Below are 114,535 nucleotides of genomic sequence, written 5' to 3'. Positions count from 1 at the left end.
TAAACGCCACTTTAAACTGATTATAGGTGCCGCCATACAGGAACGACGTGGACACAAAGTTGTCGCCGGCCTGCAGAATGTTGTTGAGGGCAATGAACTGCGCCGCCTGTCCCGAGGACACGGCCAGCGCAGCAACCCCACCTTCCAGAGCCGCAATGCGCTGCTCAAACACGTCGGTGGTGGGGTTCATCAGGCGAGTGTAGATGTTGCCAAACTCCTTCAGGGCAAACAGGTTGGCTCCGTGCTCGGCGTTCTTGAACACGTAGCTGGTGGTCTGGTGAATAGGCACGGCGCGGGAACCGGTTACGGGGTCGGGCTGCTGGCCGGCGTGGAGTTGCAGAGTTTCGAAGTGGAGATGCTGCGTGGACATGGTACTGCTGGTTTAGGAAGAGGTAGGGATGTAAACAGGAGGGCGAAAACCGCCGCAAAGCGCCCGTAAACCGGGCAAGAAGCCGCACCAAGGTCACGCAGCAACGCGCTGAATGTGAAAACGATAGAGGGTGCGGAGGGGCCGCCGGGTGCCGGCTGCCGGACACCCCGGCACGGCCGGAGCTACTGAAAGGGGAGGGAGGCTGCGTAGCCTAACTGGCGGCTAGCAACAGCAACAACACGCGCCGCAACAGCAGCGCATTCGCATTCGGCCGGCAGCGGCCACAGTGGCCGGGGCAACACAAACACTCCACGGCAAAGCAGCAGGCCCAAAGGCGGCTGAGGCGGTGGGGTTCAATTGGGCGAAAGCAAGGGTGTTTTCCATGGTACTCCTGAGTTATATGCCCCGCCGCCGGATGGCTGGTCGGGCAGGAATTGGCACCTTTCGCGCGGTCGAAGGTTGCCAGTGGGTCACGGAGCCTGTTCTCTCGCCACTTCTGTATAAATCCTATGAAAACTTCCCCGCCGCAAACGGGGGAGTACCGGGTTGGTGTTGCAAAGGTATAGGAGTAGATTTGATATCTGCAATAGATGAGTGAAAATAAACGAAAATATTTTTGTCTGGCCCGGTAGCCGGTTTGTTGTTTTGGTTATGGGTGCAGGTGGTTGATAATCATTAAATTGTCTTTAGGGTGAGTTTCTTGTGGTTAGGAGGGAAGCGAGCTGGGTAGCAAAAGTACAGCTGATGCGCTGGCTGCATAAGATGGGGCTGCAGGCCGTAAAGGGGGTGAAAAAATGTGCTGGCCGGGTATGGAAAAAGCCACCCTGTGAGGAGTGGCTTTTTGAATATTTTCAAGAAGTAGGTTGGCCTAGATTTTAGGCAGCGTCAGGACTTGGCCTACTTCAATCTTGTCGGGGTCGGAGCCGATTACACCTTTGTTCGCCTCGTAAATCTGGTGCCACTTGGAGCCGTCGCCGTAGTGGTTACGGGCAATTTTGGACAGCGAGTCACCGCTTACCACGGTATAGGTGTCGCCGGCGGGAGCGGAGTTTTGGTTGGCGTTGCCGAAGAAGTCGGTTGCGCCGCCAGCGGCGGGTTTGGCAGCTGGTTCAACGGGTTTTTTTTCGCCGTCGTTCGAGAGGAAATCAAACAGTCCCATAGGAGTAGAATCGTTAAGAGTGGGGAGGGGAAGCACCGACGACCGGCCGTAGCGGCCTGGCAGTCACAAGCTTCTTACGCCGTGGCGAGCAATAGGTTATAGCCCGACAATACTTAACCAGTAACCTCTACTGAAGAGCAAACATCTTGGCGGGCCAAGCCGTAAGAGGGGGAATTGCCGGCCATTGTGCCGTTGAGTTTGCCACATCCTTCACTCTATTTCACTCTCCCCATGAAAACCCTGACCTCCCCTTTCCGCCTCGTGGCCAGCCTGCTGGTACTGCTGGTACTGTTTACGGCTTCCTGCGGCAGCAAAGAAGGCAAAGTAGAAGGCGTAAATATGCTGTACGGCACCCAGAGCAAAGTCTGGAAAACCGATAAAGAGCTGAGCTCCACGGGCGACAAGGTAAAACAGACCGACGCGCAGGAAGACGAGCGAATAACCTTCTTCGCCAACGGCCAGTACAACATGACCTCGCCCACTGGTGCCGTAAATGGTAAGTACGACTTCGACCAGGCCGGCAAAAAAATTACCATGACGCCCGACGGTGCTGCCCAAAGCAACACCTTCGATGTGGTAACCCTCACCGACGATAAGCTCACGCTGAAAGCTCCTACGGGTGCTGAGCTGAAACTCGAAAAAGAATAACCCCGCTGTTAGGTTTGTATAACAGTCCAAAAACTCAAAAAAACCCTTCTGCCTCAAGCGGAAGGGTTTTTTTGATGAGTTTCATCGAACTGTGTAGCTTGCCGCCTCATACATAACGGTATTGCTATGTTTTCTATTAGAGTGCTGGCCCTTAGTGGCCTGCTGGGGCTGGCAGCAGTTTCGGCTAAAGCTCAAACGGCGGTGCTTGTCGCGGAAAACCCCCTCAGCCTGCCCACGCACCCGGTGCGCAGCATCAACCCCGCCGATACTGATTTCTCCGACCTGGAGTTTATGCGGCAGGAAATAGGGCCGGCGCGGGTGGTAATGTTGGGCGAGCCCACCCACGGCGTAGGTACGGCTACCGAGGCAAAAATCCGGCTGGTTCGCTTTCTGAAAGAGCGGATGGGCTTTACTACGGTGGCGTTTGAGAGCGGCCTGTACCCGCTGGACCGCGCCGAGCGGGAAATCCAGCGGGGCGCGCCGGTGGCGGAGGCTATCAATGCGTCGGTGTACCCGGTCTGGACGGAAACCCGGGAGTTTCAGGCGTTGCTGCCGCTGCTGGGCAAGGGCCAGTTGCACGTCGCCGGCTTCGACTCCCAAGTGGGCTGGGGCCACGATGACATGCTGGAGGAGTTGGAAACCTTCCTGAAATCCGAGAAAGGCAGCGCCGATATTGCCTACGACTACCTGGATGAGTGCATCAGCACAATGGGAGAGCATAACATTTTCCCGCCTTCGCACCAGCTGGTATTGTTCAAGATGCAGCTGGGTAAGGCGCGCAAAATCCTCGATAAAGTAGCAGCCGGCCCCGATGCCAAGCGCCGGGAGCAGGCCGAGTTCTGGCGGCAGCAAATCCGCAGCGTGCAGGCTCTGGCCCAGGATTACACTACCAACGACCCCGGCGCCAAAAATTCGGCTTCCTTCAAGGCCACCGACAGCAACGCCCGCGACGCCCAGATGGCCGATAACCTGCTGTGGTACCTGCGCCAGCACCCTCAGGAAAAAGTAATTTGCTGGGGGGCTATTGGGCACCTGTCCAATACTACGGCCGGACTGGACCAAGAGGAGTTGAAAGGATTTCGCCCGATGGGCCAGGCCGTAAAGGCCGCGCTGGGGCCGGATGCGGTGTACACGCTGAGTACGGTAGCTGGCAGCGGCACGCACGGGTTCGGGTACTGGGGTAAACATCAACCCGTTCCGGCTCCGGCTCCTGGCACGCTGGAGGCCGAACTGCTGGCCCAGGGCTCAGAATACAGCTTCGTGAGCCTGAAGCACGATGCGCCGGGCCGCCGGCTTACCACGTACGCTTTTGAGTTTACGCCAATTTCTGGCCCCTGGAGTGAGGCAATTGATGGGCTGCTTTACCTAAAAAGCATCGCCCCGCCCAAACCCGCACAGTTTATAGCCGCCGCTGCGCCCACCGAGGCAAAAGCCGCAGCAGCCCCGCCCGCTGTACTGAGCCGACAAACCACCACTGCGCGCCCGGCCGCCGGTGCGGCGGTATTGCTCAGCGGTGTAGTGCTGGACCGCAAAACCGGCGAGCCGGTTCCCTTTGCTACAGTGGCCGTGCCCGCTCGTAGTGCCGGCACCGTTACCGATGCGCAGGGCCGGTTCCGGCTGGAGGCGCGGCTGGGGGAGCTGGTGCAGGTGAGCAGCATCGGCTACGAGGCAACTACCGTATCGGCCCAGATCTCTGCAGCCCTGAGTGTACGGCTAGTGCCCGCGGCTTTTGCCTTGGCCGATGTGCGCGTGAGTGCTCAGTCGCAGGACCCAAAGCGCATCATGAAAAAGGTCATCAAGGCCATCGAGAAGAACTACGAGCAGCAGGATTATACGCAGCAGCAATACACGCGTCGGCGCGTCATAGGCTTTGATACCTTACGGCACGAACTGGAATATACTGGTCAGGAGTGGACGCCGGCCGAATATCACCATTGGGGCGGCGGCTTTCTGATGCTGGAGAAAAGGCCGGTGGTGCGTGTACAGGAAAAACGGCTGATAACCGGGAAAGACGTAGAGGCCGCTTACCACGAGGGGGGCTATGGCTTTGCTGGTGGGTATGATGCAGTCCGGGTGTCACCACTATTCAAAGCGGCTACCCTGAACAGATTTCAGCTGCAGCTAGATAGCATTGAGCAGCGGGGTGATGAAACGTTCTACGTTATCCGTTTTGTGGCCAAGCGTGCTGGTCAGCGTACTACAGGGCTAGGGTTTGTAAGCGGCTATTCAGGGAAAGTGTATGTGCGGCAGCAGGATTTTGCGGTGGTGCGCTACGAAAGTCTCTGGCAGCACGATACCGTGGAGGTAAATGCTATTGCCCACAAATACTACGGAACCACAAGTGACCTGCGGCATCATTTTCCTGCAGTATTTCAAGACCACCGGTCTACGCACGTGGTAACCTACCAAAAAGCCGGTGCTGGCCGGTACTATGCAGGTGCCAGCTTAGGCCACACGGTAAAAGTTGGACACGTATTAGGCCGCCAGCCGTTCTATTTGCAGGAAACCTGCGACGTATACTACGCCCCGCCAGCCGTTATACCCGCTGCCGAAATTCCCGATGCTAAAGCGCATCCTGAACTGCACAGCGGCGGGACCGGCATCTGGCAGGTATCTAAAGTATCCTACCACCCCGAATTCTGGCAAACCTACCAGCGCCCTGCACCTGCCGAAGCCGCCCCGACGCTGGAAGCCACCAAATAAAACGTGTCATTCTGAGCGAAGCGAGGAATCTGGATCAAGCCGTTGCTACGGTAACCTGGATTCCTCACTTCGCTCGGAATGACAGTGCATGCTTGAAATGACCGTTTAAGAGTGCATGACCTGCGCGGCTTTGGGCTTGCCGTAGATGCGCGTCACCCAGCGAGGCAGAAACACGGCCCCTAGTACCAGATACAGGTAATACGTAACGATGCGGTAAAGCAACACCATGAAGTTGGTCATGGTAGGCGTGCCGATGAACTTGCCGAAGAACGTGGGGAAAGCCCCTTCGGCAATGCCCGCGCCGCCGGGCGTAACGGCAATCAGCAGGATAACTTTGTAGGTAAGGTTGCGGCCGAAAATCAGCCAGAACTCCGACCAGCTTACGTCAATAAACGCCGCAATCAGGCAGCCGATAACCAGGTAGCGGGCCGTCCAGACAAACGCCGTGCTCAGGGCCGCCCGCAGCCAGTAGCCCCAGCCGTTGCCGCGCAACTGGGCCGAAGCCAGCACCAACTCATTACCGTGCTGGTAGGCTTTGTTGCGCCAGCGCCGTAGCCCCCGCATCGAAAACAGCCGGATAAACAGTCGCCGTACCGACTGGGGGTTCACGAAAATGGCGTACAGCATTAGCAACGCGTAGGCCGTCACGAACACATAGCTCAGAATAAACCCTACCCGCAGCGTCGCCACCAGTCCGCCCTGCAACGCCTCATGCGGGTACAGCGCATCACCCCCGATGAGTACCACCAGCGGCACCATCAGCACATAGTACAGATTGTCGAGCATGGCCGTGGCCATAATGTAGGCCACCGATTTACCCAGCGGAATGCCCTCCTTGTGCAGCAGCACCGGGGCCACGGCCGTGCCTCCCACCGCCGAGGGCAGCACGCAGGAGGAGAATTCCCAGAGCATAATCACATCCAGGGCGGCCCGCCAGCTCAGCACTTTCTCGGTGAGGTAGCGGATGCGGTATACGTAGCCGGCGTCGCGGGCTACCAGCACCACCAGCATCAGCAGCAGCCACAGCGGCTTGGCATTGGCCAGCGGGGCCAGGTCGCCGGGCTTATAGCTGCGCCAGAACATGAAGCCCACCACACCCAACCCAATCAGCACCGGCAGCACAATCCGCGAGGGGCGAAGCTTATCGAGCAGCTGCTGGTCTTCGGTCTGGGGTTGGGTGAGCTGGGGCATTGCGGGGTGGCAGTGGGTGCGGCTAAAGGTACGGATTTGCGTAGGCGGGGATATTAAAGTGCCGTTAAGGCCGCATTGTTGCTTTGCTGGTCTGCCAAACACCGCCGAATTTCGTAGCTCAACGGTTCAACCGGCCGCGCGGAAAACCCGTACCTTTGCCTGTTGTACATTTACGCGCCCGGTAGCTGCCTAACCTTTAGCAGTAGTTACCGGTTACCTGGCCAGTATTCCCTTTTCCTACCCCTGCACATGATTGTCGAACCTGGTGCCCTGCTGGCGGAAATCAACTCGCCCGATGACCTGAAAAAGCTCAGCCCCGACCAGTTGGTGCAGGTTAGTCAGGAGCTGCGGCAGTTTATCATTGATACGGTTTCCATCTACGGTGGCCATTTTGGCGCTTCACTGGGCGTAGTGGAGCTGACGGTGGCGCTGCACTACGTGTTCAACACGCCCTACGACCAGTTGGTATGGGATGTGGGCCACCAAGCGTACGGCCACAAAATCCTCACCGGCCGCCGCGACCGGTTCCCGACCAACCGTCGCTACAACGGCATGTCGGGCTTTCCCAAGCGCAGCGAAAGTGAGTACGATGCCTTTGGGGTAGGCCACAGCAGCACCAGCATCGGGGCGGCGCTGGGTATGGCCGTGGCATCTGATTATAAAGGCGAATTCGACCGTCAGCACATTGCCGTAATCGGGGATGGGGCCATGACAGCCGGTATGGCCTTCGAGGCCCTCAACCACGCCGGGGTGGAGAAATCCAACCTGCTGGTTATTCTCAACGACAACTGCATGAGCATCGACCCCAACGTGGGCGCGCTCAAGGAATACCTCACCGACATTACTACCTCCCGCACCTACAACAAGGTGCGCGACGAGCTGTGGAACGTGCTGGGCAAGCTCAGCAAGTTCGGCCCCAATCCCCAGCAGATTGCCCGCAAGGTGGAATCGGCCATGAAGGCGACCTTGCTCAAGCAAAGCAATCTGTTCGAGGCCCTGAACTTCCGCTACTTCGGCCCCGTGGACGGGCACGATGTGCAGCATCTGGCCACTATTCTGCAGGACCTCAAGAGCATTCCGGGCCCCAAGCTGCTGCACTGCGTCACGGTGAAAGGCAAGGGCTACGCGCTGGCCGAGAAGGACCAGACGCTATGGCATGCGCCCGGCCTGTTTGATAAGGTAACCGGCGAAATCCACACCAAAACCTACGATAAGCCTCAGCCACCCAAGTATCAGGACGTGTTTGGGCACACCATTGTGGAGCTGGCCGAGCAGAACGACAAAATCATGGGCGTGACGCCGGCCATGCCTTCGGGCTGCTCGCTGAACATCATGATGAAGGCCATGCCCGACCGAGCCTTTGACGTGGGTATTGCTGAGCAGCACGCCGTGACGTTCTCGGCCGGACTCGCCACCCAGGGTCTGGTGCCGTTCTGTAATATCTACTCATCCTTCATGCAGCGCGCCTACGACCAGGTGCTGCATGATGTGGCCTTGCAAAAGCTGCACGTGGTATTCTGTCTCGACCGCGCCGGTTTCGCCGGTGCCGACGGCCCCACCCACCACGGCTGCTACGACCTGGCCTATATGCGCTGCATCCCGAACATGGTGGTGTCGGCCCCGATGAACGAAGAGGAACTGCGCAACCTGATGTACACGGCCGCTCTGCCCGAAAACGCCGGCCCGTTCAGCATCCGCTACCCCCGCGGCGAAGGCGTGATGCCGGAGTGGCGCAAGCCCCTGAAGAAAATTACGGTGGGTACCGGCCGCGTGGTGCGGGAGGGGGAAGGCGTGGCGGTGCTCAGCATCGGCCACATCGGCAACTACGCCGTGAAAGCCACCCAGCAGCTCGCCGCTGAAGGCCTCGACCCCGGCCACTACGACATGCGCTTCTGTAAGCCGCTGGACGAGGAAATGCTGCACAATATTGCCCGCAAGTATAAGGCCATTGTAACGGTAGAAGACGGTTGCCTGCCCGGCGGCTTCGGCGCGGCGGTGCTGGAGTTTTTGGCCGACCACGGCTACAGCCTGCCCGTAAAGCGCCTCGGCATCCCCGACCGTATCGTGGAGCACGGCACCCAAGACGAGTTATACAAGGAGTGCGGCTTTGATGCCGCTGGTATTGCACAGGCCCTGCGCGAGATGAGCGGAAAAGTAGCCGCAACTGCTTCAGTAGAAACGGTGCTGTTGTAAGCAAAGCTAGACAGAAACAAAAAGCCCCGCTGGATTCGTCCGGCGGGGCTTTTTGTTTCTTACCAGAATCTGATTCAAAAAATAAATGATGTACATACATCATTTGTAAAATAAGTATGTACATTTGTCAGGAATTCGGCGCGGCGGTGTAGCTTGCCTGAGTTCGTATAGTGTTCAACTTCATCCCTCAACTACCTGCTGTTATGGCAACCACCAAATGGGTTCTGGACCCAATGCACTCCGAAGTACAGTTCAAAATCAAGCATCTTGTTATTTCGACAGTAACCGGCGCGTTCAAGAAGTTTGAGGGCTCGGCCGAAACCGAAGGTGACGCCTTCGACAACGCCCAGGTACGCATGAGCCTCGACGTGGACAGCATTGATACAAACCAGGAGCAGCGCGACCAGCACCTGAAGGCCGACGATTTCTTCGCCGTTGGTACCTATCCTAACATCACCTTCGAATCCACGAGCCTGACTAAATCCGGCTCCGACTATAAGCTCACCGGCAACCTCACCATCAAGGACGTAACCAAGCCCGTTACGCTGGATGTGGAGTACGGCGGCACCGCTACCGACTTTTACGGCAACACCAAGGCCGGCTTTGAAGTGAGCGGCAAAATCAACCGCAAAGACTTCGGCCTGACCTGGGAAGGCATCACCGAAGCCGGCTCTATTGTGGTGGGCGAAGACGTGAAGCTGATTGCCAGCGTGCAGTTCGCCAAGCAAGCCTAAGCAGCCACTTTACCTCCGCGCCGGGCCGCACACCTAAGGCCCGTTCAATCAGGCCGCCCGCCGCGACGAGGTTGTTTACGAAACGTCCGCTTCCTGCTGCAGGAAGCGGGCGTTTTGGCGTTAGTAGCGAGCAGTGCGGATTGGCTAAATGGGAGAAATTTGTCTAAACAGGGCAAATGCGCGTACCTATGCGTATTCTTTACCGAGCAACGCTCCAGTTCATGACCACTGCCCAGCCCACCATCCTGTTTCTCCACGGCTTTGCTGAGTCCCGGGAAGTATGGACGGAATTCACCCGCGACTTTCCCGACGGCTACCGCCTGCTCACGCTCAACCTGCCCGGCCACGGCACCAACGTGCACGATATCCGGGACTACTCCATGGAGGCCCAGGCCCGCTACGTAGCCGAGCAACTGCGCCAGAAAAACGTGGAGCGGGCTCTGCTGGTGTGCCACAGCATGGGCGGCTACGTGGCCCTGGCCTTTGCCGAGCGCTACCCCGAAATGGTAGCCGGCCTCGTGCTGTTCCACAGCACCGCCCTGCCCGATACGGCCGAGAAAAAGGCGAACCGGGAGAAGAATATGGACTTTGTGCGCCGCCACGGGGTAGAGAAGTTCATGGAGTCGTTTATCCGGCCGCTGTTTGCGCCGGCCAACCGGGAGTGCCTGTTGGAGCAGCGGGAGTTTCTGGAGGAAATTGGCAAAACTACCCCCGAAGCCACTGTGCTGGGGGCGCTGGAAGCCATGAAAAACCGCCCTGACCGCACCAAAGTGCTGAAAGAAGCCCGCTTCCCGGTGCTGTTCATTGCGGGGAAAGACGATGTGGCCGTGCCCACGGAAAGCCTACTGCCCCAACTAGCCCTACCAGCCCAAAGCCACGCCCTGCTGTTGAGCAACGTAGGCCACCTGGGTTACTTTGAGGAGCCGGAGCTTACGCGGCGGGCCGTTACAGACTTTGCTGGAGGGGTGTTTGGGCGGTAAGCAGTAAGCGTAAACTGGGTTGCGTAAACAGTAAGCTTCAAGATTGTCATGCTTCGGTTACGCCTCTGCATGACGGTCTGATAAACCATAAACGTACATAGCCGCTACGGTAGGTCCAACTCCACGCCCGCAAAAGCCAGTCGGCTTATTTGTGGGCCGCCAATCACCTGTACATTACGCGCATCGAAAGCATTGGACACGCCCGTCTGCAGCACTGCGTGCAGCTTCGGCAACTGGTAGCGTACTGAGGCATCGGTGCTGCTAAAGCTGGCTACATACCCCGCCGCAAAGGGCATTTCCTGGTAATGGCCCTGAGCCCAACGGTAATTGAGCAAATAACCAAATCGGCCCACCGTGCCCGAAGCGCCCACGTTGAACTTATGGCGCGGCGTGTTGAAATAAGTGGCCACCCCGGAAGGTATTTCGGACCGGTCCAGGGCATTGAATGAATAGTTAACCATGGGCACTACCGCGCGCCAGCCCGTGTAGCTCAGAGCCGCCGTTACCCCCTGAGTATGGAGGCGCTGGGAGCTGTTGAAATACGTGAACAGGATGCGCGTAGGCTGATTACGGTCGGAGTACGTAGGGGCGCCGGCTATAACCTGCTGCAGAGTGGGCCGGGTACCATCAAGGTTGCCCAGCAGGATTTGCGAGGCAATGAAGTTCCGGTACTCGCTGCGGTAGTAGCTGGCATCCAGGTAAAAGTTGGGGAGCACCGTGCCTCGGTACCCCACTTCCCAGGTGGTAGCCCGCTCCAGGTCCAGCGGAGCCAGGGAAACTTCAAAGCTGCTCAGATCAGGCGTGGTGCCAAAGGCCTGGCCCTGGTCGTTGGTGCCGCGGTAGCCTTGATAGCCCTTGCGCACGTTGCCCAGGAATACGGCGTATCCCAGGTCCTCGTACACATGCTGCTCAAGCTGCGAGGGGGCCCGGTAGGCCTGCCCGTAGCTGGCCCGGAAGTTATGGCGCTGGTCGGGGCCCACCGAGTACACGGCGGCGGCCCGCGGCGAAAGAGACGTATCGAAGTTGCGGAACTCATCGACCCGGGCAGCCACTGACAGCTTCAGCCGGTCGTGGAGCAGCGTCTGAATAATCTGCCCGTAGGCCCCGTATTCGTAGTTAGTAATGGCCCGGCCGGTGGTATCCGCAAACAGCTGTCCTCCGGAACTCAGGCGGTAGTGGCGGTACGCGGCCCCGGCCGTTAGCACCGTACCAAAGTCTGATACTGGCAGGCTGTATTGGGCACTAAGGTCGGTGAGGCTAGAGCCAAAGCGCTGGCGGGCCCCCCGGCCCGGCTCCGAATCGTCAATGATTTGCTGGCGTAGGCTGGCAAAGCGCGGGTTGGCTGGGGTGAGGCGGGTGGCATCGGCGGCTTGTTGGGCCGCTTGCCGGGCGGCCTCCACGCCCGCCCCGGCCTGGCGCTGGCGGGTGTACTCGGTATTGTAGGTGGAGAAATACGTTTGCACAAACGAGCGGCCGCTCCCGTCGTTGTCGGGGGCTTCCTGCAGCAGGTTGCCCAGCTGGTTAAGCTCGTAGGAGCGGTTAGCCGCATCGTGGGTGGTGTACAGACGCACGAAGCCCCGGTTACTTTTCAGCTCGGCGCGGTACTGCTGGGCCCGCAGGTCCTTCACCCGAAAGCGGCTCAGGTTCTGGTAAGTAGCCGTGGCTTGGGCCAGGCGGGCTTCGGCCGTGAGCTTGAGGTTAGGTCGCAGCAGATAGGCCACCGTACCCTGCAGCCGGAAAGAGCTGGTGTGGTCGTCGCCGGCTACCAGCTCTTTTTCCGTGAAGCCGGGCGTGTATATCGTTTGGCCGTACAATTCAGGATTGATGCCCGCGGGCAGGGCCGGATTGGGTGCGGGGGTAAACTGCACCCCGTAGTTGCCATACGAGTTAATAGGGTCGTAGCCGAGCGACGAGCCGGCGGGGTTTACGGAAGTAGCTGCCGCCGTATAGTTGCTAGCCAGCCAGTCGTGGGCCCGCAGGGCGCTGCCAGTTACTTTGAAAGCCAACCGCTCATTGATTTTGTGGGCGAAGCGAGCCTGCGCATCCAGCAAGCCGCGCTGGCCGCCGCGCAGCCGCACACCCAACCCCGGCGACACAAAAGCATCACGGGAGTTGAACAGGATAACCCCGCTCAGCGCATTGGCCCCGTAAAGCGCCGAGGCCGGCCCATGAATGATTTCCACGCTTTCAATATCCAGCTCGGGCAAGCCCAGCAGGTTGCCGGGACTCAAGCCCAACGAGGGCAGCTGCGTGTCCTGATAATCGGTGAGCTGCACCACCCGCTCCGATTTGGCCGTGTTGAAGCCCCGGGTACTCAGGCTGGTAAAGAGCATCGAAGCCGAGCTGATATCCAGCCCCTTCAGGCGGGCCAGGCTGGTGAGCACCTCGGGCGTAGCCTGCCGCTCCAAGTCAGCGCGGCTTACCTTATCCACCGTCACGGGAGCCAGCTGGATGTTCTCCTCAATCCGGGAGGCCGACATGATTACCTGGCTCACCTGCTCGGTGCGGTAGGGGAGCAGCACCCGCACCGGCGCGGCTGCATCGGCCACCAGCACTTCCTGCGTAACGTGCCCCACGTAGGCTACCACCAGCGTAAGCGGCAAAGGCTGCGGGCTGCTCTGCAGCACAAACTCCCCGCCGGCATTGGTGCTGGTGCCCACAAAGGTTCCTTTCACAAACACGGTGGCGCCGGGTAGCGGCTGCCCGTCCTCGGCAAGCACCATTCCGCTAATCAAACGCCCTACCGCCGGTATCTGCCGCTTAAGGGATGGCCGCCGTGCTATTGACGGAACGGCATCAGGGGGCGAGGCTGGCAGCAGTGCGCTGGTAGCCAGTAGAAGAGCAGAGGCAAACATAGGTGGTCAGCAGGTCGAAATCAGAGCAGGGCAGGCAGGAAATTCGGTTGGATTATCCGGAGGTTATACCGCGTAGGCAGTAGGCAAGTAACAATTTGATAATATACTGCTCGTTGTACAATTAGATTCTGTAAACCGGTGGTTTTTGTAGACTAAACGTGTTTCTGACGCGTCAAAAACGGCAGTCAGATGGATAGGGTAAATTTTTATTATTTTAATGTTCAGATAATTACTAGGTATCTGCACTAAAGTTGCACCGAACCGTTGCCCGCCTTCAACCCGGCGCACTGGAAAGCGCGTACCTAAGCCCGTTTTCAATGGAAGGTGAACCAACCCAAACCAGTACGCCCCGCTGGTTGGGGTCAGCGGGGCGTGGAAACCAGTTTGGGGCTTTTAAAACCGCAAATCTTTCTCCACAATGAACACCTGCCCGTAAGGGCGCAGGGCTTTCCAGGCGGGGTCGGAGGTGAGCAGCAGCGTGTGGGGCGTGGTGGCCACGGCCTGCAGGCTGCGCTGTTCCGCCGATGAAAACTGCCGGTTATCCGGGTACGCCTTAGGCGACCAAGCCGACTGGCAGTTCTGGTGATATGGATGGAAGCTCAGCACGCGGTACCGCTGGTTAAGAGCGTTTGCCAGCCAGGGCCCGGTGAGAGTGGTTTTATGCAACTGTGCGTGCAAGCGGCCATACTGCAGAAAGAACTTGCCCGCCGGCAGTTCCTGGTGCAGGCGCTCAAAGTTATCGGCCAGTTCACCGTCAGCGCGGTGCAGGGCGGCGGGGTTGTGCACCAGCATGGCCAAGTGGCGGTAGTCGGGGCCTAGCCAGGTCCGGGCCTCGGTCTCGTGGGCCTGCACCAGTGCCCAGGCCCGGTCCAGGATGGGGGCCATCCGCTGCCGGTCGAGGCGGTGCAACTGCATGAATTCAAATGGTTGCTGGCTTCGTAGCGTCAGGAGTTCCTGCACGGTGCTCTGTAACGCCGTGGGCACCTGCGGATGGCGGGCTACCAGGTCGCGGAGTAGGCTGGTAGTCCAGTAAGGCTCCGTGTCAATGGCTACCAGCTGGATTTTCTGGTCGGCGGGGACATTTGCGTTCAGCTGGCGCAGGTTTCTCCACAATGCCATTTCACTTCTGACTCCCAGGTGTACCGTATCGGCTGCCGTTTGTCGTAGCGAGGCAGTGGCCGAGTCCAGCCACTGCCGCTGGCCGGTTTGCACGTAGCGGTCCACGAAGTACACGTAAGTATAGCTGCCTTCCTTCACGTAGTAGCGTACCCCGGCCCGGTGGTGCAGGTAGGCAAACAGCTTGAAGTGGCGCGGCTCGTTGCCCGCAACGTTATGCGCCTCGCCCGACACAAATACTTCGTAGCGGGGCACCACTGTATCGAGCGGGGCGAAGCTGCGGAAGTCGGTGGAGTAGTCGAGCGTGAGCGGCCAGGCAGGAGCGGTGGAGGCCGGTTTCAGGGCCACGAGGCCCGCCAAGCCAATGCCGAGGCCCAAGGCGGTAAAATAAGTAACGCGCATATCAGTCTATCGGATAGAAAATGTAACGGGTACCACGTAGTATACCTGCACTGGCTTACCTTGGTGCATAGCGGGCGAGCCAGCTGGTAAGGAATTGATAACGCGCAGTGCCTCCGCATCCAACGAAGAAGCAACAGACCGGATTACCTGCGTTTGCGTTACTTGGCCCTGCTCGTTCACCACAAAATATACCAGCACTTCGCCCTCAAGCTGCTGACGCAGTGCCTCAGCCGGGTAGCGAAGCGCCTGATAAATACTGCGGGGAAACGGCTGCTTTTCCGTGGTGCCTCCTAGTATCGGCATTTGATCGGCGTAGGCATACACCGGCTCGGGTGCGGGGGTGGGTGCCGTCGGGTAGAAATCTACCGGCACCGTACGGGTAGTGGCAATGGGTTTGCCGTTCAGCATGGCCGGCATCCAGGTTGGCATGCTGGCTACGTGTTGCACAGCAGCCTGCAGCAGCACAGGGTCAGTGGTTTGGCTATGCTCAATCGGTGCCGGTGCGATAGAGAGGCGGCGCTGTGGCGTTTTCTTGGGTACAATAGCAGCTATTTGGCCCACTTTACCGCTGGCATCTACCATGAAGCGTACGTACACCCGGCCTGCTGCCTGGGTTGCGCGGCCTGCTTCCGGATATGGTACGGCACTTAGATAAGCAGACAATGCTTCAGGGCCGCCCGGGTAGCGGGCAAACTCCTGGGTCGAAGCAGAGCTAGCAGAACTGGCTTGTGCTGGCGGTGCAGCCGCTGCATTCGGGGGCAGTCGAAAAGTTACTGGCAGCGTCAGAGCTACTGGTACAGGCTTTCCTTTGTGTCGGCCGGGTTCAAAATCGGGTAGTTGTTTAATGGCGGTGGCTGCGGCCTCATTCAGCAGCGGGTGTGGCCCGTTCTGTATTTCTACATCAGCCACTTTGCCGGACGGAGCCACCACAAACTCTACCAACACCCGACCTTCCAGCTTCTGGTTTATCGCATCAGCGGGGTATACAAGCCGCTCGTTCAGCGCCTGAGCTAATCCGTCGAGGCCGCCAGGAAAGCCCGGCATTTGCTCTACCTCAGTGTATACTTTCGCGTTTTTAGAAGATGCCTGCCCGTGTACCAAGGCAGCACTGTGCAACATGGCTGCTACCAGTAGCGCCCGAATAGTATAGTTCATGAGTGGATAAGTCGGTAGTTGGTTGCTATGTTGAGGCAAAGCCGGTGTAACGGCCTGCCCCTACGTCATACATATAGACCGTAGAAGAAAGAATAAAGCTACGCCGTCAGCAGACCCATTTGCAGCATTTTTTCGGCAATCTGCACGGCGTTGGTAGCGGCGCCTTTGCGCAGGTTGTCGGCCACCACCCACATATTGAGGGTGCGGGGCTGAGTTTCGTCGCGGCGGAGGCGGCCTACCAGTACGGCGTCTTTACCGTGGGCGTCTTTGGGCATGGGGTACACGTTGTTTTTCACGTCGTCTACCACTTCCACACCTTCGGTCTGGCGCAGGATGTCGCGCACTTCGGCAAGGTCAAATTCCTCGGCAAACTCTACGTTCACGGCTTCCGAGTGGCCGCCCATGACGGGGATGCGCACGGTGGTGGCCGTCACCCGAATCTGGTCGTCGCCGAGGATTTTCTTGGTTTCGTTCACCATCTTCATTTCCTCCTTGGTGTAGCCGTTATCCTCGAACACGTCGATGTGGGGCAGAACGTTCAGGTCGATGCGGTGGGGGTAGGCGGGGTTGGTGGGCTCCTGGCCGGCACGCTCTTCCAGCATCTGGTCCACGGCTTTTTTGCCGGTGCCGGTTACGCTCTGGTAGGTACTCACCACAATGCGCTGGGCCTTGTACCGCTCGTGCAGCTTGTTGAGGGCCACCACCATCTGAATGGTGGAGCAGTTGGGGTTGGCAATGATTTTATCTTCCGGGGTCAGCTCCTTGGCGTTGATTTCGGGCACTACCAGCTTCTTGGTGGGGTCCATGCGCCAGGCCGAGGAATTGTCGATAACCACAGTGCCCACTTCGGCGAAGCGGGGGGCCTCCTGCTTGCTGATGGAGCCACCGGCCGAGAAAATGGCCACGGCCGGGCGGGCCGCAATGGCGTCGTCCATGCTCATCACCTTGTATTTCTTGCCCTGAAACTCAATTTCCTGACCCACCGATTTGGCCGAAGCCACGGGCAGCAGTTCGGTTACGGGAAACTGGCGCTCGGCCAGCACTTTCAGCATCTCGGTGCCTACCAGGCCGGTGGCACCTACTACGGCTACTTTCATGGAGTTGCGAGGTTAATCGAAGGTGCAAAGGTACGGTGGCGCGGGCATTGATTTCTCGGTATATTTCAGGCAATAACCAGGGGCGCCGCCGGCCACGAGCCGCCGCCCCAGTAACTCGTATTCGATGTGAAAAAACTACTGCTACCTGTTCTGGCGCTGCTTTTCGCGCACACTGCTACTGCTCAGCTTGCGGATACTTTCGCCGACGGCAACTTCACCCAGAATCCCGCCTGGACCGGCGACGCGGCCTCTTTTCAGGTAAACGCGGCTCTGCAATTGCAAACCAACGGCCCGGCCACCACCGGTACCGAACTGCAGCTGGTAACGCCCTGCGCTGCTACCACCGGTACCACCTGGGAGTTCTGGGCCAACCTGAAACTGGCCACCAGCAGCGGCAACTACGCCGATGTGTGGCTGATGGCCGACCAGCCCGACCTGAAAGCCAGCGGCACCAAGGGCTACTTCGTGCGCCTGGGCGGCACCCCCGATGAGGTGGCCCTGTTCCGCAAGGACGCCACCGGCAGCCCGGTGTACGTCATCAACGGAGCGGATGGTACGCTTAGCTCCACAACGAACAACGTAGTGCGGGTACGCGTGACGCGCAGCACGGCCGGCCTCTGGACGCTGGAGCGGGATTTGGCCGGCACCACTACCTACGTGAGTGAAGGCACCAACACCGATGCCACTCACCAGCGCAGTGACTATTTCGGCGTCTACTGCACGTATTCATCCACAAATAACCGGGCGTTTTTCTTTGACGATTTTCGGGTGACGGACGCCACCGCGCCGGTACTGCTGCAGGCCGCAGCGTCCAGCGCCCGGCAAATCAACCTCACGTTTAACGAGGCAGTGGCCGCTACGCAGTCGGCGGCCAGCTACCGGCTGAGTACGGGCAGCCCGGCCGTAACGGCTGCCGCCCGGGATGCTCAGGACCCTACCGTAGTGCACCTCTCGCTAGCAGCCGATTTGCCGTTGGGCAGCGTTACCGTGGAAGCCCGCAATGTGGCCGATGCGTTTGGTAACGTGGCCACCGGCCCACTCACGGCTACTTTTCAGAACAATGGCTTTGCTGTGCCGCCCACGTTCAACCAGCTGCTCATCACCGAAATCATGGCCGATGAAACGCCGGTGGTGGGTTTGCCTGCTTCGGAGTTCATCGAAATTCACAACCCCTCAGCTACGGCCGTGGCGGACCTGGCTGGTGTGCGGCTGCTGAAACCGGGTAGCACCAGCAACCCGGCGGTATTTCCTACTGGGACGGTGCTGTTGCCGGGCGAATATGCCGTGGTGTGTGGTAGTACCCGCACGGCGCTGTTTGCCGCTTACGGCAAGGTGTTTGGGCTGACCAATTTCCCCAGCCTCAGCAACGCCGCCGACCAACTGGTACTGCGCGGCAAGGATGGCCGCACGCTGTTTGAGGTGAGCTACTCCGATACCTGGTACCGAGACACGCGCAAAAAGGACGGCGGCTGGACCCTGGAAATGCTGGATACCGCCAACCCCTGCGCCGGCGCCGACAACTGGAAGGCTAGCGAAGACCCCAGTGGCGGCACCCCCGGCCGGGCCAACTCCGTGCGCACCACCAACCCCGACCGTACCCCACCGGCCTTGCTCCGCGCTCTGGCCCTAAGCTCCACCACAGTGCGGCTCTATTTCGGCGAAAAGCTGGACAGCGTGGCGGCTGCCAACGTGGCGCTGTATACCATCAGCCCAGCGGCCAGCATCCTGCGCGCAGCTCCCGTGGGGCCGGATTTTCGGTTGGTAGACCTGACGCTGGCTACCCCACTCACTGCCAACCAGCCGCTGACGGTAACGGCCCAGCGGGCCGTGGATTGCGCCGGTAACGCCAGCGGCCCGGCTACTTCAGCCACCTTTGCCCTGCCAGTACCGGTAGCGGCCGGCGACGTGGTTGTCAATGAAATCCTGTTCAACCCACGCACCGGGGGCGTGGATTTCGTGGAAATCCTGAATCGTTCTAACAAGTTTCTGGATTTGCAGGGCTGGCAGCTCGGCAACCAGCGCCCCGACAACTCCGTGGATGCTGAGCCCATCAGCAGCGGCCCGGTGCTGCTGCCACCGGGCGAGGTAGTGGCCTTTACCACCCGGCCCGATGTAGTGCAGCAGCAGTATCCCAACAGCACCGATGTGGCTCACCTGCTCCAGCTGCCGGCCCTGCCCACCTTCCCGGACGATGCCGGTACGGCGGTACTGTTCGATAGCCGAGGCCAGCTGCTGGATAAATACGCCTACGCCGCCACGCAACACCTGAAACTGCTGGATAACGTGGACGGTGTATCCCTGGAGCGGATTCGGGCCACCGGCCCGAGTGAGGCCAGTAACTTCCACTCGGCGGCAGGCAGCGTGGGCTATGCCACGCCCGGTCGGCCCAACTCCCAACAGCAGCCCGACGTGGCCGGTACCGGCGTGCTTACCCTGGAGCCGGAGCTCTTCACCCCGGATGACGACGGCCTGCAGGATTTCACCACCCTGGCCTACCAGCTCGACCAGCCGGGCTACGCCGGCTCCGTCACCATTTACGATGCCCAGGGTCGCCTGGCCCGCCGCCTCGTGCGCAACGAAACTCTGGCTACGCAAGGCACCTGGCAGTGGGACGGTCTTACTGACCGGGGCCAAAAGGCTAGCGTAGGCTACTACATTCTACACGTGGAGCTGTTCCGCCCCAGCGGTGGCCAGAAACGCGAGTACCGCAAAACGGTGGTAGTAGGGGCTAGGCAGTAAAGCCGCAACGTGTCATTGCGAGCGGAGCGAAGCAATCCTTCCCTTCCCTGCTCTAATCCCTGAAAAGGAGCAAGCCCCCGTTTATCGCGCAAGCGGGGGCTTTGGAATAGGACAACGGTGGGCGCGTAGAAAAGGAAGGATTGCTTCGCTCCGCTCGCAATGACGTGTAGGCGAGGGGGCTTGGTTAAACCCAAGGGCTGTTCCGGCGTCCAACCGAATATGACGACGCAACAGCAACTGCAGCACCTGTATTGGCGGGCGGGGTTTGGGCCCCGGCCCGAGGACGTGGCCGCGGGCATCTCGCCGCGGAAAGCCTTGCGCCAATTGCTGCAGAATTCGGAGAAAGTGGAGCTGCTGGACAGCCCGCAGATGCGCTACACCGAGCCGCTGGCCCAGTTCCGACCGGTAGCAGCGGGTAGCGGCACGCCACAGAGCAGCATGGTTACCACGCCCGACCAAACGGCTATGCAAACCGGCCAAGCCCAGCCAGCCCCGGTAGCGGCCATGCCGAGTCGTTCGGGGTTGGCGGGGGCACGGGGCCGCAACCAACCGCCCCTGCTGCGCCGGCAGGAAATGACGCCGGAGCAGCGCAAGCTGCAGAACCAAAGTATTCGGGATGCTTTTTACGCCATGAACACCGGCTGGCTGCAGCGCATGGCTACCTCGCCGGCCCAGCTGCGTGAGAAACTGACGCTGTTCTGGCACGGGCACTTTGCCTGCCGGGTACGTCGCCCCGATGCAGCCCTGCACCTGAACAACACCATCCGGCAGCTGGCGCTGGGCAAATTTGGTGATTTGCTGCTGGCCGTAAGCAAGGAGCCGGCCATGCTGCAGTTCCTCAACAACCAGCAAAACCGCAAGCAGCACCCCAACGAGAACTTTGCCCGGGAGGTGATGGAGTTGTTTACGCTGGGCCGGGGCCACTACTCCGAAACTGACGTGAAAGAGGCCGCCCGGGCCTTCACCGGCTGGGGCTACGATGGGCAGGGCGCTTTCGTGTTCCGGGAGAAGCAGCACGACGACGGCTCCAAAACCTTCCTGGGCCGCACCGGCAATTTTAGGGGCGAGGACGTGCTCAGCATCATTCTGGAGCAGCCGGCCTGCGCCGAGTTCATCACCACCAAGCTCTACCGGTTTTTCGTGAACGACGTGCCCAACCCCCAGCACATTGGGCCGCTGGCACAGGCGTTTTTCCGCAGCGGCTACGATATCAAAGCCTTGCTGGAGCAGATGTTCTCGGCCGAGTGGTTTTACGACGCGGCCAACGTGGGCACGCGCATTAAGTCGCCGGTGGAGCTGCTGGTGGGCATTAAGCGCACGTTGGGGCTGCAGCTGGTGGACGACAAGCCGCTGATTGTGTTTCAGAAGGCGTTGGGTCAAACCTTGTTTGAGCCACCAAACGTGGCCGGCTGGCCTGGCGGCCGCAACTGGATTGACTCCTCGAGTCTGCTGTACCGGCTGCAGCTGCCCTCGGTGCTGCTCAAAAATGCCGAGTTCAGCGTGGCGCTGAAGCAGGACGAAAACGACATTGCCCCCAACCTCAGCCGCGCCGACCGCACGTTTCAGCAGCCGGTAAAAACCACCGTGCGGCTGGCGCCGGTACAGGCCCTGCTCGCCAAAACGCCGCCCGCCCAGCAGGCCGCCCAGCTCGGCCAGTTCCTGCTCCAAACCCCGCTCCGGCCCGATAACCTCACTCTCATTCAGCAAGCCGCTGACAAAGCCCCCGCCGAGGGCCGGCTCCGCACCATGGTAACAGCCCTGCTGAGTTTGCCGGAATATCAGTTGATGTAATTGAATTAGAGCTTAGAAAGGAGAGCTTAGAACATAGACGTGTTCAGATAGCTCATTCCCAAGGTATGGGCCTTGCTTTCTAAGTTCTAAGCTCTCCTTTCTAAGCTCTACACATGACTTCCCGCCGCGACTTTCTGAAGACTTCCGTGCTGGCCAGCAGCTTGCTGTTTGTGCCCAAATTCCTGCACGCACTGGACCGCCAGGGCCTACGCGACCTGCGCGACGCCCGGGGCCGGCGGCTGGTGGTGGTGCAGCTGGGCGGGGGCAACGACGGCCTGAACACCGTCATTCCCTACGAAAACGACCTGTACTACAAGGCCCGGCCCACGCTCGGCATCAGGCAGCAAAGCGGCATCCTGACCCTCGACCAAGGCCTGGGCCTGAACCCTAGCATGACCCGCCTCAAAGGCCTCTACGACCAGGGCCATGTGGCCGTGCTCAACTCCGTAGGTTACCCCAACCCCGATAGGTCGCACTTTCGGTCCATGGATATCTGGCAGAGCGGCTCGGCTTCCGATCAGTACCTGAGCACCGGCTGGCTCGGCCGCTACCTCGATTCCAACTGCGCCGCCTGCCAGCTGCCCTACAACGGGTTGGAGGTGGATGATACGCTGAGCCTAGCCATGAAGGGGCAGCAGCGCAAGGGCCTGGCGCTGAAAAACCCCGAGAAATTTCATCAGATAACCCAGAACCGCTTCATTGCTCAGGTAAGCGGCGAAAAGCCCCAGGGCATCCTGTCGGAGCTGGATTACCTGTATAAAACGCTGGCCGAAACATCGTCCTCGGCCGACTACCTGTACCAGAATGCCAAGGTGTACAAATCGGCGGTGACGTACCCAAACACGGAGTTTGGCCGCAACCTCAAAACCACCGCCGAGCTGATTAACTCCGGCGTGGCCTCGCGGGTGTATTATGTGTCCTTGAGTGGGTTTGATACGCACGTGCGCCAGCGGGAGCAGCAGGGCAAGCTGCTGGGGGATTTGTCGGATGGGCTGGCCTCGTTTGTGGAAGATTTGCAGAAAGCCGGCAACCTCGACGATACGCTGGTGCTGGTATTCTCGGAATTTGGCCGCCGCGTGAGCCAGAACGCCAGCAACGGCACCGACCACGGCACCGCCAACAACGTGCTGCTGCTGGGCGGCGGCCTAAAACAGAAAGGTATCCTGAACACCGCCCCCGACCTGGCCAACCTGCAGGACGGCGACCTGCGCCACCAACTCGACTTCCGCAGCCTCTACGCTACCGTGCTCCACGACTGGCTGGAGGCCGATGATGCGGCTGTGTTGGGTAGCCAGTTTGAGCGCATGAACGGGCTGTTGGCCTAAGCATACAACCGGCCTAAACAAACTCTACGCTAGCAAAAAAGAGGTAGCTCAACGATATCATTATGAAAATCAGGTGCGTACAACGGGGTGAAAACTGTTCTTCACCTCACCTGTACCAGCTATGAAAGTTCTGTCGCCCGCCGCTCACGGCATCCTCGATTACCTGACCGTGGCCTTCTTCGCCATGGCGCCTTCGCTCTTTGATTTGCACGGCACCTACGCTACCGTCTGCTACGTGCTGGCGGCCGGTTATCTGGTCATCACCTTGCTCACCAATTTCCCGCTGGGGCTGATGCGCGTTATCCCCTTCCCGGTGCACGGCAAGCTGGAATTGGTCAGCGGCCTGGTACTGCTGGCCTCACCCTTTCTATTCGGTTTCGCCGACGATAACATGACGGCCCGCAACCTGTTTATGGGCGCTGGCGTGGTGTTCCTAATCGTGTATTTCCTCACCGACTGGCGCGCTCAAACCCATAACGCCACCACCCACAACACAGGCACTGCTGTATCTCATTAATAAGACTACTGTTTGCGCAAAGAGGCGGCTTCCAGAGCGGAAGCCGCCTCTTTGATTTTGTTAGGCTGCCTCTACAACGTCATTCCGAGCGAAGTCGAGGAATGACGTTGTGAAGACGTGCTTGCGGCACGCCAGTGTCCTCTACCGACGGAACGTGAAGCCTACAAAAAACTCCCGGTCGGTGCGGCGGTTGAGGGCCAGGTGAGTACCCAGGTCCAGCTGCAGGTTGTCGTTGAGAGTGAAGATGGGAGCCACATTGATGGAGGCACCCCAGCGTCGCTGCATGGCATCCCACTGGCCCACGCCTTCCACCAAGAAGCTAAACACCTCCGAAAACTCGTGGTCTAGCGCCACGGAGGGCATAAATTCCAGGTAGTGTTGCCGGGTTTCGTAGTCGAAGTTCATGTTGCCTTCGGCCTGCACGTCCAGGTTGAATTTGTGCGGTAGCTCGATGTTCACCGGCAGGATCAGACCGCCTTCTACCGCCCCGTTGCCAGAGTGGCGGCCGGTGGGCAGACGCCCGTAGGCCACTACGGCCATAGCAATAGGCCCTTCCTGGTCGTCGCCCAGAAAGTTGTGCTTCACCCGCAGGGCCATGTCGCCAAAGCCGCGCTGGTTTTGCCAGTCGGGCTGTCCGGCCGGGCGCTGCTTCTGAATTTTGTAGAGCGGCACTTCCAGCTGCACATCGGTGCGGCGGCTTAGCCCAAGTTTGAACACCGAATAAGCCGCTTTCCAGGTACGTTCCCGCTCCTCATCGTCGCGGGAGTTGATCAGGCGCAGGGCATCCATCTCCAATTGAAAGTGGCCGGCGTCCACGGTAAACGGGCTTTCGGTGATACCAGGGCGGTCGGGCCGCAGGGGGCGTAGGCGGCTGCGCGGCACCGGATGAAACAGGTCGAAGTGGGCCGAGTCGTAGGGGTTGATGGGCGGTTTTTCCTGGGCCAGCAGCTGCCCGGGTAGGAGCAGGCTAAGCAGCGCAATAAACAGGTAGCGGTACAACATAGAACGAGAGGAGGGGAGTGGAACGTACTTTTTCGCCCCTACGCAGCTACCGAAGCCAAGGGTTTAAAAGGTAGTAGTCAGCTTGAGGGTAAAGTTTCGTCCCTGGTTGAAGATGCCCCGCCGGCCGGTGGGCGACTCCGCGTAGTACTCAAAGTATTTCAGCCGGTTAAGGTGCGACTGGTACACCGTGTTCAGCACGTTGTCGAGCTGCATAATTATATTCAGCCACTCGCGCTTTTCCGGGCCGGTAGTCAGGTTAACGCCCGCGCCCAGGCCCAGCAGTGCGTAGCCAGCCGTGCGGGTTTCGGTGTTATCGACGGCGTAGAAACGGTTTTGCGCAGCGTGATAGTCGAGTACCGCTCGTACGTAGCCGCCCGTAAACTGCCGCCAGCTTTGCTGGCTGCTCAGGCGCAGCTCGGAGCGGGTATGCAGGGGCGGAATCAGGGGTAGGTAGCGGGCGGCCGGGCCGTGGGTTTCCAGCAGGCGGGCCTGCTTATTGAGGCCGGTTACGGTGGCCAGGCTGTTGTTGAAGGCCAGCATGGGCAGGGCCCGAGGATGCAGGTTGGCCGTAATTTCGGCGCCGTACAGCCGGGCGCGGCCCTGCTGGTATTGGTATGTCGCGTTGCCGGGCACCAGCACCACCGGCTGGCCGTCGGCATCGGTCAGGCGGGCCTGGTATATGTAGTTCTGGATGTCGTTGTTGAACACGCTGGCACTCAACTCAGCATCGGGCAGGTAGGCGCTCAGCCCAATGTCCTCCTGCAGACTGAATTCCGGCCCAAACGCGCGGTTACCCAGATACACGATGTGCGCGCCGGGGTCGAGGCCGTTGGAGCCTACTTCGGTGATATTGGGGGCGCGGTAACCTCGCGCTACGTTGGCCCGCAGCAGCAGCTTCTCGGAGAAGGAATAGGTAGCCCCCGCACTGGCCGATACGCCCTGGTAGCGCGTGCGGAAGGCGCTGAACTGCGGCTCCGCTCCGGACGCCTCGGCGCGGCTCACCTGCCGGGCAAAGCCGGTGCGGGCGTCCGTGCCTACGTAAAAATCGTCCCAGTGCAGCCAGCGGGTATCGTAGCGCAGCCCGCCCGACAACTCCAGCGGCCCCCAGGCCTTTTTCAGGTGCACGTAACCGCCCACGTCTGTCAGGTTATAATCTGGTATTGGGAAGTCGGTGGCGTTGCGGTTCTGGTTGCGTTGGTGCATGCCGTTCAGTCCCACGGTGGTTTCCAGACCCTGCCAGGTAGGTGCGGCGTAGCGCATATCGTAGGTGGTAGTGGTCAGAGCCACGGCCAGGCCCGGCTGGCTCGGGGCGGTAGGGTGGTTGTACTCCTGGCGCCGGTTTTGCTGCACGCCCAGCAGCGTGTGCAGCTCTCCGGTGCCCAGCCGCAGGCGCGTGCGGTTGAGCAGCCGGTAGTGCTGAATGTGCTGGTGCAGCGGGTTGATGCGGTAGGTGCTCAAATCAGCATCCGGCACCAGCGGGCGATTTTTGATGTCATCCTGCTCCCCCTCGAATACCTGCCGGGTAAAGCGCCGGCTCAGTGAGTCCCGGCTGCCGTCGGGTATTTCCTGCAGGTTGTCGTAGAGGGTGGCGGTGAAGTGGCTGCTGCCCCAGGCTTTTTCTACCCCGGCCATACCCGTCAGGTTTAGCTCCTGGAAGGCGGTACCGTACACGCGGCCTTCCAGGGCGTTGCGGTAGTTCTGGGCCAGGCGGTAGGAGCCCCGGGCGGCATACTGCCAGCCTTGTTGGTGGTAGGTGAGGCCCAGGGAGGCGCCCAGCAGATTGTTATTGGTTTGATACTCGGTAAGCGCGTCGCCGTGCAGGCGGCCGGGCGTGCCGGTGGGCAAGCGGGGCAGCATATTAATTACCCCAGCCACGGCATCCGAGCCGTACATCAGGCTGGCCGGGCCCTTTACTACCTCAATCCGGTCAATATCATACTGGTCGATTTCGATGCCGTGCTCATCGCCCCACTGCTGGCCCTCCTGGCGCAGGCCGTTGTAGAGCGTAAGCACCCGGTTGTATCCCAGCCCCCGGATAAACGGCTTGCTGATGTTGGGGCCGGTGGTAACGGCGCTGAGGCCCGGCACACCTTTCACGGCGGCGTCAATCACGTTACCGTTGCTGTTCAGCTGCACTTCCCGCTTGCTGAGTACCGCTACCGGTACCGGGCTTTTCCGGATTTCGGTGGCCCGGCTCACGCCCGTTACCACCACTTCCGCCAGCGCCGCCGGTACCGGCACCATGTGTACCTCTACCATAGCCGTAGCCCCATCCGTTACCACCACGCTGTGTTCAGCTGGTTGAAACCCCACGGCGCTAGCCACCAGCCGGTAAGCACCAATGGGCACGGCGACCAGCGTAAACTGCCCTTTCTCATCCGCTGTAGCGCCCAGTTTGCTCTCCTTCAACCCCACGCTGGCAAAGGCCACCGGCTGGCTACCCGCTTGCACCACGCCCTGCACTGTGCCAGTTTGCTGCGCCCATACTACCACTGAGTTCAGCAGGAATAACAAGAGAAAAAGGTGTTTCATTTTAGAAAGGCCAGTAGTATTTATTTAGACAGGTCTAAATATATGGTGTTGAAAAAAGCGCGGAGCATCCGCGCCTTAATTCAGGTAGTCAGCAGAACGAGTACCCCGAAGCACAGCTTCGGGGTACTCGTTCTGTCAACCAAAAAACGTCTGGTACAGCAGGTACACGTTGAGGACGATGATGATACCCGATACGGCCCAGGCCGCAACCTGCAGCCAGGGCTTGTTCACGAACACGCCCATTTTGGCCTTGCTGCCCGTGAACAATACCAGCGGCACCACCGCAAAGCTGAGCTGCAGCGACAGAATTACCTGGCTGAGCACCAGCAGTTCACCCGTGCCCTTTTCGCCGTAGAGCAGAGCCACGATGAAAGCCGGTACCACGGCAATACCGCGCGTTATCAGCCGGCGCAGCCATGGTTTCAGCCGCAAATCCAGGAAGCCTTCCATTACAATTTGTCCGGCCAGGGTACCCGTTAGGGTGGAGTTCTGCCCCGAGGCCAGCAGGGCTACCGCAAACACCGCCGAGGCGGCCCCCGCGCCCAGTACCGGGGCCAGCAGCTTGTGCGCGTCGCTGATGTCGGCCACGTCGTGGTGCCCGTTCTGGTGGAAGGCGGCGGCCGATGTAATCAGGATGGCGGCATTCACGAAGAAGGCCAGAAACAGGGCCACCGTGCTATCAATGGTGGCAAACTTGATGGCCATGCGCTTGCCGGGCTCGGTTTGCTCGAAAGCCCGGGTTTGCACGATGCTGGAATGCAGGTACAGATTGTGGGGCATTACCGTAGCGCCCAGAATACCAATGGCAATGTAGAGCATGCGCGGGGTGGTAACCACCTCGGGCCGGGGCACCAGTCCGCTCACAATCCCAAACCAATCGGGCCGGGACACGATGATTTCGTACAGGAAACACCCGAAAATCACCACAATCAGCCCCGCCACAATGCTTTCCAGCACCCGAAAGCCCTTGCTCTGGAACAGCAGCACTACCAGCACATCCAGAATGGTAAGCACCACACCCCAGGTAAGCGGGAGGCCAAACAGCAGGTTCAGGGCAATAGCCGAGCCGATAACTTCAGCCAGGTCGCAAGCGGCAATGGCAATTTCGCAGAGCAACCACAGCACCCGGGCCACGGGCTTGCTGTAATGGTCCCGGCAGGCCTGGGCCAGGTCCCGGCCCGTTACGATGCCCAGCTTAGCTGCCAAGTGCTGCAGCAGCATGGCAAACAGATTAGAAATCAGAATAACCGACAGCAGCGTATAGCCGAACCGGGAACCACCCTCAATATCGGTGGCCCAGTTGCCGGGGTCCATGTAGCCCACGGCCACCATCAGGCCCGGTCCCCAGAATGCCAGCATCTTGCGCCAGAACGAGGCATTCTGGCCCGGAACGCGCACCGTGGCGTAGGCTTCCTGCAGCGAGGGTGTCGTGCGGTTGCGCCGCCAGCCGCTTTCTGGGGGGGCGGCAGCCGGGGCAGAAGTGACGGGTGGCGAGGGTAAGACTGTGGGCATATCGTCGGCCGAGGGTGTCGGCGTAGAGTCGGAGGAATTGATTATCACAAAGAAAGGAAATATTTAGGCTTGTCTAAATTTTAATTTAAGACAGTCTGCATACTGCTTTTGTTCAGAAAAGTTGCGTATACCTCCCGAAGCCCGATTTTTCCCCGGAATTTTGCGCCCCGTTTCGCCGTTAGCCGCCTATGTTCTCGCTGCCCCTCAAAACCCGTTACGCCATTCTTTCGCTGGTTGTCAGCGTGGTGCTGATTGCCGTGAAGTTCTACGCCTGGCTGCTTACCCGCTCCCAGGCCGTGCTGACGGATGCCCTGGAATCCATCATCAACGTAGTGGCCAGTGGGTTTGCGCTATACAGCATTTACCTGGCCAGCCTGCCCAAGGATGAAAACCACCCCTACGGCCACGGCAAGATTGAGTACCTGTCGGTAGGGTTTGAAGGGGGGCTGATTCTGATGGCCGGAGTGTACATCTTCTACTCGGCCCTGCACTCCTTGCTGTACCCGCACGCCATTGCCCGGCCCGACTGGGGGATGCTGCTGCTGTTCATTACGGCCCTAGCCAACTTGGGTACCGGGTTCCTGCTGATTCGGGCGGGGCGGGAGCACCATTCGCCCACGCTGGTGGGCGACGGGCAGCACCTGTACCTGGATGCGGTGAGCACCCTGGTTTCCTGCGTGGCACTGGTGCTGGTGGTGTTTACCGGCAACGTGGTGTACGACTCGGCGGCGGCCCTGCTGCTGGGTGTGTTCATTGTGGTGAATGGTTGGCGGATGGTGCGCCGCTCGGTATCGGGGCTGATGGATGAGGCCGATACGGCCACCGTGGAGCACGTGGTGCGGGAGCTGCAGGAGCACCGGGAGCCCGCCTGGATTGACGTGCACAACCTGCGCGTGGTGCGCTACGGGGCCAATATGCATATCGACTGCCACGTGACGATGCCCTACTATTTCAGCCTGGAGCAAACCCACGAGCAGGTGCACCGCATTGAGCGGCTGGTAGACCAGGAGTTTGAAGTACAGGTGGAAATGTTCGTGCACGCCGACCCCTGCACCTTCGCTGCCTGCTCGCACTGCCACATGCCCGACTGCCCCGTGCGCCAGCACGCCTTCACTCAGGAAATTCCCTGGACGCTGGCCAACGTAGCCAAGAATGAGCGCCACCACCTGGCAGAAGCCGCCATGTGAATAGCGTAGAACTGCAGGTATCCAGTAAGCCGGACGGGAAATGGGGATTAAACCTCAGATTCTTCGCCCGGCTTACTGGATACCTGCAGTCTTATTCCACCACGAACCGTTGCACCGTGTTATCGTGTTGCAATGAGTACAGCCCTGGCAATAGCCCCTGCAGGCTGATTTGGGCCGACTGCTGGCCGGCCGCTACCTGCGTAGTTCGTACTGAGCGACCCAGCGCATCCCGGATTTCGGCTGTAGCGGTGCGGCTGGCCGGGGCGGTGAGCTGTAGGTTAAGCTGGGTCCGGGCTGGGTTGGGCCAGAGGTTGAATTGACTGGCGGCAGCTTTCTTGGCTGAGGTATACAAACGGTTTTCCAGCACCAGAATCTGGTCATCGTTGGCTCCTGGGGTAGCGCGGCCGTCCCGGTTGCTGGTACCCACGTACACCTTGCCCTGGGGCGACACGCAGATGGCCCGCAGCCGCCCAAACCCATTAAGCACATCGGCGCTGGTGCCAGCGGTAGTTCCGGCTGCATCCAGCGGAATCTGCGTGAGCTTATTGCCCTTCAGTGACAGAGCCAGCAGGCTGTTACGCCAGCTCGGAATGGCCGGATGGTTATAATACGTAATGCCTGAGCAGCCCACAGTAGGTGCCCAGGTGTAGATGGGTTCCCGCACGTTGTTGGCGGCGCAAAAACTTTGCTCGCTGGCCAAGTTGCAGCGTCCTTCCACCGTAGGCCAGCCGTAGTTACGGTTGGGCTCGATGATGTTCACCTCATCCTCGGCATTCTCCCCGTGTTCCGAGCTGTAGATTTTGCCGTTATCGGCCCGAACCAGCCCCTGCGGGTTGCGGTGCCCGAAGGAGTAACTGGCGTTGCCGGCCACTGGGTTATCGGCCGGAATGGTGCCGTCCAGGTTCAGGCGTAGCACCTTGCCGTTGAGCGAGGCGCGGTCCTGGGCGGCGGGGCGGTCCTGGGCGTCGCCCGTGGTCATGAGCAGGGTACGGTCGGGCAAAATGAGCAGGCGGGAGCCACTGTGCGTGCTTACCGCGTTGATGCCGCCCAGCAAGACCAGCGGGCTGCTCAGCGTACCGTTGGCATACGTCAGGCGCACCAGTTTCTCCTTGTACTGCCCGCCCGCGTCATTGTAGTTGTACACCACATACACATAGGGTGAGGTCGTCAGCAAATCGGGGTGCAGGGCCATGCCCAGCAGCCCGCCCTCCGAAGAAGTTACCACGTCCGACAGCGTAACCAGCGGCGTCACCTGCCCCGTGGTAGGATTCACGCGGCTAATGCGGCCGCCCCGCTCCGTCATCCAGATGAAATTGTCGGGCCCCCACACCAGTTCCCACGGCACCGCCAGCCCGGTAGTAAGAGCCGACACCGTAACGGTGGAGCTGCCTGCCGGGAAAGTAGTGAGCACGGGCGTGGTTTGAGCGTGCGTAAATAATGGCGCGCAACCAAGGAGGGCGCCAGCCAGCATAGCGTGAAGGTGTTTCATAGTCAGGTAGTTGTTGTAGTGGTGGTTGAGGTACTAACGGACCCGGAGTATTTTTGGATGAGAAACCGTGCACGTTTGCCGGGGCTTGTCGTTCTTACCACCGCCTCTTTTCCTGCGTCTCATGTTCACCATCAGCACCGACCCCGCCCGCCTCAATGTTACCCTGATCCACCGCTACCTGAGTGAGGAGTCCTATTGGGCGAAAGGTATTCCGCTCGCAACGGTGCAACGCGCTATTGCCAACTCTCTCAACTTCGGTATTTATACAGCCGAGGGTCAGCAGGCCGGGTTTGCGCGCATTGTTACCGATAAAGCCACTTTTGCCTGGCTCTGCGACGTATTTGTGCTGCCCGAGTTCCAGGGCCAGGGCCTGAGCAAGCAGCTGATGCGGGCCGTATGGGCCCACCCTGATGTGCAAAACCAGCGCCGCCACCTGCTGGCCACCCTGGATGCCCACGGCCTGTACCGGCAGTTTGGCTTTCAGGAGCTGGCCGCCCCCGAGCGTTACCTGGAAATTCGGCGTCCTAATCCTTACGGCGTACCTACGGCTAATTAACGAGAGCAGAATTCAGCCAGCCCGTCATTCCTCGGCTTCGCTCGGAATGTCAGGCCAATTCGCAAGACCTATCAACTATGCATACTACTCTGGCCACCCGCTGGCAGCAGCTCACCACGCCGCTGGTAACTGATGAAGCGCTACGTAACACTACTTATGACCAGTTGGCGGCGGCCTACGGCGGCTCCGACCGGCATTACCACGGGCTGCCGCACATCCGGGCACTACTGGATACGGTAGGCCGCTACCCGCAGCTGGTGCACGACCGGGAGGTGGTGGAACTGGCCATCTGGTTTCACGATGCCGTGTACAACACCCACCGCTCCGACAACGAGGTCCGCAGCGCCGTGCTGGCTCGGGAGTTTCTGCGCCACACCACCCTGTCGCCGGCGCGGCAGCAGCGGGTGGCCTTCCTTATTGAGCGAACCGCCGACCACACCCAGCCCCAGCCCGCCGACCCGGACCTGCACTTCTTCCTCGACGCCGACCTGCAAGTCCTGGGTGCGCCCGAGGCCGATTACTGGCAGTACGCCCGCCAGGTGCGGCAGGAGTACCGCCTGATTCCGGATTTCCTGTACCGCCGGGGCCGCCGCCAGGTGCTGGAGAAGCTGCTGCACACGCCCACGCTCTACCACACCGCCGCTTTCCGGGAGCGGCTGGATATCCAGGCCCGTCGCAACCTGCAGGCTGAGTTGCAGGCGTGGGAGAAGGGTGGGCTGTAAAGTATTCGATAAATGAGAGACACTACAGACCAAATCCTACAAGCCCTTGCGCTGGCCCAAACAATACTGCGTGATGGAGAGCCTGCCGACGGATGGCCGGGGAAACGGTATCTGATAGGCATGCACGGAGAATGGCTAACGGAGGCGGAAGCAGATCAAAAAATGATTTCTTTTCCGCAAATCACGGATGCCGAGTATTACACGCGTTACTTGGTACAGGAGGCTAATCTTGTGCGATTTTTCTTGGCACTACACCACGCAAACAGCCTGCTGGTGATGGAGGAAACTGCTGAGCAGTTTGTGGTTGTGGGAGAGGCCGCAAAGCTAGTGCAGCTAATTACACTGGGTACCCGAGAGCTGCGCCATTATATAGTGTACAGCCCGGCATTGCACACAGTATTTGTTGATGGGTTTGATGTAGCCAGCGTGGCGTATGCGTTGCCTGGTAAGGAAAATGATAGAGTGCGAGCCTCTATGCGCTGGTTGGCTCAGGCAAATGGATTGTATGTGCTGCATTGATTTTGGGCAGTACCACATCGGCTGAATGCAATGGATTGCCCCCGAACCCGTAAGTTGCGGTAGTGCTCTGCTGCTTCTCACCATATGCTTAAACCGCTACACCTACTCTTACCCGCCAGCCTGTTACTGGCACTACCCATGTATGCCCAGAAGCTGGGCACGCTTACCGTTGAGAAAATCATGCGCGAGCCGGCGCAGTGGCTGGGTACCTCGCCCAGCAACGTGCAGTGGGCCGAGGATGGCAAAATCATCTATTTCAACTGGAACCCCGAAAAAGCCCGCCGCGACTCACTCTACCGGCTCGCCCCGCAGGGCAGCACTCCGCGCAAAGTAGGTTTGCGGGAGCAGCTCAACCTGCCCTTGGCTACCAATGGCGAGTACGACCAGCGCTACACCCGCAAGGTGTACGAAAAAGACGGCGACATTTACCTGCTCGACCTGAAAACCCAGCGCGTGCGCCGCGTTACGAACACCGCCGAGCGGGAAACCGACCCCACATTTGCCCTCCAGGGTCAGGCCATTGGCTACACCCGGGGCGGCAACCTGTTTACCTGGAACCCCGCCACCGGCGAAACCACCCAGTGTACTGATTTCCGGCGCGGTACTCGCCCGGCCTCCGGTGAGCCCACCGATAAATCGGAGAAATACCTGAAGGCCCAGCAGCTGGCCCTGTTTGAGGTGCTGCGCGGCAAAGAGCAGGATGCCAGAGCCCGGCAGCGCCGCGAAAATCTGCTGGCGCGCATGCGCCCCAAGGCCATCTATCTAGGCACGCAAACGGTGCGCAACCTGCGCCTCTCGCCCGATGGCCGCTACGTAACCTACACCCTCACCCAGGAGCCCTCCGGCGAGAAAGTGGCCCTGGTGCCCAACTTCGTCACGGCGTCCGGCTTCACCGAGGATATCAACACCCGCACCAAAGTAGGAGCCAGCCAAACTGCCTACCAGCTGGGCCTGTATGATGTGGGCCGGGATACCACCTTCGTGCTGGGCTACAAAGACCTGAAGGGCCTGGACGAGCAGCCCGCCTACCGCAAGGAGTACCTGCTGAAGGCTAAGGCTCCAGTGCCGGCCGATACCACCAAGGCCGCCAAAAAGGAAAAGCCCGCTACCGAGCTGCGCCGCGTGATTCCCTTTGGGCCCTTCTGGTCGGATAACGGGCAGCAGGCGTTTCTGGTGATTCGCAGCACCGACAATAAGGACCGGTGGATTGTAAGCCTGGACCCTGTTACCCAGCGCATCAAGCTGCTGGACCGCCAGCACGACGACGCCTGGATTAACGGGCCTGGCATCGGCTACGACGAAGGCAACGTGGGCTGGCTGCCCGATTCGCGCCGTATCTGGTTCCAGAGCGAGGAAACCGGCTATTCTCACCTGTACACAGTGGACGTAGCCTCGGGGCAGAAAAAGGCCCTGACCAGCGGGAAGTTTGAGGTGCAGAAGGCGCAGCTGAGCCGGGACCGGAAAACGTGGTACCTTACCGCCAATAAAACCCACCCCGGCGAGCAGCACTTTTACCGCATGCCCGTGGAAGGCGGCCCCCTCACCCAAATCACCTCCCAGCGCGGCGGCTACGAGGTGAGCCTCTCGCCCGACGAGAAAACCCTGGCTTTGCGCTACAGCACCAGCAACCAGCCCTGGGAGCTGTATGTGATGCCCAACCAGCCTGGGGCCAAAATGCGCCGCCTCACGCACAGCACCACCCCCGAGTTTGAAAGCTACCCCTGGCGCGCCCCCGAGGTTATCAGCTACAAAGCCCGCGACGGGGCCGACGTGTACGCTCGTCTCTACCGTCCAGCCATTTCCCAGCCCCAGGGCCCGGCTGTCATTTTCGTGCACGGGGCCGGCTACCTGCAAAACGCGCACAAGTGGTGGAGCCAGTACTTCCGTGAGTACATGTTCCATAACCTGCTGGCCGACCGGGGCTATACAGTGCTGGACATCGACTACCGGGGCTCCAGCGGCTACGGCCGCGACGTGCGCACCGGCATTTACCGCTATATGGGCGGCAAAGACCTCACCGACCAGGTAGACGGGGCTAAGTTGCTGGCCGAGAAATACGGCGTCAACCCGCAGCGCATCGGTATTTACGGGGGCAGCTACGGCGGCTTCATCACGCTCATGGGCATGTTCACCCAGCCCGACGTATTCCGGGCCGGGGCGGCCCTGCGCTCCGTAACCGACTGGGCCCACTACAACCACGGCTACACCGATAACATCCTCAACGAGCCCTACAACGACAGCCTGGCCTACGCCCGGTCGTCGCCTATCAATTACGCCAGCGGCCTGAAAGGCGCTCTGCTCATGTGCCACGGCATGGTGGATACCAACGTGCACTTCCAAGACATCGTGCGTCTCTCGCAACGGCTTATCGAGCTTAAAAAAGAGAACTGGGAGCTGGCCGTGTACCCCGTGGAGGACCACGGTTTCGTGGAAGCCTCCTCCTGGACCGACGAGTACAAGCGCATTCTGAAACTGTTCGAAACAAACCTGCGGCAGAATGGAGGGTATACCGGTGGTAGCTCCGGCAGCAGTGGAGGACACTAGCGGCGCGGGTGGTACGGGTATTCGTGGTGGGTGGGTTGGTCTTGTAGCAGCTTACACGGTGCTCATTCTGGGCCTCACGCTCACGTTCTGGTTGTCGCCGGGGCCCCGCACCGAGGCCGAGTACTGCGGCACCTACCTGCACCTCACGTCCTGGGCCGGTTTCACCGCCAACTGCGACGGGTTTGTGTATATGGAAGATGCCCGCCATCCGACCCACTTGCTGAAGCCTGGGGAAGTGCGGCAGTCGAGGCCATTGTTTATTCTGTTGGGCACGGCCGTGGGCTACCCGTGTACGTGGGCGGTACAAGGCCTGCAACATAGTGGGTTGCTGCCCGCTCGGTTTGTGCAGAAATTGCCCGCGAAGTACCAGCCGCTGCTGGGCTTCTACATCGGGTATGTGCTGCTGAATTATGCGGTTCTATTAGCGGCCCTACTGCTGTTCCGGCACCTGTACTACCGCCTCACAGTCGGGCGGGGCAGCCAGTGGGTGCTGGGCGCTTTGCTCGTGTTTCTGATTTCCAATCAGATAACGAAGGCCTTCTTCTGGACGGTGCACCAACAGATGTTCACGTTTCTGGTGCCGCTGGTGCTGGTGTACGTTGCTCTGCAGCTACGCGAATCGGGTCAGTGGCGCAAGTGGCTGCCAGGGCTTGCTGTGCTGGGCGGCCTGCTGGCGCTGGTGTACGGCAGTTTTGTGCTGATCTTGCCAGTATTGCTCTATGGCCTGTGGCTGCAGCGCCAGCACCTTTCAGTGGTTGCCTTTACAGGTCAGGCGGCAGCGCTATTCCTATTATTTGCTACTCCCACCTTCCTGTGGATTGGCCTGCTGAAGCTGCGCGGTGTGGCCTACTACAACCACGAGGCCGAAGCGTATGGGCAACTGGTATGGCTTCGGGCGGCGTGGCAGCAGCCCTTGCCGGCATTTCTACGATTAATGGCCCGTAACTTCAGCCAGTTCTTGGCTACGCTGCCGGCCATTATTCCTTTTGTGCTTGCGGCGGTGGGGGTAGTAATAGGGCAGCAGGAACCTAGCAACTCACAAGGGCGGATTCGGGTGCTGAGCGGTGTTCTGTTGCTTCAGGCTGGTTTTCTTCTAATGCTGGGCTACTACAAAGAGCGCCTCACCTGGATGCTCGTGCCGGGGCTGCTGTTGCTGGTAGCCGTTGCCGTGCCCGCTACGCCAAAGCTGCAAGGCCGGCGGCTGGCCTGGGTGGCACTACTCACGGCCTGCGTCTGGCACGTGTGGCAGATGGTATCATACGGCCCGTTTTCCTGAACCAACCTTCTGCGTTTGCCCAAAGCCCGGAAATCCGATAGGTTTGGCATAGTATACTACCACTTTCTCCCTATTATGACTACGACAGCTTACTATCAACCTTCCGGCCGCTTTGCGCCGGGCAGCGCCGCCGCTATGGTGCTGCTGGGCGGGCTGGCGGCCGTGCCGCTGGCTTTCGTGTACGTGTACGCCGTATGGTACATTCCGCTGCTGTACGTCAATTTTATTGTTACGATGGGCTTCGGCTTGTTGCTTGGCCTGGTATTGCAGCAGGGGGTGAAGGTTGGCAAGATGCGCAATCCGGCGGTAGCCGGGTGGCTGGGGTTTGCTGTGGGTATTGGGGCGTGGTACGTGCAATGGTGCGTGTACCTGACGCTGCTGGCCGGGGCAGGGGAAGTCGAACACCTCGGAAGCCGCGTGTCGTTCACGCACACTTCTTTTCAGCCCGAGGTATTTCTGAATGTGCTGGCAAGCCCGCTACAGGTGCTGGAAATGATGCCCCGCTTGGCCGCCGAGGGTACCTGGAGCGTTTTCGGTATTACCATCAGTGGCGTGTTTCTGTACCTGGTGTGGCTGGCGGAATTTCTGATTATCACCGTGCTAGCCTCCATGCTGCCCAATATGCAGGCCGCCACGCCTTTCTCGGAGAAAACGCTGGAATGGGCCGAAAAAACAACGCTGCCCGGACACACTGACCATTGCACCGATATTGCCGCTACCAAAGCCGCCCTCGAAGCCGCCGACTGGAACCACCTGCAGCCCCGCTCCCGAGAAGATGCAGGGGCTGCCTCGCCTTTTGGCCGCCTGCATTTCTACCAGGCTCCCTCCGACCCGGAGTGCTGCTACCTCTCCCTGGAAAACGTAACAGTCAAACTTGATAACAAAGGCAAGCCCTCCGAAAAAACTACCGACGTGGTGGAGTACCTGCGCGTGCCGTCCCACGTATGCACCGAACTGCACGCCCGGTTTGGTACCCACGAGCCGCTTCCTCAGGATGCCGCTTCTTACACCGGTACATTTCAGTAGTGAAAGTTCGAGGCGGACTGTTTTAATACGCTAACATAGAAAAGCCCCTTGCAAGCCTGTCCTGCAAAGGGCTTTTCTACGTTGGGGTACTTCTGTTACAACTGCTTCGTCAACGACAGACCGGTGTAAGCGTAGCCATTTACGTTGAAACCCTGCAGCGGCACCACGCTCATCGTATTGCCTTTCTTTTTGTGTAGCTGAGGCACCAGAATGCCCGCCGTGGCACCTACCGCGTAGCCCACAATGTTATCGGAGAGGAAGTGCTTGCCGGCTTTGATACGGGTGTAGCCCTCGGCCGCCGGTACCAGGGCCGCCGCCGTCCACACCAACGGCTGCAGCTTCGAGTCGGGGTTAAAATCATGGTACACTTTGGCCGCAAAAAATGCTGCCGCGGCCGTGTGGGCCGTGTGCCCGGCAAAAAACGAGTTAGTCGAAATCTTGCTGTTCCGGTCGCCACCGCCTTGCGTGCCGTACAGGAAAGGCCGGTAGCGGGTGATGTTGCCCACGCTCATAGTAAACGTAGCGTCGGCGGCGAGCATGGTTTGTAGGTACAGGCCCAGCACCTGCCCGTAACGGCCGCGCACGTTGGAGTCCAGCGCCAGTAGGGCCGGGGCTACTACCAGTGAGGGATACACAATCAGGTCGCCGGCCGTCTGGGCCTTGTCGCTATAGTAACCCGCCGAAAACCGGTCAAACTTAGGAATATCGTTCTTGTTGAGCGCTGCCAGCTGCGCGTCGGTCAAGCCGTCCTTTTTTTGCACCAGCAATAGGCCCGTGATGCTGAGTGCCCCGAGTCCCGCTGAGATGGGCGCATCCACGGCAAAGCGGGTGTTGTAGGGAGATGGCGCTTTTTGAGCCTGTGCTACCGGAACGGTAGCCGTGAGCAGGCCCGCAGCCAAAAACAGAGAGGCAATTTTATTCATAACTTGTGTAGGCAGAAGAGGGAGAGTGACGCTACAACGCAAAACCAACGGAGGAGGTTGGTCTATCAGCTCGGCTTGTTCATAGCCCGCAACTCCTAACTAAATCGTAGCTTTGCGGCCCTGCCCGGCGCGTTGCCAGCGGCAGGGCAGGGGCTGCCGGCCCCTTGCGCACTCCTACCCGTTACGCTGATGCCCTACCTGTTCACCTCCGAATCCGTTTCGGAAGGCCACCCCGATAAAGTAGCCGACCAGATTTCCGACGCCATCCTCGACGAATATCTCCGGCAGGATCCCACGGCCAAAGTGGCCTGCGAAACGCTGGTAACCACCGATTTTGCCCTGGTAGCCGGCGAAATCAAATCAACCGCCCACGTAGAAGCCGAGCCCATCATCCGGGACGTAATTCGTCAGATTGGCTATAACAAGCCTGAGTACCTGTTCAACGCTGATACCTGCGAGGTAATGAACCGCCTGCACGAGCAGTCAGCCGATATTAACCAAGGTGTGGAGCGGGCTACGGCCGAGGAGCAGGGCGCCGGCGACCAAGGCATGATGTTCGGGTACGCCACCAAGGAAACCGATAACTACATGCCCCTGGCCCTCGACCTCTCGCACCGCTTGCTGCGTGAACTGTCGGCCATCCGCAAGGCCGGGCAGGAGATGACGTACCTGCGCCCCGATGCCAAAAGCCAGGTAACTATTCGCTACGCCGACGACAACACGCCCGAGGCCATCGAAACCATTGTGGTCAGCACCCAGCACGATGATTTTGACGAAAGCGAAGAGCGCATGCTGGCCCGCATCAAGGAGGACATCATCAATATCCTCATCCCGCGCGTGAAGGCCCAACTGAGCCCCGAGGTACAGCAGCTGTTCACTGCCGACATCAAGCACCACATCAACCCCACCGGCAAGTTCGTCATTGGTGGTCCCCACGGCGACTCCGGCCTCACTGGCCGCAAAATCATTGTGGATACCTACGGGGGCAAAGGTGCCCACGGCGGCGGGGCCTTCTCGGGTAAAGACTCGTCGAAGGTAGACCGCTCGGCCGCGTATGCCGCCCGCCACATCGCCAAAAACCTGGTAGCCGCCGGCGTAGCCGACCAGGCGCTGGTACAGGTAGCCTACGCCATTGGCGTGGCCGAACCCGTGGGCGTATTCGTAACCACCTACGGCACCACCAACGCTATCAACGCTCAGGGCGAGAAGCTCACCGACGGGCAGATTGCGGAGAAAGTGCAGCGTCTGTTCGACCTGCGCCCCTACGCCATTGTGCAGCGCCTGGGCCTGCAAAACCCCATCTTCGCCGAGTCGGCCGCCTACGGGCACATGGGCCGGCAGCCCGGTACCAAGCAGGTGCAGGACGCGCAGGGTAATACCCGCACCGTAGAAATCTTCACCTGGGAAAAGCTCGACTACGTAGACAAAATCAAGGCTGAGTTCGGCTTGTAGTTTTTCGAATGGCTATTTGGTCATTAAAAAGCCCCATCTGATAACTTCAGGTGGGGCTTTTCAGTGGATTTAGCTAACAGCTAGTTAAAAATCAGTGGCTCACCAGCTTTTCCTTATGCTTGGTGATTTGGCGTTTCAGGCTCTCGGCAGCAGCATCGGCGGCAGCTTCAAAGGATGGGGCGTCCTCCTGCGCAAACAGCGTGCTACCGGGCACGTGCACCTTTATCTCAACGGTTTTATTGGCTATACCATCCTTGTTGTTGAGGCGCATAATTACTTCGCCTTCCGTCACGCGGTCATAGAAGGTTTCGAGTTTGTCGAGGCGCTTCTGGATGAAGTCGAGCAGTTTCTGGTCGGCGTCGAAGTGCACCGATTGCATCTGTACTTTCATCGGTCGTGGGGTTAAAAGGGTAAGAAAAGGGAACAATATCAGGCCTTTGGGTGGGCCTTCTCAAACACTGATTTCAGTTTGTCAATGCTCAGGTGCGTGTACACCTGCGTGGCCGCCAGGTTAGCGTGCCCGAGCAGTTCTTTGATGGCGTTCAGATCGGCCCCTTTGCCCAACAAATGCGTGGCAAACGAGTGGCGCAGCACGTGCGGGTGCTGCTGCCCCGCCGCCGTAGTTATCTGGCTCAGATAGTGCTTTACCGTGCGATACACAAACTTTTCATAGAGCGGCTCTCCCTTGTCCGTAACGAGGAGTATGCCGTGGGCGTTGCTAGCCGAGCCAAATTCACGTTGTCGGTGCGCTATATAGCGCTCCAGTACTGTAAGCAAAGATGGGTTCAGCGGCACAATCCGCTGCTTATTGCCTTTGCCCGTTACGCGCACCGTACGGCCGGGCAAACTCAAGTCGGCCAACCGAATACCCAGTAGTTCCGAAAGCCGGATACCGGTGCCGTAGAGTAATTCCAGAATCAACTGGTCGCGGATACCGGCAAAGGTGTCCGGAAACTCAAACGAGTTCAGTAATTCATTCAGCGGCTCCTCGGGTACGAAGTCAGGTAGCTTCTTCGCTACTTTAGGCGAAGTGATGCGCAGCATCGGGTTTTTCTGGATTACGCCCGTGCGCAGTAGGTACTTGTAGTAGGAGCGAAGGCAGGCAATTTTGCGGTTGACGGTGCGCGGGTCGCGGTGCTGCTGCATCAATGCTACCACCCAGGAGCGAATAAGAGTGTGGTCGGCTTGGGCGGGTTCGGACAGCTCGAAGGTGGCTTTCAGATAGTCTGAAAACTGCCGTAAATCCGTCTGATACGAAACCAAGGTGTGGGCGCTGTAACGCCGTTCAAACCGCAGGTAGTCAAAAAATAAATCCATATGCGGGGTGCCGGCCGCCGGGGCCGGATACCCAATGTATGGATTTCAGCGGAAGAAAAAAACTGAACTGTACGGACGCGAAAAAACCGGCTGACTCGCGCAAAGTAGGCAAATCAGCCGGTTTTTCGTCCTTACGAACAGGTAGTCAGAAACCTAGGCGTTCGTAGCGTCGGGGCCGTAGGTAGCCAGCTTGTAGATGGCCTTCTGCTTCTGCTTGCGGTTGGTGATAGACGGCTTTTGGAAGAACGTGCGACGACGCAGCTCTTTCAGAACGCCGGTGCGCTCAAATTTCTTCTTGAAGCGCTTCAGCGCACGGTCAACCGACTCGTTTTCTTTGATTTGGACGATGATCATATCTTCAGTGAACTAGGAAACCCAATCTGGAGGGGCCGCAAAGATAATCAGAGTTTTATCAGACTACAAACTTGATGTTACAGATTGCTATTCAACATCAGCCATCTACTTTGGGAAAACCGGCAAATCAGGCCTCCTCGCCTATAAAATGCAGGTGGACTACTTCAGTAACGTGCGGGCAATGACGAGTTTCTGAATCTCGCTGGTGCCTTCGCCGATGGTGCAGAGCTTGGCGTCCCGGTAGAATTTCTCAGCCGGATAATCCTTGGTGTAGCCGTAGCCGCCAAAGATTTGTACGCCCTCATTGGCCACCCGTACGGAGACTTCTGAGGCATACAGTTTTGCCATAGCCGATTCCTTGTTCACGTTCAGGCCCCGGTCCTTCATATCGGCGGCGCGGTACGTGAGTAGGCTGGCCGCTTCAATTTCAGTAGCCATATCAGCCAGCTTGAAGCTGATACCCTGAAAGTTGCTGATGGGCTGGTTGAACTGGTAACGCTCCTTACTGTACTGTACAGCCGCTTCATAAGCTCCCTGGGCAATACCCAGGCTCAGCGCCGCAATGCTGATGCGGCCACCATCCAGCACTTTCAGCGCCTGCACAAAGCCGTCGCCTACTTTGCCGATTACGTTTTCTTTGGGGATGCGGCAGTCCGTGAAAATCAGCTCAGTAGTCTCAGAAGCACGCATGCCCAGCTTATTTTCCTTACGACCCGCCTCGAAGCCGGGCATACCCCGCTCCACAATGAAAGCCGTCATGCCGTGGGAGTCGCCTACCTCACCGGTGCGGGCAATTACCACGGCCACGTTGCCGGATTTGCCGTGGGTGATAAAGTTCTTGGCTCCGTTGAGTACATACTCGTCGCCGTCGAGCACGGCTACGGTGCGCATATTGCCGGCGTCGGAGCCGGTGTTGGGCTCGGTAAGGCCCCAGGCCCCAATCCATTCGCCGGAAGCCAGCTTGGGCAGGTATTTACGTTTCTGCTCCTCGGAGGCATGCTGCAGAATGTGGCCGGTGCAGAGGGAGTTGTGGGCCGCCATGCTCAGGCCGATGCTGCCGTCAATCTTGGCCAGCTCGGCAATGGCCGTTACATACTCGGTGTAGCCGAAACCGGCCCCGCCGTATTCCTGCGGGACCAGCACGCCCATCAGGCCCAGCTCACCGAGCTTATGGAATACGTCTTTTGGGAATTCCTGGGTTTCGTCCCACTCCATCATGTGGGGTTTGATGTGCTGCGCGCCAAAGTCGCGCACCATCTGGGCAATCATCGTCTGGTTTTCAGTTGCTACCAGTTCCATAGTACGGGTGGGGTGGGAGGGTGGAAAGTAAAATGGCGGGCACGGTCAGGTAAGAACGATCTGCGCCGGGAATTGGGTCCGCGAAAGTAGGGTTTTGTCGGCGCAGAAGCCAGTACAGGATTAAGACCTTCACGGCCTGAATTTTGATGCGGCCGGCTAATTCGGTTTCTTTGATGGTTTTTAGGCGAAAACTGCCCAACCATACGTTGTGTTTTTGCCGTTGCCTCCGAACCAGACCCCGGGATAACCCGGTTTTCATGCAAAATTCTCTTCTTCGCCGCTTTCTGAACTTGTGGCTGCTATGCCTGCCGCTGGCCGGTATCCTTGGGTCCTGCGCTACTGCCCGCGTACACCAGCAGAATATCCTGTTTCGCACGGATGGCTCCGGCCGCATGGACACGGCCAAACTGCGCGACGTAGTAAACCGGGCCGAACGCAACTACATCATTCAACCCAATGATGCTTTGGATGTGCGGGTGTACACCAACAATGGGGAGCGAATCCTGGACCCCAACGGGGAACTGATGTTTGGTAGCCCTATCGGGCAAAACGGCATTGGTGGCGGAGCCATGAACCGGCAGCAGCAGGGCGGCAACCGGCAACAGCAGGGTAACCGGCAGCAGCAGCAAGGCCAGAATGGTAGCTACAACGAGTTCTTGGTGCAGCACGATGGCGTGGTAAAGCTACCCATGGTGAACTACCAACGGCTGGCCGGCCTGACGCTGCTTCAGGCTGATAGCCTGCTGCAGCGGAAATACACCGAATTCTACAAAGATGTGTTTGTCACGACGAAAGTCACTAACAACCGTATCATTGTGCTGGGGGCTACATCCAGCGGTTCGGGTCAGGTTATCTACATGTATAATGATAACATGACCCTGCTGGAAGTGCTGGCACAGGCGGGCGGTATTGAAGGTACCTTCGTAGGCGCTACCGGAATGGGCCGTGCCGGCCGGGCCGATAATATCCGTTTGATACGGGGCGACCTGAAAAATCCGCAGGTGCAAATCATTGATTTGACCACCATTGATGGAATGCGCCGGGCCAATTTGCAGGTGGAACCAAATGATATCGTGTATGTTGAGCCAATTCGTCGGCCTTTCTACGAAGGGTTGCAGGATGCTACCCCTTTGTTTGCGTTAATCAGCAGTGTTGCTGCTGTAATCAGCACCATCTACTTCGTGAGCAATATCAAGTAGGGCAGGCCCTGGTTCATTCATTTCTTGCATTACCACAGTATACATGGCGGCAAACGAAGACGCTGAACTTGAAGAGCTTATCCGCAACAGTGGCGGCGCCGAAGCCGAAAACGAAGATGACGGAGGGGGCCTGGACTTAACCACGCTCCTAGCGGTTGCCCGCAAGAGCCTGCCCTGGATGGTGCTGCTGATTATCTTGGGCGTCACAGCATCTTGGCTGGTTCTGCGCTACACGCCTTCGGTCTACAAGTCAACCTCCACCATCAAAATTGATGAGAAAACGGAGGCGGGAGTTCTGGGCCTGGAGGCGTTGGGCGGTGCCGTAGAGCAAAAGCAGAACCTGAACAAGCTGTCGGGTGAGATAGAGCTTATCAAATCCGACATTATCTACCGGCGGTTGAAAGACTCGCTGGATTTAGGGGTGAACTATTACGTGCAAGGTACCGTGCTGGAGACGGAGCTCTACGGTAACTCGCCGTTTCGTATTCTGTTTGAGCCGCTGGCTGATGCAGCGTACGACCAAAAGATTGGTGTACAGTTCATCAGTGCCAATACGTTTAAGCTGGTATTGCCTGAGCAGCTGGGCGGCCAAACCACGGAGCACACCGTGGGCACTCCGTTCAATGCCGCCGGTTTCCGCATGCGCCTGGTGCTGAACCAGCCAACGGAGGCCAGCTCCCAGGAAGGGGAATACTCATTTACGATCAACAGCAACGGGGCACTCAATGCCTACTTCAACAAGAACCTGCTGGTTGATATTGTGAACATGGATGCCAATACAATCGGTATTTCCTTCACAGATGAGAACCCGCTTAAAGCCCGGGCAATTGTGAATAAGATAGACTCGGTGTACTTGGTGGAGAAGCTGCTGCGCAAGCAGGAGCAGGCAACGCGTGCCATGAGCTATATTAATGAGCAACTGGGTGAAAACAACCAGAAGCTGAGCCAGGCGGAGGAGAATATGCAGGCCTTCGTGAAGCGGAATGGCACCTACGACGTGAAGGGCGACGTGGGCCTGATAATGGGCCTGTTACAGGCGCAGGAAGTAGAGCGGGAGAAGGTTCAGGAGCAGATTGATATGCTTGGTGAGCTGGCAAAGCTTGTTGAGCAGGAGCAGATTACGAATCGGGCTGACGGAGATGTGCTGCAAAGTATTCCGGCCCTGGCAGAGGTGAAAGATGCGCAGCTGGCATCCCGCATTCAAGAGCTCAGCGACGCGCAGCTTGACCTGAAACGGGCGCTGCTTTCCTACCAGCCGGGGGCCACTACGGCTATGCAGACCAAGGAGCAGACCATTGCTGATCTGAAAAAAATTGTGCGGCAGTTGCTGCGCCGTGATGTGCAGCTGGCACAAAAGCAACTGGCCAAATTCGATGCCAAGCGGGCCGAACTGGAAGGCCGCCTGCGTCAGCTACCCGAAAAGCAAACGGAACAGGCCCGCTTGCAGCGGCCGTTAGAGCTGTACGAGAAGTACAACCTGACCATGATGGACCGGAAGATTCAGTACGGCATTTCCATGGCCGGGGCCACGGCCGACTTTCAGATTCTGTCGCCAGCCAGCGTAGCGGAGCGCATCTCGCCGGTCAAGCCCATGATTTATGCCATTGGCCTGGCCGCGGGTATTCTGCTCGGCTTAGGCTTGATTGCCGTGCGCTACCTCATGCACAATACGGTTACCAGCATTCGGGAGCTGGAGCGCAATACCGGCGCTGCGGTGCTAGGCGTAATTCCGACCTACGAAAAGGAGAAAATGGCGGTATCCAAGCTGGTAGTGGACCGCAACCCCAAGTCGGCTATTTCTGAGGCAATCCGCTCTATCCGGACCAACCTGGAGTTCATGGCCAGCTCCAAGAAGAAGCGCCTGATTTCCATTACATCCACTATTAGCGGCGAAGGAAAAACCTTTGTAACGGTGAACCTGGCCGGTATCATTGCAGCTTCCGACCAACGGGTAATTGTACTAGACCTCGATATGCGCAAGCCCAAGGTGAACCTGGCGTTTGACGCGGAGAATATCAAAGGGGTCAGCACAATTCTGATTGAGCGGCATACCTGGCAGGAATGCGTGCAGCATACCAGTCTGCCAACGCTGGACTTTATCTCGGCCGGCCCTACCCCGCCCAACCCATCCGAGCTGATCCTGAGTCCCCGGTTCGATGAGCTTATCAGCCAGTTGCATGAGCACTACGATGTGGTAATGATTGATACGCCGCCCGTAGGACTGGTAACGGACGGCATCCTCATTATGCGGAAAGCAGATGTGCCGATTTATATCGTCCGGGCCAACTACTCTAAAAAGTCGTTCCTGAAAAACATCAACAAGCTGATGCGGGTAAATGGCTTTACCAAGCTAACCACCGTGCTGAACGATGCCAAAACGACTGGGGGCTACGGCTACGGCTACGGGTATGGCTACGGCTACGGGTATGGCTATGGGCAGGGGTACTACGAGGATACCCCGGTCCAAAAAGGAATAGTAAACCGCCTGCGTAAGCGCTTCTCCTAAGCCTCGCTGACGGCTGCTTGCATATGTCTTTTTTTCAGAAGCTGTTTGGTAGCCGGGAAACTTCCGCTGCCCCCCCTGCATCCTTGGGTATGCTGGGGGTGGATATGCATTCCCATCTGCTGCCCGGCTTGGATGATGGGGCCGAAACCGTGGAGCAGTCAGTTGAGATGCTGCGGCAGCTGCAGGAACTGGGCTACCGCAAGCTGATCATGACGCCCCACATCATGGGCGACTTTTACCGCAACACGCCGGAAGGCATAAGGGCCGCCCTGGCAGTAATGCGGCAGGCTGCCAATGCCGCCGGGCTGGGTGGCGTAGAGTTGGCCTGCGCTGCGGAATATTACCTGGATGAGAGTTTTGGGCCGCGTTTAGAGCGTGAGGAGGAGCTGCTGAGCTTCGGTGGCGACCGGCGGATGGTGCTTGTTGAAACCTCCTACATCAACGAGCCCTTTAACCTGGCCGAAACGGTTTTCAACCTGAAGGCGGCCGGCTACCAGCCGGTACTGGCCCACCCGGAGCGCTACACCTACCTGTATGGCCGGTTTGAGGAGCTACTCAGGATTCGGGAAATGGGCGTGTTGCTGCAGGTAAATCTCAATTCCTTGGTAGGCTATTATTCGGCCGGGGCCAAACGGGTAGCCGAGAAACTGGTAGACGCGGAAATGGTGGATCTGCTGGGCACTGATGCGCACACCTCCAAGCATCTGGAAAGTATTCGCACCAAGGTGCTGAGTACGCCCTACCTCAGCAAAGTGCTGGCTCTGCCACTGCTCAACAACACGCTCTGATTGGCCGTTTACTACCTCGTCACTTAGAATGCTATGATCTTCGTTACCGGCGGGAGTGGATTGGTGGGGAGTTTTTTGCTCAGAGAAATGGTAGCGCGCGGCCTGCCGGTGCGGGCGCTTTATCGGAAGCAGGTTCCGCAGATTCCGGCTACTGAGGCCGTAGAATGGGTGCAGGGTGATATTCGGGATGCGCTGGGGCTGCGGCAGATGCTGGATGGTGTAACACACGTATTGCACTGTGCCGGGCTGGTTTCGTATGCCCCGCAGGATGAAGAGGAGTTGCTGCGGGTAAACGTGGAGGGTACGGCCAATGTGGTAGATGCCTGCTTGGAACGCCCCGGAATTAGGTTGGGAGTAGTATCGTCGGTGGCGGCCCTGGGCGGTGGAGCTACGGCTCACACTACAAGTCTCCAGCAACCCATTATCCTTGATGAGCAAGCGAAATGGGACTTAGGAGCCGAGCATAATGCCTACGCTACTTCCAAGTACTTGGGTGAGTTGGAAGTATGGCGGGGAGTAAGCGAGGGGCTGCAGGCTGTCATGGTGAACCCATCGGTCATTCTGGGGCCCGCCAACTGGCAGCAGAGTAGCACGCGTCTGTTTCGCTACGCCTACGATGAGCACTGGTTTTACACACCCGGCAATATCAACTTAGTAGATGTGCGGGATGTGGTTGATGCCTTGCTACACCTGACGCTGGATACCACTATCAGCGGGGAGCGGTACGTGCTGAACGCGGGCAGCCTGCCCCTGCACGAGTTCCTCAGCCAGGCGGCCGACTGCTTTCAGAAGCGTCCGCCCTCGGTGGCTGTGCCGGAGTGGGCGGCTGAAACCATCTGGCGGTTGGAGCACGTGCGCTCGGTGCTCACCGGGGCCCGGCCCCTGATTACCAAGGACACTGCCCGGGCCGGCCGGCGGCCGGTGGAGTACCGCACCGATAAAATTCAGCGGGAATTGGGCCGCAACTTCCGACCTTTGTCGGAAACAATCCGCTGGTGCTGCCAGGAACTGAAGAGTAAGGTGGCAGCGGGATGATTGCTGGTTGAGGCGCGCCTACCAGCCCAGCAATTACTCTTTCCGAACCCATCCGCGTCCGGTGTGGTTGTTGTATATTAAGGGCAAAGCCGGTTTCTGAGGCTGAAACCAGCTTGCCTACCCGCGGAGCCTGCCGTTCTGGCAGCTTTGCGTCGACTGTTGCCGCATGAGAATGAACGAGAATTTTGAGGACCGGGACGAAGTGCTGGCCACCGTACGCCGCTTCGAGCAGATGGTAGCCCACAACGAGCCCGTGTTTTTTGATCTGGCCGATTTTGAGAATATCATCGACCACTATACATCTTCTACCCAGTACGATAAGGCTCTGCAGGCCTGTGAGGCGGCCATTGCGCAGTATCCGTTCAGCACGGAGCTGCTCATTGACCGCTCGCAGGTGCTAGCCATGAAGGGTGAATACGCCGCCGCCAGCACCCAGATTGAAAACGTCGCCCAACTAGACCCCGATAACCCCGACGTGGCCGTTACGCGCGGCATTATTGCCACGCAAAAGGGTGATTTTGCCGAGGCTGTAGCCTTTTTTCAACAAGCTGCCGAGCGGGCGCAGGACCGGGACGATATTTTCTTCAACCTAGGCTTGGCCTACCAGAGCTGGCAGAAATTCAAGAGTGCCGCCAAGTACTACAAGCAAAGCCTGCGCCTGAACCCCGATAACGACGTGGCCGTGCAGGAACTGCTGTATTGCCTGGAGGTGAGCGAGCGGCTGGAGAAAAACCTGGAGTTCTTCCGCCGTTTCACCGACGAGGACCCGTACTCGGCCATTGCTTGGTATAACTTGGGGCAGGCTTATTTCCGGGCTGGCAAACTCGAGGACGCCGTTAGTGCCTTTGAGTATGCCATTCTCATCGACGCGAAGCTGTACGAAGCCCACGGCTACTTGGCCAGCACCTACGTGAACATGGAGCGGTACCGGGAGGCCATCGGCGAGTTTGAACTGAGCTACCCCGAAGGCCAGCCGACGCCTGAGGCCCTGTGCAACATTGGCGAGTGCCACGAGAAAATGGCTGAATGGGACCAGGCCCGTCGGTTCTACCAACGCTCCATCGACCTGGACCCCGAAATGGACGAGGCGTGGTTTGGTATCGGCATCGTGATGAATGTGCAGGAGCGGTACTTCGAGGCCATTCACTTCTTCCGGAAGGCCGTGAGTCTGTACCAGGAAAGCATTGAATACTGGCTGGCCCTGGCCGCGGCCGAGTACCAGATTGGCAACATCGTATCGGCGGTGGAGGCTTATGAAAAGGCCACTGAAGTAGCGCCTGATAACAAGGACGCGTGGCTAAACTGGAGCATTCTGCTGTATGAGCAGGGAAATTTCGATGGCGCCATTGACCTGATGCGCAATGCAGTGGAAATTCAGCCAATGGAGGCGGAGCTGCACTACCGCCTGTGCGCCTACCTGCTGGCCGCCGGCCGCTACCGGGAAGCCTACCAGTGCCTGGAAAATGCCCTGACGCTGGACTTTGACAAGCATCGGTTGCTGTTCGAGTACTTCCCCGAGTTGGAGTCGCAGAAGGCTCTGGCCCGCCTGATTGATCAGTACCGCAAATAAGAAGGGTACGATTGAAGAAGAAAGTCCTGCTGTGAGCCACCTGACTGGCCCGCAGCAGGACTTTTTTGTTGAGCTTGCCGCCTTTGGCTTACCGTGCGAGTGCCTTACAGAATTCGGGCGTACTTTTACGGCCGTTGTTTTTCCGGGCGGGGCGGCTGGCTGCAAGCTATGCCTGTCTGATGTCCCAAGTCTCTAAGTCTCCAACTATGAACTACACGCTTAATCAACTTCCCGAGCGGACGCAGAAACCCCGCGAACAAGGCTTCACCATGGTAATGGACAAAGGCCTGAGCGTGCGGGAAGTAGAGGATTTTCTGGAAGTGGGAGCCGAGTACACGGATATCGTGAAGCTGGGCTGGGCCACTTCCTACGTGAACCCCAATTTGAAGCGCAAGCTGGCCGTGTACAAGGAGGCTGGTATTCCGGTATACTTCGGCGGAACGTTGTTTGAGGCGTTTATCATCCGCAACCAGTTCGATGATTACCGCCGCCTGCTGCAGGAGTTTGGGATGGAATACGCCGAGGTATCGGATGGCTCCCTGGACCTGAACCACGACAAGAAGCTGGAGTTCATCCGCACCCTGTCGCAGGATGTGAAGGTGCTGAGCGAAGTAGGCTCCAAGGACGCCGAGAAGATTATTCCGCCCTACAAGTGGATTTCGCAGATGAAAACCGAGCTGGAAGCCGGTGCCGTAAAGGTAATTGGCGAGGCCCGGGAGGCTGGCAACGTGGGCCTGTTCCGGAGCACCGGCGAGGTACGCTCGGGGCTGGTGGAGGAAATCCTGACCCAGATTCCGTTTGAGAAAATCATTTGGGAAGCGCCCCAGAAAGCGCAGCAAGTATGGTTTATCAAGCTGCTGGGACCCAACGTGAACCTGGGCAACATTGCGCCCAACGAAATCATCAGCCTGGAAACCATCCGGTTGGGCCTGCGCGGCGACACCTTCTTGGATTTCCTGGACCTAGAAAACGTGGATGAAATGTTCAAGCCCGAGCCCAAAGCCCAGGGCAAACCTGGTACCTCCATGCCCCGTGGCTAGGAAGTGCTAACCTGAACAGGTGAAACTAAGTACAAGAAAAGGCCGGACCATCACATGGTTCGGCCTTTTCTTGTACCCAATCACCACCTCCATGAATCGTTTAAAATCCACCTCCGCCTGGGCCAGCCTGGCACTATTGGCGGCCTGCGGCGGCCCCTCGAAAGAGGAAAAAGCCGAAGCCGCCGCTACTACCCCGGCCGATACTGTGGCTACGGCTGCCAGCAACGTGAATCTGCCCGAGCCTTACGCTACCAAATCGGTAACCAAGCGCAGCAAGGTTATTGGCTGGCCCGCCGGCAAAATGCCCACGGCCCCGGCTGGCTTTGTGGTAACCAAATACGCCGACGGCTTTCAGAGCCCGCGCAACACCTATGTGCTGCCCAACGGCGACGTGCTGGTGGCTGAGGCCAATACCGTGCCCACCGACGTGAAGGAAAAAGTGACGGCTCAGCTGGAGTTGGACCCGTCCAAATCGTTGCGGGCCAGCAGCGCCAACCGCATCACGCTGCTGCGTGACACTAATAAGGATGGCAAGCCGGATACTCGTACCACGTTTCTGTTAGGGCTAAACCAGCCGTTTGGGATGGTGCTGATTGACGAGAATTTCTACGTGGCCAACACCGATGGCGTGTGGCGCTACCCGTACAAAGCGGGCGAAACCAAAATCAGCGGGGCAGGTGAGAAAATCCTGACGCTGCCGGCCGGGGGCTACAACAACCACTGGACGCGCAATCTGCTGGCCGGGCCCGGGGGCAAGAAAATCTACGTGTCGGTAGGCTCGGCCTCGAACGTGGCCGAACACGGCATCAAAGAAGAGGAGCGCCGGGCCAATATTCTGGAAATAAACCCCGATGGCAGCGGGGAGAAGGTGTACGCCGCTGGCTTGCGTAACCCCGTGGGCATGGACTGGGCCCCTGGCTCCCAAACCCTCTGGACGGCCGTGAACGAGCGGGATGAGCTGGGCGACGAACTGGTGCCCGACTACCTGACCAGCGTGCAGCCTGGCAAGTTCTACGGCTGGCCCTACGCTTACTTTGGCCAGAAGGAGGACCCGCGCCGCAAAGGCGAGCGGCCCGACTTGGTGAAGCAAACCGTGATGCCGGAAGTAGCGCTGGGGCCGCACACGGCTTCGCTGGGGCTGGCTTTCTACAAAGCCAATAAGTTTCCGGAGAAGTACCGCAACGGTGCCTTCATTGGGCAGCACGGCTCCTGGAACCGCTCCAGCTTCTCGGGGTATAAAGTGGTGTTCGTGCCCTTCAGCAACGGCAAACCCAGCGGCCCGATGGAGGATTTCCTGACCGGCTTTATTGCTAGTGAAGACGATAAGGAAGTGTACGGCCGCCCTGTGGGCATCACGCAACTACCCGACGGCTCGTTGCTGGTGGCCGACGACGCAGCCGAAACCCTGTGGCGCGTGGCGGCCCAGTAGGCTACTTGGCTTTCAGCATCAGGCAAACCGGCCTGCCTCCGCTACGGCGGTTGGTGGGCCGGTTTGCGGCGTTTAGGCGCGGCCGCTCGGCGTTGGTACAATATTCTGGCGGGCTGATGTACGGCCCTGCATCTTTGGGTACTTCATTCCTCCAACGCTCTATTTCACTACGCTGATGACTATGTTCCGCACGCTACTACTGGCCGGCGCCCTAGCTCTCACTTCCCTGAGCACGCAAGCGCAGAAAACCAAAATCAAGACGAAAACGGCTGATAAGACGGCCGCGGCAGCTTCGGCCAACTCGCTGCTGTGGGAAGTATCGGGCAAGGGCTTGGCGCAACCGTCCTACATCTACGGCACCATCCACCTCATCTGCCCCCAGGATTTGCAGGTTACCGAGCCCATGAAGCGGGCCTTCGGCAGCAGTAAGCAGGTGGTGATGGAGCTGGACATGGATAGCCCTACCATGATGCAGGAAATGCAAGCCGGTATGATGATGACCGACGGCCAGACCCTAGAAAAGCTGCTACCCGCCGCCGACTATACCCGCGTGGGTGACTACCTCAAGACTAAAGCTGGTATTCCCATTGCGCAGCTGGGTATGCTGAAGCCGTTCATCGTAACCTCCATCATGTACCCGGCCCTGCTGGGCTGCACCCCAGCCAGTTACGAAACCACTTTTGTGAAGCTGGCCCAGGAGCAGCATAAGGAAGTTACCGGCCTGGAAACTGTGCAGGAGCAGATGGGCTTCTTCGATAAGATTCCGTACGCAGTGCAGAGCAAGATGCTGGCCGATATGGTGACCAAGGAAGCCGAAGCCAAGCAGGAGTTTCAGCAGATGCTCACGCTCTACAAAGCCCAGAATATCGAGGAACTGCGCACCGTGAGCAACAAGAGCAGCTTTGGCTTCCAGGAGTATGAGCAGTTACTGCTCGACGGCCGCAACCAGCAGTGGATTGCCCGCATCGAGAAGCAGGCCGCCGCGCAACCCACGTTTTTCGCTGTAGGCGCGGCTCACTTGGGCGGCACCCAAGGCGTACTCAACCTGCTGCGCCAGCAGGGCTACACCGTAACGCCAGTATTGCAGTAAACGTCCGGTATTTCGATTTCCAACGGCCTCCCGGTAGTGTAGCGTGTGCTGCGCCGCCGGGAGGCCGTATGTTTGCCTTCCATGAACAAGCTGCTTGCATCTCTGCGCACCTGGGTGAGCTACGCCCTGCCGCTGGCCCGGCGGGTGCCCTCGCGCTACAGCCCGGGGCTGGTAGTGCGGGAGCACCAGGGCCGCAAGGTGCTTGATACGCAGTATGCCAACTACAGCTACGGCCCGCTGCAGCAGGTACTGCGCTATGCCCTCCTGCATGTTGCTCCCGGTTCGGCGGATGCACCCGTATTAGTGCTGGGTATGGGCGGGGGCGGCATCATTGAGCTGCTGCGGCAGGAGCGAAGCCACACGGGCCCAATCACCGCCGTAGAGCTGGACCCCGCCGTTGTGGAAGTAGCCGCCACGGAGTTCAACATCCGGCCCGATGCTGCCCTGCAGATTGTGTGCGCCGATGCCTTTGCTTGGCTGCCCACGGCCCCCACAGCCTCTTATGCGCTGATTGTGGTGGACTTATTTCTGGATTTACTACTGCCCCGGCAGCTCTCAGAGCCTGGTTTCTGGCAGCACCTGCGGCGGGTGCTCCGGCCCGGCGGTACGGTGGTGCTGAACACGCTGCAGCAGGCCCCGCTCTCCATCAATGGCCAATCTGCTACGGAGTATCTAGCGGAGCTGGGCCTGCAAGTGAAGGAGTTGGAAGTGGAATACAACCTGGTGCTCATTGGGCGCGGCTAAACAGCTGATGGGCGCGGGCTTGCTGGGGCGGATGCAGAGGGCAACGGATAAAGCGCTTTCTTTGCAGCTTCATTGCTGCCCCTATGGAAATCCTGAAGCATCTGCTCGACTTTATCCTCCACCTCGATAAGCACCTGGCTGAAATCATTCAGGATTACGGCACCTGGACCTACGCCATCCTGTTCCTCATCATCTTCGTGGAAACCGGCGTGGTGGTGCTGCCCTTCCTGCCCGGCGACTCCTTGCTGTTTGCCGCTGGGGCCCTGGCTGCCAATCCCGCCAACGGACTCAGCGTGTGGGTATTGGTAGGACTACTGATTCTGGCCGCCGTGCTGGGCGATACGCTGAACTACCACATTGGCGACTTCCTGGGGCCGCGAGTATTTCGGGAGAACTCCAGGTGGCTAAAACGGGAGCATCTGGAGCGTACCCAGGATTTTTACCAGCGGCACGGTGCCAAAACGATCATCATTGCCCGCTTTATTCCCATCATCCGCACGTTTGCTCCCTTTGTGGCGGGCATCGGCACCATGAGCTACACCCGCTTTCTGTCCTACAACCTGATTGGCGCGGTGCTGTGGGTGGTGCTGCTCACGGGAGCCGGCTACTTCCTGGGTAGCTTCGAGTGGATTCAGAGGAACTTTGGCCTGCTCACCATTCTGATTATTCTGGTTTCCGTGTTGCCGGCTGTGTGGGAGTTTTTCAAAGCGCGTCGGGAAAGTAAGAGTCCGGTAGCGTAACCAGAAACCGTTGGATTTACCCCAGAAACCGCCCGGGCTGCTTTGGCCGGGGCGGTTTTTTTTGTTGCTTACCCCTCTGAACCCCAGCTCCTCCGTTATGCCGGAATTCGGACTCCTCGGCCGCTCCCTGAAACACTCTTTTTCCCAGACCTACTTCACCCAGAAGTTTCACAACCTGGGGCTGGATGACCACCGCTACGAGCTGTTTGAGCTGGCTACGATGAATGAGCTGCCAGCGCTGCTGGAACGGCACCCGGGCCTGCGGGGCCTCAACGTGACCATTCCGTACAAGGAGCAGGTGTGGCCGTTTCTGAATGAGGTGGCCCCTTCTGCCGCGCGGGTGGGAGCCGTCAACGTCATCGAGTTTCAACCGAACGGCCGGCTGGTGGGGCATAATACTGACTACATCGGGTTTCGGGAGTCACTGCGCACGTTTCTGCCCAAAGGCGACCCGGCCCAATTTCGGGCGCTGGTGCTAGGTAGCGGCGGCGCATCGAAAGCCGTTGAGGTAGCGCTTAAAGACCTGGGCATTGGCTACTGGGTGGTGTCGCGCAACCCGCTGGGGGTGGGCCTGACCTATGAGGAGCTGACGCCCCGGCTGTTGCAGGAGCATCGAATCATCATCAATACAACCCCGCTGGGCACCTATCCGGCCGTGGAGGAGTGCCCGCCCATCCCGTACGCAGCCCTCACCAGCCAGCACTACCTCTACGACCTAGTGTACAACCCCCGCGAAACCGAATTCATGCGGCGCGGCCACAACCAGGGTGTCCACGCCAAAAACGGCTTCGAAATGCTCTGCCTGCAAGCCGAAGCCGCCTGGGAAATCTGGAATAGGTGAGGGCGTGTCATTGCGAGGCGAAGCCGAAGCAATCCTTCCTTTTTCAGAGCGCAAACCTCAGATAAGCACAAAGCCCCTGACGTCCGTGCTGGCGTCAGGGGCTTTTGAATAGGTCAGGGGTCAGCGCTGCGTTAAGGAAGGATTGCTTCGGCTTCGCCTCGCAATGACGTTTTCTATCCGCCCTGCTGGCCGCCACCCCCGCCTTTACCGTCGTCGTTGCGGATGGAGCGGCGCTGGCGCTGGCCGCCTTCCAGCTTACCGAAGCGGTAGTTGAAGGACAGGCGGATGTTGCGCTGGTAGGAGTAGAAGCTGCCGTAGTTCACGAAATCGGGAGTGGTGGTGGTGCTGCGGAACTCCCGGCCGGGGGCCAGGAAGTTGTTGAGGCCCAGCGTCAGGTCGGCCTTTTCAGCCAGTAGCAGCTTCTTCGCGCTCAGGCCGTAGTACACACCGCCGGAGTAGCGCGTCTGGAGTTGCACGCCGCCGGTCCAGAAGCCACCATAGCCCTGGGCCGAGTACGTTTTGCTCAGCTTCACCGAGGAGTTGACGTTCATGTAGAGGCTGGCCCGGCTGTTCACGCGGTTCAGCACGCTGCTGTTCAGGCGGGTGTAGTCGGCGCTGAGGTTAGAGCTCAGGTCCCAGTCCTTCACGGGTTTCCAGGAGCCATACAGGTTCACGCCGTAGTTGTACACCGTGGCCAGGTTGCCGTATGTGGTTTCGTTGCGGGCCAGCTCCTGGTTGTAGCGGCTGTAGCGCTCAATGGAGTTGCCCGTGCGCCGCACAAAACCCGAAGCATTCAGGGACGACTTCTCCCCAAACGTGCCGTAGGTGAGCTCCGCCAGGTCGGCAATTTCGGGCCGAAGCTCGGGGTTACCGAAATTCACGGAGCTGGGCGTTACCTGATTCACGTACGGGTTCAGGAAATAAATCTGGGGGCGCTGAATGCGGCGGGAATAGCTCAGGCGCAGCGTCTGGCCGTCCTTCTTGAGGGTGCGGGTGGCGCTCAGGTTGGGCAGCACGTTCAGGTAGTCGTTGCGGAAACGGCCGGCCTCGTTCTGAAACTCGCCCGTAATATCCGTGCGCTCCAGGCGGGCCCCCAGGCTGAAGGTGTATTTCTTACCCGCCGAGAAGTTGTAAGTACTGTAGGTAGCCAGCACGTTCTGGGAGTAATCGAAGCGGTTGGAGCGCAGGGCACTGCGCGCAAAATCAGTCTGCCGGCTTACCAGCAGCGTGTCCAGGTTGTAGTCGCTGGTTACTCGCCGGCCAATGTGCTTGGCTCCCAGCTCCAGCGTGTTCTTCTCCCCGAACGGGTGGGTGTAATCGGTCTGGAAGGTGGTTTCGAGGTTGCGGGCCAGGTTGCGGCTGGCTTCCCGGTACTCCACGGGGCCGCCGTATAGCTCAGCCGTCGGAAACTGGTCGAGGCGGTATTGGCCCCGGCTGCGGTTGTTGGTGTGCTGAGCCAGAATGCTCCACTCGCGGCGGGGCTGCTGCTCGCCAAACGTGCGGGTGTAGCCGGCGTTCAGGTCGAAGTTGCGGCTTTCATCCTGGCGGTTGATGTCGCGGGTGTACAGCGTATCCAGCTGGGGCTGGCCCCGGTACTCATTGAAAAGCTGCTGCGGCGTTTGGTTGCGATAGAGGTTGCCGTTGCCGCTCACCGTGAAGCTGTGCAGGGGCGAGGGGTCATAAGTGAGTTCCACTTGGCCATACCCGCCCTGGCCCTGGTTGCGGGACGTGGTGCGCTCGGTGAGCTGGCCGGTGCCCCCACCGGGCAGGAAACTGGTGCGCTCCGTTAGGCTCTTGAAGGGGTAGAGGTTCCGGAAGCCGCTGAGCTTGGTGTTCACGCCCACCTTACCGCGCTTGGCGTTAAGCGCGCCGTTGAGGCCCTGGTTCCGGTTGCCGCCGCTGATGCCCACGTTGCCGCTGGTACCCTGCAGGCTGCTTTTCTTGAGCACAATGTTGATAACACCGCCCGAGCCCTCGCCATCGTACTTGGCTGAGGGGGCCGTAACTACCTCAATGGCTTTGATCTGGTCGGCCGGAATTTGCTTCAGGGCTTCGGCCAGGTTGCCGGCCAGCAGGGCCGAGGGCTTGTTGTTGATGAGGATGCGCACGTTGCTGGTGCCGCGTAGCTGCACGTTGCCATCCCCATCTAGGTTCACCAGCGGGGTTTTGCGCAGAATATCGGCGGCCGTACCACCGGTATTGCTGGCGTCCTGGTCGGCGTTGTACACGAGGCGGTCGGGCTTGGTTTCCACCACGGGCCGCTCTCCGGTTACGGTTACGCCGGCCAGGTTTTGGGCCGAGGCAGTAAGCTGGAGGCTGCCCAGGTTCTGAGGCTCGGCCGTAATGGTCACCGGCTTCACTAAACTACCATAGCCCACAAAGCTGATTTGCAGCCGAAACTCGCCGGTGGGCAGGTTCTGCAACTCGAAGCGGCCGTCGGCATCGGCGGTGCCGCCCAGCAGCGGGGCCGTACCGGTGGCGGGCAGCAAGGCCACGGTGGCGTACTCCACGGGTTTCTGAGTAGCGGCATCCAGCACCCGGCCTGTAAGCCGGCCAGGGCCTTTGGTGGCCGAAACGGTAGTGGTGGGAGAAGTCTGGGCAACTACTCCAAGAGGAGCCGTAGCCAGCAAAAGCAATGGTAAGAATTGCTTCATACAAAGAATAGAGGAGGAAACGGAATAGCGTAGGGCCTAACGTCCCTCGAAAAAGATCAGTCAGACAACGGCTCAAACGTAGCGCGTATTTCACCCAAGAGACGGAATAATCAACCAACGTTGCGTCCGGCCTCAACTAAAGGCAGTATTCCAGCCCTCAGGCATCTGCGCCGAACTGATGAGCGGCAAGAGCCGGTTGATTGAAACCGGCGCTGCGGTTGGTTGAAAACCCCGCTGAAAGTGCCCGTGAGGTTGTATGTTGCCGGAGCATTCGGTGGGCGGCCTCGCCTGCCATTACCTCACTTCGCCCTGACTTCGCCTTTCTCTTCTGCTCGCGCCTCGCGCCGCCCGGCCTGGCAACTGCCCGCGTGGCTGCGGCGGCTGCCCTGGGTACACGTGGGGTGGTTTGCCCTGCTGCTGTACTTCGATGCCCAGGGCTGGCTGCTCAACCAGGGCATACTCATTCCGCCGCTCAAGGACCATTTCTGGCCCCTGGCCCTCACTACAAACGCGCTGGATTCGGGCCTGTTTTACCTGAACTGGTTTACCATGCCCACGCTGTTTCGGCAGGGGCGGGTAGGGGCGTATCTGGCGGTGCTGCTGCTGGGGCTGGTGGTGTTTTGTGCTACCCGCATTGGTGTGAGCTACTACTTCGAGGAAGTGAAAGTGCAGGGCCAGAACCAGCCGCTGAGCTTCTACGTGCAGGTACTGCAGAGCTACTACCTGCTGCTGGGCGGGCTGATTCTGGCCCTGAGCTTCTTCCTGCGGCTGGCCGGCGACTACCTGCGGGAGCGGGACAACCGCCGGGAGCTGGAGCAGCAGCACCTGCGCACCGAGCTGGCACTGCTTAAAAACCAGCTGCACCCGCACTTCCTGTTCAACACGCTCAACAACATCTACTCCCTTACGTTGCACGCCTCGCCCCAAGCCCCGGAGGCAGTGCTGCGCCTTTCAGAGCTGATGCGCTACCAGCTCTACGACAGTGCCGACGACCTGGTGCCGCTGGCCCGGGAAATTCACCACCTGCAGAGCTTCCTCACCCTACAGCACCTGCGCCTGCCCCCCGAGGACGCCGACGAGGCCATTCAGTGCACTATACTGCTGCCGCCTGGCGCCGACCACGCCTGCCGCCTGCCGCCCATGCTGCTGCTGCCGCTGGTGGAAAACGCTTTCAAGCACGGCGACCTGACGGCCCGCCCCCACGTGGTGCGCATCAAGCTGGAGCTGGCCCCCGATGGGCAGCTGCACTTCCTGGTGCGCAACCGGGTGGCCCCCGAGGCGGCGGAACCGGGGGGCGTGGGCCTCACCAATCTGCGCCGGCGCCTGGAACTGCTGTACCCCGAGCGGCACGCCCTGATTATCACCGCCAACGCCCAGGAATACGCCGTGCGGCTGTCGGTGCAGCTGACAGCCGGCGCCTCCTAAGGCGACGGGGGCATCGGTTCCCGCAGAGGTTCGCGGAGGTCGTTCTATCTTGAGAAGGTCCTTCGCAGGCTCAACTGAGCATTTCACCTATTCAATCATTCAACCATTCATTTAAATGTCCCGTCGCCCGTTGAGCTGTGTAGTGGTGGATGACGAGCCGCTGGCCTTGAAAGTGTTGGCCGAGTACTGCACCCAGGTGCCGTTTCTGGAGCTGCGTGGGCAGTTTCAGGATGCGCTGGCGGCGGTGGCCTATCTGCAGGATAACCCCGTGGATGTGGTATTTCTGGATATTCAGATGCCGCGCCTCACCGGCCTGCAGCTGGCCCAGCTGCTGCCCGCCCCCCGGCCGCGCATCATCTTCACTACCGCCCACCCCGATTACGCTGTGCAGAGCTACGAGCTGCCCGCGCTGGATTACCTGCTCAAGCCTATTTCCTTCGAGCGGTTTGTGCAGGCGGCGCACCGCGCCCACACGGCGTTACCCGCGGCCCCGGCCACCCCATCAGCACCCATGGAAACGCCCGAGCCGCAGGACACTGCCGAGGCTCTGTTTGTGAAGCAGGACAGCCGCCTGCGCCGCGTGCCCATCGACGAGCTGTACTACGTGGAGGGCCAGAAGGAATACCTGATGTACTACACGGCCACCGGCAAAATCCTCACCCTGCAATCCTTCCGCAAGCTGGAGGAGCTGCTGCCTTCCGGCCGCTTCGCCCGCATCCACAAGTCCTACCTCATCAACCTGCGCCATCTGGAGTTTGTGGAGCGCCACCGCGTGCAGGTGCACGGCGCCAGCCTGCCCATCGGCGAAACCTACCGGGAGGCGTTTCTGGAGTTGCTGCGGTATCATGGAAAGCTGTAGAGTCGTCATTGCGAGCCGGAGGCGAAGCAATCCGTCCTTTTCTGAGCACAGACCTTCGACCTATTCAAAAGCCCCTGACGCCAGCACGGACGTCAGGGGCTTTGCGCTTCTCAAGGCTATGAGAATTAATAAGGAAGGATTGCTTCGCCTCCGGCTCGCAATGACGGGCGTGGGTTATTGCTGACCTTGGCTGTTGCCGTCGCCGCCTTGCTTCACGTCGTCGTTCTGGATGCTGCGGCGGCGTTTGGGGGCTTGCTGGCTTACTTTGCCGAAGCGGTAGTTGAAAGCCAGGCGCACCCCGCGCAGGTAGATGTAGTTGTTGCTTTCCTGACGGAACTGGTCGGTGTTGAGAGTGGTGCTGAGGTTGCGGGTAGCCGAGAGGAAGTTGTCGGCGTTCAGCGTAAGGTCAGCCTTGTCCTTGAGCAGGTTTTTGCGCAGACCCACCGAGTAGAACGTCCAGGCCTGCTGGCGGCCCTGCAGCTGCACCCGGGGCGAGTTGAGGCCCCCAAAGAACTGCACGCTCAGCCCCTTCTCGAATTTATAGCCCGAGTTCAGGTTCAGGTTGTACATCACCCCGCTGTTGTTCAGGCCCAGCGAAGGGCTTTTCAGCGACACGTAGTACACGTTCACGTTGCCGCTCACGTCCCACTTCGGCACCGGCTTCACCGAGCCAAACAGGCTGATGCCGTAGGTAGCATTGCGGCCGATGTTGCGGAAGGTCTGGTTGTTCACCCCGTTTTCCACGAACCGGTAGCTCTCAATGGCGTTGCCGGTGCGCCGGGCGTAGGCCGACATATTCAGCACCGAGCCCTTGATGAACGTAGTATAGTTGATTTCGTAGCTGTCCGTCAGCTCGGGCTCCAGTTGGGGGTTGCCGTAGCTCACGTTCAGCGTGTCGGAAGTGTTGCGGAAGGGGTTCAGATAGAAAATCTGGGGGCGCTGAATGCGGCGGGAATACGCCAGGCGCAGCGACTGACCCGGTTTCTTGGGGTTCTGGGGCTGGTAGCTTAGGCTCAGGTTGGGCAGCAGGTTGGTGTAGTTCTGCTTCACGGCCGAGTTTTCGCTCTGCTGCTGCTGGAAATTGCCGTTGATGCGCGTATTCTCCACCCGGGCCCCCAACTTAAAGCTCACCTTCTTGCTGGCCGAAAACCCATACGTGCCGTAGCCCGACAGCACGTCCTGGTTGTAGTCGAACAGGTTGGAGCGGCTGGGGTTATACACCGGGTCGAGGCTGCCGCCTGTCGCCGGGCTGTTGAACACGTCATAGTCGCTGCTCACGCGGCGCAGAATAGCTTTGGCTCCGGTTTCCAACAGCGCCGTTTCCGATGTTGGGTGGGCGTAGTCGGTCTGTAGAGTAGTTTCGAGGTTACGCGAGAGGTTGTCGGATTCTTCTCGGTAGTTCTTGGCGAAGTTTTCGGTGGTGTTGCCCGCAAACTGGTCGAGGCCGTACGCCTGCACGTTGCGGTTGCGGGTGTGCTGGGCCAGCACCGTCCACTCCCGGCGCTTCTGCTCGAAGGTGCGAGTGTAGGAGCCGCTCATATCGTAGCTCTGGGTGCGGAAGCGGCGCTCTGTGTCGCGGGTAAACTCGTTGCTCACCGGCAGCAGCACGTTGTTGTACTGGTCGTAGCTGCCGCTGTTACGGAACAGGTTGCCCTGCACGTTCAGCGTGAGGTTGTGGTACTGAGCCGGGTCGTAATCGAGGCCCAAACGCCCGAAACCGCCGCCCCCAATGGTGTTGCCGTCGCCCCGCTGCTCCAAGGAAAGACGCTCCTGGCCGCTGCCGTCCTTGAGGTAGCGGGTGAGGTCGTTGCGGTTGGGGCTGTAGAACATAAAGCCGCTCACGGAGCTGGTGAGCCCCACTTTACCCTTGCGGTAGTTGAGCGAGGCATTGCCGTTGGAACTGCGCGTGCCGGCCGCCAGCCCCACCGAGCCGTTCACGCCCTCCAGATTGTTCTTCTTGAGCGTAATGTTGATGATACCGCCCGTGCCTTCGGCGTCGTACTTGGCCGAGGGCGTGGTAATCACCTCCACGCTCTTGATCTGGTCGGCCGGAATCTGCTTCATGGCATCGGCCACCGACGAGGCCACAATGCCCGAGGGCTTGTTGTTGATGAGCACGCGCACGTTGCTGGTGCCGCGCAGCTCCACGTTGCCGTCGGGGTCCACGTTCACCAGCGGCACTTTGCGCAGCACGTCGGCCGCGGTGCCGCCGGTGTTGGTCAGGTCCTTCTCGGCGTTGTATACAATACGGTCCGGCTTGGTCTCAATAACGTCCCGCTCCCCGGTTACTGTCACCTCGCCCAGCTTCTGGGCCGTGCCTTCCAGGTTGATAGTAGGTACCGTGGTCAGCCCGTTGGTAATAGTCACGTTGCGCGTTTGGGTAGCGTAGCCGATAAAGCTGATCTGCAACCGGAACTCGCCAGCGGCCAAGCCCTGCAGCTTAAAGCGGCCCCGCTCGTCGCACACGCCGCCATCCAAGGGCGTGTTGCCGCTCAGGGGCAGTAGCGTGATGGTGGCAAACTCCACAGGCTTCTTGGTAGCGGCATCCAGTACGGTACCTTCCAGCCGGCCGGTGCCTTTGGCCGCCGTAGGCAGAATGGGTTTGGCCGGTGCCGACGCAGCTGGTTGGCCGGGGCCACCGGCCGCGCCGCGCTGCACGGCGGGCGCACCGGCCGGCGGTGTAGTTTGGGCCAGAACCGGAGCAGCTAGTAAGCCAGTGAGCAGCAGCGGGAGGGTAGCAGATTTCATAGAAATTGGTAGAGAGAAGGATGAGTGCGCGAAGAGAGCCGCCACCTGGGCGGGGCACAAGAAAAATCGACTGAAGTGTAGCTGGCGGGTTCCGAAGCGTGGGGGCTGGGGTGGATAGGGGGCGAAACCGCGCAGGGTAGGTTGTGGTAGCGGGCCGCGGCGGGCAAAGCCGGAGCAAAGAGCGGATAGGTAGTTCAGTAAGACAAAGCTCCGGCAGCCGCGTTTACCACGGCGTTTTATTCAACAAATCCGATACTGGCAACCGGCAACGCCCCCGCACCTCCCGCCAATGCAGACCCGGCGCGGACTACCGGGCCTCCCGGAAAAACACGTTTCCGCTGATGGATTCGAGGCGTAGGGCCGGGCCGGTACCGCCGCGCAGGGTGCCGCGCACTTCGTAGCCCACCGGCGAGCTGTACCGTTGCTGCTGCTGAAACGCCACCGAGGGGCTGGTGTACACCTCGCCCGTTATGGACTTCAGGGCCACTTGGGCGCTGCAGTTGGCCGGCCAGCTCACATCCACAAACCCGCTGATGGATTTGGCGCTTAGCGGACCCGTGAGGCCCTGTACTTCCACGTTGCCGTTGATGGTGCTGAGGCGCAGGCTGGTATTGGCGGGCAGCGTCACCTCGCACACAATATCAGCGCACACGCGGGCCGAGTTTTTGCCGCCGTAGTACCACGACGCGCTGTCGGGACAGGTGCCGGGCGTAGCCTGGGCCAGGCGCTGCTGGTCCAGGTCGGCCGTCACGGTGAGCTGCGAGTCGGTGCGGCTCAGGTTCAGCCGGAAGGCGTCGTTGAGCGTGTTCTGGTTGATGTTCACCGTGGCCCGCACCCGCAGCTGGCCGTCGGTAGCGGGCCGCACCCGAATGGTGTTGGCGAATTTCAGGTTCAGTAGCACCGCCTGGGTAGGCGCTACGGGGGCGTGTTGCTCGGTAACGGTCTGGGCCGAGGTGGTTGGGGCGGCAGTGAGGGCCAGCAGGCCCACTAGCAGGAAGCGGAACATGGCGAATGGAATAAGAAAGTGGAGGATATGGTGCCTTACTTGGCTTTGCGCAGGTACACGTTGCCGCTGATGGTGTTCAGCGTCATCTTAGAGCCACCCCCGTTCAGGGGCACCGTCACGGTCTGGCCACCCACCCGGTTCAGGCCGTTGGCGGCGGGCTTAGGAGTCAGGTCGAAGTCGGTGTACACTTCCCCCGACATGGAGCGCAGGCTCACCGTAGCTTTGGTGGCGGCGGGCATCGTTACGTCGAGGTTGCCGCTAATCAGTGACACGGCCGTGGGGCCCTGGGCCCCCGTGGCCAGCTGCAGCGTCACGTCGCCGCTGGTACCGTTGGCTACCACCGGGCCGCTAATGCCCGTAAGGGTGGCGTTACCATTTTTCATGGCCAGCTCCAGGCCGCCGCTGAGGTTGCTCACGGTGAGGTTACTGCCCGTCCAGGTGCCTTCCCGAAACGTGAGGCTGGTGTTGCGGGGCACCCGCAGGGTGTACGTAGCATCCTTGCGCGACACCTGCTGCACCCGCACCGTGTTGCCCTCCACGCTCACGGCCAGACCCTGACGCGTGTTGTCCTCCGCCGATTGGTACACCGGGCGCAAGCCTTCAGCACGTTTGGGTGGGGCCTCGTAGGTGCCGCCTTTGATGAGCACTTCCTCGCCGTCGTAGGTTTCCACCACCACGTCGCTGCCGCGCATTTCCAGCAGCAGGCGGCGGTCCTGGCGGGTAGCGAAGCGGGTTTTGTATTCCTGGGCCCGCAGGGCGGGAGCCACACCGGCCGTCAGCAGGGCCAGCAGAAGGAGCTGTTTCATATCTGTTGAAAAAGAAGGGGGATGGAAGAAAATGATGGTGTAGGCGCTGCCCGGCAACGCCCTAAGGCGCGCCCGCAGCACGGTGAAAAGCAGAGAGAAAAGGAAGATTAGATAAGCAGGCCCAGGCCCCGCTCGGCCTGTTGGCGCACGGGCGGCAGCACGCCGGGCTGCCGGGCCAGCTGCTCCAGCGGGGCCACGGCGCGCTTATCGCGCAGGGCGATGAGCAGTTCGATCAACGTCAGCTGCACGTTGGGGTCGGTTTGGTTGGGCAGGGCCTGCACCAGGGCCGGGCCCACGCGCAGGTCGGTGCGGAGCTGGAACAGGGCTTCGGCCGCGGCCAGACGCACGTTGGGGTTGGGGTCGGCGTTGAGCAGGGTGATGAGCACCTGCACGGCCGGGTCGCCGGGCTGCACTTCCGCGGGCACGGCACTCACCAAGCTCAGCCGCCGGCTGGCCGGGGCCGACTGCACCATGGCCGCCGTGAGCCGGGCCGCCACCCCCGAATCGGCCACGGGCTGGTGGGCTACTTCCGGCTGGGCGGGCCGTAGCAGCAGGCCCAGCACCATGCCCACCGCCAGCAGCGCTACCGACGCGGCCACCCGCAGCCACGCCCCGGCCGGACTGGCCTCCCACAGCGGCAGCACCCGGCCCGGGCGGGGCGCGGCGGCCGGCGCTTCAGTGGGCAAGTGCTGCTTTTCATGGGCAATGGCGGCCAGCAGTGCGTCGCGCATAGACGGCGGGGGCAGCAGCAGGGGCTCGTCGTTGAGGGCATGGAGCAGGGTGCGGAGCTGTTGCACCTGCTGCTGGCAGGCCGGACACCGGGGCAGGTGGGCCGTCACGGCGGCGCTGTCGGTGGCGGGCAGCTCCTGCTCCACAAAGGCGGGCAGCAACGGCCGTAGCGCAGAGCATTCGGGAAGTTCGGCGGGGTGAGTAGGAAAAGCAGCCATAGAAATCAGGGGCCGAAGCCCGTACGCGTTAGTTGAAATACACGACCCGCAGGGCCTCCAGCGCCCGGTGGGCCTTTACCCGGGCCGCCCCCTCCGAGCACCCCATCATTTCCCCGATTTCGGCGTAGCTGAACCCCTGGAAGCGGTGCAGCACCAGTACCTCGCGCTGGGTCGCCGGCAGCAGGCTCAGCGCCTCCTGCACCGATTGGGCGCAGTCGGCAGTAGCGTGGTGGTGCTGGGCGGCGGCGGCGTGGGTAGGGGTTCGTTCCAAGTGGTCGAGGTCGGTGGTGGGGCGGTGGCGCTGCCAGTGGTCGGCGTGCACGTGCCGGGCCAGTTGGTACACCCAGGTGCGGAAGCTGAGGGTGGGCTGAAAGGTGTGGCGGTATTTGAGCACCCGCAGAAACACGTTTTGCGTCAGGTCCTGCCCCACCTCCCGGTTGCCACCATTGAGGCGGGTCAGGAAGCCAAACAACGGGCCGTGGTACCGCTCAAACAGCAGCGTGAGCTGGTCCAGGTTGTCGGCCTGAACCTGAAGCATCAGGTGCTCGTCGCTGAGAGGAGAAGTGGTTGCCACGCGGTGCTGCGAATGGTGGTGTTTGCTTCGATTACCGGGCAAATAACCATTCGTTACACGCCTCCCGAAAAATATTTTTCCCGGCCCTGGTGGTGCTTGTGCTTCAGTGGCGAAAATGGCCGTTATACCAAACGAAATTCAGGTTTGGTGCTGTGAGCAGATGGTGTAGAGACGCGACACTTCGCGTCTCTTCGTTGCACAATGCAAGGCGGTACAGGACCTCCTTGCGGGAGACGCGAAGTGTTGCGTCTCTACATTTTCAGGCAAATAGCTGCGAGGGCGGCACAAAAAAGCCCCTGCCGGGTAACCGTCAGAGGCTTTCGAGGAAAGGAAATGCAGGGCGGAAATATTAACTCACGTTGCGGCGCAGTAAGATGATGTAGCCCACTACCAGCACCCCGGCAAACCAGCCCAGGGAATACCACTCGTGCTTGGCCAGCTCGTGGGCCACGGTGAGGGTGCCTTTCTCCATCTTCATGGCCATGGCAGTGCCCAGCGGCGCGGCGTAGGGAATTTTATCCACGTGCTCCCAGCTGAGCAGGGCAATGGTGGCTACCACCGCGCCCATGCCCACGCCCACTGGCACCACGAAGGAGCGCCAGAACAAACTCACCACGTATTGCACCGCCAGTAGCCCCAGCGTAGCCACGTAGGTCCGCACGAACATCCACATGATGGTTTCCAAGGGAATGGTAGACCACGCAAACCCCAACTTGGGCCGCAGCACACTCAGGAGCATGCCGGCACCCAGCAGCAAAGCCACGAACAGCAGCAAGGCCACGGCATTCAAGGCCAGAATCAGCAGGAGTTTCGACAGAAACACTGCCCCGCGCCCTACCGGCTGCGCAAACAGGTGTTTCCAGGCGGTGGCTTTGGTTTCGATGTGCACGACCAGGCTGGTGAGCAGCACCACGAACAGCGGCAGCAGCAGCGTACCCGCCGTTTGCCAGCTGGCATTGATAAACCGGGGCCAGGGGCTGCCCCCGGCTTTCATAATGACCTCACCCTTGAAAAAGAAAATCAGGAACGTAATCAGCACCGGAAATGCGCCGCTGAGCAGCGTAAGCCGCAGCGCCGCTGTGCGCTTCAGCTTCAGCGTATCGGAGGCGAGGGTGCGGCTTAGCTGTGTGAGCGGAGCCGGGGCCGCAGGCAGCGTAAAATCGGGAGAGGGTAGGGTAGCTTCCATAGAGCAGAGAGAATAAGGAGTAGCTGTCATTCCAACGAAGGAGAAATCTGGGTTGACTATCTGGATGAATGAAACCAGATTCCTTACCTCGTTTGGAATGACAAAAAGCAGGTTACACAGCCGCCACGCGGGTTTCGGTGAGGTGGAGGAAGGTGTCTTCCAGCGTGGGCTGCTCCAGGCGCAGGCCGTACAGCGGCTGCTCGGCGGCTACCAGCTCCACGGCCAGGGCGGCCGTGTGCTCCTGGCTGAGCCAGGGCAGCCACAGCGTGCCGGGACCCGCTACCGTAGCCCCGGCCAGCAGGCGGGGCAGCAGATTGCGGCATGTTTCCGCGTCCTGGGTTTCAATTACCAGGCGGGCGCGGCCGGTTTGCAGGCGGCGCAAATCGGGCAGGCTGCCCTGGAACACCAGCCGGCCCTGCTGAATCACGCCCACGTGGGTGGCCATTTTCTCAATCTCGCTGATGAGGTGGCTGCTGACCACAATGGTTTTGCCGTGCTGCTTGCACAGGCGCTGCAGCAGCTCCCGCATTTCAATAATGCCGTTGGGGTCGAGGCCGTTGGTGGGCTCATCCAGGAGCAGCAGGTCGGGGTCGGAGAGTAGGGCAATGGCCAGGCCCAGGCGCTGCCGCATGCCCAGGGAGTACTCCTTGGCGGGGCGGTGGGCGTTATCGGTGAGGCCCACCAGCTCCAGCACCTCGGCCGTGCGGCTGGCGGCCACGCCCCGGAGGCGGCGGGTGGCTTCCACGTTTTCGCGGCCCGAGAGGTGGTCGTAGAGCGAAGGGTTTTCGATGAGGGCACCCACCCGGTCCAGCAGCGCCACCCGGTGCCGGGCCAAATCGTGGCCAAACAGGTGTACCGAACCACTGGCGGGCCGCAGCAGGCCCAGCAGCAGCCGCATGGTGGTGCTCTTGCCGGCCCCGTTTGGCCCCAGAAAACCGTAGAGGCTGCCCGGCTCCACCTGCAGGTTCACATCGTGCAGAATAGGCCGCTGGCCGAAGCGGAAATGCAGGCTGCGGGTTTCCAGCAGCAGGGGAGAGGTTGATTTCATAGCGCAGAAAGACAGAGAGAACGGCAGCAAACCTAGCCGCCCCTGTATATCTTCTCCCTCCTATTCAACCAACCCACCGCCCCGGCCCCGAAACGACGATTTTTCCCGACCAAACCCCATTTCCAGCCTCTTGCCGGGCCCCTCTATGGGTTAAGGCTACCGGTATAGGCGTTGGCGGCAGTTCTGGGCGGGTTGATTGAAAAAAAGCCCAAAATGGGCCACCCGCGTGTTATTTTCGAGAATGGAAGTTCTGTCCGCTCCGCTGAGGGCATCGTCGGGGAAAGATGCAATGGGTTCCCGCTTGGGCTGGCGTAAGCGCCTGCGTGCTTGGCTCCGGCCCGATACCTGGTCGGCAGCTCAGGAAAAGCTGCGCGTGCCCCGCTGGATTCACGTGGTGTTGTGGGTGGTGCTGGTGCTGCTGGATGGGCTCAAGCTGGGTAGCGTCATCAATGTGCTGCCGCGCTTTCCGGCTACCCTGGCCGAGTGGCAGCCGCTGTGGCCCATGGTAGGGCGGCTGGTGGTAGAGGATATCTGTGCGGCCACGCTGTTTTACCTGACCTGGCGCTGGCTGGTGCCGCGCACTTTGGGCCGGGCCCGGGTACTGCAATACGGCCTGCTGACGGCCCTGCTGGTGCTGCCCTACGCCTTTGCTATCGGCTGGCTCACGGCCCAGACTTCCCGCAAAGGCGTGCAGATTTCGGCCTACCGCGTTACGCGCCCGGTGGGCACCAAGGGCAGGCAGGTAACCACCATTGTACCGGGCCGCAAGCCCAACGCCGATACCACCGAGGTGTGGGCCCGCATCTTCAGCTCAGCCATTGTGGGCGTGTTCATCATCGGGAGCAGCTCGGCCCTGCGCATCACCGGCGACTACGTGCGGGGCCAGCGCAACCGCCGCGAAATGGAGCGCCAGCAGCTGCTCACGGAGCTGGCCATGCTCAAAACCCAGATCAATCCGCACTTCCTGTTCAACACGCTCAACAACATCTACTCCCTCACCAGCCGCAAGTCCGACAAAGCCCCCGAAGCCGTGCTGCGTCTGGCCGAAATCATGCGCTACCTGCTCTACGAAAGCAGCACCGATACCGTACCCCTGAGCCGGGAAATTGACCACTTGCGCAGCTTTCTGGATTTGCAGCGGCTGCGGCTGTCAGCTTCGGCCCAGCAGGCCATTCAGTTTGAGGTAGAAGGCACCTCGCCCGATTGCGCCCACCCCATTGCGCCGCTGCTGCTGCTGCCGCTGGTGGAAAACGCCTTCAAACACGGCGACCTAACGGCCCGGCCCGTGGCCGTACACGTTTCGCTGCGGCTGGCTTCCGATGGGCTACTGCGCTTTACGGTGCTCAACCACGTGGCCCCCGCCGATGCTGAGCGGGAACTGCCCAGGCAGCCCGGCGGCGTGGGCCTCGTCAACCTGCACCGCCGCCTGGAGCTGCTCTACCCCGGCCGCTACGCCCTCGACGTGCAAACGCCCCCCGGCCAGCACCTCGTTACACTGGTGCTGCTGCAGTAGGGTAGGAGGGTTTGGGGGTAAGCGGGTAGGAGTCGGGGATAGTTGTTTGAACGCTATCCGTTGACCGTCAGCCGGTCTCCGCTAATCTGCCTTACTATGCTGCATCCAACGCGACGATATATCTTTCCCACTATATCATCCTAAACTCCTACCTTCCTACCCTCATACCCTGATAAAGATGACCTGCGTTATCCTCGATGATGAGCCCTTGGCCCTGGACCTATTAGCCGATTACTGCGCCCAAGTACCCGGATTGGAGCTGAAGGCCCAGTTCGAAGATGCGCTGCAGGGCTTGGCCTACCTGCAGGATAATCCCGTGGACGTGGTGTTCCTGGATATTCACATGCCCCGGCTTACCGGGGTGCAGTTGGCCCAACTGCTGCCCCAGCCCGGCCCGCGCATCGTGTTTACCACCGCCTACGACCAGTATGCCGTGCGCAGCTACGAGCTGAATGCCGCCGACTACCTGCTCAAGCCCATTGCCTTCGAGCGGTTCGTGCAAACAGTGCAGAAGCTCCGCCAGCAGCTGCAGCCCACCACACCCGTAGCGCCGACTCCGGCTGTTACTGCGTCGGCGCACCCGGAAGCTACGCCTACCGCGCCGGATGCTATGTTCGTGAAAAACGACCACCGCCTCCAGCGCGTCGCCTTTGATGATATTCTCTACATCGAGGGCATGAAGGAGTACCTGATGATATATACCACTACCGGTAAGGTGCTCACGCTCCAGTCGTTTCGGCGGGTGGAGGAGGTGCTGCCCCCCGAGCGGTTTGCCCGTATCCACAAGTCGTTTCTGGTGGCGTTGAGCCGCATTGAGCACGTGGAGCGGGGCAAGGTGCAGGTAGCCGGCCGCCTCCTGCCCATCGGCGACACCTACCGAGACTCGTTCAACGCCCTCATCAAAGCTTACAACTTGTTGTAGGGTAGAAGACAGGAGTTAGAAGCTAGGAGGCAATTCATCATCCGAGCAATGAAGAAGGACCTTACTGTGCTGGAGCAGATTATCCCAGCGCAGTAAGGTCCTTTGTTTACTTCAGATGACAGATGGAGTACTAACTCCTGCCTCCTAACCTTCTACTTCGCCGCCAGCTTCTTGGCAATTTCGGCGGTGTGGCGGCCCTGGAAACGGGCACCTTCCAACTCATTGTCGCTGGGCTGCCGCTCGCCCTGGCCGCCGGCCACGGTGCTGGCGCCGTAGGGCGTACCGCCGGTTACGTCGGTGTGGCCCATCTGGCCCTGCCAGGCGTAGGGCAGGCCCACAATTACGAGGCCGTGGTGCAGCATTTCGGTGTGCAAGCTGCGCAGGGTTACTTCCTGGCCACCGTGCTGGGTAGCGGTGCTTACAAAGCCCCCGCCCACTTTGCCTACCAGCTTGCCCTGCGCCCATAGCGCCCCCGTACCATCCAGGAAAGCCTGAATCTGGCTGCACACGTTGCCGTAGCGGGTGGGCGTACCGATGATGATGGCATCGTACTGATCCAACTCCTCAGGCTTGGCCACCGGAATGTGCTCAAATGCCTTCTGAGCCTGCGTAGCCCCGATTTTTTCGAGTAGCTCGGCGGGCAGGGTTTCCGGTACTTTCTTGATGACTACTTCGTTGTCGGCTACCTGGCGGGCACCTTCGGCCACGGCTTCGGCCAGCTTGTACACGTGACCATACGTGGAGTAAAACAGCACAAGTGTTTTCATGGGATAAGCAGTTGGGGTAGGAGTATGCATGTGAGCCCAGGCGCTGACCAGGGCAACCGGTGTAACTACACGGTAAAAAGGGGCAGGGGTTACGAATGCCGAAATTGTGTAAGGCTAAAAATCTGCCGTTGAAATACTTACCTTGTAGCTGGTGAAAAACGATATATCCGATGCAACCTTCGGTGGCGGTGCTGTCCTCTTGTGGCTGTATGGCTGGTAGCAGGCACGCCCGCACCACCGAATTAGTTTATCCGAGCTTTGCAGCGTATGCAGCATTCGTACTTAAGCGGTAGTAGCCTTCTAAAAGAAGTAGCCGCAGGTGAGCCCCTAAATGCCGACCCCCGCCCGGGCCGGAACCGTCAATGAGCGCCCTGTCGGCTTCGTTGGCCGGCGGCGGGCTGCGCAGCCTGCTCCCCGGTACGGCCGCGCGTCCGCAGGAGTCCTTATCGTCGTCCGTATCCGCTCCCGTGCGCACCCTTACCCCGCCTTCCCAGCTCTCCGACAATGAGCTGCTTGATGGTTGCCTGGCCGGCAGCCGCCTGATGCAGAAATACCTGTACGAACGGTTTGCTGGCCGCATGATGGCCGTGTGCCTGCGGTATGCCCAAACCACCTTTGAAGCCGAAGACGTGCTGCAGGAAGGGTTTCTGACGGTGTTCAAAAACCTGGGCAGCTTCCGCCGGGAGTGCCCGCTGGAGTTCTGGATTCGCCGTATCATGGTAAACGCCGCCCTCCGCCAGCACCGCCGCAATGCCCCGCTGGTAGCCGTGAGCGACGGCGGAGAGTATCCCGAAGACCTGGCCGGGGAGGAGTTCACCCTCTCCAACTACAACTTCGAGGAGCTGCTGAACCTGATTCAGGAACTGGCCCCCCGCTACCGCATGGTGTTCAACCTGTTTGCCATCGAAGGCTACGGGCACAAGGAAATCGGCGACATGCTGGGCATTTCCGAAGGCACCAGCAAATCACAATACTCCCGGGCTCGGGCAATTTTGAAAAGTAAAGTCGAGCGTCTCGACGCTCACCGCTCCCATGGCAGCTTCCGCTCCTAACGATACCACTCCCCACCAGCCGGACCCCCGCCCCACCGGCGACCTGGAATACCTGTTTCAGCAAAAGTTTGCTGAGGCGGAGGTAACCCCGCGCGCCAGTTTCTGGGATCAGCTCGACCATGAGCTGGTGGTGCAGCAGCACGAGCAGATAGTGCAGGAAAATACCGCCTACCGCCGCCGGCTGGTGCTGCACCGCTGGGTAGCGGCCGCTTGCCTGTTGCTGGCTTTGGGCTTTGGCAGCTGGGCCTACCTGGGCTCCGGCAGCCTGCCTGCCTCCGATGAATTGGCTGTTAATACGGGCTTTGGATCCGCCGCTGGCCAGCAAGCCACGGCCGGCTCGGTCGGCACCCTCGACGGTAACGAAACGTTATCAGCCGCCGGGGCAGAGTCTTCCTCCCAATCGTCGAACTCCCAGGCTGCCGCAGGGCTACTGGCGGCCATCAACAGCAACGCTGATGAGCAAGCCGTACTTGGCATGGACCGCACGTACGCGTCTGCGGCCGGCACCTACCATAGTGCAAATACGTACGGGCTTCCTGCCGGGCAAGAGGCTGGTGTAGAGTACGGCTTGGCTGGCGCGCACTATGCCAGTGAGCGTTACGCTCCGGGCGCAGCCGGTATCTTGCAAACAAATGCCTCGACCAGCGCAACAGGTACGGATACATACTCCTTTGCGGGCTCCGGCCTGCTAACGCCGCGGGCAGCATATTTGCGCAACTTGCTGGGCCTGGGCCGCCCCGATACGCTGAAGCCGGCGCTACTGGCCGTACCACAGCCGGCCATTACGGAAGGCGTGGCTGCTACCACGCCTGAGGAAGAGCAGAAGGAAACGCCGAAGCTGTGGAAGCGGCTGCGCCTGGGTGGCGGCTACGCTGTGGGTACCTTCAACCCCAACATTAACTTCTCTCGTACCGATGGCCGGGTGAAAGCCGACCCGGTATCCAATGCCCTGCGCTCTTACTATCAGGAGGAAGCCGAGGACGAATACCGTCGCAACCTGCGCAGTGGTTTGTCGCAGCGGGTGGCTCTCACGGCCTCCTTCGCCCTCAACAAGCACTGGACGCTGACGGCCGCCGCCGAAGCTGCCGAGCTGCGCGCTACCTCGGCCACTACCTACGGGTTCATTGATGGCAAGCAGGTGGGCCCCCAGGCCGCTGATATTTTCAGCCGCCCGGCCGCCTACAACTCGGCTTTGCCGCAGCCTCGTACCACCTCGTACCGGTACCGCACGGCTACCGTGCCGGTGGGGGTGCGGTACGGCTCCAGCAAGGCCGGCCTGTCGTTGTACACTAAAGTGGGGGCCGCCGTGAGCGTGTTGCTGAGCAGCCGTTCCGAGTTGGAAGGCTCCCCCGCAGCTACCCGCAGCTACACCTACAAATCCACCGATTCGCCGTACCGGCAGGTGCTGGTATCGGGGCGGGGTGGTGCCGGAGTGCGGTATCAGCCGGCTTCGGCAAGCTGGAACCTGAACGTGGGCCCCACCGCCGAAACCTACTTCACTACGCTTAATGCCAACCCCAGCCAGCGCGCCATCAACCAAAGCCGGCCTTATAGCTTGGGCCTGGAAGCCAGCGTAGAGTTTGGTGCTCCTAAGCCCATGCCCGGCGTCCAATAACAGTAGCGGCTCTTTGCCGCCCACATCATGAACCGCGTACTTTTTCTCTGCGCGTTGTGGCTCCTCCTGCTGGGGGGAGCTACTGCGTGTTCCTCTACCAACGATGCCGCCGAGCCTATTTGTGCCGGCGACTTCTCGGCCACGCTCATTGAGCAGCTCAAGCAAAAGCCCAAGCAAACCCCCGCTGCCGAAGTAACGCAGTATACCTATCAAAACCGCACGGTGTACCTCGTGACGGGTGGCAACACCAGTTACGTATTCGACGGCTGCGGGCGGGTAATCTGCTCGGCCGCCGTGGGGCCAAACAGCACGGGCGACGGCCGTTGCCCCGATTTTGCAACGGCGGCTACCAACCCCCAACTGCTTTGGCACGACCCGCGGTAAAGCAGAGCAAACCACACGCAGAACCGCCCGCCTTTCTCTGGTAAAGGCGGGCGGTTCTGCGTGTGGTGACGAATGCCAGTGAGTGCGCAGGCTGATTTACTCCCGCACTAAGCGGAGGACAGTCTGCTTATTCCCCTGCTGTAGCCGCACAAGATAGAGGCCCGCGGATAAGGAGCCGGCCCCAGGCACATGCAGGACAGTGGACGTAGTAAGCGTAATTGTCTGCTGCCAGAGCACCCGGCCTGAAGCGCTAAGCAGGCTGATAATGGCTGGGCCAAGCTGCGCGGGACAGACCCGCACCTGCACACCGGCGCTACCGAATGGTATTGGCCAGGCAGTGAGCAACGTGGGCTGAGGAGCAGTTGGTGGTGCGGAGGCCGTAACCAGCTGATTGCCGAGCGTAAGCAGCAACGGTACCGTACTGAGCGTGTTTTGCCCAAGCTGACCGGCTGAATTAGTACCCCAGGTCCAGAGGGTACCATCGGCCCGGACAACGAGGGCGTGGCTACCGCCGGCGGCGTAGCTGGTCCAGCCGGTCTGGCCGGATAGCAGCACCGGAGCTTCACGGTCGGTAGCACTTCCGTCACCCAGCTGGTTGACGCTGTTAGTGCCCCAGGCCCAGCTGGTGCCATCCTGGCGCACGGCCAGCGTGTAGAACCGGCCTGCCACCACACTTTGCCAGGTTGTGCCAGGGGCAATCTGCACGGGCACAATGGAGTATTTGCGGGTGCCGGTACCCAGCAAATCGAAGTAGATACTGCCCCAGGCCCATAAGGTGCCATCCTCCCGGATAGCCATAGTATGCAAGGTGCCGACACTGACGCTTTTCCACTTGGTGCCCGGTGCCACTTGTAACGGGCCGTTCTGGTATAAATCCTGCACACCATTGCCCAATACGCCATGTTGGTTGTCGCCCCATGCCCAGAGGGTGCCATCTGCCCGAATGGCGGCCGTGTGGTTGTGACCCGCACTGACGCTTTTCCATTTGCTGCCGGGCAGCACGGGTACCGGAGCAAACAAGTTCCCATCGGCTCCCGGTAGAACCCGGCCGAAGAAATTGTAGCCCCAGCCCCACAGAGAGCCGTCGCGCCGGATGGCCATTGTGTACCGATAGCCAGTACTTACGCTTTGCCAGGTGGTGTCGGCATTGGCGAGAGTGGGAGCCGCGTGAGGCTGCTGATTGGTGCTAATGTAATCCAGCCCCCAACTCCACAGGGTGCCATCCTGGCGAATGGCGGCTACGTGGTCCCAGCCGCAGGCCATGGTTTTCCATTTGCTGCCCGGCGCTACCTGAGTAGGCGAAGACTGGCCAACGAGGGTGCTGTTGCCGAGTTGTCCGTTGTCGTTGCTGCCCCACGTCCAGAGGCTGCCATCCTGCTGCAGGCCGGCTGAGAAGGAGTAACCAGCACTAACCCGTAGCCAGGTAGGCTGGGCAATGATGCCGGGAGTAAGCTGGCTGCCTGTGCTGCCGTTGCCCAACTGCCCCTGCGTATTGCTGCCCCAGGTCCAGAGGCTGCCGTTCTGCTGGATACCGGCCATGGAGGCATTAGTCGATATAGCTTGCCAGCGGCTGGTGCCGGGTACTAGCGTGGGCTGCAACTGCGGGGTGGTGCTGCCCATACCCAACTGCCCGCTGGTATTGTCGCCCCAGGTCCAGAGGCTGCCATCTTGCTGTAACGCTGCCGAGTGGGTGGGGCCGGCCGCCAGGGTTTGCCAGGTAGTAGCCGTACCAATCCGAACAGGAATAAGCGAGTTAGCGGTGCTGCCCGTACCCAACTGGCCGCTGGTGTTGTCGCCCCAGGCCCAGAGGCTACCATCCTTGCTGATGCCAACGGTGTGCTGGTAGCCGGCTTTTACTTCCTTCCACACACCTGGGGTGCCTTGCGGAAAGTAAAGCCGGCTGAATGTAAGCCGGGGGACAGTGGAATTATTGCCGAGCTGCCCGGAGGAGTTCAGGCCACACCCGAACAAGGTTCCGTCTTGCGCCAGTGCCACCGTGTAGCCTTGTCCGGGAGAAGCCTGCAGAATGCCATTGCCCAGATAAACAGGCGTTAGCCGCCGAATTTTGTCACCGGTACCCAGCTGGCTCTGGTCGTTATTTCCCCAGGCCCACAGTGCGCCACCTTCTTCAATAGCTACTACGTGGCTGGGGCCCGCGCTTGCGCTCCACCACCGGCGCCATTGGGTCAACGAATCAACTTGGCGGGGCCGGTAGTGGTCTACGGTAGTACCATCCCCAAGCTGCCCGAACTCATTGCCACCCCAACTCCACAACGTACCATCCTGGCGAATGGCTACCGTGTAGCCAGGACCCGCGCTGGCGCTGAGCCAGGATGTAAGCGTGCCGAGCTGGGCGGGCACGTTGCGGGCAGTGGTAGTGCCATTCCCGAGCTGGCCGCGCTGGTTGTTACCCCAGGTCCACAGCGTGCCATCCTGCCGCACGGCTACGGTGTGGGTGCCGCTGGTACTGATGGTGCGCCAGATAGGGTTGAGCACTTGTCCGGGAAGGCTGACGGCCGTGGGAAAAAGGGCCATATTACCCACTTGGCCGGCATCATTGATGCCCCAGCTCCAGAGTGAGCCATCCTGGCGCACGGCCAGCGTGTGGCGCCCGATGGCTACTGCGTACTGCCAGCTGGAGCCCGGGTGCACCTGGTAGCTGTTTTCCCAAATGTAGCTGGTATAGTAGCTAAGCATGAAGGTAGTGCCATTGCCCAACTGCCCGGCTGCATTGTTACCCCAGGTCCACAAGGCCCCGTTTTCCTGCACGGCCGCTACGTGGAACTCGCCCGCACTGGCCTGCAGCCATTTGGTGTTGGGTTGTATTTCGTAGGGGTTGGGGTTGCCATTGTAGCCCCCCGGCGCGAAGCTGCCCCAATGCCACAAGCTCCCGTTCTGCTGAATGCCGATGGATTGGTTGCCTCCGGCATCAATGCTTTTCCAGATGGTGCCGGGCTTTACCTGCACGGGTTCCGCCGAGTTGAGCATCATGTCGTTACCAAGTTGGCGGTAGGCGTTGCTGCCCCAGGCCCAGAGCGTGCCGTTCTGTTGCAGCGCCAGGTAGTGCTGGTACCCGGCGCTTACCGTTTGCCAGGTATTCAGGGTGCCAAACCGCTGAGGAATAAGCTGGTTGTTGCCCCATACCCATAGGGTGCCATCCTGGCGCACGGCCACGGTAGCAGTGGTAGAGGTAGCCACGCTCAGCCATTTTGTGCCCGGTGCTACCTCCACGGGCACCGCTTTGTCTGTTTTAGTGCCCGTGCCCAGCTGCCCGGCGGCATTACTGCCCCAGGTCCAGAGGGTGCCATCCTGCCGAATGCCAGCGGAGTGTCTGTCTCCTATGCTCACCGTTTTCCACTGGGTGCCCGAAAGAATTGGAACGGGCGCGGACCGGTTGCTGGTGGTACCGTCGCCGAGCTGCCCGTACTGGTTTTCACCCCAGGCCCACAAACTGCCATTGGGTTGCAGGTAAAGAGTATGTGACTGCGCAAAGCCGGGCGTGCTCCAAACGCAGCCCAGCCACACCAGCATACCTACACAACAAATGAGTAAACGTCGAATCATTAGCGCTGAGTAATTGGATAAAATCAGGACAAGATACTGAGCAGTTGGGCACCGGCTCGTATCGGCGGAAAAATACCGGCCGCTGGGTTGCCCCAGAGTGTAGGGATAAATCTTCTGCTCCGAACCATCCGGCCCGAAATGCAGTTATGATAGGCTACCGTTTCGGCCCTATCTTTCCCCTGCATGAAGTATCAACTGACCTCGGAATTTACCCCCACCGGCGACCAGCCCCAGGCTATCAGGCAACTGGTGGAAGGCGTGAACAATGGCGAGCCGGCTCAAGTGCTGCTGGGGGCCACGGGCACGGGTAAAACCTTCACCATGGCCAACGTAATTGCCGAAACCGGTAAGCCGGCCCTGGTGCTCTGCCACAATAAAACCCTGGCCGCCCAGCTCTACGGCGAGTTCAAGCAGTTCTTCCCCAACAACGCCGTCGAGTACTACATCAGCTACTACGACTACTACCAGCCCGAGGCATACATTGCCTCTACTGATGTGTTCATTGAAAAAGACCTGGCTATCAACCAGGAAATTGAGAAGCTGCGGCTGCATACCACGTCCACGCTGCTCTCGGGCCGGCGCGACGTGATTGTGGTGGCTTCAGTATCGTGCATTTACGGTATCGGCAACCCCGAGGAGTTCGGCAAAAACGTGATTTACCTGGCCCCCGGTCTGCGGTACTCGCGCAATAACCTGCTCTACCAGTTTGTGCAGATTTTGTACTCGCGCACCGAAATGGAGTTTACCCGCGGCACCTTCCGGGTGAAGGGTGATACGGTGGACGTATTCCCGGCCTACGCCGACTACGCCTACCGCATCTTCTTCTTCGGCGACGAGATTGAGGCCATTCAGAAGATTGACCCCCAGAGCGGCAAGAAGCTGGCCGATGAGAAATCCATTACCCTGTACCCGGCCCAGCTGTTTGTGACGGGCAAGGATACGCTCAACCAAGCTATCCGGGAAATTCAGTTTGATATGGTGCAGCAGCACGCCTACTTTGAGAAGGAGGGGCGTGACCAGGAGGCCAAGCGCATCATGGAGCGCACCGAATTCGACCTGGAAATGATTCGGGAGCTGGGCTACTGCTCCGGCATTGAGAACTACTCGCGCTACTTCGATGGCCGCCAGCCCGGCAGCCGCCCCTTCTGCCTGCTCGATTACTTCCCCGACGATTACCTGCTAGTAGTGGACGAAAGCCACGCCACCATGCCCCAGATTCGGGCCATGTGGGGTGGTGACCGGAGCCGCAAAACGGCCCTGGTGGAATACGGCTTCCGCCTGCCCTCGGCCATGGACAACCGCCCGCTCACCTTCAACGAGTTTGAGGGCATGGTGCGTCAGGCCGTGTACGTATCGGCCACACCCGCCGATTATGAGCTGACCCAGGCCAACGGCGTGGTGGTGGAGCAGATTATCCGCCCAACTGGCTTGCTTGACCCCGAAATCGACCTGCGCCCCAGCGGCAACCAGATTGACGACCTGCTGGACGAGGTGGACAACCGCGTGAAAATGGGCGACCGGGTGCTGGTAACCACCCTCACCAAGCGCATGGCCGAGGAACTACAGAAATACATGGAGCGCTTGGGTATTAAGTCGCAGTACGTGCACTCCGACGTGAAAACCCTGGACCGGGTGGAGATTCTGCGGCAGCTGCGCCTGGGCGAAATTGACGTGCTCATCGGCGTAAACCTGCTGCGCGAAGGACTTGACCTGCCCGAGGTTTCATTGGTAGCCATTCTGGACGCCGACAAGGAAGGCTTCCTGCGTGACCAGCGCAGCCTCATCCAGACGATGGGCCGTGCCGCCCGTAACGACCGGGGCAAGGTGATTATGTACGCCGACCGCATCACCGGCTCCATGCAGCGGGCCATGGACGAAACCAACCGCCGCCGCGCCGTGCAGATGGAGTACAACGAGGCCCACGGCATCACGCCCCGCACGGTGCGCAAGAGCCGCGAGGCCATCATGGAGCAAACTTCGCTGTCGGATTACCGCATCCAGGAAGGCACAGCCTACGCTGGTCCCGATGCCGACGTGACGCTGGCCATTGCGGCCGAGCCGGTGGTGTCCGTCATGGCCCGGCCGGAACTGGAGAAGCTCATCAAGCAAACCGAGAAGCAGATGGAAGCCGCCGCCAAGGACCTCGACTTCCTCACCGCCGCCAAGCTCCGCGACGAGCTGGCGGCCCTGAAGCAGGTGCTCAAAACCAAGCGGGAATAGCTATACCCCGAGTACACATGGCGCAGTTGTTGCGCGGAGATACGCTACCGGCTGCTATTAGCCGGTAGCGTATTTTTTGTTTGTGCTATGCGCCTACCTATTACAGTATTGCTTTTGTGGATTGGCAGCTTCGTTGGTGCAGCTCACGCCCAACAGCCCGCCGGTAAGTACCAATTCATGCACGTGAGCCTCATGTACAGCCGCCTATATTTCTCTCCGGCGTATCAGAATAGGGAAATGGTGCGAGTTGACGAGTATTTGGGCGAGTCGTACAGGCTGTTTGATGGCCGGAAATTGGGGTGGGAAGCCATGAGTCGCCTGCTTAACGAGCTATCAGCCGACAACTGGGAGCTGGTCAGTATGGTTTCGGATAATGACAAGGACGGAAGCCGGGGCGCGGTGTACCTGCTGCGCCGGCCGGTGGTGGCTAAGTAGGCCACTAGCTTGCCTGGTGAGGTGTAGCAAATGGATAGCTCAGCTAGCACCAGAGGCTGGCATAATATTAGGAGAGGCAGGACCCACCGTCAACTCAGGCGGTGCCCTGTCTTGTGTAATATGAAATATCCACTACTGTTATCTGTACTGGCTCTGCTGAATACGGCCGCTCATGCCCAAACCACCGGTTCGGTAAAACCGGTGCGCCCTGTGCCCGCGTTTCCGGCCCTGCCCGAAACAGCTATGCAACCCACGGCTACTATCACGCGGGCATCCAGTACGACGGCTGGCAGCCGCTTTCAGTATCAGCTGCTGAAAATTCAGGATGGACAGATGGCTATTTTGGCTCCGGCGTGGCGGGGCATTACCAAGCTGGAGCCGGAGCGCATTCAGAAAAGCTTGTGGAGCGAGATAGTGCCGGGCTCGTTGGATAATAAGGTGATGGGGGTACTCAATGAGCTAGCTGTAGAAGGCTGGGAGCTGCTGGAAGTGTATAATTTATCGCAGCCGATAAGTGCCAAACAAAGCATCGAAACCAGCCTAACCTTCAATGATCCAAACCGGCCCACGTATTCCGGCACCACTTCCATAACCACCTACACTGAAACCCGCTATCTGCTACGGCGGCCGTTGCCTACGCTTGACAAGTAACCAAGCGCTACCCCAACTGCGCCAGCCACGCTGGTACCTCCGCCATCGAAGCCACCTCCTGGAACGCCGCGCCGGCCCGCTCTTCCTCCGAAACCCGCTCCATCACCCAGGTAGTGTGGTAGGGCACGTACACGGCCCGGCCACCCAGGCGTGCCACCGGCAGCACGTCGGATTTCAGGGAGTTGCCTACCATGACGAATTCCTCCGGCCGCAGGCCGTGGCGGCTCAGGATGCGCTGGTAGGTGGCGTCGTTCTTCTCGCTCACAATTTCCACGTGGTCAAACAGGTCACCTAGGCCGGAGCGGGCCAGCTTACTTTCTTGGTCGAACAGGTCGCCTTTGGTGAGCAGCATCAGCGGAATGCCCTGGGCCTGTACGGCCGCCAGCACTTCTGGCACGTGGGGCAGCAGCTCAATAGGGTAATCGAGCAGGCGCTTGCCGTGGTCGAGGATGTGCTGGATTTCCTGGCCGCTGACCTGCCCATCCGTTAATCGGATAACAGTCTCAATCATTGACAGCATAAACGATTTGGCCCCGTAGCCGAATAAGGGCATGTTTTCGCGCTGCACCTCGAAAAACCGGGCGCTGAGTTCTTCTGGCGCGGCGTAATGGCCCAGCAGTTCGTAGAGGCGCGCCTCAGCCAGGTCAAAATAGGGTTGATTAGGCCACAGGGTGTCGTCGGCGTCGAAGGCAATCAGGCGGGGTGCAGGCATGGTGGCAAGGCAAAGGGGTAGCGCAAAGTTACCGAACTTGCCGCCCATGAAGCAGCTGATTGACCTGAGTACCTGGAACCGCCGTGAGCATTTTACCTTTTTTTCGGGCTTCGAAGAGCCTTTTTGGGGCGCCGTAACGGAGGTAGATGCTACCCTCGCGTTGCAGCGGGCGAAGCAACTGGGCTGCTCATTTTTTCAAGTGTACCTGCACTGCACCCTGCAGGCCGTGAACCAGGTGGAGAACCTGCGCTACCGCATTGAGGATGGTCAGGTAGTGTGCTACGACCAGGTGCACGTGTCGCCCACCCTGGGCCGGCCCGATCACACCTTTGGGTTTGGCTTCGTGCCGTACCACCCGGAGCTGGCTACGTTTGGCGAAGGGCTGCAGGCGGAAATTGCGGCGGTGCAGGCCGATACGGGCCTCCGCTTGGGGTTGGAAACGGGACGCTTGGATGTGATTCACTTTTCGGCCATGCCCTGGTTTTCCTTTACCGGCCTCACTCACGCCCGCTCGTTTTCGCACCCGGATAGCATTCCGAAGATTTCGGTGGGCCGCCTACGCCCCGAAGCCGACCGGAAGCTGCTGCCCGTGGCCATCAATGTGCACCACGGCCTGGCTGATGGGTACCATGTGGGACTGTTTGTAGAGGCGTTGCAACGGGCGCTCAACGAGCAGTAGCCAGCCCAAGAAGTAATCGTTGAGGTGTTGTAACAGCGGCTGCGTAGCGGAAAATACGTAGCCTAAAATCCAGCTTTGTTCGCCGCAGAATACGTGTTTCTCCGATGATAACTGCCCAGGAAGGGGGCGTATAGCAGAAACCAGCGAACTGACCCACTATGTCGGCTCGCCGGTTTCTTCTCCGCTCTGGCAGTTGCGTATGACGTTTCCCGTCTTGTTTTTCAGTGTGTTCTTCGGTGTGTATGGGCTGATGCTCCTGCTGGTGCTACGCCGGCGCGCCCTCCACCTGCGGTTAGAGTGCGCACGAGTGAGCATTCTGGTAGCGGCTCGTAACGAGGCCCATACCATTGAGCGGTGCCTGCAGGCGCTGGCTACTCTGAATTACCCACCGGAGCAGCTCGAAATTCTCATTGGCGACGATGACTCCACGGATGATACCCGCGCCGTAGTACGGCGCTTCATTGCCAATAAGCCGCAGTTTCAACTATTGTCTGTGCGGCGGCAGCTGGGTACGGCTCGGGGCAAAAGTAACGTGCTGGCCCACCTCTGCCGGGCCGCTACCTCCGAGTATTTCCTGTTTACCGACGCTGATATGGCCCTTTCATCGGAATGGGTGCGCACCATGCTGGCAGCGGCCACTCCGCAGGTAGGCATTGTGACGGGCATTACCACGGCCACGGGCTCCTTGTTTGGGCGGCTGCAGGGACTCGATTGGCTGTTTGGCCTCAATCTGATTCGTATGCTAACGGACCTGGGCGTGCCCGTAGCGGCCGTGGGTAACAACATGCTGGTGCGCCGGGCTGCCTACGAGTCTATTGGTGGGTACGAGGCCCTGGCGTTTAGCATCAGTGAGGATGTACAGCTGTTTGAGCAGGTGGTGGCGCAAGGTTGGGAGTTCCGTAACCTCATCGTACCGGAAGCGCTAGGCGTTTCGGTGGCGCAGCCCACGGTGCGCCACCTGCTGCGCCAGCGCAAACGCTGGATGAAAGGCGCCGCGCACTTGCCCTGGCAGCTTGGGGCCTTGTTTAGCACCTACGCGTTGTTTTACACCGTACTCGGCTGGCCCGGTCTGCTGCCACTGGGCACCATTGGCCTGCTTTGGGCAGCCAAACTAGGGTGTCAGACGCTGTTTCTGCTAATTACTCTGCGCCAAGCCGGGCACCGGGAGCGGCTGCCAGTGCTTGTGCTTTACGAGTTTTACCTGCTGGCTATGTCCCTGGTCGTATTGGTGTATACGGTATGGCCCCGACCTATTGTGTGGAAGGAGCGCCGCTACACCTGGGCTGAGGCTTAACCGGCTAGTTGCCTTAGGCTGGTTAATCTCGTTGCTGGATTATTTCAACCCCCTTGCGTATGCCTTTGCACCACGAGTTAGAAAAAAAGCTGAGCAAAACGTTTGAGCCCTCCAGCCGCATTGATGATGTGTTTAAGGGCTACGACATCACCTTCCTGACCAACGAACACGGGGAGCCCATGATGTTGTTTTTTGGTAAGCGCCGCCCCGATGGCCTCATTGCCGGTGAACGATTCACGCGCACCATCAAGCGCCAACCCAATAGCTTGGAGGTAAAGTCCAGTCACTGGGATAATCGGGGCAAGATTATGCGCTGAACCCATGCATAGCGGGCCTTAAGTGCTACTAGCCAGCTCCCTTTGCACATGGGCGAGGCTGCCTAGCAGCTGACGCACATCGGCCACGTTGGCCGCTGAGTACCGGGCCAGGGAGCGAGGTATGGGGCCTACCTTGAGGCTGTAGGCCGTGGCCGGCAGTGCGGCAAACGTATCCTCATCGGTTCGGTCGTCGCCAATGGCCAGGATGAAGTCGGGTTGCTCCGGACCCAGCCACTGGACGGCAGCAGAAGCGGCGGCTTCGGCATACCGCTTATAGTCACTGCCCACCGAAAACGCATCGACCAGCACCGTGCGGATGAGCGTTTCTATCTGGCCGATGTGGGTAGGTAGCTCCAGTGCCTGGTCGTGGTAGCGCAGCGTTAGCTCATTTGGTTGAAGCCCGGCAGGATGTACCGCTCCCCTTTAGATAGGAGGTGCACATTCAAGTCACGGATGGAAAACACCTCCCCGGGCTGAATCTGGTAAATGGTATTGCCGGTACAGGCGTGCCCATCTACCAGCCCAAGGCTCGGTCAAGATTGGCTAATGGGGCTGAGCTGCCACAGTTGCCCGCAGCCTGTGGGTAGGCACTGCAGGCGGTAGTAGCCACGGAGGCGCTGCCCGTTGAAGGTGAGCCGCAACCTGCCCTGAGTAAGGCCAGCACGCAAATCGGAATCTGCCCCATGCTGGGTTGCTACCGACTGCACCGTGCCAGCTTCCAAGCATTCCAGCGGGAAATTGTACGGTGGGGCCGACATCAGCCACAGCAGCACGGGGCGCTTAGCTAGCTGCTCTAGAGGCTGAGAAATAACCCAGTGGGCTGAATTGCCAACGGCATCTTCCAAGATCAGCTCTTGGTAGGCTGGGACTACTGGGGAGCAACGCACCGTGAAAGTCAGCGCCGAACGGGTTGGTACAACCACTACATCGGCGAAGCTAAGTTTGGGGTTCATAGCGAAGGTAGGCAAGGACAACATTATGCCAGGTATAACGGGGCACGGCCTAGGTGCGGTGACGCAGAGAATACGGATTTTTCTAATATGTACTAGAAGGTTCTATCCGTTATTGTACGTATAAGTTCAATCTTAATAAATAATTATATAATTGATATTCAGGTTCTTGAAAATGATTATGAGTTAGCTGAAGTTACTGGCAAAATTAAGCTACTCTATAACTATTGCCGGTTCTATCTGGTGCAGACATAAGGGTAAAAGCGACGGACGTTGTCAGGTAGCCGAAGCATAAGTACGGCTCATTCGCAGCCACGGAGTGCATGGAAAAGGAAGAAATACATCTGGATGATTGGCAGCGCACACTGCTGGGGCAGGCTCCGCTGGAGATTCTGCTGGAAGTAGCCCTGCGTACCCTCATTATATACGTGGTGCTGCTGGTTGCGCTGCGCATGTTGGGCAAGCGCATGAATGCTCAGTTGATGGTGGCCGAATTATCGGTGATGCTGATGCTTGGGGCCATTGTAGCAGTGCCCATGCAGATACCGGACCGAGGCATTTTGCAGGGCGTGCTGGTACTAACCTGCCTGGTGGGCTTGTATCGGGGTATCAACTGGCGGGCCTTTCGCAGCGAGAAGTTTGAGGGTGCCGTGCTGGATGACGTGTGGATTTTGGTGCAGGATGGCCAGATGGAGCTATCTGCATTGGAAGCCAGCGTGTTGTCGCGGGAGCAGTTGCTGGCGCGTCTGCGGCAGGAAGGTATTCGCAATCTGAGGACGGTGCAATGGGCCTGGCAGGAGGCCAACGGCGACTTTTCGGTGCTGAAATTTCCGGAGCCGAAACCCGGTTTGTCCATTTTACCCGCCGTGGATACGGCTTTCCGGCAAGAGTAGCAAGTTGCAGCCGGGCAGTTTGCCTGCGGAAGCTGCGCCCATTTGCTAGCTGCTACGCACCTGCCAAACAGCAAATGCCCGAGTTGCCAGGAGCAGGAGTGGCAGCCCGCCGTGCTGGAATAGGATATATATCGAAGACAGTGAAGCCTACTGCTTCGCTCACGTTGGCGAGTAGCCCAGAGTCCCAGCCCTGATTGTTTGCCCTTTGCAGCACGCAAAAGCCCCGCCAGATGCGCTTCACGTTGGAAACGCATCTGGCGGGGCTTTTCGCAGCACTGAGTTTACTGATTGGTGGCTAGGTTTCGGAGGCGCTGGTAGGTGTTTTGGGAGAGGCGGTACTGGCGCTCAATCGTTTGGCGGATGGAACCGCGCAGCTCCGGGTTGCTGAGGGCTTCCCGGTAGGCTTTCAGGGCCCACTCTTCGCCATAGATATTGGCCCCCAGAATGGATTTTTCGTCGCTGCCGGTTATGGCTGCCTGCGCATCCATCCAGGCCCGGTACAGCTTGCCTTTTAGCGTAGTGCCGGTTTGCCGGTCGTTGCCTTGGCGGATCAGGTGGTTGTTGAGGTCGTTGGAAAACTGCTGGCTTTGGCTAACCAGCTGCTTGTAGTAGCCTCGCAGCTCCGGGTCCTGACTTTCAGCCACGGTCCGCTCGTAGCCCGCAATCCGGTCGTTCACGAAGTATAGTAGCTCGTTGAGCGCATCGGTAGAAGAAGTAGCGGCTGCCGCGGTGGCGCGGTTGCTGGTCTTGTTGCGGGCCAGGTACCCCACGCCCAGGGCTAAGAGCGCACCGCCCAACACTTTCTGGGTAGTACTGAGTTTGCCGAAGCTTTCGGTGGCCTTACTACCTGCATTCTTCAGCGAGGCCAGCATAGGGCTCGGAGGGGAAGCAGGTTGCGGAGTGGTGGCGGATGTTTGGTTCATAGCGCAGAAAGAAGGTTGGGTGAAACAGGAACGTAGGGTAATACCGTCATTTGCCGTAGCGGAAGATATGCCGCTGCAAGCAAACGATTTAGTTATACGGGCAACAGGCCTGCGTTACTTACGGATTTCTACGTGGTAAACACTGAAAAACAGCTAACTAGCTAGACGATTAAGCTACTCCGGGCACCACTTTCCCCCAGAAAGCCAGCAGTCCGTAGCGGAGGCATTTTCGCGTAATACCCAATTGCCGGGCTGCTCCCGCCAGCGTAGCAAACCGTCGGCATCGGCTCCGTGGGCAATGTTTAAGGAGCGCACGTCCAGCGTATCAGTATTGGAAGAGACGCGGTGCACGCGCAAGTGCTCCACGTAGTGCAGCGCCAGTTTGCCCGCATCCAGGCAACTGGGGTGCAGCGCCAAATTGTGGGCTGGGGACGTCATGGCTGCCGAGGGATACAGCAACCCATCAAAAGCATCCCCAAGCTGACAGGCTTCGGCAATGGCAATGGATAAGCGGTAGTGGTGGCTGTTGTCGTCGGTTACGGTGCGGGTAAAAGCCCGGGTGAGAAAGGCGGCTACCTCCCGGACCGGATCAGCTAAATCACGCAGGGCTTTTTCCAGCGCGTGGTCCCGGTTCGTGTGCGGGTCGTCGGGGCACGTATCGGCGTAGCCAAAGCTGAGGATGCGTAACGGCTGCTGGGTTTGCCACCTGGTAATTACGATATGGTCACCGGGCTGCACGTGGGCCTCGAAAAAAGGCGGATGCCAGGTAGCACTGCAGTAAAACATGGGTACCCCGGCTCGGTTGGCCCGCTGGTTGTGGTGCACGTGCTCCGCCGGCGGGTATGATACATCGGCCAACTGGTGGGGAAGCTCCGTGCACGGCAGGCCCCGGTACAGCAGCAGCCCCGGCTCAAACGTAAGGCAGCGCAGTGGCTGGCCTTCCAGTAACTCACGCACCCGCGCGGCCAAATCGTCAATGGAGTGCTGGCGCAGGTCCAGGTGCCGCAACGAGTTCAGGCGCCGTAGGACCACACTAAGGCCTGAAGTGGAAGCATGCGCTTTCATCAGCAAAAGTGAACAACAACGGTGGGATTGATAACAGGGCAAGTAGTCCTGCGCAGGCAATTACCCGGTGGGTACGGTTATACCAGTGCTTACTGAGGAGGGAGGTTAATCCAGCAAATAGACAGGTGGATTGGCAGCTTGCCGCAGCTCCACATCGGCCAAGTAGCGGTGCAGGCCGCTTTCCACGCTGGGCAGCAGCACTCCCTGCTGGCTGCCCAATGCGCTGAATCCTGGCCGCGGAGCCGCCCAGCCGAAAGAGGACACTGGTTGCGCCACCACGCAGGCTGTATCCAGACCGGCCGTTCGCACTGCCAGGCGGGCAAGCTCGGCCCAGGTGTAGGTGCCCTCGTTGGTCAAGTGCCAGATGCCGCGTTCCGCGTCCAGTAATAAGTCTAGAGAGGTATTCACCAAATCAGGAACGTAGGTTGGGGAGATAACCACGTTATCGGCGGCGGCAAACGCACGGTTGAGGCGGGCGGCAGCCAGGGCATGATGCACGAAGTTGTGCTCGTCCCAGGCGCCAAAAAACGCGCTGGTGCGCACTACCAGCGCGCCGGGATGCCGGGCCAGCACGGCCTGCTCGGCCAGGAGCTTGCTGTGGCCATACACGTTGAGGGGGCGGGCCGGGTCATTTTCAAGATAGGCCCGGCGCTGCTGGCCGTCAAAAACCAAATCGGAGGAAAACGTGAGCAGCGGAATGTGCCGCGCCGCGCAGGCCTGGGCCAGCAGCGCCGGGCCGATGGTATTCTGCTGGTAGCACTGGCCGGCTTCGGCTTCGGCGGCATCTACCCGCACATAGCCGGCGGCATTCACCACGGCCCAGGGTTGGTGTATGTCCAGGGCTTTGTTGATGGCCTGGGTGTTGGTGATATCCAGCGCTGAGTGGTTCAGGCAAACGGCTTCCAGCCCGCGGATTCGGCAGATAATTCGGAAAGCCCGCCCTAGCGTGCCGTTACTGCCCGTAATCAGCAGAGGTGGCTGCGGCGTGGTTGATGAAGTTGGTTGCATAGCTGGCAGAATTAAGGAACGGGGTAAAAGCGAGTGGGGCGCTGCCACCAGCCGGTGCCTTGCAGCACAGGGTGCTCATAGTGACCGTGCCGGGTAAGCTGCTGCACCATGTGGAAGAGGGCCGTGGGCCGGGGCTGGCCGCTGCGCATATCAAATACCCCGCTCTCGTAGGCGGCCCCATCCTGGGTAAGCAGGTTGCTCCAGTCGTACGCCCCCAGCAATGACCACACCGTGAGGCCGCGCACGTCAACGCCGTCCTGGCGGAGGCGGTTGGTAGCATGCCAGGCTTGGTGGAGCCAGCGCATCTGTTCCTCTCGGGTGCAGCCCAAGTGGGATTCGGTTATGGCCAGCGAAAGCCCGTAGCGCCTCCAGGCTTGGCGCAGCAGGGCCTCCAGGCCCTCCACTTGTGCCTCGTACACTCGAAGCGCCTCCACATCCACGTAAGCTGGGGTACGCTTGCTGGCCGGCGCTATAATTCGTCCTGGGTAGCGCTCCACCCGCTCATCCAAAAAACGCTCACTGGTGGCGTAATAGTTAAGGCCCAGAATATCGGGCGGGAGGGGGGAGTCCAAGAAAACCTGCAGTTCGACAGCACTCAATCCGTGTCGGCGCAAATAGACCCATAAGGGGTGGTTGGGCGTAACGGCGCCACACAACATATCGAAGCTCAGCCAGCGGCGGTGGTTCTGAAATTCTGCTACCTGCGCCAAGGCTGGGGTGCTGTGCGCTTGGCCCAGGTCTTCGGTTTGCACTAACTGCGCCGCCGGGTTTACCTCCCGAATGGCCTGCATGGCCAACTTGGTTGCCAGCAGCTGGTTGTAGAGCAGGCGCACAAAAACGGCATCAGAAGTGCCGTGCGGATACCACAGCCCATATAACCCACTGAAACGGGCGGTGGTGAGGGGCTCATTCACGGGGGTATAGTAGCGCACCCATGGGTAGCGCCGGGCCACCAGCCCCGCATAGCGGGCCAAACCCGTTGCAAAGTTTTCCCGGTGAAGAGCCGTATAGCGCGGCCCGCTGCCATGGTGGACCAAGCCCGCAATGGGCTCAATGCGCAGTTCCTGCAGCCGGGCCAGCCGCTTATCAGTCCAGCACCAGTCAGGTTGGTCAAGGCTGTCCGGCGCCACGTGTTCCCACAGCACTGGGTAGCGCAACGTGCGCAAGCCCAATTCCGCGAATCGGTCAAGGTCCGAAATCCGGGTGCGGTGGCCGCTGTGAGTCAGCTGATCTGAGTAGGAGTCGCCTATCCGCCGGCAGGTGCATTCTACCCCTCCCCAGATTTCTACGTTCTTCATCCTCGTGCATGTCGTTACCAGATAGCCGGTCTGGCTCACCAGAAGCAGCTGGCTGCACCAGTTGCCTACGAGAGTATCCCTGGCAACCAATACACACATATCTAATACCCTTTGCCAAGGGGAGAGGATGCCGTATTTACCACCAAAATCAATAGGGGTTTATACCTAAATGTTCGGAGGCCGTCAGTACTTCGTTTTTGCGAATCTGCTGGCGGGCACACCGGCCGCATATACAAGGTGGCGTTGCCTTGGTTCAGACCATCGCCCCAACGGATAATTGAGATGCAGTTTCCCTGTCAGAAATTAACCGCTAACAAATCTCCATGCATCTTCAACCAATCTTTCGCCTTCTGATAGTTTGGAATTTGTACGGGAAGGATGTTCCAGAAATGAGGCGTGTGGTTGCCCTCCATCAGGTGTACCAGTTCGTGCGCCACCAAGTAACCTACCACGTACAACGGAGCTTTGACAATGTGCCAGTTGAAGGTAATGTTGTTGCTGGGCGTGCAGAAGCCCTAACGGTACTTCATCTCGCACGTTTTGCATTCGGTGTATTATACGCCGGTGGTGGTCTAAAGCGAGGTGATGCCCCGTCTTACAGTCGCGCTTAGAATCTCTTCATAGAAATGCGGCAAGCAGGTTTTACTGTATGTAAGCAAGCCACTCATCACCTCGCTTTATATCAACGCCCAAAAGCGAATCAGCCACCCAGAGCTATGTCTAAGTGGCTGATTTATAGTGAGCGGGAAACGAGGCTCGAACTCGCGACCCTCAGCTTGGGAAGCTGATGCTCTACCAACTGAGCTACTCCCGCTTCTGAAGTGAGGCAAAAATACGGGCTCAAAATCAAAATCCAACTGCTTGCGTATCGAAAGGTGTCACTTGATGCTTGTGGTGGTAACCATTGAGCAGAGGCATATCTTGCCGGGCAAATAAATTCCTGTTGCTTTACCCACTACGCTATATGGCTTGGCCACTTCCACCCCGCACCCGTCGTTTTGTAGGCCTATTGTTTCTGATTGCCGGATTTCTGCTGCTGCTGGGGGTAGCCCTGCAGTTGTATGTGGTGTACGATGCCTTCCAACGGATGGGTAATGAGGCTGTTTCCTCCACCCGATTGATTCTGTTACTGATGATGGTGGTAGGCGGTGTGATGATGCTGCGCTACGGCTGGCGGGAGCGGCGGGGCAACGATACGGTAGACTAAACCCACGTACCTTTGCCGGCCCGCCGTAAAAACGGGCGTCCCGCACTATGTCATCTCCACTCCGCATTCTGGTGGCTAAGCGTACGCCGGCCATGGCTGCTCAGCTGGCCGAGTTAGGCCAGCGCCTGTTCCACGCCACTTATGCCACGCAGAACAGCCCTGAGGATATGGCTGCCTACGAGGCAGCCACGTTTGGGCCAGCCCAACAACTCGCCGAGCTAGAAAACCCCGCCACCATATTTCTGTTGGCGCAGATGATGCAGGAAGTAGTGGGCTATGCGAAGCTAACAGTTGACTCTCAGCTAGGCCTCGATCCGACCAAAATACCTGAGAAGCGCCTAGAAGTTGAGCGGCTGTACGTGGCTGAGGACTGGCAGGGCACGGGCCTGGGCGCCGCACTGATGCGCCGGGCCATAGAAGAAGCCCGGGAGCAAGGGTGCCGGGCCGTGGTGCTGGGTGTGTGGGAGAGGAACGAGCAAGCCCGGCAGTTTTATCAGCGGTTCGGGTTCAAGCCGATTGGCGAACATACCTTCACCATCGGCACCGATGCCCAACGCGACCTTATCCTTCGCAAGGGACTTTAAGCCAGCTGGCTATATTCGTCGGTGAAACTGTTGCCTGTTGCTTTGAGCTATACCTGTTTGCTGCGGCTGTGTTGGATGTGGATGGTGCGTAGTACCGCGTGCTGGGTACTGGCCAGTGCAGGGTTGGTAGCCTGTTCCAGCAACCCGGATTCCGCTACTAATACTAGCGCAGTACCACCGCCCACCGGTCATTACGAAGGGCCGATTGTGTACCAGGGAAGTGAGCTGCGAGCTACCATGGAGCTGCGTGAAACCAGCCCCGGTAAGGTAGAGGCCGAGCTTAACTTCCCACAGCTGCCCGGATTAGGATTTGAAGCTGCTCAAACCACCTACAACGCCCCGCAGCTACGCGTTGAGCAACAGCCCGGCCTGCCCGGCGGCATTGCGGTGCAGGCAATACGCGAAGGTGACTTTTTGCGCGGGGTAGTAAGCTGGGATAGTATTCAGGCTGATTTTGTGTGGGCACGCCGGGGCGAAGCGGCCCCTCGCGGTGTGCGGGAACAAGCGCTGCCCGGCCCACAAAAGCTGCATCTGCTTCTCCCCGACGATACCCTGGCCCAGCATCCGGCGGTAATATTGCTGGCTAACCCAGCCGTTCAGGCTGCGGCGGCCCAACGAGCCACCTACCTGGCCCGACACAGCATAGCTGCGGTGGTGCTGCCACTACCAGCGCAAACCCCCGACTCAGTAGCGGGGCGTACTGCTGCTACGGTGTTGGTCAGCCTGCGCCGCCAACCGGGCATCGATTCGCTGAAAACCGGCTACTGGGGGCGGGGGGGGAGTGCACTGGCTGTAGCCGCTGCTACTGGCCAGCAACCTGTGCCGGCATTTGCGGTGCTGGAAGGGACGCCGGCCGCCACCCGTGAGGCAGCTCAGCCATACCTGGTATTCGGGCAGCGCCGGGTACCAGTGCTGGCCCTGTATGCCGGTTTGGATACCGCAGCACAAGTGCCCGCCAGCTCCCGGCGGCTCCGAACAGCGCTGGGCTACCGGCGCGGTACGCAGGTGCGCGTATTCCCACAAGCCACGCCCAATTTCATTCGGCCCGGTCGCATTGGCTCAGATGGGCAATGGCAGTGGCCACAACCAGCACCCGGTTACTGGGATGGTCTGCTGGAATGGCTACGGCAGCGGTAAGCAAACAACCTCTGGCTAAACTCAAGAGGCTGTTGTGGCCCGCGCGCTTGTGTATGCAGGTGCAGTGCATCAGGCGCGCGTAAACTGTGACGCTGAATCCAACGCTGGAACGTTGAATCTTACAGCACCAACAGGCCTTTTTCGCGCAGCAGCTGCCAGGCGGGGCTGAGTAGGAACTGCTCCCAGGGCTGGCCGCCGGCGGGGTAGCTGGCGGCGGCTTCCTTCAGCAGCAGCTTGGCGTCGTAGTCGGTGGCGAGGCAGGTGAGCAGGCTGTGCAGCCAGGGGCCCAGGGCGGCGGGTACGTTCACCTCGAAGTCCTCGGCCTGCTCGTAGAAGGTGAGCACGGCGCGCTGACCTTTGCGGCCGGGCTCCAGGCGCAGCTCGGGGGCATTGCCCAGCCAGAACAGGCGGTTGTTAGGCCGGGCCGCATCGGGCTTGCCGGGCTCCTGCAGGGCCTGGCTGATGAGGTGGCGCGGCACGGTGGTTTTGGGCACCCGGAAATCAAACCAGAAGCTGAGCGGCTCCTGCAGGGCCACGCCGTGCAGGTAGTTGTACAGGGCCTTGGCCAGCCCTGGCCCGAAGGCTTCGTGGTCGGTGCCGGTGGGGTCGTCGTGCCACAGGTCGTTCCAGGCAAAGGGGCCGGGCTCGGGGCCAACGGGCACTACCTGGTACTTCGCGGGGTTCTTGCCCACCGGCGAGTGGGCCGTCATAGAGAACCGGTGCCAGTAGCCGCTCTGCACGATGCCGGCCTGAAACAGCTGCCGCACCACTTCCAGCGAATCCAAGGTTTCCTGGGCGGTTTCGGTGGGGAAGCCGTACATCAGGTAGGCGTGCACCATGATGCCGGCCTGGGTGAAGCCATCCGTCACGCGGGCCACCTGGGCAATGGTCACGCCTTTTTCCATGAGCGCCAGCAGGCGGTCGGAGGCTACTTCCAAGCCCCCGCTCACGGCAATGCAGCCCGAGGCCGCCAGCAGGCGGCACAAATCGGGCGTGAAGGTTTTCTCGAAGCGAATATTACCCCACCACGTAATGCTCACGCGACGCTTAAGCAGCTCCACGGCTAGGTCGCGCAGGGCAAGGGGCGGGGCAGCTTCGTCCACGAAATGAAACCCGGTCTGGCCGGTTTGGGCAATGATTTGCTCGATGCGGTCAACCAGCAAAGTGGCCGGGGCGGTTTCGTAGCGCGCGATGTAGTCGAGCGTGACGTCACAGAAGGAGCAGCGCTTCCAGTAGCAGCCGTGGGCCACGGTGAGCTTGTTCCAGCGCCCGTCGCTCCAGAGTCGGTGCATGGGATTCAGCACCTCAATCACCGACAAATACTCCGTCAGCGGCAAATCAGAATAGTCGGGCGTGCCCACCTCGGGGTGCGGAATATCGGTCGTAGTAGCGTCGTTGCAGTATTCCACCTCGCCCGCCGCGTTGCGCAGAAAGGTGCGTTGCAGTTGAGTTTCTGGTTTCTGGTTTCTGGTTACTAGTTTCCGGTCTTCGGGAAAAATTCCATCAGAACCAGAAACTAGCAACGAGCAACTAGAAACATATTCCAGCAGCCGCAGCCAGGGGCCTTCACCGTCGTCGAGGGTCAGGAAGTCGATGTAATCGAAGAAGCGGGGCTCCCGGATGGTGCGCAGCTCGGTGTTGGGGTAGCCGCCGCCCATGCTGGTGTAGGTGCCGGGGCGGGTATACTTGATGTGCCGGGCCAGCCGCAGCGCGCCGTACAGGTTGCCGGGGAAAGGTACCGTGAAGCCCACAATGTCGGGCTGGGTGCGCTCCAGCAGCTTATCCAGCAGCTCCAGCAGCATCCGGTCGAGGAGGTTGGGAGCAGCTTGCAGGGCCTCGTGCAGGGCATCGAAGGTAGTGGCCGACATGCCCAGCTTCTCGGCGTAGCGTGAAAAGCCGAACTGCGGCCCCACGGTTTCCTTAATCAGGTCGCCGAGGTCTTCGAGGTAGAGCGTAGCCAGGTGGCGGGCCTGGTCGGTGAGACCCATGGTGCCAAAAGCCGTTTCCAGGTCGGCCACGTTATCGAAGCGGCTGGCCTCGGGCAAAAACCGGCTGTGGCAGATGCGCGGGGCCAGGGTGTTGTCCTTGTTCTGCAGAAACCGGATAACCGGCTCCACCGTGCTCAGGTAGCTGTTTTTGAGCCGCAGCATGCGCCGGGCATTGTCGCTCAGCTCAAAACCGCCGGCCTCGATTTCGGCAAACACCCGCGTCAGCCCCGCCCGGGAAAACAGCTGCAGCACCAGCTCCAGCCCCAGATCGGCCTGGGCCACGGTGTAGCCCCGCCCGCCCAGAAACCCTTTCAGGTAGGCCGTGGCCGGGTAAGGAGTGTTGAGCTGCGTGAGCGGCGGCGTAATGAGCAGAATGCGGGGCGAAGACGTAGGCACGGGAACAACAACCGCCAACCGGCGGCAAAGGTGCCCGCAAAGGTACGGCGTTCAGGGGGGACCTCACCCCCCGCCCCCTCTCCTTAGGAAGAGGGGGAGCCGGACGTCAGCTGGCGGAACCTCACCCCCCGGCCCCCTCTCCTTGGGGAGAGGGGGAGCCGGACGTCAGCTTACAGCTTGTGGCTTGTAGCTGAAAGGCTGAACGCCAGAACGCACCCCCTCTCCCCAAGGAGAGGGGACCGGGGGTGAGGTCCTTACCGGCCGTTCATGCGCATCAGCGAGGGGTTCAGGCGCAGGTACACCTGGGCCGATACGGGTACGGAGCCGTAGTAGACGTTCTGCAGCAGCTCGCTGGTGGGGCGGTACACGGTGGCCTGGGCACCCAACGTGAGGTCGGTTTTGGCGAGTTGGGCCACGCGGTAGTTGGCTCCCAGCGTGAGGGCGTGAATGGTGTAGAGGCCCTGGTTGTAGGGCGGGAAATCGAGGTAGCCAATCTGCAGTTCCTCGTCCGATTTCTGCACCATCTCGTAGCGGCCGTACATGGCGGGCTTGCCCAGTTGCACGTTGGTTTCGGCCAGCACCGAGTGGGCCGCGTCGCCGTGCTGGTGGCCGCCCTCCACGTGCTGGTTCATGCCCCACACCAGCGCTGAGGTGATGTAGCGCCCCTCGCCCCACTGGCTGCTCTGGATGACGGAAGCCGTGGTGCGCTTCACATCCTCCTCGGGATGCAGCTCCTCGGGCCGTTTGATGGTGGCGCGGCTCACCTGCAAAGCCAGTGCCCCGGTGGGGTTCCAGCTCAGGCGGCCGGCCCAGGAATCGGCGCGGGGCCGGTCGAAGCCGTAGCGGTGCTCATCCGGCTCCCGGCCCGTGAAGTTGGAGCCTTCCAATTTGAACTGTTTGTAGCGCAGCCCCAGCGTGGCTACTCCGAAGGTGATATGGGTGGCATCCTGCCAGTGGTGACCCAGCGCCGCATCGGGGTTGGGCATGGCCGAAATCCGGTGCATGAATGCCACGGGCCCAATGGCCGGCTCGCCGGGGTAGCCTAGGTAGGCGGTCAGGTCCACATCCTTGGAAAAGGCGTGGGTGTAGCCGATGCTCAGGGCCGAAAACAGGTCGTGAGGGTGCTGGCGGTCTACCAGGGGCTGGCCTTTGTAGGCCTCCCCGCTCTGGAACAGCAGCGGGTAGCCGTTGCCGCCCTCCGTGAGCGGGTCCAGGGAAAGCATGGCCGTGAGGTTCAGCAGGCCTTTCTCCCCGATGGGGCGCTGGGCCATCGTCATGAACCAGTTGGGGGCACCCAGGGCGCTGCCGCCCCGCCGGCCGTCCTTGCGCCCGATATTCTGACTGGTGTAGCGCAGGTACACGGCCCCGTGGTTCATCACCATCCACTTGCCGTGGTGGCTCATCCACATGTACATGGGCGTGTTGTCGGGGTTCCAGGCCGTGCCCGAGCCGTTGCGGTTCATGGGCAGTTGGCGCGAGTAGGCGTGGCTCATCTCCATCATGCCGCCTCCATGGTCCATGCCGCTCATGGTGCCCATATCGTGGCCGGCGTGCGGCGTGCCGGGCGTGGGGCGGCGGGTGGTATCGGCGGGGGCCATGCCGGGCATGGCCATGTTGTGACCCGCGTGCTGGCTATGGTCCACGGGCGCGGCGCGACGAGTGGTATCGGCCGGGGCGGTGGTGGTAGCCGGGGCCGGGGTGTGGTGCTGATGTTGGGCGTAACCGGTCTGCAGGGCAAACAGGCTCAGGCCGAGGGTGGGTAGCAGAAAAGGGCGCATACGAAAAACGGGCAAAGTGAAAGCAGCAGTGTTAGCAACAATACTGCCGCCAAGAGCCCCAGGTTCTACAAAACCCGGGCGCACTGCGTACAATGTTCGGGCCTGCCTTTTTCGGGAATTAATGACACCTAGGAAAGATAGTCATGCAGAGCGCAGCGAAGCGTCTTGCCCGGCTAGCGTTGTAGAAAGTACTTGTCATGCTTCGGCCTCCGGCCTCTGCATGACGTTCTGTTTGATGACTTCCCTAGACCCCGCAATAAAAAAGCCGACCCGCGGCAGGCGGGTCGGCTTTTTTATTGCGGTCGGGGCAAATTAAGCCAGCTGGTCCAGCGAGAGGCGGCGGGGCATCAGGTCGCGGCGGAATTCGCTTACTGAGCGGCCCGTTACCTGCCGGAACTGGTTGCTCAGGTGCTGGCCTGAGCTGTAACGCATCTGCTCGGCAATTTCGCTCAGTGTCATTTCATTGTAGCTGAGCATTTCCTTTACCCGCTCAATTTTCAGGCGAATGAGGTATTTCTCAATTGTGAGGTTGGCCGTGCGCGAGAATACCTTGCTCAGGTGCGAGTAGGTGGCCGCAAAACGGTCGGTGAGGAAAGCCGAGGTAGTGAGAGGCATGCGCGCGGTGCGCAGGTGCTCCAGGTACTCCACCAGCGCCGATTTAATTTGTTCCGTCAGTTGGTCGGCCCGGCCCATAATCACGTCGAAGCCGGCTTCGCGCAGCATGGGAGCTACGGAGGCGGGGTCAGCAGGCGTGCTCTGGTCGAGCTGAGCATGGCCCAGCGTCACGTCGGTAGGACGGTAGCCAGCTTGTTCGAGAAGGTTGCGCACGGCATCAATGCAGCGTGGGCAAACCATGTTTTTGATGTGGAGAAGCGTCGTTTTCACGGATGTTGAGTTGATTTCAACCGCGGGGCGGTACGCGTGGATGTACGAGAAGGCGGTGGGGAAGCGGGCTTGGCGCGCCGCACGGGTGGCGGCGTTTCCTCAGCCCACTGTTTCCCAAACCAATTGGCTGTGGCCCAATTTACAAAAGGAACCACTCCCAGGAAGGTAATGGCCAGTAGCCAGAAAAATACGAAAAATGCGCCGAACAACCGCTGGAAGAAATGGTCCTGCACACCGTACAGGTACGCTATTAAGAGCAGGGCAAGAGCAAAGCTGCTGCCCGCCAGCCAAGCTGTTTTTCGCAGCAATGGCTTATAGGCGGTAATTCGGGAAGGGGCTCGGTTCATGTCTGCAGATACAGGCGGGCAAAGATAACCGTTGGCTGCATACAGGGGCGGAAGTACGGAGAACTACCTATGGGTCGGCGTGAAGCATACGGAGTAAAGCAGACGAAAGCGTGATGAGATGGTTGTGGTAGGAGAGAGGAAATCATCTTACGCAAAAACCAGCCGGGCGGTCAGCCGTACAGCCCAAAATAGTTAACCGAACACCGCTCTTTCAATTCTCCCAGCCCATGAAAACGCTCTCCCATCTTCGTCCGTTGGCCGTAGCCGCATTGCTTATTTGTTCCCTGTCGGCCTGCAACACGGGCTCCAACTCTGGGGATACCAATGTGGAGCGCGGCGCCGAAAAAAGCTTCGACCCAGCAACCCAGCAGAAGGCCACCGTGGCTGATGACTCCGCCGCCTCCGGCCTGCAGCGCGACACGGCCGCAGGCCCTACCGGCCGTCAGCAATATGAGTCGGCCACCGACCGGAAGGACCGTAATAACGACGGTATCGCCGACTAATTGCCGAGCCCCACAATTACTTGCGGCCCAAGCAGCCTAGTCGCCCGCAGATTCCAGAAAGCAAAACGCCCCGTAACGCAAGTTTACGGGGCGTTTTGCGGTTGCCGGGGGCAATACTAGGCTGTTTTCAGAGCTCAGAAGGACGGGACTAGTAGAAAATGAAGCCGTTGGGGCCGATACCCACCGTGAAAGAGTCGATGGGGGCGCCGGTGCTGCGGTACCGAATCACCTTATCGGCCGCCGTAAAGGAGCCGATGCCCCCGTAAATGGTGCCATCCTGTGGGTCAACGCCCAAGCCGTAGAAGCCACGCTTGATGAGCGGGGTAGTGGGCAAGGCTGCATCCGTAATGCTCAAGGTGTACACGCCGCCCAGGTAGGTGTAATACAGCTGGTTTTTGGCTCCGTTGATGGTCAGGCGGCTCGGTGAGCTGCGGTTGGAGGCTACTTCGCGGGTGGTAGCGGTAAGCTGGCCGGGTACAATCTTGGAAAGGCTGCCCTTGGTGGTGCGGCTGTAATCCACGGTATAATCCGCGTTGTAGAATGTTTTGCCCCCGTTCAGCACCCACACGTTGCCGTCCCGGTCGGCCACCACACTGTTAGGCGAGTCGCCTACCGTAATGGTACCTTCCACGGCATCGGTGCTGGTGCTGATAACCGTCACGGTGTTGCTGCCGCTGTTAGTCACGTACAGGCGGGAGCCTACCACGGCCAGCCGTTCAGGCTGCACGCCTACCTCAATGGTTTTGCTGACGGTGTTGGTCTTCAAATCAAGCACCGAAACTCGCCCGTTAGCGCCGCTGTACGATACGGTTTCCGTGATGTAGCCTTTGGCTGATGAGGCGGCGGCAAAGTAGCGCGGTAGCTTCAGGCCCGTTACAGTGGCTTTCGAGCGGAACTTAGCCAGCGACACGACCTCCAGCTTGTTGCTGTTGTTGACTACAATGTAGCCGAGGCTGTCCTGAATAGCCATGCTCTGGGCCACGTCGCCCAGCGGCCGGCCGTTGGTGGAGCTGAACAGGGTTTTGCTGGTAACGGTGCCGCTAGCCTTGCTGAACAGACTGATGTCGGCATTGGAGCGGGTGAAGTTGCCTTCGTTCACTACGAACACGCTGTTAGTTACAATGGGCTGCTCGGTAGGCTCCGGGTCGTTCGGGTCGCAGGCTACCAGGCTGAGGGCGGCGCCGCTCAGGAGCAAGCAGGAGCTCAGGCGGTTGAAGAGGAAAGAGTGCTTCATATTGAAAAACAGGTAAAAAGGCGAAATCAGCGCCACAACACGCGCAGGCTCAGGCTGCCGCTGCGGAGCGGCATGGCGCGGTTCTGGTAGCTTTGGTAAGAGGTATTGGCCAGGTTGAAGCCCTGCGCCAGCGCCTGCAGCCGCCAGCCGGGGCGCACGGTAAGGGTGCGGCCCAGTGAGGCATTGAGCAGCCAGTAGCTGGGCAAAAAATCCGTGGCGGAGGCGTCGGTGTAGCGGTAGCCCGTGAAGGTGAGCGTGGTGCTTAGTTGCCAGCCGTGCCATGCGTGGTCGGTGCTAATGGCAGCGGTGTGCAGCGGCACGAAGGGCAATTGTCGGCCCACAGGGTCGGTATCGGTAGACGTGCCGGCTGTTTTGACGGATTGCGTAAAGGCGTAGCTAGCCCGAGCCGCCAGTTGGTATGGCCCCGGCTTCCAGGTGAAGCTGGAACTGGCCTCTAGCCCCTGAGCCCGCACCCGCCGCAGGTTCCGCGGCGACCAGTACGTGGCTCCCGGCGTCCACTGTACCCAGTTGTCCACCATTTGTCGGTAGGTCGTCAGTTCCGTTTGCAGGCGCAGGTGGGCCGGGGTAGCGTCGTAGGTGTGTGCTAAGCCGCCCTCGTAGCCCAGGCTTTCTTCGGGCAGCAGATCAGGGTTGCCCCCGGGGCGCCAGTACCGCTCATTGAGGGTAGGGGCGCGGTAGCTGCGCGAGGCGCTGGCCTTCAGCAGTACTACGTTCCGCCCCATTTCCAGAGCCGTCCACTCAGCACCGGCGGTGGGCGTGAGGGGCGGGCGGCGGCCGGGCAGCAACGCCTGACGCAGGTTCAGGGACAGCCGGAGCCGGGGCCGTGGGTCGTAGCGCAGCAGCAAGAAACCGGAGTAGCGGTTTTCGGTGCGCGGCTGGCTACCGTAGCCATCTACCTGGGCGGCAAAATGCTGGGCCTCGGTACCCAGCCGCGCCGACGCATTACGCGCAAACGTCCAAGTGTATTCGGCCTGGGCCTGGCTGGTCCGCACCCGGGATTCGCTCAGGCCGCTTACCTCGTCGCGGTAGTTCAGAATATCCTCGAACCACGCGGCTCGGGCGGCCCACTCGTGGCGGGTGGCCACGTGCCGGTAGCTGCCCAGCAGGCGGCGGCTCTGGTCCCGCTCCCGGGCGCGGGTGTTGTTGGCCCCAATGCCGGGCTGAATTTGCCGGTCGGCATCGGTCAGCCACACCGCTATGGCTGCTTCGCCGTGCTGGCCCAGGCGCAGGGTTACATCCTGCGTGAAGCTGGCTTGCCGGAGGCCGGCATTTTCCTGGCGCCGCAGCACCCGGCCCTGAGCTTCTTGGGCGTAATACCGAAAGTCGTTATCGGCGGTGCGGTACAGCAGGCTGGTGCGCACGGCCAGCTTCTGGTTGCTGAACGATGCCTCCGCCGTACCGGCCCGCAGCCCAAAGCTGCCGTATTCTGTCTGCGCCGCGCCGCGCCAGCCCAGGCCCCACTGCCCACCCGATGTCAGCAGCACCGTGCCCCCAATGGCTCCGTTGCCATAGGTAGCCCCGGCCGGACCCGGCTGCACCTCGGCCTGCGTAAACCCGCTCACCGGGAGTAGCGAAAAATCGGCCTCCCCGAGTGAGGGCAGGTTGATGTTAAAGCCGTTCCAAAGCACAGCCGTGTGCCGCGCCGAGGTGCCCCGCAGCGTGATGGAAGACAGCTGGCCGGGGCCGTAGTTTTTGAGGTAAATAGCCGTACGGGCACTTAGCGCATCCGTTAGCGTGCCGGTGCGGTAAGTGGCCAGGGCCAGAGAATCGAGCGGAATGCGGCGGCTCCCCACAGCAAACCGCTCCGGCCGGGTGCCGGGCACGTGCACCACGGGCAAGTGCTGAATACGGGCCGTGTCTGGTACAGTGGGCGTTTGAGCATGCGCGGCCCCTGGCCACAGCGCAGCCGCTACCACCCACCAGCGGCGGGTATGCAAGCAAACAGCAAAGGGTAACTTCCGAACCAAATTTTCGCACTCGAAAAATTCAGTTCAAAACCTCGTTGCCCAACTGCCGGGTGGCGGCTGAACCCCGAAGCCGAGGCCGAAAACAGAAAGGTACTTCGCAGGACCAATGCCCTACCACTGATTTCATTCTCCGCCTTTCCTCCGAAAGCGCTGAACATGGGAAATTGCAAAGGCAGGTCTCCTGGCTTGCTCCGGGCGCGTCGCCTTCCCATTTCAATAGTGCCCAGCTAAGTGCCGGGGCAGAAACAGTGGCCGGTGATGACGCGCCGACTCATGAAGCGTACAGTTGCGGGGACAGCTCCGGATTTTAACCGAATTCCCTTTTCAGCCTCGCCCCGCAATTAGGGTCCGGCCACCTTTACAGCGGCAAAGGTAGGCATTCCGGCGTATACATCCGTTCACGCTCTTATGCACTTGCCATTTATGTCCGTTATTCCCTTGGATTTCTACCGCCGCCCCGACCCCGTACAGATTGCCCGCGACTTGTTGGGCAAGTACCTCTACACTCGCATCGATGGGGTGCTTACTGGCGGCCGCATCACCGAAACCGAAGCCTACGCCCACGTCAACGACCAGGCCTGCCACTCTCACCTCGGACGCTACACTGCCCGCACCCAAATTATGTATCAGCCCGGCGGGGTAGCGTACGTGTACCTTGTGTATGGCCGCTACGCGCTATTCAACATTATCACCAACGAAGCTGGCAAAGCCGATGCCGTGCTCATCCGCGGGCTGGAGCCCACCGAGGGCCTGCCCGAAATGCAGTTGCGCCGGGGACTGAGCCAGGTACAGCGCAACCTCACGGCCGGGCCCGGCCTACTCACGCAGGCATTAGGTATCACCACGGCCCATTACGGCCTCGACCTGACCGGCCCCACTATTTGGCTGGAAGACCACCACGAATCCATTGCTGCCGCTGACATCATTGCCTCCCCCCGCGTTGGTATCGATTACGCCGGTGAGGACGCCGCCCTCCCTTGGCGCTTTCGCCTCCGAGGCAGCAAATGGACTAGCCCGGCTAAGTAAGTGAAATGGTTACTCGAATGTCTGTTGACTTACCGGGACAACGCGTATACCACGGACAATCGTCCACAGAATCCGCTCGACATCTGTGTAATCAGTGATACTTCTCGCACACCAGCACCATCAGCTTTCCTTCCAGGTTAGTGGTAGCGAAAAGATACAGTTCACCGCCCTCCTTGATTCCGGTACGGTGGCGGAATTCTGCTACTGAGTCGGGGAAGTTGCGGGTGGTTACGTGGGCCCGTTTATCGGGGCCAAGGTGGGCGCGCAGGGCCGGGCCATCGTACTTCTCCACCGCCTGAATCCGGAAAATCCGGCCCGGAAAATCGGCGCGCAGCACGTCGGAAGTGTACAGGTGGCTGTGCTGGTGCAGCTTCAGCAACTCGAAGGCTGTGCCGATGCTTTTGAATGCCCCGGCTTTCAGCACGGCCACATTGGGCTCGTACATGTACTGCTGGGGCTCGGCGTAGCGGGCCACGGCGCGGGTTTCGCGGGCTCGATTCAGCCGAAACTCCTGTTGCTGCCCGTTGCGCAGTAGGTTCACAGTGTACCGCTCGGGGTCTACGGCCGGCTCGGGGCCAAGCTCGTACAGGACTTCTTTGCACTCGTTGTCTACGGCCACCACCCACAGTCGCCGCACCTGCCGCAACTCCTGAATAGCCTGCTCGATATCCAGCATGGGCGAAGTTTTCAGCAGCACACACCGCCCTTTGTGCAACAGCAGCGGCATCAGGCGCAGGACATCCGGCTCACAATCCTGCAACCGAAAAATCTTCTTGGCTGCTGTGTCGCGCCGGGCCGGGTCCAGGTACAGCCAATCGAAGGTATCAGGCGTGTTGCGCAGAAACTGCACCGCGTCGCCGGTGTGGCACTGCACGTTTTCAATGCCCAGCTGCGCCAGGTTGTAGCGCACTACATCGGCCAGGGCAGCGTTGCGCTCCACGTAATGCACTTCCGATACCGCAGCGGCAAAGTGGGCCGCATCCACTCCAAAGCCTCCTGTCAGGTCGGCCAGGCGCTGCCCCTTCACCAAAGAGGCCTTGAACTCGGCCGTGCGGGTTGAGGAAGCCTGCTCCACCGAAAGCGTAGGCGGGAAAATCAGGTCGGGGTTTTCGGCCCACTCCGGCAGCTTTGTGCGAGCTTTCTGCCGGGCCTGAATCTGGCGGATAAGGTCGGGCACGGGCAGGCCGGGGTGGCGGCGGGCTTGCAGGGCCAGTTGGGCGGGGTCGTCGTGCAGGTGCTGGGCAACGTATTGCCGGGCTGCCGTCGGCAGGGGGTATTCCATGTAGGTTTCCTACGAAATCAGACCTGGGCCGGCCATGTAACGGTGGCCGCCCAGGCAAAAAGCAAGATCAAACGTAAGCAGGAAACTGCTAAAGCACACGGGCCGTGCGCGGCGTGGCTTACCGTAAGGGCTACAAACGCGTATTCCGGGCCGGCTTCCCTCTCATTCCATCAGCCGTAAGCTTACAGAATAGATGAAGCCAGCCCGGAATACCGGGTAACGGAGAAGTGCTTAGCGCAGGTTCCAGCTCAGCGCCAGCAGGGGCCGCCCGGTGCGGCTGGCCGCCAAGCCCACGGTGCTGGGGCGTAGCTGCTGCAGCATGCCCGTGCGGGCAGCCGGTGCGCCGGCATTGTGGGCTTCCACTGCCCGCTTAAAGTGGGAGTTTGTATTGCGCGAAATCAGCACGTTACTCAACAGGCTAAAGGCCGCAATACCCACAGCAACCTGCTGAGTATTATTAAAATATTCCTCTTTTTCAGGGTGAGCATACACCTGCTGTCCGTACAGGCCTACCGCACCCACAAAGGTGAGACGCTCGGCCACGAACAGCCACTTCTGCCGCCGATACCGGTTCAGATTATCCAGTGCCTCCTGGTTACCGGCCAAGTAAGGCCGCAGCCGCTGCCCAAAGAACCCAGCGCTCTGATAATCCTCGGAGCTACCAGCCTCGCCGGTAGCGAAATAGAAGTTTTTCTGCACCCCATTAAGGCCGCGCTGCTGATCTTCCGGAGACAGTCGGATAACGGGCGCGGCGTGCTGGGCCTGGGCGGCTACGGACAGGCCAAGGCTACACAGCGCAACCAGAGCAGAAGACCGTAAAGTGCTGAAAGTGCGGTTCAATTGGTGTTGGGGCATGAAGACAAAGCTACGGGATATATAGTCAGAGTGCTAAGTGTTTGGACGAGAAAAAAGTGCAATTCATCGAGGAAAAGTTTTAGCCCTGATCCAACAAAAGCGCACTTGCCTTCGTTTTGGCAGTCAGTTCATCCAATTCTCTGCTTATGAAAACGCTGACCTCGCTTTTCCGTCCTGCCTTGTTTGCGCTGGCCTTGCCCGCCACCCTGGCCTTCTCGGCCTGCGGCAACGATGATGACAATAACTCTACCCCCATGCCCGACCAGGGCAAAGTGCAGATAGTGCACGCCGCTGCTGCCGCAAACACCCAGGTTTCGGCGGTGTTTGATAGCCAGCAGGCCGGCCAACTCACGTATGGGCAGAACACGGGCTACGTGGGCGTAGGCGTTGGTACCCCCTCCCTGCGCATCGTCAATGGCTCAAACACCACGGTTGCCACCCAGCAGGTAGCCATTGCCAAAGACCAGAACTACTCGGCATTTGTGTACTCGCCTACGGCTACCATTGGCAGTGCCTCCTTGCTGTTTGTTACGGATAACCTGACTGCTCCGGCCAGTAATCAGGCTAAAGTGCGAGTAGTACACTTGGCCGTAGGAGCACCCTCGCCCGTGCGGCTCACGGCGCCCTCTGCACTAGCTGGCGGAACCAGCACTGACCTGACGCCAGACGTAGCTTTTGGTGCAGCCTCCGATTTTGTGACCATCAACGCCGGACCTTACAGCCTGAGCATCACCGGCGGCAACCCACGTAGCCAGATACTGGCCGTAGGTGACGGTACCGGCTCCGGCACCAAAACCTATGAAGGCGGCAAAATCTACACTATTGTAGTACGGGGTATTGTTGGGGCCGGCGTACCAACGGATCAGCAGCCCAAAGCGGTTATCGTTTCCAATAACTAAGCGAGCCCCACTTTTATAGCAATGCCCAGAAGGCTGCCTAGGTGAACCTGGGCAGCCTTCCTGTCGTCTGGAGCAAGGGTTTCTAGGAACAGGCAAATGGATAACAAATCGAGTATCTTTGCGGTTAGAAAAACGACTACTTCACCACTGTATCCGACTGATGGAGACTAAGACCACGGCCTACGTTCCGTATAAAGTGAAAGACATGAGCCTCGCCGAGTGGGGCCGCAAAGAAATCCGCCTCGCTGAGGCCGAAATGCCCGGCCTCATGTCGCTGCGGGCGGAATACGGCGCCAGCAAGCCGCTGAAAGGCGCGCGCATTGCCGGCTGCCTGCACATGACCATTCAAACGGCGGTGCTCATCGAAACTCTTATTGAGTTGGGCGCTGACGTAACGTGGTCGTCATGCAACATCTTCTCCACCCAGGACCACGCCGCTGCTGCTATTGCTGCCGCTGGTATTCCGGTATATGCCTGGAAAGGCATGAACGAAGAGGAGTTCAACTGGTGCATCGAGCAGACGCTGTTCTTCGGTGAGGAACGCCAGCCCCTGAATATGATTCTGGACGATGGTGGCGACCTGACCAACATGGTGCTGGATCAGTACCCTGAGCTGGCGGCCGGCATCAAAGGTATTTCGGAGGAAACCACCACGGGTGTTCTGCGCTTGATGGAGCGCGTGAAGAACGGCAGCTTGCCCATGCCCGCCTTCAACATCAACGACTCGGTAACCAAGTCGAAATTCGACAACAAATACGGCTGCAAAGAGTCGGCTGTGGATGCTATCCGCCGCGCTACCGACGTGATGATGGCCGGTAAAGTGGCCGTGGTAGCTGGCTACGGCGACGTAGGAAAAGGTACTGCCGCTTCGCTGCGTGGGGCTGGTGCCCGCGTGGTAGTAACGGAAATTGACCCCATTTGCGCCCTGCAGGCTGCTATGGATGGGTACGCAGTAAAGAAGATGGAAAACGCTATCAAGGATGCCGATATCGTAATTACGACTACCGGCAACTGCGACATCGTGCGTGAGGAGCACTTCCGCGCCCTCAAGGACAAAGCCATCGTCTGCAACATCGGCCACTTCGATGATGAAATTGACATGGCGTGGCTGAACAAAAACTACGGCCACACCAAAGACACTGTTAAGCCCCAGGTGGACCTGTACAACATCGAAGGCAAAGAGGTAATCATTCTGGCTGAAGGTCGTTTGGTGAACCTGGGCTGTGCCACCGGCCACCCCTCGTTTGTGATGTCGAACTCCTTCACGAACCAGACGCTGGCCCAACTGGAGCTGTGGCAGCACGCCGACCAGTATGAAAACCAGGTATATACCCTGCCCAAGCACCTCGACGAGAAGGTGGCCCGCCTGCACCTCGCCAAAATTGGTGTGGAGCTGGATGAGCTGACGCCCAAGCAGGCTGATTACATCAAAGTACCGGTAGAAGGCCCGTTCAAATCGGACCTGTACCGCTACTAAACCCAAACTTTCCGGATTAACAGTTCTGCTTTTATTCCGATACTAAAAAAGGGCTGCCAGAAATGGCAGCCCTTTTTCATTCTGGTTGCTTGGTGCCTACGAGACAGTAGCAGTGATGCCCAGCCGCTCACGCACCGCAGGGGCTACCACTTGCCCAAACAGTTCAGTGGAACGTAATACGGCCTCGTGGGGCATACCTTCCAGCATCAGCTGGCCGATAAAGCGTGTGTTGCCGAACAGCCCGTGCAGGTACACCAGTTTTTCGGTGATTTCCTGGGGCGTGCCTACGAACAGCGGCCCCTGTGGCCCGCGCAGGTAGTCGAACTGCTGCCGTGACATATGCGGCCAGCCCCGCTCCCGACCAATGCGGTTCATCACCAATGAGTAAGCCGGGAAGAACTCGTCGGCAGCTTGTTTGGAATCTTCGGCTATGTGGAAGTGACAGTTGATGCATAGCGGCAGTGGCCCGTTATGCCCGGCCTGCTGAGCGGCCCGGCGGTGCAGCTCGGCAAATGATACGTACTGAGCCGGCGCACCACCTAAAATAGCAATTGTAAGCCCCAGCCCCAGGGAGCCAGCCCGGGCCGCGGAAGCCGGCGTGCCACCTACCCCAATCCAGATGGGTAGCTTGGGCTGCACCGGCCGCGGATATACACCCTTGCCTGCAATGGCCGCCCGATGTTTGCCCTGCCAGGTAATTACTTCCTGCTCGTTAAGCTGCAACAGTAAGCCCAGCTTCTCAGCAAACAGGGCATCGTAATCCTGCAAATCTTGCCCAAACAGCGGGAACGACTCAATAAAAGAGCCCCGGCCGGCAATGATTTCGGCCCGGCCGTTGGAAAGCAGGTCGAGGGTGGCAAAGTTCTGGAACGTACGTACGGGGTCGGTGGAGCTAAGCACCGTAACGGCACTGGTGAGCCGCACCCGGCTGCTCACTGCCGCCACCGCCGCCAACACCATTTCCGGTGACGATACCACGTAATCGGCCCGGTGATGCTCGCCAATAGCCACTACATCCAAGCCGGCTTCGTCGGCGCGGCGGCCCAGGGCCACCAGTTCCTGGGTGCGTTGGGCGGCGGCAGTATCACCACCGGCTACGTGGGCGGGGGCTACTTCGCCAAATGAGCTGATGCCAAGTTCCATTGTTTTCTTAAATCAGGTAGGTACATGAATTGACTATGCAAAGCTATTAAGTCAGTGCATTGTTTGGTAGCTCCCGAATCCTAGTTTAAAAATCCTGCGCCCGTCAATTGCTCACTGCGCTGCCACAATTGCCGCGCGTTTTCGGGCGTGTTGTAACCCGATTTCACGGCTTCTGGCCGTTTCTTTACAAAATATCCGCCGCTGGTGTCGGCTACCTCCGGGTCCGTAGCTAGGTAAATGCTGGTCTGGGCACCTTCTTCAGAAGAAGTCATAAACGGCGCAGCCACCTTATAAAACGCCTTGGTAAACCAGGTTGAGCCTTGCCCGAAGCTACTGGCCACTACTCCCGGGTGCAGGCTGTTGGTGGTTACGTTACTGATGCTGTGCTCCCGTAGCCGCCGCGCCAGCTCCTGCGTGAACATGATGTTGTACAGCTTGGAATTGGCGTAGGCGCGCATGGGCGAGTAACTGCCGGCAACTTCCAGCGTACCAAAGTCGGGCTTGGCAAACTGATACGCCATGGAAGCCACGTTCACAATGCGCGCTGCCGGACTCTGCTGCAGCCGGTCCAGCAGCAAGCTGGTAAGCAGAAACGGCCCTAGGTGGTTAGTGGCCAGCGTTAGCTCGTAGCCATCAGCCGATACCTGCCGCTCGTCGCCCAGCACCAGTCCGGCGTTGTTCACCAGCACATCCAGGTGGCCGTAGCGCTGGCAAAACTCCTCGGCTGCCCGGCGCACCTGGCCTAGGTCCGACAAGTCGCAGAGCAGCACATCTACGCGGCGGCCGGGCCAAGCCAGTTGTTGAATTTCGTGGCGGGTATGGGCGGCTTTGTCCGCATTGCGGGCCAACAGTATCACATGAAAACCTTGCTGCGCCAGCGCCCGGGCTGTAACGGTGCCAATACCGGCCGTGGCACCTGTTACCAGGGCAATTTTTTCGGAAGATGCAGTCATATACAGAAGCTGTGTAACTGGGCGGTATACGGGAAAAGCGTCGTCGTAACCAACCACGGCCAGGTTTTGTACAAGCGGCTGCTCACCTCACCACCGATAATCGGTGAAATACCGGGCGGCTATTGGTGGCAGACGCCTGAATTGTGTAAGTCCCGGTAGAGAGTAAGCTCATGGGCAGTTGAATGGCTGCAGCTGAGCTGGATGTCTGCCAGATTTCACGCCCGGCGGCATCCAGCACGCGGACGGCATGCCGCTCCGGCGTATCGAAAGTTGCGGTAGCCACTTCAGTTGCCGGATTCGGGTACACACTGAAAGCCGCACGCGGCTGGTCTCTGTTTACTGTGGACGTACGGCTAAGCCGCTGCGTTGGTAGTAAACGATAAACAGGGAAGCTATCTGGCAGGGAGCGGTAGAAACTGTGCAAAGTCGCTTTATCGAACCGCACGCAAATACTGTCGGAAGTCAGACTATGGTAACGCACCAGTTCCGAAAATTTCCCCGCTTCCACCTCCGCCGACAGGTCAGCCATCTGCGTGTAGGCAGTGCCCAAACCCTGCACGGCACGCCCGGAGATTCGCACCGCGTGTACCCAGGTACTTGTTGAATCCAGCCCCGGCGTAACCAGATAGTATAAGCCTTTGTACCTAAAAGACCGCGCAGTAAGCCACGGCATCGTATCGGCCGCATGCACCAACGAAAAACTATTCAACTGAGTAGCCGGATCGTAGGTGAGCAGGAAGTCGGCTGTATCCGGCCCTATCAACTGGCCCGCGGGCCCTAGTACCCGCGTTAAGTCACGCGGTTTACCTATAGCCACCGGGTCAAACCTAGTAGAAGGTGGCGTTTCGCAGGCACCAAACAATATGGCGCTTCCTGCCAGCCAATACATAAGACACATCCGTTGACGAGGATTCCGCGAAATAGTCATGGCCGGTCGGTACGTAAAATATAGTCTTGAATTACCCCAGTCTGCAGAAGGTAACCCGCCCGCGCAAAACCCCGATATTTGCCCGCGCTATGCCCCAGGTTCCGCTGTCCGTCGTCATCATCACCTTCAACGAAGAAGCCAACATTGCCCGCTGCCTCAAAGCTGCCCGGCCCGTGGCGGATGAGCTACTGGTAGTCGACAGTTTCTCATCTGACCGCACCGTGGAAATTTGCCGTGAGTTGGGGGCGCGCGTGGTGCAATATGCCTTTGAAGGCTACGTGCAGCAGAAAAACTACGCCACTGCCCAAGCCCAGAACGACCATGTGCTGCAGCTGGATGCCGATGAAGTGCTGACCGAAGAATTGCGCCAGAATATTGAGGTGGCCAAAACCAATTGGCAGGGTGGGGGCTACACCCTGGCCCGCCTCACCAACTACTGCGGCAGCTGGGTGCGGCACGGCGGTTGGTACCCTGACCGGAAGCTACGTCTCTATGACCGGCGTCTGGGCCAGTGGACGGGGCTGCTACTACACGAACGGTACGAGCTAAGCCCTAATCAGCCCGCCCCGATACCCTTGGCCGGTGACGCCCTGCACTATTCCTATGATTCCGTAGAGCAGCATGTGCAGCAACTCAACCGCTTCACCAGCATTGCCGCTGAGGAGCTGTGGCTGCGGGGCAAACGCAACGTGTCCCTGTTTCACCTGTTGCTGAAGCCGTGGTGGAAATTCGTGCACGGTTACTTCCTAAGGCTGGGCTTTTTAGATGGTTTCGCCGGGTTGAGCATTGCCGTTATTTCGGCCTGGGGCGTGTTTCTGAAGTTTGCCAAGCTCAAAACCAAGCCGCGCGTATGAGCCAAACCTTCCTCATCAGCCGCACCGATGCCATCGGCGACGTAGTGCTGACCCTACCCGTGGCGGGCCGCTTAAAGCAACTGTTCCCGGAATGCCAGGTACTGTTGTTGGGCCGCACCTACACGCAGGCAGTAGCCGAAGCTTGTCCGTGGCTGGATGAGTTTGTAAATTTCGATGAGTTGCAGCAGTTACCCGCTGCCGAGCAGGTTGCAGCCCTTCGGGCCACCGGTGCCGATACAATTCTGCATATTTTCCCCAACAGACAGCTGGCCCACCTGGCCCGCAAAGCAGACATTCGTACCCGCGTAGGCACGCGCAACCGGTGGTTCCACTGGCTCACCTGCAACCGCTTGGTGTCACTGAGCCGCCGCCATTCACCCCTGCACGAAGCCCAACTCAACCTGCAGTTGCTGGCAGGTGTGGGCGAAGCCAGCATATTACCGATACCGGAAGTAGCGCATCTGGTACAGATACGGCCAGCCGTGGAGCTGCGGCCCGAGTTGCAGCGGCTACTCAAAGACCGGCAATCAGGACAGCTCAACGTTATTCTGCACCCGCGTAGCCGGGGCAGCGCCCGGGAGTGGGGCCTACCGCATTTTGGCACACTAGCCCGGCTGTTGCACCAGGCCGGGCATCGGGTGTTTATTACCGGCACGGCTGCCGAAGGAGAGGAGCTGCGCGAGTGGCTAGTGGAGCACCAAGCATACATCACCGCCGAGCTGACCGGGCAGTTGGCCTTGCCGGAGTTTCTCGCCTTCATTGCCGCGGCCGATGGGTTGGTAGCGGGTAGCACAGGGCCGCTGCACTTAGCCGCGGCGCTGGGCCGGCACGCCTTGGGGCTGTACCCGCCCATCCGGCCCATGCACCCCGGCCGCTGGGCTCCCTTCGGCCCCCATGCCGAGTATCTGGTACTGGATAAACCCGATTGTGAGGATTGCCGGGCCCAACCCGCCGCTTGCACGTGCATTAAGGCACTGGAGCCGTTGCAAGTACTAGCCCGCATTCAACAATGGTTGCCCTTGCCGCTGGCCTGATACAGCCTGATAAATACGGATGTATTGCACGATGGGGGCAGCACAAACACATGAGTTATACCGCCAAGTATGCACTACTAGAGCACAGGTGCAACCTACTTAGCTGCAAAACCCGTAGGTAGAGGCGTCCTGCACTGGTGCGCCTCCCCTTGATGTAAGGTAGCCTACCTGGGCAATTGGGGCTGTTGATTTTATAATCGGCAGGCATCAACCGGTATTTTGCGCTGCAGAAACATTCTGTACCAAAGCCGGTATACTCCCATAGATTTGTCTGACAGCGGTATTTTCTTAATATTCAGCCGCAATTTTTAGCGTTCATGAGCGACTCTCCCGAGCGGATTCCTAAACTGAGCAAAGAGGAAAAGGACCGGCGTTTTCAGGCCGAACTGATGCCTGTGCTCGATTCTCTGTACAACTTCGCCTTTCGCCTCACTCTCGATGAAGATGATGCAAATGACCTTGTGCAGGAAACTTATCTGAAAGCATATCGCTTCTTTGAGTACTTCGAGCCGGGAACGAATGCCAAAGCGTGGCTGTTTCGCATCCTGAAAAATTCGTTCATCAACGATTTTCGCAAAAAGAGTAAGCAGCCCGCCAAGGTTGACTACAGCGAGATCGAAGGATACTACAACTCGGAAGATGTAGAGGCGGATAACGATGCCGGCCCCTCTTCCTCCGACATGCGGCAACAAGCCGTGCGCGACCTGATCGGTGATGAGGTAGCCCGCGCCTTGAACTCGCTGCCCGTGGATTTTCGCACGGTCATCATCCTCTGCGACCTGGAAGGGTTTACCTATGAGGAAATGGCAAAAGTGCTGGACATCCCCATTGGTACGGTGCGCTCCCGTTTGCACC

The 114,535-nt window shown here is 59.7% G+C and carries 95 protein-coding genes, 1 tRNA gene, 1 pseudogene and 2 riboswitches (2 of these 99 only partly in view); of the genes and pseudogenes, 52 read left to right on the top strand and 45 right to left on the bottom strand.

Translation table 11 applies throughout. From position 1 onward, the window contains the following. On the bottom strand, positions 1–370 hold the 5' portion of the coding sequence (locus tag LF252_RS14565) for an O-acetylhomoserine aminocarboxypropyltransferase/cysteine synthase family protein (protein ID WP_226270302.1). 1,010 nt of this gene lie to the left of the window's left edge; 370 of the gene's 1,380 nt are visible here — the first part of the coding sequence; its start codon is at positions 368–370; the stop codon falls past the left edge of the window. A gap of 393 nt (positions 371–763) precedes the next feature. Beyond that, a riboswitch (SAM riboswitch) is annotated at positions 764–877 on the bottom strand. A gap of 361 nt (positions 878–1,238) precedes the next feature. After that, on the bottom strand, positions 1,239–1,529 hold the full coding sequence (locus LF252_RS14560) for a LysM peptidoglycan-binding domain-containing protein (protein ID WP_226270301.1): 291 nt from the start codon (positions 1,527–1,529) through the stop codon (positions 1,239–1,241). Positions 1,530–1,760: 231 nt separating this feature from the next. On the opposite strand from LF252_RS14560, the gene LF252_RS14555 reads away from it, so the two are divergent. Together LF252_RS14555 and LF252_RS14550 are read left to right on the top strand one after the other, a co-directional pair. Next, positions 1,761–2,177, top strand: a complete 417-nt coding sequence (locus LF252_RS14555) for a lipocalin family protein (protein ID WP_226270300.1) — start codon at positions 1,761–1,763, stop codon at positions 2,175–2,177. A gap of 126 nt (positions 2,178–2,303) precedes the next feature. Continuing rightward, entirely contained in the window at positions 2,304–4,880 is a 2,577-nt protein-coding gene (locus tag LF252_RS14550) for an erythromycin esterase family protein (protein ID WP_226270299.1), read from the top strand. 105 nt (positions 4,881–4,985) lie between these two features. On the opposite strand, the gene LF252_RS14545 is transcribed toward LF252_RS14550, so the two are convergent. Next, positions 4,986–6,071: a lysylphosphatidylglycerol synthase transmembrane domain-containing protein gene (locus tag LF252_RS14545; RefSeq protein ID WP_226270298.1), complete on the bottom strand. Its 1,086-nt coding sequence runs from the start codon at positions 6,069–6,071 to the stop codon at positions 4,986–4,988. A 249-nt stretch (positions 6,072–6,320) separates the two neighbouring features. On the opposite strand from LF252_RS14545, the gene dxs reads away from it, so the two are divergent. From dxs to LF252_RS14530, 3 genes are all read left to right on the top strand, one after another. Beyond that, positions 6,321–8,264, top strand: coding sequence for a 1-deoxy-D-xylulose-5-phosphate synthase (dxs, locus tag LF252_RS14540; RefSeq protein ID WP_226270297.1), 1,944 nt, complete (start codon positions 6,321–6,323; stop codon positions 8,262–8,264). A gap of 203 nt (positions 8,265–8,467) precedes the next feature. Further along, positions 8,468–8,998: a YceI family protein gene (locus tag LF252_RS14535; protein ID WP_226270296.1), complete on the top strand. Its 531-nt coding sequence runs from the start codon at positions 8,468–8,470 to the stop codon at positions 8,996–8,998. 188 nt (positions 8,999–9,186) lie between these two features. Beyond that, entirely contained in the window at positions 9,187–9,978 is a 792-nt protein-coding gene (locus LF252_RS14530) for an alpha/beta fold hydrolase (protein ID WP_226270295.1), read from the top strand. Between the two features lie 104 nt (positions 9,979–10,082). On the opposite strand, the gene LF252_RS14525 is transcribed toward LF252_RS14530, so the two are convergent. The 4 genes from LF252_RS14525 to LF252_RS14510 all read right to left on the bottom strand — a co-directional run bounded on the left by LF252_RS14525 (position 10,083) and on the right by LF252_RS14510 (position 16,603). Then, positions 10,083–12,701 (bottom strand): TonB-dependent receptor, encoded by a 2,619-nt coding sequence (locus LF252_RS14525; RefSeq protein WP_226270294.1) that lies wholly within the window; start codon positions 12,699–12,701, stop codon positions 10,083–10,085. Positions 12,702–13,226: 525 nt separating this feature from the next. Further along, positions 13,227–14,351 carry a TraB/GumN family protein gene (locus LF252_RS14520; RefSeq protein WP_226270293.1) on the bottom strand — a complete coding sequence of 375 codons (1,125 nt, stop codon included), beginning with the start codon at positions 14,349–14,351 and terminating at the stop codon, positions 13,227–13,229. A gap of 6 nt (positions 14,352–14,357) precedes the next feature. Further along, the gene (locus LF252_RS14515; RefSeq protein ID WP_226270292.1) at positions 14,358–15,506 is read right to left on the bottom strand and encodes a TonB family protein; all 1,149 of its coding nucleotides are present in this window, start codon (positions 15,504–15,506) and stop codon (positions 14,358–14,360) included. A gap of 98 nt (positions 15,507–15,604) precedes the next feature. After that, the gene (locus tag LF252_RS14510) at positions 15,605–16,603 is read right to left on the bottom strand and encodes an aspartate-semialdehyde dehydrogenase (protein ID WP_226270291.1); all 999 of its coding nucleotides are present in this window, start codon (positions 16,601–16,603) and stop codon (positions 15,605–15,607) included. A 126-nt stretch (positions 16,604–16,729) separates the two neighbouring features. Here LF252_RS14510 and LF252_RS14505 point away from each other — a divergent pair, with 126 nt between their 5' ends. The 4 genes from LF252_RS14505 to LF252_RS14490 all read left to right on the top strand — a co-directional run bounded on the left by LF252_RS14505 (position 16,730) and on the right by LF252_RS14490 (position 22,975). Beyond that, positions 16,730–19,342, top strand: a complete 2,613-nt coding sequence (locus tag LF252_RS14505) for a lamin tail domain-containing protein (RefSeq protein WP_226270290.1) — start codon at positions 16,730–16,732, stop codon at positions 19,340–19,342. A gap of 219 nt (positions 19,343–19,561) precedes the next feature. Further along, positions 19,562–21,133 carry a DUF1800 domain-containing protein gene (locus LF252_RS14500; protein WP_226270289.1) on the top strand — a complete coding sequence of 524 codons (1,572 nt, stop codon included), beginning with the start codon at positions 19,562–19,564 and terminating at the stop codon, positions 21,131–21,133. Positions 21,134–21,246: 113 nt separating this feature from the next. Beyond that, complete coding sequence (locus LF252_RS14495; RefSeq protein WP_226270288.1) at positions 21,247–22,458, top strand: DUF1501 domain-containing protein; 1,212 nt, start codon at positions 21,247–21,249, stop codon at positions 22,456–22,458. Positions 22,459–22,579: 121 nt separating this feature from the next. Continuing rightward, positions 22,580–22,975 carry an SPW repeat domain-containing protein gene (locus LF252_RS14490; protein ID WP_226270287.1) on the top strand — a complete coding sequence of 132 codons (396 nt, stop codon included), beginning with the start codon at positions 22,580–22,582 and terminating at the stop codon, positions 22,973–22,975. Positions 22,976–23,116: 141 nt separating this feature from the next. Here the strand turns inward: LF252_RS14490 and LF252_RS14485 are convergent, their stop codons facing one another. The 3 genes from LF252_RS14485 to LF252_RS14475 all read right to left on the bottom strand — a co-directional run bounded on the left by LF252_RS14485 (position 23,117) and on the right by LF252_RS14475 (position 28,021). Further along, positions 23,117–23,977 carry a transporter gene (locus tag LF252_RS14485; RefSeq protein WP_226270286.1) on the bottom strand — a complete coding sequence of 287 codons (861 nt, stop codon included), beginning with the start codon at positions 23,975–23,977 and terminating at the stop codon, positions 23,117–23,119. 63 nt (positions 23,978–24,040) lie between these two features. Further along, positions 24,041–26,509 (bottom strand): TonB-dependent receptor, encoded by a 2,469-nt coding sequence (locus LF252_RS14480; protein WP_226270285.1) that lies wholly within the window; start codon positions 26,507–26,509, stop codon positions 24,041–24,043. Between the two features lie 135 nt (positions 26,510–26,644). Beyond that, the gene (locus LF252_RS14475) at positions 26,645–28,021 is read right to left on the bottom strand and encodes an Nramp family divalent metal transporter (protein ID WP_226270284.1); all 1,377 of its coding nucleotides are present in this window, start codon (positions 28,019–28,021) and stop codon (positions 26,645–26,647) included. A gap of 188 nt (positions 28,022–28,209) precedes the next feature. Here LF252_RS14475 and LF252_RS14470 point away from each other — a divergent pair, with 188 nt between their 5' ends. Beyond that, positions 28,210–29,208: a cation diffusion facilitator family transporter gene (locus LF252_RS14470; protein WP_226270283.1), complete on the top strand. Its 999-nt coding sequence runs from the start codon at positions 28,210–28,212 to the stop codon at positions 29,206–29,208. A gap of 91 nt (positions 29,209–29,299) precedes the next feature. On the opposite strand, the gene LF252_RS14465 is transcribed toward LF252_RS14470, so the two are convergent. Continuing rightward, positions 29,300–30,697 (bottom strand): PQQ-dependent sugar dehydrogenase, encoded by a 1,398-nt coding sequence (locus LF252_RS14465; protein WP_226270282.1) that lies wholly within the window; start codon positions 30,695–30,697, stop codon positions 29,300–29,302. A 121-nt stretch (positions 30,698–30,818) separates the two neighbouring features. On the opposite strand from LF252_RS14465, the gene LF252_RS14460 reads away from it, so the two are divergent. From LF252_RS14460 to LF252_RS14435, 6 genes are all read left to right on the top strand, one after another. After that, the gene (locus LF252_RS14460) at positions 30,819–31,253 is read left to right on the top strand and encodes a GNAT family N-acetyltransferase (protein ID WP_226270281.1); all 435 of its coding nucleotides are present in this window, start codon (positions 30,819–30,821) and stop codon (positions 31,251–31,253) included. Positions 31,254–31,330: 77 nt separating this feature from the next. After that, complete coding sequence (locus LF252_RS14455) at positions 31,331–31,975, top strand: HD domain-containing protein (protein ID WP_226270280.1); 645 nt, start codon at positions 31,331–31,333, stop codon at positions 31,973–31,975. Positions 31,976–31,987: 12 nt separating this feature from the next. Next, entirely contained in the window at positions 31,988–32,494 is a 507-nt protein-coding gene (locus LF252_RS14450) for a hypothetical protein (RefSeq protein WP_226270279.1), read from the top strand. Positions 32,495–32,578: 84 nt separating this feature from the next. Then, complete coding sequence (locus LF252_RS14445) at positions 32,579–35,038, top strand: S9 family peptidase (RefSeq protein ID WP_226270278.1); 2,460 nt, start codon at positions 32,579–32,581, stop codon at positions 35,036–35,038. Further along, entirely contained in the window at positions 34,992–36,314 is a 1,323-nt protein-coding gene (locus LF252_RS14440; RefSeq protein ID WP_226270277.1) for a hypothetical protein, read from the top strand. The genes LF252_RS14445 and LF252_RS14440 overlap by 47 nt, the downstream gene beginning before the upstream one ends. Positions 36,315–36,389: 75 nt before the next feature. Continuing rightward, positions 36,390–37,340, top strand: coding sequence for a hypothetical protein (locus tag LF252_RS14435; RefSeq protein ID WP_226270276.1), 951 nt, complete (start codon positions 36,390–36,392; stop codon positions 37,338–37,340). 95 nt (positions 37,341–37,435) lie between these two features. Here LF252_RS14435 and LF252_RS14430 read toward each other — a convergent pair whose 3' ends face one another. After that, complete coding sequence (locus LF252_RS14430; protein WP_226270275.1) at positions 37,436–38,263, bottom strand: phosphatase PAP2 family protein; 828 nt, start codon at positions 38,261–38,263, stop codon at positions 37,436–37,438. 189 nt (positions 38,264–38,452) lie between these two features. Between LF252_RS14430 and metK the strand changes: the two genes are divergently transcribed. Beyond that, the gene (metK, locus tag LF252_RS14425) at positions 38,453–39,715 is read left to right on the top strand and encodes a methionine adenosyltransferase (protein ID WP_226270274.1); all 1,263 of its coding nucleotides are present in this window, start codon (positions 38,453–38,455) and stop codon (positions 39,713–39,715) included. A gap of 91 nt (positions 39,716–39,806) precedes the next feature. Here metK and hpf read toward each other — a convergent pair whose 3' ends face one another. The 4 genes from hpf to LF252_RS14405 form a co-directional block, all read right to left on the bottom strand. Continuing rightward, a complete protein-coding gene (gene hpf / locus LF252_RS14420) occupies positions 39,807–40,106 on the bottom strand; it encodes a ribosome hibernation-promoting factor, HPF/YfiA family (protein ID WP_226270273.1) in 300 nt (99 codons plus the stop codon). 38 nt (positions 40,107–40,144) lie between these two features. Next, complete coding sequence (locus LF252_RS14415; RefSeq protein WP_226270272.1) at positions 40,145–41,032, bottom strand: tyrosine-type recombinase/integrase; 888 nt, start codon at positions 41,030–41,032, stop codon at positions 40,145–40,147. A 153-nt stretch (positions 41,033–41,185) separates the two neighbouring features. Continuing rightward, positions 41,186–41,386, bottom strand: coding sequence for a 30S ribosomal protein S21 (gene rpsU, locus LF252_RS14410; protein WP_125425461.1), 201 nt, complete (start codon positions 41,384–41,386; stop codon positions 41,186–41,188). A gap of 159 nt (positions 41,387–41,545) precedes the next feature. Further along, complete coding sequence (locus LF252_RS14405) at positions 41,546–42,685, bottom strand: acyl-CoA dehydrogenase (protein ID WP_226270271.1); 1,140 nt, start codon at positions 42,683–42,685, stop codon at positions 41,546–41,548. A gap of 257 nt (positions 42,686–42,942) precedes the next feature. On the opposite strand from LF252_RS14405, the gene LF252_RS14400 reads away from it, so the two are divergent. From LF252_RS14400 to LF252_RS14350, 11 genes are all read left to right on the top strand, one after another. After that, entirely contained in the window at positions 42,943–43,884 is a 942-nt protein-coding gene (locus tag LF252_RS14400) for a polysaccharide biosynthesis/export family protein (RefSeq protein WP_226270270.1), read from the top strand. A 43-nt stretch (positions 43,885–43,927) separates the two neighbouring features. Then, on the top strand, positions 43,928–46,390 hold the full coding sequence (locus LF252_RS14395) for a GumC family protein (protein ID WP_226270269.1): 2,463 nt from the start codon (positions 43,928–43,930) through the stop codon (positions 46,388–46,390). A 104-nt stretch (positions 46,391–46,494) separates the two neighbouring features. Then, the gene (locus LF252_RS14390; RefSeq protein WP_262904949.1) at positions 46,495–47,178 is read left to right on the top strand and encodes a tyrosine-protein phosphatase; all 684 of its coding nucleotides are present in this window, start codon (positions 46,495–46,497) and stop codon (positions 47,176–47,178) included. A 33-nt stretch (positions 47,179–47,211) separates the two neighbouring features. Beyond that, positions 47,212–48,213 (top strand): NAD-dependent epimerase/dehydratase family protein, encoded by a 1,002-nt coding sequence (locus LF252_RS14385; RefSeq protein ID WP_226270267.1) that lies wholly within the window; start codon positions 47,212–47,214, stop codon positions 48,211–48,213. Between the two features lie 172 nt (positions 48,214–48,385). After that, on the top strand, positions 48,386–49,783 hold the full coding sequence (locus tag LF252_RS14380) for a tetratricopeptide repeat protein (RefSeq protein ID WP_226270266.1): 1,398 nt from the start codon (positions 48,386–48,388) through the stop codon (positions 49,781–49,783). Between the two features lie 206 nt (positions 49,784–49,989). Then, complete coding sequence (locus LF252_RS14375; protein WP_125417597.1) at positions 49,990–50,823, top strand: phosphosulfolactate synthase; 834 nt, start codon at positions 49,990–49,992, stop codon at positions 50,821–50,823. Positions 50,824–50,914: 91 nt separating this feature from the next. Further along, positions 50,915–52,252, top strand: a complete 1,338-nt coding sequence (locus LF252_RS14370) for a PQQ-dependent sugar dehydrogenase (RefSeq protein ID WP_226270265.1) — start codon at positions 50,915–50,917, stop codon at positions 52,250–52,252. Positions 52,253–52,433: 181 nt separating this feature from the next. Continuing rightward, positions 52,434–53,342: a TraB/GumN family protein gene (locus LF252_RS14365; protein WP_226270264.1), complete on the top strand. Its 909-nt coding sequence runs from the start codon at positions 52,434–52,436 to the stop codon at positions 53,340–53,342. An 81-nt stretch (positions 53,343–53,423) separates the two neighbouring features. Then, complete coding sequence (locus LF252_RS14360; protein WP_226270263.1) at positions 53,424–54,086, top strand: spermidine synthase; 663 nt, start codon at positions 53,424–53,426, stop codon at positions 54,084–54,086. An 83-nt stretch (positions 54,087–54,169) separates the two neighbouring features. Then, a complete protein-coding gene (locus LF252_RS14355; protein WP_226270262.1) occupies positions 54,170–54,826 on the top strand; it encodes a DedA family protein in 657 nt (218 codons plus the stop codon). 97 nt (positions 54,827–54,923) lie between these two features. Next, positions 54,924–55,667, top strand: a complete 744-nt coding sequence (locus tag LF252_RS14350) for a shikimate dehydrogenase family protein (RefSeq protein WP_226270261.1) — start codon at positions 54,924–54,926, stop codon at positions 55,665–55,667. A 173-nt stretch (positions 55,668–55,840) separates the two neighbouring features. Here LF252_RS14350 and LF252_RS14345 read toward each other — a convergent pair whose 3' ends face one another. After that, complete coding sequence (locus tag LF252_RS14345) at positions 55,841–58,321, bottom strand: outer membrane beta-barrel family protein (RefSeq protein ID WP_226270260.1); 2,481 nt, start codon at positions 58,319–58,321, stop codon at positions 55,841–55,843. A gap of 246 nt (positions 58,322–58,567) precedes the next feature. Between LF252_RS14345 and LF252_RS14340 the strand changes: the two genes are divergently transcribed. Continuing rightward, positions 58,568–59,746 (top strand): sensor histidine kinase, encoded by a 1,179-nt coding sequence (locus LF252_RS14340; RefSeq protein ID WP_226270259.1) that lies wholly within the window; start codon positions 58,568–58,570, stop codon positions 59,744–59,746. Positions 59,747–59,861: 115 nt separating this feature from the next. Continuing rightward, the gene (locus tag LF252_RS14335; protein ID WP_226270258.1) at positions 59,862–60,605 is read left to right on the top strand and encodes a LytR/AlgR family response regulator transcription factor; all 744 of its coding nucleotides are present in this window, start codon (positions 59,862–59,864) and stop codon (positions 60,603–60,605) included. A 174-nt stretch (positions 60,606–60,779) separates the two neighbouring features. On the opposite strand, the gene LF252_RS14330 is transcribed toward LF252_RS14335, so the two are convergent. The 7 genes from LF252_RS14330 to LF252_RS14300 form a co-directional block, all read right to left on the bottom strand. Next, complete coding sequence (locus LF252_RS14330) at positions 60,780–63,353, bottom strand: TonB-dependent receptor domain-containing protein (protein ID WP_226270257.1); 2,574 nt, start codon at positions 63,351–63,353, stop codon at positions 60,780–60,782. 307 nt (positions 63,354–63,660) lie between these two features. Beyond that, positions 63,661–64,359 carry a DUF4097 family beta strand repeat-containing protein gene (locus tag LF252_RS14325; protein WP_226270256.1) on the bottom strand — a complete coding sequence of 233 codons (699 nt, stop codon included), beginning with the start codon at positions 64,357–64,359 and terminating at the stop codon, positions 63,661–63,663. Positions 64,360–64,394: 35 nt separating this feature from the next. Beyond that, positions 64,395–65,165 (bottom strand): DUF4097 family beta strand repeat-containing protein, encoded by a 771-nt coding sequence (locus LF252_RS14320; RefSeq protein WP_226270255.1) that lies wholly within the window; start codon positions 65,163–65,165, stop codon positions 64,395–64,397. 107 nt (positions 65,166–65,272) lie between these two features. Next, entirely contained in the window at positions 65,273–66,112 is an 840-nt protein-coding gene (locus LF252_RS14315; protein WP_226270254.1) for a HEAT repeat domain-containing protein, read from the bottom strand. 28 nt (positions 66,113–66,140) lie between these two features. Continuing rightward, the gene (locus LF252_RS14310) at positions 66,141–66,686 is read right to left on the bottom strand and encodes an RNA polymerase sigma factor (protein WP_226270253.1); all 546 of its coding nucleotides are present in this window, start codon (positions 66,684–66,686) and stop codon (positions 66,141–66,143) included. A gap of 349 nt (positions 66,687–67,035) precedes the next feature. Beyond that, entirely contained in the window at positions 67,036–67,872 is an 837-nt protein-coding gene (locus LF252_RS14305) for an ABC transporter permease (protein ID WP_226270252.1), read from the bottom strand. 112 nt (positions 67,873–67,984) lie between these two features. Beyond that, positions 67,985–68,920: an ABC transporter ATP-binding protein gene (locus tag LF252_RS14300; RefSeq protein WP_226270251.1), complete on the bottom strand. Its 936-nt coding sequence runs from the start codon at positions 68,918–68,920 to the stop codon at positions 67,985–67,987. Between the two features lie 241 nt (positions 68,921–69,161). Here LF252_RS14300 and LF252_RS14295 point away from each other — a divergent pair, with 241 nt between their 5' ends. Both LF252_RS14295 and LF252_RS14290 read left to right on the top strand, forming a co-directional pair. Continuing rightward, on the top strand, positions 69,162–70,433 hold the full coding sequence (locus tag LF252_RS14295; RefSeq protein WP_226270250.1) for a sensor histidine kinase: 1,272 nt from the start codon (positions 69,162–69,164) through the stop codon (positions 70,431–70,433). 178 nt (positions 70,434–70,611) lie between these two features. Then, complete coding sequence (locus tag LF252_RS14290; protein ID WP_226270249.1) at positions 70,612–71,355, top strand: LytR/AlgR family response regulator transcription factor; 744 nt, start codon at positions 70,612–70,614, stop codon at positions 71,353–71,355. A gap of 152 nt (positions 71,356–71,507) precedes the next feature. Here the strand turns inward: LF252_RS14290 and wrbA are convergent, their stop codons facing one another. Further along, the gene (gene wrbA, locus LF252_RS14285; RefSeq protein ID WP_226270248.1) at positions 71,508–72,122 is read right to left on the bottom strand and encodes an NAD(P)H:quinone oxidoreductase; all 615 of its coding nucleotides are present in this window, start codon (positions 72,120–72,122) and stop codon (positions 71,508–71,510) included. Positions 72,123–72,484: 362 nt separating this feature from the next. On the opposite strand from wrbA, the gene LF252_RS14280 reads away from it, so the two are divergent. Genes LF252_RS14280 through LF252_RS14270 form a run of 3 tightly spaced genes read left to right on the top strand, consistent with a single transcriptional unit; the run spans position 72,485 to position 75,173 of the window. Further along, entirely contained in the window at positions 72,485–73,174 is a 690-nt protein-coding gene (locus tag LF252_RS14280; RefSeq protein ID WP_226270247.1) for an RNA polymerase sigma factor, read from the top strand. Continuing rightward, positions 73,155–74,789 carry a hypothetical protein gene (locus LF252_RS14275; protein ID WP_226270246.1) on the top strand — a complete coding sequence of 545 codons (1,635 nt, stop codon included), beginning with the start codon at positions 73,155–73,157 and terminating at the stop codon, positions 74,787–74,789. Before LF252_RS14280 ends, LF252_RS14275 begins: the two co-directional genes overlap by 20 nt. A gap of 27 nt (positions 74,790–74,816) precedes the next feature. Then, positions 74,817–75,173, top strand: coding sequence for a DUF6970 domain-containing protein (locus LF252_RS14270; protein ID WP_226270245.1), 357 nt, complete (start codon positions 74,817–74,819; stop codon positions 75,171–75,173). A 96-nt stretch (positions 75,174–75,269) separates the two neighbouring features. Here LF252_RS14270 and LF252_RS14265 read toward each other — a convergent pair whose 3' ends face one another. Continuing rightward, a complete protein-coding gene (locus LF252_RS14265; RefSeq protein WP_226270244.1) occupies positions 75,270–78,737 on the bottom strand; it encodes an RCC1 domain-containing protein in 3,468 nt (1,155 codons plus the stop codon). Positions 78,738–78,920: 183 nt separating this feature from the next. Between LF252_RS14265 and uvrB the strand changes: the two genes are divergently transcribed. The 3 genes from uvrB to LF252_RS14250 all read left to right on the top strand — a co-directional run bounded on the left by uvrB (position 78,921) and on the right by LF252_RS14250 (position 82,043). Continuing rightward, complete coding sequence (gene uvrB, locus LF252_RS14260) at positions 78,921–80,957, top strand: excinuclease ABC subunit UvrB (RefSeq protein ID WP_226270243.1); 2,037 nt, start codon at positions 78,921–78,923, stop codon at positions 80,955–80,957. Positions 80,958–81,044: 87 nt separating this feature from the next. After that, a complete protein-coding gene (locus LF252_RS14255; RefSeq protein ID WP_226270242.1) occupies positions 81,045–81,392 on the top strand; it encodes a hypothetical protein in 348 nt (115 codons plus the stop codon). A gap of 120 nt (positions 81,393–81,512) precedes the next feature. Then, the gene (locus LF252_RS14250) at positions 81,513–82,043 is read left to right on the top strand and encodes a hypothetical protein (RefSeq protein ID WP_226270241.1); all 531 of its coding nucleotides are present in this window, start codon (positions 81,513–81,515) and stop codon (positions 82,041–82,043) included. 7 nt (positions 82,044–82,050) lie between these two features. On the opposite strand, the gene LF252_RS14245 is transcribed toward LF252_RS14250, so the two are convergent. Next, positions 82,051–82,755 carry an HAD family hydrolase gene (locus LF252_RS14245; RefSeq protein WP_226270240.1) on the bottom strand — a complete coding sequence of 235 codons (705 nt, stop codon included), beginning with the start codon at positions 82,753–82,755 and terminating at the stop codon, positions 82,051–82,053. A gap of 46 nt (positions 82,756–82,801) precedes the next feature. On the opposite strand from LF252_RS14245, the gene LF252_RS14240 reads away from it, so the two are divergent. From LF252_RS14240 to LF252_RS14230, 3 genes are all read left to right on the top strand, one after another. Then, entirely contained in the window at positions 82,802–83,434 is a 633-nt protein-coding gene (locus LF252_RS14240) for a chloramphenicol acetyltransferase (protein ID WP_226270239.1), read from the top strand. Between the two features lie 199 nt (positions 83,435–83,633). Then, on the top strand, positions 83,634–84,728 hold the full coding sequence (locus LF252_RS14235) for a glycosyltransferase (RefSeq protein ID WP_226270238.1): 1,095 nt from the start codon (positions 83,634–83,636) through the stop codon (positions 84,726–84,728). 59 nt (positions 84,729–84,787) lie between these two features. After that, the gene (locus tag LF252_RS14230) at positions 84,788–85,045 is read left to right on the top strand and encodes a hypothetical protein (protein WP_226270237.1); all 258 of its coding nucleotides are present in this window, start codon (positions 84,788–84,790) and stop codon (positions 85,043–85,045) included. An 18-nt stretch (positions 85,046–85,063) separates the two neighbouring features. On the opposite strand, the gene LF252_RS14225 is transcribed toward LF252_RS14230, so the two are convergent. Continuing rightward, positions 85,064–85,354 (bottom strand): trehalose-phosphatase, encoded by a 291-nt coding sequence (locus LF252_RS14225; RefSeq protein ID WP_226270236.1) that lies wholly within the window; start codon positions 85,352–85,354, stop codon positions 85,064–85,066. Positions 85,355–85,578: 224 nt separating this feature from the next. Then, positions 85,579–85,998, bottom strand: coding sequence for a hypothetical protein (locus LF252_RS14220; RefSeq protein WP_226270235.1), 420 nt, complete (start codon positions 85,996–85,998; stop codon positions 85,579–85,581). Positions 85,999–86,318: 320 nt separating this feature from the next. Between LF252_RS14220 and LF252_RS14215 the strand changes: the two genes are divergently transcribed. Beyond that, positions 86,319–86,888 (top strand): DUF421 domain-containing protein, encoded by a 570-nt coding sequence (locus tag LF252_RS14215; protein ID WP_226270234.1) that lies wholly within the window; start codon positions 86,319–86,321, stop codon positions 86,886–86,888. Between the two features lie 281 nt (positions 86,889–87,169). Here LF252_RS14215 and LF252_RS14210 read toward each other — a convergent pair whose 3' ends face one another. The 6 genes and pseudogenes from LF252_RS14210 to LF252_RS14185 form a co-directional block, all read right to left on the bottom strand. After that, a complete protein-coding gene (locus tag LF252_RS14210; RefSeq protein WP_226270233.1) occupies positions 87,170–87,811 on the bottom strand; it encodes a PA2169 family four-helix-bundle protein in 642 nt (213 codons plus the stop codon). A gap of 174 nt (positions 87,812–87,985) precedes the next feature. Next, complete coding sequence (locus tag LF252_RS14205; RefSeq protein WP_226270232.1) at positions 87,986–88,843, bottom strand: RES domain-containing protein; 858 nt, start codon at positions 88,841–88,843, stop codon at positions 87,986–87,988. A 138-nt stretch (positions 88,844–88,981) separates the two neighbouring features. Beyond that, complete coding sequence (locus tag LF252_RS14200) at positions 88,982–89,884, bottom strand: SDR family oxidoreductase (protein ID WP_226270231.1); 903 nt, start codon at positions 89,882–89,884, stop codon at positions 88,982–88,984. Between the two features lie 11 nt (positions 89,885–89,895). Continuing rightward, entirely contained in the window at positions 89,896–91,182 is a 1,287-nt protein-coding gene (locus LF252_RS14195) for a family 1 glycosylhydrolase (protein ID WP_226270230.1), read from the bottom strand. 296 nt (positions 91,183–91,478) lie between these two features. Beyond that, positions 91,479–91,685: pseudogene (locus tag LF252_RS23180) on the bottom strand (M48 metallopeptidase family protein); the annotation flags it as partial. Positions 91,686–91,923: 238 nt separating this feature from the next. After that, positions 91,924–91,996, bottom strand: a tRNA-Gly gene (locus LF252_RS14185). 150 nt (positions 91,997–92,146) lie between these two features. Between LF252_RS14185 and LF252_RS14180 the strand changes: the two genes are divergently transcribed. The 3 genes from LF252_RS14180 (at position 92,147) to LF252_RS14170 (ending at position 94,110) form a co-directional block, all read left to right on the top strand. Then, positions 92,147–92,389 carry a hypothetical protein gene (locus LF252_RS14180; protein WP_226270229.1) on the top strand — a complete coding sequence of 81 codons (243 nt, stop codon included), beginning with the start codon at positions 92,147–92,149 and terminating at the stop codon, positions 92,387–92,389. 47 nt (positions 92,390–92,436) lie between these two features. Beyond that, the gene (locus LF252_RS14175) at positions 92,437–92,973 is read left to right on the top strand and encodes a GNAT family N-acetyltransferase (RefSeq protein ID WP_226270228.1); all 537 of its coding nucleotides are present in this window, start codon (positions 92,437–92,439) and stop codon (positions 92,971–92,973) included. Between the two features lie 207 nt (positions 92,974–93,180). Further along, complete coding sequence (locus LF252_RS14170; protein WP_226270227.1) at positions 93,181–94,110, top strand: hypothetical protein; 930 nt, start codon at positions 93,181–93,183, stop codon at positions 94,108–94,110. Between the two features lie 119 nt (positions 94,111–94,229). Here the strand turns inward: LF252_RS14170 and LF252_RS14165 are convergent, their stop codons facing one another. From LF252_RS14165 to LF252_RS23060, 3 genes are all read right to left on the bottom strand, one after another. Beyond that, positions 94,230–96,494, bottom strand: a complete 2,265-nt coding sequence (locus tag LF252_RS14165; protein ID WP_226270226.1) for a B12-binding domain-containing radical SAM protein — start codon at positions 96,492–96,494, stop codon at positions 94,230–94,232. 254 nt (positions 96,495–96,748) lie between these two features. Then, on the bottom strand, positions 96,749–98,272 hold the full coding sequence (locus tag LF252_RS14160) for a hypothetical protein (protein WP_226270225.1): 1,524 nt from the start codon (positions 98,270–98,272) through the stop codon (positions 96,749–96,751). A 312-nt stretch (positions 98,273–98,584) separates the two neighbouring features. After that, positions 98,585–99,157 carry a helix-turn-helix domain-containing protein gene (locus LF252_RS23060; protein WP_226270224.1) on the bottom strand — a complete coding sequence of 191 codons (573 nt, stop codon included), beginning with the start codon at positions 99,155–99,157 and terminating at the stop codon, positions 98,585–98,587. A gap of 574 nt (positions 99,158–99,731) precedes the next feature. Here LF252_RS23060 and LF252_RS14150 point away from each other — a divergent pair. Next, complete coding sequence (locus LF252_RS14150) at positions 99,732–100,007, top strand: hypothetical protein (RefSeq protein WP_226270223.1); 276 nt, start codon at positions 99,732–99,734, stop codon at positions 100,005–100,007. 148 nt (positions 100,008–100,155) lie between these two features. Here LF252_RS14150 and LF252_RS14145 read toward each other — a convergent pair whose 3' ends face one another. Further along, the gene (locus LF252_RS14145) at positions 100,156–101,241 is read right to left on the bottom strand and encodes a DUF5074 domain-containing protein (protein WP_226270222.1); all 1,086 of its coding nucleotides are present in this window, start codon (positions 101,239–101,241) and stop codon (positions 100,156–100,158) included. Between the two features lie 26 nt (positions 101,242–101,267). After that, complete coding sequence (locus LF252_RS14140) at positions 101,268–103,199, bottom strand: TonB-dependent receptor (protein WP_226270221.1); 1,932 nt, start codon at positions 103,197–103,199, stop codon at positions 101,268–101,270. Positions 103,200–103,383: 184 nt separating this feature from the next. Further along, positions 103,384–103,604: riboswitch (cobalamin riboswitch) on the bottom strand. 48 nt (positions 103,605–103,652) lie between these two features. Between LF252_RS14140 and LF252_RS14135 the strand changes: the two genes are divergently transcribed. Then, positions 103,653–104,255: a DNA-3-methyladenine glycosylase gene (locus LF252_RS14135; protein WP_226270220.1), complete on the top strand. Its 603-nt coding sequence runs from the start codon at positions 103,653–103,655 to the stop codon at positions 104,253–104,255. Between the two features lie 91 nt (positions 104,256–104,346). Here LF252_RS14135 and LF252_RS14130 read toward each other — a convergent pair whose 3' ends face one another. Beyond that, the gene (locus LF252_RS14130) at positions 104,347–105,537 is read right to left on the bottom strand and encodes a THUMP-like domain-containing protein (protein WP_226270219.1); all 1,191 of its coding nucleotides are present in this window, start codon (positions 105,535–105,537) and stop codon (positions 104,347–104,349) included. 231 nt (positions 105,538–105,768) lie between these two features. Continuing rightward, a complete protein-coding gene (locus LF252_RS14125) occupies positions 105,769–106,392 on the bottom strand; it encodes a hypothetical protein (protein WP_226270218.1) in 624 nt (207 codons plus the stop codon). Positions 106,393–106,538: 146 nt separating this feature from the next. Here LF252_RS14125 and LF252_RS14120 point away from each other — a divergent pair, with 146 nt between their 5' ends. Further along, entirely contained in the window at positions 106,539–107,291 is a 753-nt protein-coding gene (locus LF252_RS14120; protein WP_226270217.1) for a DUF4397 domain-containing protein, read from the top strand. Between the two features lie 160 nt (positions 107,292–107,451). Then, a complete protein-coding gene (gene ahcY / locus LF252_RS14115; RefSeq protein ID WP_226270216.1) occupies positions 107,452–108,768 on the top strand; it encodes an adenosylhomocysteinase in 1,317 nt (438 codons plus the stop codon). 96 nt (positions 108,769–108,864) lie between these two features. On the opposite strand, the gene LF252_RS14110 is transcribed toward ahcY, so the two are convergent. The 3 genes from LF252_RS14110 to LF252_RS14100 all read right to left on the bottom strand — a co-directional run bounded on the left by LF252_RS14110 (position 108,865) and on the right by LF252_RS14100 (position 111,393). Further along, complete coding sequence (locus LF252_RS14110) at positions 108,865–109,911, bottom strand: LLM class flavin-dependent oxidoreductase (RefSeq protein WP_226270215.1); 1,047 nt, start codon at positions 109,909–109,911, stop codon at positions 108,865–108,867. A gap of 80 nt (positions 109,912–109,991) precedes the next feature. Then, on the bottom strand, positions 109,992–110,864 hold the full coding sequence (locus LF252_RS14105) for an SDR family oxidoreductase (RefSeq protein ID WP_226270214.1): 873 nt from the start codon (positions 110,862–110,864) through the stop codon (positions 109,992–109,994). 82 nt (positions 110,865–110,946) lie between these two features. Continuing rightward, positions 110,947–111,393 carry a T9SS type A sorting domain-containing protein gene (locus tag LF252_RS14100; protein ID WP_226270213.1) on the bottom strand — a complete coding sequence of 149 codons (447 nt, stop codon included), beginning with the start codon at positions 111,391–111,393 and terminating at the stop codon, positions 110,947–110,949. Between the two features lie 488 nt (positions 111,394–111,881). On the opposite strand from LF252_RS14100, the gene LF252_RS14095 reads away from it, so the two are divergent. From LF252_RS14095 to LF252_RS14085, 3 genes are all read left to right on the top strand, one after another. Further along, on the top strand, positions 111,882–112,646 hold the full coding sequence (locus LF252_RS14095) for a glycosyltransferase family 2 protein (protein WP_226270212.1): 765 nt from the start codon (positions 111,882–111,884) through the stop codon (positions 112,644–112,646). After that, positions 112,643–113,680, top strand: a complete 1,038-nt coding sequence (locus LF252_RS14090) for a glycosyltransferase family 9 protein (RefSeq protein WP_226270211.1) — start codon at positions 112,643–112,645, stop codon at positions 113,678–113,680. Before LF252_RS14095 ends, LF252_RS14090 begins: the two co-directional genes overlap by 4 nt. Before the next feature lie 317 nt (positions 113,681–113,997). Further along, positions 113,998–114,535: the 5' portion of a sigma-70 family RNA polymerase sigma factor gene (locus tag LF252_RS14085; protein ID WP_226270210.1), read on the top strand. Its footprint extends 104 nt past the window's final position; the window shows 538 of its 642 coding nt (coding positions 1–538); the start codon lies at positions 113,998–114,000; its stop codon lies off the right edge, out of view.

Source organism: Hymenobacter pini (assembly GCF_020421205.1).
GTDB classification, from domain to species: domain Bacteria; phylum Bacteroidota; class Bacteroidia; order Cytophagales; family Hymenobacteraceae; genus Hymenobacter; species Hymenobacter pini.
Note: the sequence above shows the minus strand (reverse complement) of the source record. Positions and strands in the feature narration are given on the sequence as shown.

What these genes read in the sequence shown, in the direction of transcription:
- LF252_RS14560 (WP_226270301.1), bottom strand. Translation starts at nt 1,529, where the DNA reads ATGGGACTGTTTGATTTCCTCTCGAACGACGGCGAAAAAAAACCCGTT.
- LF252_RS14555 (WP_226270300.1), top strand. Translation starts at nt 1,761, where the DNA reads ATGAAAACCCTGACCTCCCCTTTCCGCCTCGTGGCCAGCCTGCTGGTA.
- LF252_RS14550 (WP_226270299.1), top strand. Translation starts at nt 2,304, where the DNA reads ATGTTTTCTATTAGAGTGCTGGCCCTTAGTGGCCTGCTGGGGCTGGCA.
- LF252_RS14545 (WP_226270298.1), bottom strand. Translation starts at nt 6,071, where the DNA reads ATGCCCCAGCTCACCCAACCCCAGACCGAAGACCAGCAGCTGCTCGAT.
- dxs (WP_226270297.1), top strand. Translation starts at nt 6,321, where the DNA reads ATGATTGTCGAACCTGGTGCCCTGCTGGCGGAAATCAACTCGCCCGAT.
- LF252_RS14535 (WP_226270296.1), top strand. Translation starts at nt 8,468, where the DNA reads ATGGCAACCACCAAATGGGTTCTGGACCCAATGCACTCCGAAGTACAG.
- LF252_RS14530 (WP_226270295.1), top strand. Translation starts at nt 9,187, where the DNA reads ATGCGTATTCTTTACCGAGCAACGCTCCAGTTCATGACCACTGCCCAG.
- LF252_RS14525 (WP_226270294.1), bottom strand. Translation starts at nt 12,701, where the DNA reads ATGGTGCTTGCCGAGGACGGGCAGCCGCTACCCGGCGCCACCGTGTTT.
- LF252_RS14520 (WP_226270293.1), bottom strand. Translation starts at nt 14,351, where the DNA reads ATGCGCGTTACTTATTTTACCGCCTTGGGCCTCGGCATTGGCTTGGCG.
- LF252_RS14515 (WP_226270292.1), bottom strand. Translation starts at nt 15,506, where the DNA reads ATGAACTATACTATTCGGGCGCTACTGGTAGCAGCCATGTTGCACAGT.
- LF252_RS14510 (WP_226270291.1), bottom strand. Translation starts at nt 16,603, where the DNA reads ATGAAAGTAGCCGTAGTAGGTGCCACCGGCCTGGTAGGCACCGAGATG.
- LF252_RS14500 (WP_226270289.1), top strand. Translation starts at nt 19,562, where the DNA reads ATGACGACGCAACAGCAACTGCAGCACCTGTATTGGCGGGCGGGGTTT.
- LF252_RS14495 (WP_226270288.1), top strand. Translation starts at nt 21,247, where the DNA reads ATGACTTCCCGCCGCGACTTTCTGAAGACTTCCGTGCTGGCCAGCAGC.
- LF252_RS14490 (WP_226270287.1), top strand. Translation starts at nt 22,580, where the DNA reads ATGAAAGTTCTGTCGCCCGCCGCTCACGGCATCCTCGATTACCTGACC.
- LF252_RS14485 (WP_226270286.1), bottom strand. Translation starts at nt 23,977, where the DNA reads ATGTTGTACCGCTACCTGTTTATTGCGCTGCTTAGCCTGCTCCTACCC.
- LF252_RS14480 (WP_226270285.1), bottom strand. Translation starts at nt 26,509, where the DNA reads ATGAAACACCTTTTTCTCTTGTTATTCCTGCTGAACTCAGTGGTAGTA.
- LF252_RS14475 (WP_226270284.1), bottom strand. Translation starts at nt 28,021, where the DNA reads ATGCCCACAGTCTTACCCTCGCCACCCGTCACTTCTGCCCCGGCTGCC.
- LF252_RS14470 (WP_226270283.1), top strand. Translation starts at nt 28,210, where the DNA reads ATGTTCTCGCTGCCCCTCAAAACCCGTTACGCCATTCTTTCGCTGGTT.
- LF252_RS14465 (WP_226270282.1), bottom strand. Translation starts at nt 30,697, where the DNA reads ATGAAACACCTTCACGCTATGCTGGCTGGCGCCCTCCTTGGTTGCGCG.
- LF252_RS14460 (WP_226270281.1), top strand. Translation starts at nt 30,819, where the DNA reads ATGTTCACCATCAGCACCGACCCCGCCCGCCTCAATGTTACCCTGATC.
- LF252_RS14455 (WP_226270280.1), top strand. Translation starts at nt 31,331, where the DNA reads ATGCATACTACTCTGGCCACCCGCTGGCAGCAGCTCACCACGCCGCTG.
- LF252_RS14450 (WP_226270279.1), top strand. Translation starts at nt 31,988, where the DNA reads ATGAGAGACACTACAGACCAAATCCTACAAGCCCTTGCGCTGGCCCAA.
- LF252_RS14445 (WP_226270278.1), top strand. Translation starts at nt 32,579, where the DNA reads ATGCTTAAACCGCTACACCTACTCTTACCCGCCAGCCTGTTACTGGCA.
- LF252_RS14440 (WP_226270277.1), top strand. Translation starts at nt 34,992, where the DNA reads ATGGAGGGTATACCGGTGGTAGCTCCGGCAGCAGTGGAGGACACTAGC.
- LF252_RS14435 (WP_226270276.1), top strand. Translation starts at nt 36,390, where the DNA reads ATGACTACGACAGCTTACTATCAACCTTCCGGCCGCTTTGCGCCGGGC.
- LF252_RS14430 (WP_226270275.1), bottom strand. Translation starts at nt 38,263, where the DNA reads ATGAATAAAATTGCCTCTCTGTTTTTGGCTGCGGGCCTGCTCACGGCT.
- metK (WP_226270274.1), top strand. Translation starts at nt 38,453, where the DNA reads ATGCCCTACCTGTTCACCTCCGAATCCGTTTCGGAAGGCCACCCCGAT.
- hpf (WP_226270273.1), bottom strand. Translation starts at nt 40,106, where the DNA reads ATGAAAGTACAGATGCAATCGGTGCACTTCGACGCCGACCAGAAACTG.
- LF252_RS14415 (WP_226270272.1), bottom strand. Translation starts at nt 41,032, where the DNA reads ATGGATTTATTTTTTGACTACCTGCGGTTTGAACGGCGTTACAGCGCC.
- rpsU (WP_125425461.1), bottom strand. Translation starts at nt 41,386, where the DNA reads ATGATCATCGTCCAAATCAAAGAAAACGAGTCGGTTGACCGTGCGCTG.
- LF252_RS14405 (WP_226270271.1), bottom strand. Translation starts at nt 42,685, where the DNA reads ATGGAACTGGTAGCAACTGAAAACCAGACGATGATTGCCCAGATGGTG.
- LF252_RS14400 (WP_226270270.1), top strand. Translation starts at nt 42,943, where the DNA reads ATGCAAAATTCTCTTCTTCGCCGCTTTCTGAACTTGTGGCTGCTATGC.
- LF252_RS14395 (WP_226270269.1), top strand. Translation starts at nt 43,928, where the DNA reads ATGGCGGCAAACGAAGACGCTGAACTTGAAGAGCTTATCCGCAACAGT.
- LF252_RS14390 (WP_262904949.1), top strand. Translation starts at nt 46,495, where the DNA reads ATGCATTCCCATCTGCTGCCCGGCTTGGATGATGGGGCCGAAACCGTG.
- LF252_RS14385 (WP_226270267.1), top strand. Translation starts at nt 47,212, where the DNA reads ATGATCTTCGTTACCGGCGGGAGTGGATTGGTGGGGAGTTTTTTGCTC.
- LF252_RS14380 (WP_226270266.1), top strand. Translation starts at nt 48,386, where the DNA reads ATGAACGAGAATTTTGAGGACCGGGACGAAGTGCTGGCCACCGTACGC.
- LF252_RS14375 (WP_125417597.1), top strand. Translation starts at nt 49,990, where the DNA reads ATGAACTACACGCTTAATCAACTTCCCGAGCGGACGCAGAAACCCCGC.
- LF252_RS14370 (WP_226270265.1), top strand. Translation starts at nt 50,915, where the DNA reads ATGAATCGTTTAAAATCCACCTCCGCCTGGGCCAGCCTGGCACTATTG.
- LF252_RS14365 (WP_226270264.1), top strand. Translation starts at nt 52,434, where the DNA reads ATGTTCCGCACGCTACTACTGGCCGGCGCCCTAGCTCTCACTTCCCTG.
- LF252_RS14360 (WP_226270263.1), top strand. Translation starts at nt 53,424, where the DNA reads ATGAACAAGCTGCTTGCATCTCTGCGCACCTGGGTGAGCTACGCCCTG.
- LF252_RS14355 (WP_226270262.1), top strand. Translation starts at nt 54,170, where the DNA reads ATGGAAATCCTGAAGCATCTGCTCGACTTTATCCTCCACCTCGATAAG.
- LF252_RS14350 (WP_226270261.1), top strand. Translation starts at nt 54,924, where the DNA reads ATGCCGGAATTCGGACTCCTCGGCCGCTCCCTGAAACACTCTTTTTCC.
- LF252_RS14345 (WP_226270260.1), bottom strand. Translation starts at nt 58,321, where the DNA reads ATGAAGCAATTCTTACCATTGCTTTTGCTGGCTACGGCTCCTCTTGGA.
- LF252_RS14335 (WP_226270258.1), top strand. Translation starts at nt 59,862, where the DNA reads ATGTCCCGTCGCCCGTTGAGCTGTGTAGTGGTGGATGACGAGCCGCTG.
- LF252_RS14330 (WP_226270257.1), bottom strand. Translation starts at nt 63,353, where the DNA reads ATGAAATCTGCTACCCTCCCGCTGCTGCTCACTGGCTTACTAGCTGCT.
- LF252_RS14325 (WP_226270256.1), bottom strand. Translation starts at nt 64,359, where the DNA reads ATGTTCCGCTTCCTGCTAGTGGGCCTGCTGGCCCTCACTGCCGCCCCA.
- LF252_RS14320 (WP_226270255.1), bottom strand. Translation starts at nt 65,165, where the DNA reads ATGAAACAGCTCCTTCTGCTGGCCCTGCTGACGGCCGGTGTGGCTCCC.
- LF252_RS14315 (WP_226270254.1), bottom strand. Translation starts at nt 66,112, where the DNA reads ATGGCTGCTTTTCCTACTCACCCCGCCGAACTTCCCGAATGCTCTGCG.
- LF252_RS14305 (WP_226270252.1), bottom strand. Translation starts at nt 67,872, where the DNA reads ATGGAAGCTACCCTACCCTCTCCCGATTTTACGCTGCCTGCGGCCCCG.
- LF252_RS14300 (WP_226270251.1), bottom strand. Translation starts at nt 68,920, where the DNA reads ATGAAATCAACCTCTCCCCTGCTGCTGGAAACCCGCAGCCTGCATTTC.
- LF252_RS14295 (WP_226270250.1), top strand. Translation starts at nt 69,162, where the DNA reads ATGGAAGTTCTGTCCGCTCCGCTGAGGGCATCGTCGGGGAAAGATGCA.
- LF252_RS14290 (WP_226270249.1), top strand. Translation starts at nt 70,612, where the DNA reads ATGACCTGCGTTATCCTCGATGATGAGCCCTTGGCCCTGGACCTATTA.
- wrbA (WP_226270248.1), bottom strand. Translation starts at nt 72,122, where the DNA reads ATGAAAACACTTGTGCTGTTTTACTCCACGTATGGTCACGTGTACAAG.
- LF252_RS14280 (WP_226270247.1), top strand. Translation starts at nt 72,485, where the DNA reads ATGAGCGCCCTGTCGGCTTCGTTGGCCGGCGGCGGGCTGCGCAGCCTG.
- LF252_RS14275 (WP_226270246.1), top strand. Translation starts at nt 73,155, where the DNA reads ATGGCAGCTTCCGCTCCTAACGATACCACTCCCCACCAGCCGGACCCC.
- LF252_RS14270 (WP_226270245.1), top strand. Translation starts at nt 74,817, where the DNA reads ATGAACCGCGTACTTTTTCTCTGCGCGTTGTGGCTCCTCCTGCTGGGG.
- LF252_RS14265 (WP_226270244.1), bottom strand. Translation starts at nt 78,737, where the DNA reads ATGATTCGACGTTTACTCATTTGTTGTGTAGGTATGCTGGTGTGGCTG.
- uvrB (WP_226270243.1), top strand. Translation starts at nt 78,921, where the DNA reads ATGAAGTATCAACTGACCTCGGAATTTACCCCCACCGGCGACCAGCCC.
- LF252_RS14255 (WP_226270242.1), top strand. Translation starts at nt 81,045, where the DNA reads ATGCGCCTACCTATTACAGTATTGCTTTTGTGGATTGGCAGCTTCGTT.
- LF252_RS14250 (WP_226270241.1), top strand. Translation starts at nt 81,513, where the DNA reads ATGAAATATCCACTACTGTTATCTGTACTGGCTCTGCTGAATACGGCC.
- LF252_RS14245 (WP_226270240.1), bottom strand. Translation starts at nt 82,755, where the DNA reads ATGCCTGCACCCCGCCTGATTGCCTTCGACGCCGACGACACCCTGTGG.
- LF252_RS14240 (WP_226270239.1), top strand. Translation starts at nt 82,802, where the DNA reads ATGAAGCAGCTGATTGACCTGAGTACCTGGAACCGCCGTGAGCATTTT.
- LF252_RS14235 (WP_226270238.1), top strand. Translation starts at nt 83,634, where the DNA reads ATGACGTTTCCCGTCTTGTTTTTCAGTGTGTTCTTCGGTGTGTATGGG.
- LF252_RS14230 (WP_226270237.1), top strand. Translation starts at nt 84,788, where the DNA reads ATGCCTTTGCACCACGAGTTAGAAAAAAAGCTGAGCAAAACGTTTGAG.
- LF252_RS14220 (WP_226270235.1), bottom strand. Translation starts at nt 85,998, where the DNA reads ATGAACCCCAAACTTAGCTTCGCCGATGTAGTGGTTGTACCAACCCGT.
- LF252_RS14215 (WP_226270234.1), top strand. Translation starts at nt 86,319, where the DNA reads ATGGAAAAGGAAGAAATACATCTGGATGATTGGCAGCGCACACTGCTG.
- LF252_RS14210 (WP_226270233.1), bottom strand. Translation starts at nt 87,811, where the DNA reads ATGAACCAAACATCCGCCACCACTCCGCAACCTGCTTCCCCTCCGAGC.
- LF252_RS14200 (WP_226270231.1), bottom strand. Translation starts at nt 89,884, where the DNA reads ATGCAACCAACTTCATCAACCACGCCGCAGCCACCTCTGCTGATTACG.
- LF252_RS14195 (WP_226270230.1), bottom strand. Translation starts at nt 91,182, where the DNA reads ATGAAGAACGTAGAAATCTGGGGAGGGGTAGAATGCACCTGCCGGCGG.
- LF252_RS14180 (WP_226270229.1), top strand. Translation starts at nt 92,147, where the DNA reads ATGGCTTGGCCACTTCCACCCCGCACCCGTCGTTTTGTAGGCCTATTG.
- LF252_RS14175 (WP_226270228.1), top strand. Translation starts at nt 92,437, where the DNA reads ATGTCATCTCCACTCCGCATTCTGGTGGCTAAGCGTACGCCGGCCATG.
- LF252_RS14160 (WP_226270225.1), bottom strand. Translation starts at nt 98,272, where the DNA reads ATGCGCCCTTTTCTGCTACCCACCCTCGGCCTGAGCCTGTTTGCCCTG.
- LF252_RS14150 (WP_226270223.1), top strand. Translation starts at nt 99,732, where the DNA reads ATGAAAACGCTCTCCCATCTTCGTCCGTTGGCCGTAGCCGCATTGCTT.
- LF252_RS14145 (WP_226270222.1), bottom strand. Translation starts at nt 101,241, where the DNA reads ATGAAGCACTCTTTCCTCTTCAACCGCCTGAGCTCCTGCTTGCTCCTG.
- LF252_RS14135 (WP_226270220.1), top strand. Translation starts at nt 103,653, where the DNA reads ATGTCCGTTATTCCCTTGGATTTCTACCGCCGCCCCGACCCCGTACAG.
- LF252_RS14130 (WP_226270219.1), bottom strand. Translation starts at nt 105,537, where the DNA reads ATGGAATACCCCCTGCCGACGGCAGCCCGGCAATACGTTGCCCAGCAC.
- LF252_RS14125 (WP_226270218.1), bottom strand. Translation starts at nt 106,392, where the DNA reads ATGCCCCAACACCAATTGAACCGCACTTTCAGCACTTTACGGTCTTCT.
- LF252_RS14120 (WP_226270217.1), top strand. Translation starts at nt 106,539, where the DNA reads ATGAAAACGCTGACCTCGCTTTTCCGTCCTGCCTTGTTTGCGCTGGCC.
- ahcY (WP_226270216.1), top strand. Translation starts at nt 107,452, where the DNA reads ATGGAGACTAAGACCACGGCCTACGTTCCGTATAAAGTGAAAGACATG.
- LF252_RS14110 (WP_226270215.1), bottom strand. Translation starts at nt 109,911, where the DNA reads ATGGAACTTGGCATCAGCTCATTTGGCGAAGTAGCCCCCGCCCACGTA.
- LF252_RS14105 (WP_226270214.1), bottom strand. Translation starts at nt 110,864, where the DNA reads ATGACTGCATCTTCCGAAAAAATTGCCCTGGTAACAGGTGCCACGGCC.
- LF252_RS14100 (WP_226270213.1), bottom strand. Translation starts at nt 111,393, where the DNA reads ATGGCTGACCTGTCGGCGGAGGTGGAAGCGGGGAAATTTTCGGAACTG.
- LF252_RS14095 (WP_226270212.1), top strand. Translation starts at nt 111,882, where the DNA reads ATGCCCCAGGTTCCGCTGTCCGTCGTCATCATCACCTTCAACGAAGAA.
- LF252_RS14090 (WP_226270211.1), top strand. Translation starts at nt 112,643, where the DNA reads ATGAGCCAAACCTTCCTCATCAGCCGCACCGATGCCATCGGCGACGTA.